This window comes from Lelliottia sp. CFBP8978 (assembly GCF_034046055.2).
In the GTDB taxonomy this organism is placed as follows: Bacteria; Pseudomonadota; Gammaproteobacteria; order Enterobacterales; family Enterobacteriaceae; genus Enterobacter.
In genome coordinates this window covers 4,075,144-4,190,486 of record NZ_CM188253.1, presented here as the reverse complement: position 1 = coordinate 4,190,486, position 115,343 = coordinate 4,075,144, and the positions used below count along the sequence as shown (strand labels likewise).

The following is a 115,343-nucleotide window of genomic DNA, read 5'->3' as shown; positions in this document are numbered from 1 at the left end:
CCGGTTCAGGGGATTCAGCTGCGCCCGAGCGCCAGCATCGGCCTGGCGATGTATTACGGCGATCTGACGGCGGAGCAGCTTTATCGACGCGCTTTCTCGGCCGCGTTCACGGCCCGGCGTAAAGGTAAAAATCAGATTCAGTTCTTCGAACCGCAGGAGATGGAAAAGGCGCAGCAGCGCCTGACCGAAGAGAGCGATATTCTCTCCGCGCTGGACAACAATCAGTTTGCTATCTGGCTACAGCCGCAGGTTAACCTGGTCACGGGCGAAGTGAAAAGCGCTGAAGCCCTGTTACGCATTCAGCAGCCGGATGGTTCCTGGGAGCTGCCCGAGGGGCTGATCGACCGGATTGAAAATTGTGGCCTGATGGTCACCGTGGGGTATTGGGTGCTGGAAGAGGCATGTCGCCAGCTCTCTGCCTGGCAGGAGCGCGGAATAGACATGCCGCTGTCGGTGAATCTCTCCGCCCTGCAGCTGATGCATCCGACGATGGTGTCGGAGATGCTGGAGCTGATCAATCGCTATCGCATCAAGCCGGACACGCTCATTCTTGAAGTGACGGAAAGCCGTCGCATTGACGATCCGAACGAGGCGGTGGCGATTCTGAAACCGCTGCGCAACGCCGGTATCCGTATCGCGCTGGATGATTTTGGCATGGGATACGCGGGTTTGCGTCAACTCCAGCATATGAAAACGCTGCCGGTGGATGTCCTGAAGATCGATAAAACCTTTGTCGACGGCTTGCCTGACGACAGCAGCATGGTTGAGGCGATTATTCAGATGGCGCGCAGCCTTGATCTGCACATCATTGCCGAAGGAGTTGAAACCGAAGCGCAGCGCGACTGGCTGGCGCAGGCCGGTGTCGAAAGTGGTCAGGGTTTCTTATTTGCGCGCGCCGTTCCCGCCGAAGAGTTCGAAAGACGCTACCTCAACGACTAAATTCTGGCGTAATACGTTAACTTTGTTGCTGGCTTTTACGAGTCAGCTCAAAGTTTTTAACATTTATGTTTCATATTTGATCTAAGTTCATTTCTGTCCTGTTTTTCGGGTGTTATTTTAAAGCCGCAGGTGAGTCTTACCCATAAAAAGCCTGTGGTTTTTCTTCCCAAGGACACCCTATGAAAACCTCACTCTTTAAAAGTCTCTACTTTCAGGTTCTGACCGCGATCGCCGTTGGTATCCTGCTTGGCCATTTCTACCCTGAACTGGGCGCTCAAATGAAACCGCTTGGCGATGCCTTCGTTAAGCTCATCAAAATGATTATCGCGCCTGTCATTTTCTGTACCGTCGTGACCGGTATCGCTGGCATGGAAAGCATGAAGGCGGTGGGTCGTACCGGTGCCGTTGCGCTGCTCTATTTTGAAGTGGTCAGTACCCTTGCGCTCATTATCGGCCTGATTATCGTCAACGTAGTGCAACCCGGCGCAGGCATGAACGTCGATCCTTCCACGCTGGATGCGAAAGCGGTTGCCGTTTACGCCGAGCAGGCGAAGGACCAGGGCATTGTCGCCTTCCTGCTGGATGTGATTCCTGGCAGCGTGATAGGCGCCTTCGCCAGCGGGAACATCCTGCAGGTGCTCCTGTTCGCCGTGCTGTTCGGCTTTGCGCTGCATCGCCTGGGCAGTAAAGGTCAGCTGATTTTCAACGTTATCGAAAGTTTCTCGCAGGTTATTTTCGGCATTATCAATATGATCATGCGTCTGGCACCCATCGGTGCGTTCGGCGCGATGGCGTTCACGATTGGTAAATATGGCGTGGGTACGCTGGTTCAGCTCGGTCAGCTGATCATCTGTTTCTACATCACCTGTATTCTGTTTGTGGTGGTGGTCCTGGGCAGTATCGCGCGCGCCACGGGCTTCAGTATTTTCAAATTTATCCGCTATATCCGCGAAGAGCTGCTGATTGTGCTGGGGACGTCGTCCTCTGAATCGGCACTGCCGCGCATGCTCGATAAGATGGAAAAACTCGGCTGCCGTAAGTCCGTCGTGGGGTTGGTGATCCCGACCGGCTACTCGTTTAACCTCGACGGAACGTCGATTTACCTGACGATGGCCGCCGTCTTTATCGCCCAGGCGACCAACAGCCATATGGATATCTTCCATCAAATCACCCTGCTGGTGGTGCTGTTGCTCTCTTCTAAAGGTGCGGCAGGCGTAACGGGCAGCGGCTTTATCGTTCTGGCGGCCACCATTTCGGCGGTGGGGCATCTGCCGGTAGCCGGTCTGGCGCTGATTCTGGGTATTGACCGTTTTATGTCTGAAGCGCGTGCGCTGACTAACCTGATCGGCAACGGCGTGGCGACGGTGGTAGTGGCTAAATGGGTGAAAGAGTTGGACCATAAAAAGCTCGACGACACGTTGAATAACCGTGTGCCAGAAAGCAAAACCCAGGGTTTATCCTCGTAAATTCAGCACTTATTCCCGCCTGCCCTTGTCGGAGGGCGGGCTCCTGCGGATAATATCTCCTCATACCTGTCATACTTCGATAAGATTTTTTTCGGGTATATTTGACTTCATGCCGTGACGTTTAGCTGAACACGCGGTCTAATCGAAGAGTTTGAACGTTATCTTCAGAGTGCTCCATGTCGTGAGACACTCTTTTTAACCAGGAATGTTGATCAGGGGTTTACATGCAGGGCACAAAAATTCGACTCTTAACCGGCGGTTTGCTGATGATGGCAGCAGCCAGTTATGTGCAGGCAGAAACTCTCCAGCCCGATCCGGCATGGCAACAAGGCACTCTGGCAAATGGTTTTCAGTGGCAAGTGCTGGCGACACCACAACGCCCCCGCGATCGTATTGAGATCCGTCTTTCTGTTAACACCGGCTCGCTGACTGAAAACACGCAGCAGAGCGGGCTTAGCCATTTTATTCCTCGACTGGCGCTGACCCAAAGCGGCAGTTTGCAAGCCGTGCAGGTGCGTTCATTGTGGCAGCAGGGTATTGACCCAAAACGTCCACTTCCGCCTGCCGTCGTCTCTTACGACTACACCATGTTTAACCTTAGCCTGCCGAATAACCGTAACGATCTGCTGAAAGAAGCGCTGATCTGGCTTGGCGATACGGCGGGCAACGTGGCGATGACGCCGGATACTGTCAACTACGCCCTGAGCAACAGCGAGATGGTTGCCACCTGGCCTGCTGATACCAAAGAAGGCTGGTGGCGCTATCGCCTGAAAGGCTCCACGCTGTTGGCACACGACCCGGCAGAGCCTGTCAAACAACCGGTTGATATCGAACAGGTTAAATCCTTCTATCAAAAATGGTACACCCCGGATGCAATGACGCTGATCGTGGTGGGTAACGTCGATAGCCGCGCTGTCATTGAACAGATCGGTAAAACCTTTGGTGAGCTGAAAGGCAAACGAGACGTTCCTGCGCCAGTGCCTACGCTGTCGCCGCTGCGCGCCGAAGCGGTGAGCATTATGACCGACACCGTTCGTCAGGATCGCCTGGCGCTGATGTGGGATACGCCGTGGCAACCGATTCGTGAGTCTGACGCGCTGTTGCGCTACTGGCGTGCAGACTTAGCGCGTGAAGCGCTGTTCTGGCACGTTCAGCAGACGCTGAGCAAAAATAACGCGAAGGATATCGGCATTGGCTTTGACTGCCGCGTGCTGTTCCAGCGGGCGCAGTGTGCGATCAACGTTGAATCGCCTGGCGATAAGCTTGATGCCAATTTAGGTCTGGTGGCCAAAGAGTTGGCCAAAGTGCGAAAAGACGGGCTGACAGAAGAGGAATTCAACGCGCTGGTCGCGCAAAAGAATCTTGAGCTGCAAAAGCTGTTTGCCACCTACGCGCGTACCGACACAGATGTTCTGATCAGCCAGCGTATTCGCTCTTTGCAAAATCAGGTTGTGGATATCGCGCCTGAACAGTATCAGAAGCTGCGTCAGGACTTCCTTAACAGCCTGACCGTCGACATGATCAATCAGGATTTGCGTCAGCAGTTGTCTCAGGAAATGGCTCTGGTTCTGATGCAGCCGAAAGGCGAGCCGGAATACAACATGAAAGAGCTTCAGGCCACGTGGGATAGCATCATGACGAAGGAAGGGCAGGTCGCTCAGCCAGCGGCTGATGATTTACATCAGGATGCGTCAGATATTCCGCAAGGACAGCAATGACGTCAGGGGCGGGCTGATGCCTTAACCCCGGAGGGGAGAGATACACGTAAAAAAGCCCGGTCGCGTAACGCTCACCGGGCTTTTTCTTTTAATCAGGCATCGCTTCGCGCGGAATAATTGCGCCGCGATACTGAATCACCGTGCTGGCCGTCAGATGTCCGCGTTTTGCGGCGTCTTCTGGCGTACCGCCCGTCAGGCGCACCGCCAGATACCCGGCGCTGAACGAATCACCCGCCGCAGTGGTATCCACCACTTTCTCTTTCGCTAATTTTATCGCAGGTACGTCGACAACCGCTTCACCGGTGACGGCAACCAGGCAAGAGTCGGCGCCGCGCTTGATCACCACTTCTGTTACACCGGCTTTCTGAGTGCGCTCGATCACCTCTTCTACCGGTTTCTCGCCCCACAGTGCGTCTTCGTCATCGAGGGTTAAGAACGCGATATCGGTGCAGTGCAGCATTTGCTGATAAACCTGCTGCGTCTCTTCGCGGCTGGCCCACAGGCGCGGACGATAGTTATTATCGAAAATCACCTTTCCACCGTTCGCGCGGCATTCATGCAGCAGGGAGAACAGTTTTTCACGGCTGTCGGCGCTTAAAATCGCCAGGCTGATCCCACTCAGATAGAGATAATCATAGGTCGCTAGCGTTTCGCAAATGGTCGCAGAATCTTCGCTTTCCAGCCAGAATTTGGCGGCAGCTTCGTTGCGCCAGTAGTAGAACGTACGCTCGCCGGTGCTGTCGGTTTCGATGTAGTACAACCCCGGCAGGCGGTTTTCCATGCGCTGAATCAGCGAGGTGTCCACATTTTCATTCTGCCAGGCTTCCAGCATCTGCTGGCTGAAACTGTCGGTCCCTAACGCGGTCACATAATTGACGGCCAGCGCTTCAGGCGCCACCTGACGTGCAATGTAAACCGAGGTGTTTAACGTATCGCCACCAAAGCCGCGGTGAACATCCGCCCCTTTTTGTGACAGCTCAATCATGCATTCGCCAATCACGGCAATTTTTTTAGACATTGTCATAAACCTGAACAGATAAATTAATGGAAGTGTGCGCTGTGAGGTATTTATGGTCAACTATATTAAAACACCGTTCCATATTTTTTTTTGAGCCAGCGCGTGTTCCAGAAAGATTCTGTCATCTTAATTTCATTTTCCCCACCAACTGGACATAAAGTTCTCAATTCCAGGGCCGATAACCTTTTGACGAGTCCAGACAGGTCATCTCATTTTCAACAGGGCATCTGAAATGAAGTCAGAGCAGGTTATCCAGCGGCTAAGCACCACTCCGGAAGCAAGTATTGAAAGCTTGCAGGAGCATCGCTATTGGCTGCAATGTGAGCGTGCTTATACTTATCAGCCTATTTACCGCACTGACGGCAGGCTTATGGCGATTGAAATTTTAACCGTCGTAACGCATCCGTCGAATCCGACACAGCGTATTGCCCCGGACCGTTATTTTGCGGAAGTGAGCGTGCGTCAGCGTCTGGATGTGCTGGAAGAGCAACTCGACATGCTCGCGACCAGGCAGGCCTTTTTCGTTCGCCATGACATTCTGGCCTCGGTAAACGTGGATGGCCCGACCCTGATTGCCTTGCGCCAGAATCCCGCGCTGCAAAAGCTCGTCGCCTCACTCCCGTGGATGCGCTTTGAACTGGTGGAGCACGTTCGTCTGCCGCAAGATTCGTCGTTTGCTTCGATGTGCGAGTTTGGCCCCCTGTGGCTGGATGATTTCGGCACGGGCATGGCGAACTTCTCCGCGTTAAGCGAAGTGCGCTATGACTACATCAAAGTGGCGCGCGATCTGTTTATCATGCTGCGTCAGACCCCGGAAGGTCGCAATTTATTTACCCTGCTCCTGCAACTGATGAACCGCTATTGTCAGGGTGTGATTGTGGAAGGCGTGGAAACACTGGAAGAGTGGCGCGATGTGCAAAACTCCCCGGCGGCGGCGGCTCAAGGATATTTTCTCTCCCGCCCGGTGCCCATGGATACCCTCGATAACGTCATTATCAAGTTGTAAAGCCTGCTGTTTCCCGGAATAGCGCCTGGAGCAAATGCGCTATTCCCGGAAGCAGCCCGCCCCCTTTCTTTATGCCTGAGCTATATTCATGAAAGGCAAGGTAATAAAAAAAGGGGACAGTAATGACCAAAACAGCCAGGATTATTACCTGGGTAGCAGGGATCTTCTTGTTGTTGATTGTGCTGGCAATCATCATTATTGCGACGTTCGACTGGAACCGTCTCAAACCGACCATCAACCAGAAAGTCTCAACTGAACTGAATCGACCCTTCGCCATTCGCGGCGATCTGGGCGTCGTCTGGGAGCGTCAGAAAGACGAAACCGGCTGGCGCAGCTGGGTTCCCTGGCCGCATGTTCATGCCAACGACATTATTCTCGGCAATCCCCCGGATATTCCGGCAGTCACCATGGTTCATCTGCCGCGCGTCGAAGCGACGCTGGCCCCTCTGGTGCTGCTGACGAAGACCGTTTATCTTCCGTGGATCAAACTGCAACAGCCTGATGCACGGCTGATCCGTCTGTCAGAAAAGAACAACAACTGGACGTTTGATCTCGCAGATAACGGCGAAAAAGATCCCAATGCGCAGCCGTCTGCGTGGTCTTTCCGCCTCGATAATATTCTTTTCGATCGCGGGCGGATCGCCATTGATGACAAGGTCAGCAAGGCGGATATCGAGATCCTGGTCGATCCGCTGGGCAAGCCGCTGCCCTTCAGTGAAGTCACCGGCACCAAAGGAAAGGACGATAAAACTCGCGTGGGCGATTACGTCTTTGGCCTGAAGGCGAAGGGGCGCTACAACGATCAGCCGTTAAGCGGGACCGGTAAAATTGGCGGCGTACTGGCGCTGCGTAGCGAGGGAACGCCGTTCCCGGTACAGGCCGATTTCCGCTCCGGTAACACGCGCGTGGCGTTTGTCGGTACGGTCAACGATCCGATGAAAATGGGCGGCGTAGACCTGCAACTGAAATTCTCCGGCGACTCGCTGGGAGAGCTTTATGACCTGACCGGCGTGCTGCTGCCGGATACACCGCCGTTTGAAACTGACGGGCGGCTGGTGGCAAAAATAGACACCGAAAAATCGTCCGTTTTCGATTATCGCAACTTTAATGGTCGCATCGGCGACAGTGATATCCACGGCTCGCTCGCCTACACCACCGGCAAGCCGCGACCGAAACTGGAAGGCGACGTTGAGTCTCGTCAGCTGCGTCTGGCCGATCTCGGGCCATTAATTGGCGTCGATTCGGGAAAAGGCGCGCAGCAGGCGAAACGTTCTGAACAGAAAAAAGGTGAAAAAGACCTTCAGCCAGCGGGCAAAGTGTTGCCTTACGACCGCTTCGAAACCGATAAGTGGGATGTGATGGATGCCGATGTCCGGTTTAAAGGGCGTAAAATCGAACACGGCAGCACCTTGCCAATCAGCGACCTTTCGACCCATATCATCCTGAAAAACGCCGATCTGCGTTTGCAGCCGCTGAAATTCGGGCTGGCTGGTGGGACGATCTCGTCCAATATTCACCTCGAAGGCGATAAAAAACCGATGCAGGGGCGGGCGGATATCCAGGCACGTCGGCTGAAGCTAAAAGAGCTGATGCCCAACGTCGAGTTGATGCAGAAAACCCTCGGTGAAATGAACGGTGATGCGGATATTCGTGGTGTGGGCAACTCCGTTGCCGCGTTGCTCGGTAGCAGTAACGGCAATCTGAAGCTGTTGATGAATGACGGGCTTGTGAGCCGCAACCTGATGGAAATTCTGGGATTGAACGTCGGTAACTTTATTATCGGCCAGATTTTTGGCGACGATGAGGTTCGCGTGAATTGCGCAGCGGCAAACCTGGATCTGGTCAACGGTGTGGCCCGTCCGCAGATTTTTGCCTTTGATACTGAAAACGCGGTGATAAACGTGACAGGTACGGCGAGTATGGCTTCTGAACAGCTCGATTTAACCATCGATCCCGAGAGTAAAGGGTTCAGAATCATTACGCTGCGTTCACCACTTTACGTGCGCGGTTCATTCAAAAATCCGCAGGCGGGTGTGAAAGCCGGGCCGTTGATTGCCCGTGGTGCAGTTGCTGCGGCGCTGGCAACGCTTGTCACGCCTGCAGCAGCTCTGCTGGCGCTGATCTCTCCGTCGGAAGGCGATGCCAATCAGTGTCGGACGATACTGTCGCAGATGAAGAAGTAATTAATGCACTGTCAGTTGCCCTCTCCAACTGGGAGAGGGGGCAGACACTAAAAACGGCAACCAGGTTGCCATTTTGCTTTTATAAGGACTGATGACGGGTTTCGTGAGTCAGCAGCAGCGCGATCAGCGTCAGTGCCGCCATCGCCGCCAGATAGACACCGACATAGAACAAGCCATAGTTGGCCTGTAACCAGGTCGCAATATACGGCGCAACCGACGCCCCCAGAATAGAAGAGACGTTATAGGAGAACGATGCACCGGTATAACGCACTTCCGTCGGGAACAGCTCCGGCAGCAGCGCGCCCATCGGGCCAAAGGTCAAACCCATCAGGCTCAAACCAATCAGCAAGTAAGCCATCACCAGCGCCGGACTGCCGGACCCCAGCAGCGGCGGGAAGACGAACAGGGCGAACAGGATGATCAGCGAGGTAATCACGATCATGCTGGAGCGACGACCGAATTTATCCGCCAGCAGACCTGCAATGGGGACCATCACGCCAAACCCAATCACCGCCATCATCAGCATCCACAGCACTTCATTACGCGGCAGACCCAGGCCAACCGGCGCAGCAGCGGTGCTGAAGGTCATGGAATAGACCGTCATAATATAAAACAGCGTATAGGTCGCCAGCATGATGAACGTGCCGAGTACCGTCACGCGAACGTGTTTGGTCAGCAGCGTACCTAGCGGGATTTTCACCTGTTTTTTAGCCGCCGCCACTTTCGCAAAGACCGGCGTCTCATGCAGCGAAACGCGCACGTACAGGCCAATCAGTACCAGCACGGCAGAAAAAATAAACGGTATGCGCCAGCCCCAGCTCATAAACTGCTCGTCGGTCAGCAGCCAGGAGAGCAGCAGGAAAGTCCCGTTCGCAAAGAAGAAGCCAATCGGCGCGCCCAGTTGCGGGAAAGAGCCGTACAGCGCACGTTTACGCGGCGGGGCGTTTTCCGTCGCCAGCAGCGCCGCGCCGCCCCATTCACCGCCAAGCCCCAGGCCCTGACCAAAACGCGCCAGCGCCAGCAGTACCGGAGCCAGAATACCAATCGTTTCATAGGTCGGCAGCAGGCCGATCGCCACGGTGGAAATCCCCATCGTCAGCAGCGATGCCACGAGCGTGACTTTACGGCCCACGCGGTCGCCAAAGTGTCCGAAGACTGCCGAACCAATCGGGCGGGCGATAAAGGCGATAGCGAACGTTGCCAGCGATTGCAGCGTGGCAGCCGTCGGATCGCCCTGCGGGAAGAAAATATGCGGAAAGACGATGACCGCGGCGGTGGCGTAAATATAGAAATCGAAGAACTCGATGGCGGTGCCAATCAGTGAGGCAACGACGACTTTGTTACGCGAGTTAACCGGCGTGCTTTCCGGTTCTGAATCGAGAGTTGTGGCTGTGGCTTGCATAAAATTTTCTTATTTTTGGACCGACGAAAGGTCATATTACGCATAGCAAAAGCGACATTTCAATCTGTAACAAATGCACGGAGTGGTGATAAAAGCGGCAAAAAGCGGATAATATTCAGGCTGGCGAAATAACTTCTATGAAATGCTTCACAGAAATCTAATATTAGTCAATAAAACTGGTTTTTGGTTAAATAAAAGTTACAGGCTGGATTTATATGCTGAAATGCCGAATCGGGCTGAAATTTTACATTTTTATTCAGCCCGATAGCGGCTTTAGCGATGCGTTTTGCCCGGCATTCGCGGGTCGTCTTTGTACTCGGCGGTGGCAATCCATGCGGCGCAGAACAGCGTCAGGCGCGCAAAGAAGTAGAAGAACGCCATCAATCCCAGCACCGATCCAAACGCCGCCCCAGAGGGCGATTTCACCAGCGAAGGCAGGGTGTAAGTCATCACGATCTTGATCACTTCAAAGCCAATCGCCGCGATAAAGGTCCCGCGGATCAGCGCCTTTTTACGCGGGCGGTGACGCGGCAATCGCCAGAATATCCAGAAGAAAAGCAGATAGTTGGCAAATATCGAGATCGCAAGGCCAATTAAACGCCAGGCCGGTTTAAGCCACTCGATGTAGTCGAGATACAGCGCCGAGATAATCATCTGCTGCGCCGAGCCGGCGACGGACGTAATTGATAATGTCACCACCAGCGCCACAAGCAGGCCAATCAGCGAAACGAAGTCGCGGAAATATTTGATCCAGATTTTTTCCTGGTCCTGCGGCGTGCGCTCCCACACATCGCGGGACTGGGCGCGGATCGCCTCGCGCAGATTACCCATCCAGTTAATGCCCGAATAGAGCGCAATCAAAAGCCCGACGATACCCACGGTAGTACGCTGTTGAACGGCGGTGTTGATGGTATTTTTGAGCGTGCCCGCCAGCGTGGGATCGCTGACGTTGACCAGGATTTTATTGAAGATGTCCTGCAGCAGCGTCGGGTGGGAGGCAAGTACAAACCCCGCCGCCGCGAATGACACCATCATAATGGGGATCATCGACAGGAACGAAAAATAGGTGATTGCCGCCCCAAACTGATTGCCCATACGGTCGTTAAAGCGTTCTGTGGCGCGTATCAGATGGGCAACCATCGGTCGGCGCTGAATTTTCTGCGCCGTGCCTGTCACGGTTTCCAGCGCTTTGGTGGCTTTGCCGGGGGATGCGTCTTTTTCGGGTTCCGTCTCCATTTTTTTGATGGGATCGTATTCCAGTTCCTGAGTGGGTCTCTGCTGGTTGTTTTCCGGCGTCACACGCATTTTCCTTTTCGTTTGGCTGGATGTTATTGAATTATAGCTGGTGACTAATCAACGTAAGCTTTCATTATTGTCGTCAGCCACTCCATGAACAAATGAACCCGGCGGGAGAGGTTGCGGCGGTGCGGGTAAATCAGCGAGACCGGCATCGGTTCGGCGCGATATTGCGGCAGGATCTCGATCATTTTTTTCGCCCGCAGAGCCTCGCGCACGCCCACGCGAGGCACCTGGATAATGCCCAGCCCGGCAAGGCACGCCGCATGGTAAGTTTCGGTGCTGTTCACCGTTAAAATGCCGCCGGTTTTTACCCACAGCGTGGCATCGCCGTTATAAAACTCGAACCCTTGCGGGCGGGTTCCCAGATTGAGTGCGTAATGAATCACCGCGTGTGAGGCCAAATCGTCCAGATTTTCCGGATAGCCGAAGCGGGCCAGATAGTCAGGGCTGGCGCAGTTGATAATGGATAGCTTGCCAATCGAGCGGGCGATTAACCCTGAATCCTTCAGCGTGCCGACGCGCACCACGCAGTCAAACCCTTCACGGATCACATCCACCATGCGATCGCTACTGCTCAGTTCCAGCTCAATGCCGGGATACTGCTGCAAAAATGCAGGCAGTTTTGGGATGACTAAATTTCGCGCAACGCCAACCGGCATATCGACGCGCAATCGTCCGCTGATACTGGCAGGATCATGCTGAAAAAGACCGTCCAGTTCATCGAGGTTTGCCAGCAGATCTTTCGCCCGCTCGTAATAGACCATGCCGTCCTGTGTCAGGCTGACGCGACGCGTGGTGCGGTGCAGCAGCTGGGTTCCCAGCACATTTTCCAGCGCCTGAATCTGGCGCGATACGCTACCTTTAGGAAGACCTAAAGTGTCCGCGGCGCGAGAAAAACTCTCCAGTTCTGCCACGCGGATAAAGAGCTGCATTGCGTGAATTTTATCCATAGGTTGGGCTCATTGTTGTTTTCACCGAAACAGTGAAGCGTTTTTTGCCATCTTTATTGATTTTCTATCACCTAATAAGCTGCTTCTCAATCTCCAGAACAACCGAAACGAGGTTTCTCATGACTGAACGTATTGCATTAGTGACCGGCGGTAGCCGCGGACTCGGTAAAAACGCAGCGCTGAAGCTGGCGGCGAAGGGAACCGGAATCATCCTCACCTATCACAGCAGCCAGAAAGAAGCGCGGGAAGTGGTGCGCGAAATTGAGGAAAAAGGCGTAAAAGCGGTGGCTTTACCGCTCAACGTCGGTGATATTTCCAGCTTTGAGGGTTTTGTCACTGAAGTACGCTCACAGCTGAAACACGTGTGGCAGCGCGATTCGTTCGATTATTTATTGAACAATGCAGGGACCGGTTTATATGCCCCTTATGCGCAGACGACAGAAGCACAATTTGACGAGGCAATGAACATCCATTTCAAAGGACCGTTCTTCCTGACGCAGCGCCTGCTGCCGATCATAAAAAATGGCGGTCGCATTCTGAATGTCTCAAGCGGGCTTGCGCGCTTTGCCCAGCCAGGCTCCAGCACGTATGCGGCGATGAAAGGGGCGATGGAAGTACTCACCCGTTATCAGGCCAAAGAGCTGGGTGAGCGGGGGATTTCTGTCAATATTATTGCACCCGGCGCCATCGAGACGGATTTTGGCGGTGGACGCGTGCGGGACAACGAGCAGATCAATAAGATGGTGGCTTCGAACACTGCCCTTGGGCGCGTCGGGCTGCCGGATGATATCGGTGATGCGATTGCCGCTCTGCTGAGCGATGAGCTGGGCTGGATGAATGCGCAGCGCATTGAGGTTTCAGGCGGCATGTTCCTGTAACGATTAGCGCGGGTTGCTCGCATATTCCTCTTTCAACAGCCCAAAAATCCAGTCGTTGTGCCAGCGTCCTGACAGCCAGTAATTCTCACGCAGCTCGCCTTCCAGTATGAATCCGGCTTTTTCGAGCAGGTTCCGGGAGGCGAGGTTGCCCACGGTGACGGTCGCGGTCAAACGACGGATCCCGCCCTGCTCAAAAGCAAAGTCACACACCGCCCGTAATGACTCATAGCCATAGCCTTTACCCTGTGCTTCAGGGGCGAATATAAATCCGACCTCGGCACAATCATTCTCTCTATGAATATATCCGGTTGCGCCCAATAGTGTTTGGCTGGCAGTTTCACGCACGATCAGACATAGCCAATGCGCACTGCCCGGCTCCCACTTCTGAAGGCGTGGCTCGAAAGCCTCCCGAATGACGGCAATTGGGCGCTTATCGGCGATATATCGCATCACATCGGGATGTTGTTGCAATGACAGATAAAACGGCCAGTCTTGCTCCTTAACAGGTGAGCAGGTCAGGCGTGGCGTAGTGAGCACTGGCATACGTTTTCTCCCATAACAATTTTCAATGATTATAGAGCTGTCACTTTATTTCTCCATAATCTCAGTTATGGTTTAACAGCACATAAAATAAAAGAAAAATTGCTCTCTCAAGCCCGTTTATTCTGCTTTGTTGTACGTTAAGGAAAATGATGACACCGAGTACATCACATCACATCCGTGAACAATTTGAACATTGTATTGGCATCATCCGGCAGGCATCCGTGGAGATTTTGCTTCTCCTTGATGTGCACGAGTCTGAAGGCAAAGATCCCCGCTGGTTTCTGGAACAACTCGATACCGCTCGTCTGGGGCTGGGCGGATGGGGACCGGTAGCGAAACGCCTGAATTTGAATGATGCCGAGATGTCCGATTTCACCCTGCAACTGCGACTTTTACAGCAGCGCGTACCTCAGTATGAAAGCGGTCAGGATGTCAGCCAAAATCAGCTTATTGCCGCCGTGCGAGTTGTCACCGCGCTTGAACATTTGCGTTTACAACAGCCCTTATTGGGCTATAACACCGACCTGGCGCCAGGTAATGAGTCGCAGCAATTGCAGGCCCATAAGCAGGTGCGTGCGATTGAGCTAATGATTAAATCGCTGATTATGCAGGCGTGGCCTGATCCGGTACGGCTCAATAATCATCTTAAAACACTCTTTAATGCCGATCGCGTCCGACGCTGGTTAAAACTCAGCGATCGCAACGATGTTCTCAGCGGCATGATGTTCAGCGAAATGGCGCAAATGTTGGTCGATAAAAAAGAGTTCAGCCGCTACTACTCGTCGCTGTTTAACGATCGCTCGATGTTGACGTTGCTGGTTGAGCCGCGCAAAACGTTGCAGACTTTCCTTGATGATATCCGCCAGATCCGTAATGCGCTGACCGTTCAGCAGCCGCTCAGTTCCGCGCAAATTCTGCTGCTGGATAACTACTATGCGCAGATTGCCGGGCCGATTCAGCGTGCTTTTGAAGAGGGGCGCACGCGCATCAACCCGGCGGGATTGATGGCGGTCGATGCCAGCGAGCTGCACAGTTTCTGGGAAAACGCCCAGAAAATGGACAGGCAGACCGGCGGCGATCTGTTTGAAATTCGTGACAGCATTGAAAAGCCGACGCAGCGAGCTCCCCGCACGCCAGAGCAGCGCGACCAGCTGATCTCAGGGACGCTCTGGGGGGCGGTTGGCGTGATGGTCATTGCTATTCTGGTCGGCGGATTCTGGTTGTTCACCAGCAGCCAACCGGCGGCCCATGAGGTTCCGGTGAGTGCTCCGGTACAAGCGCCTGCGAAAGAGATGCGCGAAACCCCGTCATCACGGGAAAATCTGACCCGCATGGGAGTGACCTGGGATGAAAATAATTTCCGTTCGGCTATCGATCGCAATGACACACGCGTAGCGCTGCTGTTCCTGCAGGGTGGAATGGACTGGAAACTGGCCTGGACCGAACAGGCCATGGCGGCTAATCATGATGAGGTGCTGGAGGTGCTCATGCGCTATCGCCTGCAAATGGTTGAGCAAAAGCCGTGTCGGCGCTTTATTGCCACCGTCAGCCACGCGATGTCGGTAGGGGAATCGCTGACCTCGATGCGCAAGCAGTATCTCCAGGCATTCTGTACTGTACCTGCGGTGGTGCAGCGTCAGAAGTATGAAGCCGACCAGGCGAAGCGCCGCGCGCTGGCGCAGCCCGATGCCAGTACAAAAAAATGGCAGTCTATTCAGAGTGCTATTTATGATGTGATTCGCTGACGGTCCTCATTTTTGGGAGGATTTGGGCTGAGATTTAGCGGTGAAATTAGCCCCATGAGATTCAAGTAGTGCAGCGATGACCTGGTCCGGCTGTAAATCGCTGAGTCGTTTCCCGCAGGCCGGGGCGACGCGCAGGGAAGCGCGGAGAGGGAGCGACCTGCAGGGATGCAGGATCGCGCCCGACCCGATAGCCAGAGGGAATAAGACGAAGGCACCGCGGAGCGGCGATTTTCTTGCCGGGAGCCCGGGTTGTCAGGGCGGCGGCGATTGAGCCGCCCTGACACGTTCACCGGTTCAGTGATTCAGGATGAGCAAAGAACGTGAGGTGAACGGAACGACCAACGGCGCCGCATATTTCCCCTCACCCCAACCCTCTCCCCAAAGAGGAGAGGGAGCCGATTGCGCACTCATGAACTTTGCCAGACAGCCTCATCCCGCTACGACGAAAAAAAATGCAGCGGGATCACGGTTCCCCGTACAGGCCAATCAAACGTCTTACCACACCGTTGGTCCAGCCGAATCCATCCTGTAGCGGATATTCACCCCCGCCACCTTCGCGCGGCGTGCTGCTGGCGATATGATATTTCTCAATCAGCTTGTGATGCGTTTTGTAGAAGTGGTTGACCGTTTGCAGCCAGCTCCAGGCGATTTCATCTCCCAGCGAATCATTGCCGTACTGTTTAAAGCCCTGAATCGCCATCCACTGTAGCGGGGCCCAGCCGTTAGGTTTATCCCACTGCTCGCCCGTTTCGTGTTCGGTAGCCAGAATACCGCCGGGCGTCAGAAGACGCGCTTTTACCGTATCGGCGAGGCGGTCAGCCTGTTCATGTGTCGACATGCCGACATACAGCGGCACAATACTGGCGGCTGAAAACAGCCCCATCTCTTCGCGTCGCCAGTCGTAATCCCGATAACAGCCGTTTTCGTTATCCCACAGGAAACGGTTCACGGCGGCCCGTCGGTCGTTTGCTTTCTGACGAAACGCGGCTTCGGTTTCTTTATCGCCTTTTGAGCCAGAAATATTGGCGATAGCACTTTCGAGCTTGAACAGGAAGGCGTTCAGGTCGATGGGGATAAACTGAGTGGTACGGATGCTGGCGAGCCGTCCACAGTCGCGCAGCCAGCGCGAAGAGTAATCCCAGCCAGACGCCGCGCCTGCGCGTAAATCCCGGTAGACCTCATTTGGCGGGCGGCCAGAATGTTTGGCGGTTTCGACGTCTTCGATCCATGATTCGTCCCGCGGCGTGTCGCGGTCGTCCCAATAGCGGTTGAGCAGTGAGCCATCCGGCATACGCACCACGTGACGATAGGCCTGGTTCAGCACCAGCGAATCGGCACCGTCCATCCAGAAAGCGTATTCCATCAGCAAATGGTCCAGATAGCGCTTCGCACCGCGCACGCCATCCTCTTCAAACAGCTCGACCATCAGCGCAAAAACGGGCGGCTGCGAGCGGCTGAGGTAATAGGTGCGATTCCCGTTCGGGATATGGCCGTAGCGCTCAATCATCCACGCAAAGTTGTCCGCCATACACTTCAGCAGATCGTTACGGCCGCTTTCCGCCAGGCCCAGCATGGTGAAATAGGAATCCCAGTAGTAGGTTTCGCTGAAGCGTCCGCCGGGCACGATATAGGCCTGCGGCAACGCCAGCAGCGATGACCAGGGAATATGGTCCTGCGGTTCGCGCGTCAGCACCGGCCACAGGTTATCAATATGCTCTTTGAGCGAAAGACTCGGGTCTGAAACATACTCGGTCGTCAGGTTATCCGGCAACCAGAAGTGATTATCGACAAAACGCTTGAGGTCGAAATCCGGGTGACGGCGGACCTTCCGGTAGCGAATGAGAATGTCCAGCGGGTCCATCTTCGGCGCGCAGTCGGGGAAGGTTTTGCTGTCGGCAAACAACCGCGTGGACTGCACGTGTTCAAACAGTTCCAGATAGCGATCGGCAGGGGTGAGCGCATCAGAGGCGGGCAGCCCCTCGATCATCTCCGGTTCCGGCTCCGCCTCGATCATCTCATCCAGTTTCAACTCGCACGGATCGGTCTCGTAGCGCAGCTCTTCTGCAATCTCGAATTCAACGATATCGGCAGCGTGTAGTTTCTGGTTGAACATGGTGGTTAGGACCTCCGGTTTGCGTCGTAACAAATACGGGTGTTTCCCGGGCATCTAATAAGCTTAGACACTCGCTTCGGTGTGTGAAGGACGAAGTGTGCGGTTGATCACGTTTTATTGTGAAGCAAGGTGGCGAACGAACGGCGCTATCTTTTTGATTTTTAATTTATTCGCCAGAAATTTAAGCGAAAGGTCGTAGGGCGAAATTCAGAGCATTCGTTTTGCAACGATTTATGAATGTTAAAAAAATGCCCCTCAAAAGAGGGGCATGATGCTTAGCGCATGGTAACAAATTCTTCTGCAGCCGTCGGGTGGATGGCCACGGTGTTGTCGAAGTCTTTTTTGGTTGCACCCATTTTCAGCGCGACCGCAAAGCCCTGCAGGATCTCGTCCATGCCAAAGCCGATGCCGTGAATACCGACAATTTTCTCTTCCGGGCCCACGCAGACCAGCTTCATGCGGCACGGCTGACGATGAGACGTGACAGCGGTATACATCGCGGTAAAGGACGATTTGTACGCTTTCACCTGGTCGTCGCCGTATTGCTCGCGCGCCTGCGGTTCGGTTAAACCGACAGTGCCAATCGGCGGGTGGCTGAAGACGACGGTCGGGATATTGCTGTAGTCGAGATGCTCATCGGGCTTGTTGTTGAACAGGCGTTCAGACAAACGACGGCCCGCGGCAACCGCCACCGGGGTCAGCTCAACCGCACCGGTGTTATCGCCCACGGCGTAAATGCCCGGGACGTTCGTGTTCTGGAATTTATCGACGTCGATGTAGCCTTTATCGTTGGTTTTCACCCCGGTAACGGCCAGATTAAAGTTGTCGTTAGCCGGTTCGCGGCCAATCGCCCAAATCAGGCAATCGACGGTCTGACTGCGTCCATCTTCCAGCTCCAGCGTCAGGCTGCCGTCGGCATTTTTAATGACTGCTTTCGGCACCGCGTTGATGTGCAGTTTTGGCCCTTCGGCGTTCATCACTTCAACCAGCGTCTCCACGATCAGCGGATCGAAGCTGCGCAGCGGCGCGTGTTTACGCACGAAAAGATGCGCTTCGGCCCCCAGGCCGTTAATCACGCCAGCCAGTTCAACGGCGATGTAACCCGCACCGACAACCGCCACGCGTTTTGGCAGGGCAGGCAGTTCGAAGAAGCCGTCAGAGTCGATACCGTACTCAACGCCGGGAATATCCGGATGGCTCGGACGTCCACCGGTGGCGATCAGAATATGATCGGCAGTGATCGTCTCGCCGTTCACTTCGATCGTCTTCGCATCGACGAAACGCGCAAAACCGCGGATCACATCGACATTGTTTTTACCCAGTACGTTGTCGTATGAGGTATGGATACGGTCGATGTAGGCGGTACGGCTGGCGATCAGCTTATCCCAGTCGAAGTGATTGATGGTGGTGTCAAAGCCGTAATCCGGGCCGTACATATGGATGGCTTCGCGGATTTGCGCGGCATGCCACATCACTTTTTTCGGTACACAACCGACGTTAACGCAGGTGCCGCCCAGCTCTTTGGCTTCAATCAGCGCACATTTTTGGCCGTACATGGCTGCACGGTTAATAGAGGCGATGCCGCCGCTGCCGCCACCGATGGCGATGTAGTCATAATGCTTGCTCATAGCTTCTTCCTTAATCGTTAATTGCCGCGATTGTATACCTGAAATCAATTGGTTCCACCAATGACTGCGATTACTCAGGCACGATCCAACTGACGGTCGCGTGGCCATGACCACTCGGTACCAGCGTTTTGTGCAGCCATGGCAGCACGTTGTTCATCTGTGCTTCGAGTTTCCACGGCGGGTTAATTACAATCATGCCAGAGGCGGTCATGCCGCGCTGATCGCTGTCCGGGCGCACCGCCAGTTCGATCTGCATGATTTTGCGAATACCGGTGGCTTCCAGCTCTTTGATCATGCGTTTAATTTGCGCACGCAGAACCACCGGATACCACAGCGCGTAAGTGCCGGTGGCGAAGCGCTTGTAGCCTTCGTTGATGCCGGTCACGACGGCCTGATAGTCGGTTTTGATTTCATATGGCGGGTCGATCAGCACCAGGCCGCGACGGGAAACCGGCGGCAATTTAGCTTTAAGCTGCTGATAACCGTCTGATTTTTCCACGCGTGCGCGCTCATCTTTCTGAAATTCAGAACGCAGCAGCGGGAAATCGCTCGGGTGCAGTTCGGTTAACTGCAGGCTGTCCTGTTCGCGCAGCAGCTGGCGAGCAATCAGCGGAGAACCCGGGTAGTAGCGCAACTGGCCGCTGCGGTTGAAGTGCTGTACCACGCTGATGTAAGGCTCCAGTTCAGCAGGAAGATCGTCCTGTTGCCAGATACGGGCGATGCCTTCGAGATATTCGCCGGTACGCTCAGCGTGCTGGCTGCTTAACTGATAGCGGCCGGCGCCCGCGTGGGTGTCCAGATAGAGAAACGGCTTATCTTTCTCTTTCAGAGACTCAATAATCAGGCTCTGAACGGTGTGTTTGAGGACATCGGCGTGGTTGCCCGCGTGGAAGCTGTGGCGATAACTGAGCATGGGTAAACGTGTTCCAGTAGTGAAGCGTAGGCCAGGATCGCTGTGTGCGGTCCGGCAAAAAAAAGCGTATCGACACAGTATACAGAAAAGTCCCCGCCGCCGCGAAAGCGCAACGCCTGGGATTGAAATTCACTACACTTATCCCCATTACTGGAACAATATGCCCAGCGCCGGATGCGCGCTACATTCACCTTATTCAACAGGACAGCGCTTATGACCAATCCATTACTGACGCCTTTCTCCTTGCCGCCGTTTTCTAAAATACTTCCTGAACACGTGGTCCCGGCTGTTACTCAGTCGCTGGATAACTGTCGCGAAGCGGTTGAGCGTGTGGTTGCACAGGGCGCGCCGTACACATGGGAAAATCTGTGTCAGCAACTGGCTGAAGTGGATGACGTGCTCGGCCGTATTTTTTCGCCGGTGAGCCACCTGAATTCGGTGAAAAACAGTCCTGAACTGCGCGAAGCCTATGAACAAACCCTGCCGCTGCTCTCCGAGTACAGCACCTGGGTCGGCCAACACGAAGGGCTGTACAACGCCTATCGCGATCTGCGCGACGGCGAAAACTACGCAAAACTGGATACTGCGCAGAAGAAAGCGGTGGATAACGCGCTGCGTGATTTCGAGCTGTCAGGGATCGGCCTGCCAAAAGAGAAGCAGCAGCGCTACGGCGAAATCGCTGCCCGTCTCTCGGAGCTCGGCAATCAGTACAGCAACAACGTGCTCGACGCGACGATGGGCTGGTCAAAACTGATCACCGATGAGTCCGAACTGGCCGGTATGCCAGAAAGTGCGCTGGCGGCTGCCAAAGCGCAGGCCGAAGCGAAAGAACAAGAGGGCTGGCTGCTGACGCTGGATATCCCAAGCTATCTGCCGGTGATGACGTACTGCGACAACCAGGCGCTGCGCGAAGAGATGTATCGTGCTTACAGCACTCGCGCATCTGACCAGGGACCGAATGCCGGCAAATGGGATAACAGCCCGGTCATGGCGGAAATCCTCGCGCTGCGTCATGAGCTGGCACAGTTGCTCGGTTTTGACAGCTATGCTGATAAATCGCTCGCCACCAAAATGGCCGAGAATCCGCAGCAGGTGCTTGATTTCTTAACCGATCTGGCAAAACGCGCCCGTCCGCAGGGCGAAAAAGAGCTGGCCGAGCTGCGTGCCTTCGCGAAAGCAGAATGTGGCGTCGACGACCTGCAGCCGTGGGATATCGCTTACTACAGCGAAAAACAGAAACAGCATCTTTACAGCATCAGCGACGAACAGCTTCGCCCATATTTCCCTGAAAACAAAGCCGTTAACGGCCTGTTCGAAGTGGTGAAACGCATTTATGGCATCACTGCCAAAGAGCGTCACGATGTGGACGTGTGGCATCCGGAAGTGCGCTTCTTCGAGCTGTATGATGAGAAAAACGAGCTGCGCGGCAGTTTCTATCTGGACCTGTATGCGCGTGAAAACAAACGCGGCGGTGCGTGGATGGACGACTGTGTCGGCCAGATGCGCAAAGCCGATGGCTCGCTGCAAAAGCCTGTCGCTTACCTGACCTGTAACTTCAACCGCCCGGTGAACGGCAAACCGGCGCTGTTTACACATGACGAAGTGATCACCCTGTTCCACGAGTTTGGCCACGGTCTGCATCATATGCTGACGCGTATCGAAGCGGCGGGCGTCTCCGGGATCAGCGGTGTGCCGTGGGATGCGGTGGAGCTGCCGAGCCAGTTTATGGAAAACTGGTGCTGGGAGCCGGACGCGCTGGCGTTTATCTCCGGTCACTATGAAACCGGCGAGCCGCTGCCGAAGGCGTTGCTGGATAAAATGCTGGCAGCGAAAAACTATCAGGCAGCGATGTTTATCCTGCGTCAGCTGGAGTTTGGTCTGTTCGATTTCCGCCTGCATGCGGAGTTTAGTCCGGAGCAGGGGGCGAAAATTCTTGAAACGCTGGCCGAGATCAAGAAGCAGGTTGCGCTCATCCCTGGGCCGTCCTGGGGACGCTTCCCGCATGCCTTTAGCCACATCTTCGCCGGCGGTTATGCGGCGGGTTACTACAGCTACCTGTGGGCCGACGTGCTGGCAGCAGATGCCTTCTCTCGCTTCGAAGAGGAAGGGATCTTTAACCGTGATACGGGCCAGTCGTTCCTCGATAACATCCTGACGCGCGGCGGTTCTGAAGAGCCGATGGAGCTGTTCAAACGCTTCCGTGGCCGCGAGCCGCAGCTGGATGCGATGCTTGAGCATTACGGCATCAAGGGCTGAAGCGTACGTGAAAATCTGTTTAGTAGATGAGTCAGGCGCCGGAGACGGCGCCTTATCTGTTCTTGCGGCCCGTTGGGCGCTGGAACACGATGCCGATAACCCGATGGCGCTGGTGATGACGACAACGCATCTTGAGCTGCGCAAACGTGATGAGCCAAAGCTTGGCGGTATCTATGTCGATTTTGTCGGTGGCGCGATGGCCCATCGGCGTAAATTTGGCGGTGGCCGCGGTGAAGCCGTCGCGAAGGCGGTCGGCGTGAAGGGCAGTTATCTGCCGGATGTGGTGGATGCCACGGCTGGTCTTGGTCGGGATGCGTTTGTGCTGGCGTCAGTAGGTTGCCGCGTGCGGATGCTGGAGCGTAATCCGGTGGTCGCCGCGCTCCTTGACGATGGTCTGGCGCGTGGCTATGCCGATCCGGACATCGGACCATGGTTGCAGGCGCGTTTAACGCTGATCCACGCGTCAAGTCTGACGGCGCTGACGGATATCACACCCCGCCCGCAGGTGGTCTATCTCGATCCGATGTTCCCGCACAAGCAGAAGAGTGCGCTGGTGAAGAAGGAGATGCGGGTGTTTCAGTCGTTGGTGGGACCGGATTTAGACGCTGACGGATTACTGGAACCGGCGCGAAAGCTGGCGACAAAACGGGTAGTGGTGAAGCGCCCGGACTATGCACCGCCGCTGGCGGACGTCGCCACGACCAATGCGGTGGTTACGAAGGGGCATCGGTTTGATATTTATTCCGGGACGCCGGAATAGTGCGGTCTGGTCCCCTCACCCTAACCCTCTCCCCACAGGGGAGAGGGGATTGCACGGAGCCTGCTTTCCCCCTGGCCCCATAGGGGAGAGGGGATTGCACGGAGCCTGCTTTCCCCCTGGCCCCACAGGGGAGAGGGGATTGCACGGAGCCTGCTTTCCCCCTGGCCCCATAGGGGAGAGGGGATTGCACGGAGCCTGCTTTCCCCCTGGCCCCATAGGGGAGAGGGGATTGCACGGAGCCTGCTTTCCCCCTGGCCCCACAGGGGAGAGGGGATTGTACGGCGCCTGCTTTCCTCCTGGCCCCTTTGGGGAGAGGGGATTGCTCGGAGCCTTCTTTTTCCCCCTGGCCCCATAGGGGAGAGGGGATTGTACGGAGCCTTCTTTTTCCCCCTCGCCCCTTTGGGGAGAGGGCCGGGGTGAGGGGAAATTTACCGCTTACTCGTCTTCTTCATCACGCAGCGGCACAATCAACATATCAACGTGAACGGTGTTGATCAGCTGACGCGCTGAGGACATCAGTTTGCTCCAGAAATCCTGGTGATGGCCGCAAACGACCAGGTCCATGTCGTATTTCTTGATCGCATCAACCAGCACCTGACCCAAATCGCCGCTGCCGCTTAAGGTTTCGGTAATCGGGTAGCCTGCATTTGTAGAAAGCTCAGACAGCGCATGGTGAGTCTCTTCGGAGATACGTTTCTGCATATCGCCAAGATTGACGTCGATAAGACCGGTATAGAGATCGGAGTAATTCACATCAACGTGAATCAGAGAAACTTTCGCGTTGTATGGGCGTGCCATGGATACCGCTTTATCAACCAGCACTTTGCTCTCCGGGGAGAGGTCTACCGCGATGAGAATATGTTTGTAAGCCATAGTGTTACTCCTTCCTTAAGTTATCGATGACTATCGGTTAAGCCGTCGTCTTTCTGTCTTCATTACGGCTCAGTTCAACAAATTTATCAAGCTTTGGTGTTGATAACGATTAACCTTGTGGCAAAAAAATTAAGGGATCTCCTACACTATTTAATGAGCCGTTCGGATATGAAAACGTGAACCCGATCGACTTTCGTCATTCTTTCACTGAACTGTCTGTCAGGGCATTGGGGTGCGGTTGTCCAGAAGCCTTGCTTCGTGGGCGGACGCCGGGGAGGAAGTATGATTAGCACCGTCGCATTGTTTTGGGCGTTATGTGTGGTTTGCATAGTGAATATGGCGCGCTACTTCTCATCGTTACGCGCGCTATTAGTGGTACTTCGTGGTTGCGATCCGTTGCTTTATCAGTATGTGGATGGTGGTGGTTTCTTCACCTCGCATGGACAGCCCAGCAAACAGATGCGTCTGGTGTGGTATATCTACGCCCAGCGCTATCGCGATCATCATGACGACGAGTTTATTCGTCGTTGCGAGCGCCTTCGTCGTCAGTTCCTGTTAACCAGCGCCCTGTGCGGGCTGGTGGTCGTGAGTATGGTCGCATTAATGATTTGGCACTGAGGTGAGCAGGGGGCGGGGATAATACCCGCCATCCTGCCATCAGGGGGTCACCGTAAACCGGAGATCAGAAACAGTGTCGCGCAGTGAGAATACTTGCCCGCTATAGGCAATGTTGACCTCTCCGTCTTTTTCAACGTGGGCATCAGTAATGCTGCCCGTACCTTCAAGAAAAGGCGTCATCGTATTTAATTGCTTGATAATCTCCCTCTCTTTGCCAGGGATCTCTTTAGACAGATAATAACGGTATCGTGTTGACACCGTTGCGCCGCCACTGCTGTTCACGGTCATATAAAGCCAGACGTTATCAGAGAGCTTATAGGTTCTCTGGAGCTCATCGCTTTCGCGAGTATCAGGCGGATAATTGAGCCATAAAAGTGCTGTCACAAGAACAAGCAGTAAAAGCGTTACGAGTCGGTGTATCCATTTAATAACCATTATTCCTCATCTCATCCTTAAGTGGTTTACGCTTTCACTCAGAAGAATAGGCTGTTCACGACTCCAGATTCTGTACAAAAAAAGCTCAGATTATCCTTATGCTTTAGGTGTGTTGTGGAGGGTATTCAAGGCAAGAGCATAAAAAAAGCGGGTCAGTTTCCTGACCCGCTTTTTCATTTCTGCACGCTAATTAAATCAGCTTCAGTGAAATCCAGTACAGACCACCTGAAAGCAGAATCGACGCCGGGAGCGTAAAGACCCAGGCCATGAGAATGTTGGTGACGGTTTTACGCTGCAGACCGCCGCCATCAACAATCATGGTACCCGCTACGGACGAGGAGAGTACGTGAGTGGTGGACACCGGCATCCCGGTGTAGCTTGCCAGACCGATAGAGACGGCGGCTGTCATCTGCGCGGACATACCTTGCGCATACGTCATGCCTTTCTTACCGATCTTCTCACCGATGGTTGTCGCCACGCGGCGCCAGCCAATCATCGTACCGATACCTAACGCCAGTGCAACGGCCATGATGATCCAGATTGGCGCGTACTCAATGGTATTGAGCATATCGCCCTTCAGTTTCTTCAGCAGACGCTGGTCGTCGGAACTCACTTCTGGCAGCTTCGCGACTTTATCGGTCACATCAGAGATGCAAAGCATGATACGACGCAGCTGACCGCGCTGTTCGACACTGAGTTTCTCGTAGCTTTCGATATCGCCCAGCATGCCTTTAGCGCGTTCCAGCGCGTTAATCGCATTTGCCGGGTGGCAGTGGAACTCGCCTGGCGCAGTGGCCGCGCCAGCTTCCGGAGACGGAATCAACTGGTCAACGCCCGTCGCTTTCTTCAGAAGCTCAGGGTGCTGCTGGAAGTAAACTTCCACGTTATTGACGGCATCGCGGGTACGGGTAATTTCGTAGCCAGATGCATTCATGTTGACCACGAAGCCAGCTGGCGCCACACCAATCAATACCAGCATGACCAGGCCAATACCTTTCTGACCGTCGTTCGCGCCGTGAGAGAAGGCGACGCCGATAGCGGAAATGATCAGCGCAATACGGGTCCAGAATGGCGGCTTTTTCTTGCCGTCTTTCTTTTCACGCTCTGCCGGCGTCAGGTGAATACGGGCGCGTTTTTTGGTTCCGCTCCAGTAACGGCGCAGGATGAAAATCAATCCACCCGCAACGACCAGACCCACAATAGGAGAGATAATTAAGGAACCGAAAATCCCGATAACTTTTGGAATGTTCAGCGCATCAACCACAGACGTACCGGTCATCAGGGCGTTGGTTAACCCGATGCCAATAATCGCGCCGATCAGTGTATGAGAACTGGATGCAGGCAGACCGAAATACCAGGTACCGAGGTTCCAGATAATCGCGGCGAGCAGCATTGAAAACACCATAGCGAGGCCATGGCCTGAACTGACGTTCAGAAGGAGATCCGTCGGTAGCATATGCACGATGGCGTAGGCTACGCTTAGACCGCCGAGGAGAACACCAAAGAAGTTAAATACCGCCGCCATAACAACCGCAACTTGCGATCGCATTGCGCGAGTGTAGATAACCGTTGCTACTGCGTTCGCAGTGTCGTGGAAGCCATTGATAGCTTCGTAAAACAGTACAAATGCCAGAGCAAGCAATAGTAAAAGCCCGGTATGTAAATCCAGACCAGCAAACAAATGTAGCATAGGACGTTACGCCATTTTGGAGGACATGAACGCGGCGCATTATCCAGGACAAATGCGCAACGGGCAAAGTGAAATATAGCTTTTTTTTGATATAACCTCTGCTTTGTCGGCGTCTGGTAAAGAAATATATTTTATATTTCAAATAAATGACAGCTATATGGGATTTTTACGCTGGTGTGACCACATAGGAAACTTTACAATTCGCGCCGGTTAAACAAGAGGATTTATGACGTGGAAAGGTTTGATGCCGTAATTATTGGCGCCGGTGCGGCGGGAATGTTCTGTGCGGCAATGGCCGGACAGGCGGGTCGTCGCGTGCTGTTGCTGGATAATGGCAAGAAGCCTGGACGCAAGATCCTGATGTCTGGCGGGGGTCGCTGCAACTTTACTAACATGTATGTCGAACCCGCGGCCTATTTGAGCCAAAACCGGCATTTTTGCAAATCTGCCCTGGCGCGTTATACCCAGTGGGATTTTCTCGATCTGGTGAATAAACACGGAATTGCCTGGCACGAAAAAACGCTGGGTCAGCTCTTTTGCGATGAGTCCGCGCAGCAGATTGTCGATATGCTGGTGGCGGAGTGCGAAAAAGGCGGCGTGATAATGCGTCTGCGCACCGAAGTGCTGAATGTTGCCCGTGATGAGAGCGGCTATACGCTTGAACTGAACGGTGACACGGTGAGCGCAGACAAGCTGGTGATTGCCAGCGGTGGCCTGTCGATGCCAGGGCTGGGCGCGACGCCTTTTGGCTATAAGATTGCCGAACAGTTTGGCCTCAAGGTACTGCCAACCCGCGCAGGACTGGTGCCGTTCACTCTGCACAAACCGCTGCTGGAGCAACTTCAGACGCTTTCCGGCATCTCGGTGGCGTCTACCATTACCGCGGAAGACGGCACCGTTTTCCGCGAAAACCTGCTTTTTACCCATCGCGGCCTGTCTGGTCCGGCGGTATTACAAATCTCCAGCTACTGGCAGCCAGGCGAGTTTGTGACCGTCAATCTGCTACCCGATTGCGATCTGGCGAGTTTCCTGGATGAACAGCGCGCGGCACATCCGAATCAAAGCCTGAAAAACACGCTGGCGATGCAGTTGCCGAAGCGCCTGATTGAGTGTCTGCAACTGCTCGGGCAAATCCCGGATGTGACGCTGAAACAGCTCAACGTGCGCGATCAGCAGGCGTTGGTTGAGACGCTGACAAACTGGCGCGTACAGCCGAACGGCACCGAAGGCTATCGCACGGCGGAAGTGACGCTGGGCGGCGTGGATACCGACGAACTCTCGTCCCGTACCATGGAGGCGCGCAACGTGCCTGGGCTCTATTTTATTGGCGAAGTGATGGACGTCACCGGTTGGCTGGGCGGGTATAATTTCCAGTGGGCCTGGGCGAGCGCCTGGGCTTGCGCGCAGGCGCTGACAGAGTAAGCTAATTCGAGAAAACAGCCCGGAGGCATATCGGGCTGTTGCCCTGCTTTATAGGGATAATCCCGCTATTCTTCCTGCGATTAACAGGTATCCTTAGCGATCTGTTGTGCATCGTCAATTTTCGAATTCCCGGATATCACCTTACTATGCAAAAAATGTTAAGAATGCCACTGCTACTGGCATTGTTGTCATGTCTGATGATGACGCCTTTTCTCTCTCAGGCGGACGACAGCCCCTCGCAAACCGCTGCGGAACAGCCCGTAAAGGTTAACGTCAGCACGGCCTTGCCCGCGCTGCAAAAACGCCTGGACGCGCTCAAGCAGCAGGTTTCGTCCGTGAAAACGGACAAAAAATTCACCGCGCTGAATGACGATGCTCTCAAACTCGCCGAGGATGCCAATAAACTGGCGGTGCTCCTCGCACCCCAATTGACGCAGATTCAGGCCCAGCTTGACGTTTTAGGCCCGGCTCCCGCTCCTGGCACGGTGACTGAAACGGCGCAGGTGATAAATCAGCGTAAGCAGCTCAATAACAGCAAAAATTTGCTGACTACGCAGATCGAACAGATCAAAGCCATTGCCGTTAATGCTCAAAATCTGTCGACCCAAATCTATGGCTTGCGTCGTGATGCGCTTAAGACGCAGATAGCCCTGAATACCGGCAGTATTTTGGGTGAGAAATTCTGGTCACCGCTGATCTCCCCGAGCGAAGAAGATTCGCAGCGTTTTGATAATTTCGGCGCGCAGATTGGTAAGGCCTGGGATCAGGCATGGGAAGAGGACTGGTACATCGGCTCCGGATTCTATCTCCTGCTTGCGCTGGTTATTGGTCTGTTTGGGCGTAAAGCGCTGGATAAACCAATGAACTGGATACTGCCACGCTGGCTCCCTCAGGGGCGTTTTCGCCGCAGTTTCCTGGCCTGCTTCACCACGCTGAGTACCACGTTGACGCTGGGTATCAGTATGCAGTTGCTGTGCTATACCTTTACGCGTTTGCCGGATGCGACCCAGCTAGTGACGGAGTTTGCTGAACAGCTGGTGGAGCTCACCTATTTCTCGGCGGTGATTGCCGGACTGGGTATTGCGCTGCTGTCGAATAGCCATCCTTCCTGGCGTTTACCGGGCATAGCCGATCCGCTGGCGAAAACGCTCGCTTCGTTCCCGATTCTCCTTGCGGCGTTCATTTTTATTTTTGGCATTATCGAGCAGCTAAACTCACTGGTCGGGGCGAGCATTGCCGTCACGCTTTTCGGTAACGGACTGTCGGCTTTGCTGGTGGCTATTAATTGCCTGATTGCGCCTGTTCGCGTCAATCGCATGCGCCGTAAAATGCGTGCTGAAGGCGAGCAAACCGAGGCTCGCTCGACGATGGCGGGCCTTATCCATTTAATTATCAGCCTGACGGCGTTCGTCATTCTGCTTGCCCTGCTGATTGGCTATATTCCGCTGGCGCGTTTTGTCACCTTCGAGCTGCTGTGGATTGGGCTGGTCGTCAGCTGTCTTTATCTGCTTATCCACTTTGTGGTGGATCTGTGCGAAGCCGTGTTCTCACCCACCACGCAAAGCGGCAAAATTTTGCAAAGCACGCTGAGCGTGAATGAACGCCATTTATCTCTGGCCTCCACTCTATTCTCTGCGCTCGGCAAAACCAGCCTGCTGCTGATGGCGGCCGTGGCGCTGCTCAACGGCACGTTTGGCACCACGACTCCGCTCGAACTGGTGGGTAAAATCGCCGATATCTGGGGCGGTAAAGGGCTGGAGAGCATGAACATCATCCCGGCTCATGCGGTTAATGCCGTGCTGTGCCTGGTGATCGGTTGGTATGTTTTACGTTCTTCACGCCGCTGGCTGGATAATGAATTCCTGCCGAAAACGATGATGGACAGGGGCCTTCGCGCCTCGTTGGTGACGCTGTTCACCAACGTGGGCTACGTGCTCCTCATCATGTTAACCCTGTCGATGCTGGGTATTGAGTGGAACAGACTGGCGTGGATCGTCAGTGCCCTGTCAGTGGGGATCGGTTTTGGCCTGCAGGAGATCGTTAAAAACTTTATCTCCGGCCTGATCCTGCTGACCGAGCGCCCGGTAAAAGTCGGCGATTTGGTGAGTATTAGCGGCGTTGAGGGCGATATCCGCCGTATCAATGTGCGCGCGACGGAAATTCAGCTTAGCGATAAATCGACGGTGATCGTGCCCAACTCGCAGTTAATTTCGCAGAATGTGCGTAACGCGACGATGGGGAATGCACAGGGGGTGGCGACTATCGCGCTGACGTTCCCGCTGGATATCGACCCGGAACAGGTGCGTAATCTGCTTCTGGAAGCCTATTCTCTGCATGAATCTATTCTGGAAGCCCCTGCGCCGTCGGTCAGCTTTAAAGAGCTGGGCCCGAACGGGATTGTGCTGAGCGTCACCGGGTATGTGAATAGCCCGCGTATGGTCAGCGGAACGCGCAGCGACCTGCTGTATGAAATCCTCAAAATGCTTCGCGCTGCGGGCATTAGTCTGAGCCAGACTCAAACCATGGTGCTGGAACAACCGCACAAAATCACGGTAGAGGATGAGGCGAAAGGCCAGTGATAATATCGTTTATCCCGTCACAACCTGACGGTGATAAACTTCTTTGGGGCTGAAAAGCCCACTTTTAACTTTGTTCGTTTTTTCGATTCTGCATGGTGTGTTTTTTGTTCTTAAAAAGGGTTGTGTAATGGCATCTGCTCATCTCGGTTTCCCGACGGAAACCGTTGTTGTATTTGTGGTGATGGCGGTAGGGGCGATGTTTGTCGACCTCTTCATGCATCGTCACGACAAACCTGTGTCGCTAAAAAGCGCGGCGATGTGGTCTATTTTCTGGGTGATGATGGCGATGGCGTTTGCCGGGTTCCTGTACGTTCATCACGGCGCGGAGATGGCCAGCCTGTTCCTCACGGGCTATGCGCTGGAAGAGGTACTCTCGGTCGATAACCTGTTCGTGATGATGGCGATTTTCGCCTGGTTTGGCGTGCCGGATAAATATCGTCACCGCGTGCTCTACTGGGGCGTGCTGGGGGCGATTGTCTTCCGCGGCATTTTTGTGGCGATCGGCACCAGCCTGTTAAGCCTTGGACCTTATGTTGAAGTGATCTTCGCGCTGGTGGTGGGCTGGACGGCTCTGATGATGCTTAAGCGTCGCGATGAGAGCGATGAGGTTGAAGATTATTCCCATCATCTGGCTTATCGTCTGGTGAAACGCTTTTATCCTGTCTGGCCGAAGATCAGCAGCAATGCGTTTATCCTCACTCAGAAAGAGGTGGATGCAGAGCTGGAAAAGCCAGAAAACCAGGATGTGATGGTGGGGCGCGTAAAAAAAGCCAAACGCTATGCTACGCCGCTATTGCTGTGTGTGGCGGTGGTTGAGCTGTCGGACGTGATGTTCGCCTTTGACTCCGTACCCGCGATTATCGCCGTCAGCCGCGAACCGCTGATTATCTACAGTGCGATGATGTTTGCGATCCTCGGCCTTCGAACCCTCTACTTTGTGCTTGAGGCGCTGAAACAGTATCTGGTCCATCTGGAGAAATCGGTGGTGCTGCTGCTGTTCTTCGTGGCCTTTAAGCTGGGGCTGAATGCCACCGACCACTTCTGGCATCACGGTTTCAGCATTTCAGCAACCGCGAGTCTGTTTGTGGTGCTGGGCGTTCTGGCACTGGGGATTATTGCGAGCGTCATTTTCCCGGGCAAGCGTACGGCCTGATGCCGTCACCCCGACTTTCCCCGTGTGGGAAAGGGTGAAATGACCAAAAACGGCAACCCTGGGGTTGCCGTTTTGCATTTATTTAATCGGCGAATTGCGCCGCGCTCTGGGCGGATGGAAATGCCGCCAGTGCGGATCTTGCGCGGCTGCTAACAGCTCGTGATCGCCTCGTGTGTCGCCCCAGGCGCGCAGATGGTAATCGTTCAGATTGCCATAGACGCGCTCGAGTCTCGCCACCTTCTGCCCACAGCGGCAGTTATGACCGGTAATACGCCCGGTGAGTTTGCCATCAACCACTTCCAGCTGCGTGCCGATCAGCTTAATGCCGAGCTTATCGGCCCAGGGCTGCAACACCAGCGCCGGTGACGCGGAACAGATCGTGACTTCTGCACCGGAATTCACTTCTGCGGCCACCGCCAGCACGCCTGCCGGGCGCATCAGCTTGCTCCAGTATTTCTCGCAAAACAGCTCGGCCTGCTGACGCAGCCAGCGTTCATCCACCCCGGTCAGAAAGGTTCTGATTAGCACTTCTTTGAGTTCATCGCGCGTCAGTTTGCGGCGTACGCAGTGGATGGTAGGCAGCGCCATGCGCACCAGGCGTCCGGCAAAATAACGTTTCCCAAAAGCAAATCGCAGGAAGGGAATAAAGCTGTCGTGAAGCGTTAACGTTCCGTCAAAATCAAAAACGGAGAGGACGTGGGATTTCGCCACTGCCTCATCGGCAATCATATTGGTCATAAACAGGTCTTAGCTGAAATACACATTCTGCTGATTAGTTTACCTGCTTTAGCTTCACAGTCCTGCAAACACGCACATTTTTTTCACAAAGTTGCGACCCGGCTGGGGTGTTCCAATTTGGACACAGCAATGATTGGATGAAAAGTGAGCTGTCTATATTATCGCCACATCAGAAGTTGATTAGAGGGAACATTGCCCCCTCACCCGTAAGGAAAAATTCACTCACTGCTTAGAATTGTTATGACTTTTAGATCTCTTATTTCACTCCTCTTTATCAGTTTTACCTCGTTTTCTGCATTCAGTTTCCAGCTGCCTGCGTCTATGTTATCGCAGGGTCATCAGCTCTCCGTTTCGCCCGCGAAAGCGGCACTTGAGCAAAAGGATACCGGCCCGCTGCGTGGACGTATTCTGACGCAATACCAGAAATGGAAAGGGACAAATTATGTCTGGGGCGGAACAACCCATCGTGGGGTGGATTGCTCTGCGCTGATGCAACATCTGTTTAGCGACGCGGCGCAGCTTTCCTTACCGCGTACCACCGGTGAGCAGATCCACCGCGGGATTCAGGTTGCAGAATATCGTCTCAAGGCCGGAGATCTGATTTTCTTCCAGACCGGTCCGCACCGCCGCCACGTGGGGGTTTATATTGGCAATCACCAGTTTATTCATGCCTCAACGAGCCAGGGCGTGACGGTATCGACGCTGGCGAATAATTACTGGCATTCGCGCTTCATCACCGCCCGCCGAGTGACGGGTGAAGCGGCCTAAATAATATCGTCCACCACGCCACCGTCGACGCGCAGCGCCGCGCCGGAGGTGGCGGATGCCTGGAGCGAGCAGACATAGACCACCATATTAGCCACTTCTTCCACCGTGGCGGCCCGCTGGATAATCGAGGCGGGCCGGTTGGCCATGACAAACTCTTTCGCCAGGGTTTCCAGCGATTTTCCGGTTTTATCCATCTCGTCCTGCATCATCGCGGCAAACCCATCCGACATTGTCGGGCCAGGCAACACGCTGTTTACGGTGACGCCGCTGCCGGCGACGAATTTTGCCAGGCCCCGCGCGAGCGAAAGCTGCGCCGTTTTGGTCACACCGTAATGAATCATATCGGCGGGAATATTGCAGGCCGATTCTGAAGAGATAAACACCACCCGACCCCAGCCCTTTTGCACCATGCCCGGCAGCAGTGCGCGAGACAAACGTACGCCCGACATCACGTTGGTCTGCCAGTAGTTGTTCCAGGTCTCGTCGTCAGTGGAGTAAAAATCTTCGGGGCCGTAAATCCCGGCGTTGTTCACCAGAATATCGACGTTCGCTGCCACTTTCAGCACCGACTCAACCCCTTCAGGCGAGCTCAAATCGGCAATCGCGGCGCGAACCTCAACGCCCGGGACCACCTGCTGGAGCTGTTGTATGCCTTTATTGACCGACTCGGTACTGCGGCTATTAATAATGACTTCTGCGCCGCTTTCCGCCAGCCCACGCGCAATCGCGAATCCAATGCCACCGGTTGAAGCGGTCACCAGCGCGACTTTCCCCGTAAGATCGATTTTCATGGTCTGCTCCTTATGGTGATGAAAGTTCAGACCTTAAAGCGTAGCAGTTGCCTACTCCGGCGGTTGGCTAAAGAGGCTCAACAGCGTGTCGACCTGTTCGTCCAGCGGGGCGAGGGTGCGCTTGACAATCAGGTGCAGCGGCGTGGCGCGGCGGGTTCCGTGACTGAGCGGCAACACGCGCAGCACCCCTTGTTCCAGCTGAGTGTGAATACGTTCCTCCGGCAGCCAGCCGTAACCCACCTGATACATCACGGCCTCAATCGCCGCGTCGATGGTCGAGAAGGTCCACGCCTCGCTGGCAGACGGTGAGACGGGATGGTTGTCGGCGATCTGAATCAGTGGCCAGGGGCGCAGCATTTCGTCATTCAGCGGCGTGTCGAGCGCGAAAAGCGGATGATCGCGATGGGCGACGGCGACAAAATCAATATTCATCAGCCACTCCCCCAGCCCGGTTATATCCTGGCGGCGGGTGAGAACCATCACGTCGGCTTCGCTGCTGGCAACCTCATCGCTGGCATTTTCCAGCACCTCGGTCAGGCGAACCTGCGTTTGCGGATAGCGTTGTTGAAACTGGCGCAAAATGGCAAACAGGCGGCGTCGCGGAAAGATGCTGTCAACCACCAGATCGAGGCGCGTACGCATTCCGCTCTTCAGCGTTGCGGCACGCGTCTCTACATAGGAGAAGGCTTTAAGCAGCGGTTTGACCTGGCTCAATAGCCACTCTCCCTCAGGCGTCAGCACGGCGCGGCGACCCTCCTGCACCAGCAGTGCCACGCCGAGCCGCTCCTGCAACACCGACAGGTTATAACTGACCGAGGACTGGCTGCGATGGGTCTCTTCTGCCGCTCTGGAAAAGCTTCCGCTGCTCACGACCTTTTCCAGCAGCGTCCATTGTTCAAGCGTGGTTTTGTGCATGATATATCTAAAAAGTGGATGAATTTGATTAAAACATAGCGTTATTCATCTATTTTTTGAAGGGGTACGATAGCTTCATCAAAACGAAGGAGACACATTATGAACACTTTTGACAAACATGATTTAAGCGGCTTCGTCGGCAAACATCTGGTTTATACCTACGATAATGGCTGGAACTACGAGATCTATGTGAAAAATGAAACGACGCTGGATTACCGTATTCACAGCGGGATTGTGGCAAATCGTTGGGTCAAAGATCAGCAGGCGTATATCGTGCGCGTCGGGGAGAGTACCTATAAAATTTCGTGGACTGAACCGACAGGGACAGACGTCAGCCTGATTGTGAATCTGGGCGATAAACTCTTCCACGGCACGATTTTCTTCCCGCGCTGGGTTATCAACAATCCGGAAAAAACCGTTTGTTTCCAGAACGATCATATTCCGCTGATGAATGCTTATCGCGATGCGGGTCCGGCGTATCCTACCGAAGTGATTGATGAATTTGCGACCATTACCTTTGTGCGGGATTGCGGTCGCGATAACGACGAGGTGATTGCGTGCGCGGCGAGCGAACTGCCGGCTGATTTCCCTAAAAACCTGCAGTAACCCTGCAGGTTCGTCGAAGGGACGCGCCTTAAACGATGTTTAAGGCGTCAGCGTGCAGCGTAAACGGCGTTGGGGTGCAAACGGCAAGACTGAGTGCGCCATGCTGATAATGGCTGACATGCAGCGCAGATTTGAAGGTGCTATCAATACTGACGATTTGCCAGGCGCTGCCGCCGCGCTGTTTCACGATCGCCTCTTTGCGCGTCCAGATGCGCCAGAAAGCCGGGAGCTGAGCTTCCGGCGCTTCGCGTTCCAGCTCGTCATGCTCGCCCTGACTAAAGACGGCATTGGCCAGCGCTTTCCAGTTATCGTGCTGGCGAATAATCTCGATATCGCAGCCCACTTCGCCTTCGTCGCTGATCAGTAAAACGATATCGTCACCGCTGTGGCTCAAATTGAACCAGTACGGCTTGTGGTCAACAAACGCCGGTTTGCCCTGTTCGCCGTAGACGATTTCCGGCAACTTTTGCGGCGCAAGCACCCGTGACAGCAATCCGCGACCGGCAAGCCAGCGGTCGCGTTGCGCGCTCTTCGGAGCCTGATCGGCGAGCGCTAAAGCCCATGAGTCCGCGCAGAGCGTAGAAATTTTTCCCAGAAAAACCTGGTACATAGTGATGTCTGGCCTTAAGTCAAAAACAGTCGGATTCGCAAAGTCACGCGGCGAAACCGCTACTATAAACCAATGCTTGCGCGAATAGCCAACGCAGAAGGGATTAACCGGGCAATCGACTTTTTGGCCGCCCGGGCCCGAGCAGAATCGCCAGTTTGCCGCCGCCTTTGGTGGTTTCCATCCAGATTTTACAGACGCTGGTGAGCGGAACGGAGAGCAACATACCCACCGGTCCCAAAAGCCAGCCCCAGATGAGTAACGATAAAAAGACGACCATCGTCGACATGCCCAGACGATGCCCCATCATCCGTGGCTCCACGATGTTGCCCAGCACCATATGCACCACCAAAAACAGCGCGCCGACCAGCATACATTCATAAATGCCGTTGAACAGAAACGCCTGAATCATCGGCGGTACAGCAGAGAGCACCGCGCCAATATTGGGCACATAGTTCAGCAGAAACGCCAGTACGCCCCACATCAACGCGAACTGTACGTCCATCAGCGCAAGCCCCAGCCAGACTATCGCCCCGGTCCATAAGCTCAGTAACGTTTTCAGCGCCAGATAGTGTGACACGCCCTTTAAAGCACGATGCAAACCGGCAATATGAATTTGCGGATTGTGCAGCGCAAAGCGCAGTTTGTACGGCACGTGGCGCACTTCAAACAGCATAAATACCACCGTCATGACCAGCAGCAAGACGCTGGCCATCGCGCCGGAAAGCCCGGTCATCAGCGTGGTGGCAAAGGTCATGACTTTTTCAGAGTCCATGCGTCGCAACATCCGCTCAGGCGAAATATGCAGGTTGAGGAAGGGAAGCATCTCCTGGAGATCGACGATCTTTCGCGTCAGCTCTTTGTTGTATTTCGGCAGCATGGTGGAAAATTCGCTGAGGGAGGCGGCCAGCACCCCGACCAGTGCGGTCAGGACGATCAGCATCACCAACACCACGATGGTGATAGCCAGCGGCCGTTTCACGCCACGGCGAATAAACCAGGTGACGAGCGGGTTAAGCACGATAGCGAAAAAGAGTGCCAGCAACAGCTGCACGATAATATCCGCAGCGGCATGAATCCCGGCGAGGATCACCACCAGACAGGCGAGCTTAAGAAGAATGTGTAAACCCGCTTTATCGGGCTGGGTGGGTGTCATGCTGATTCCTTATGTTGTGTGCCCGTTAAGTGTAGTGCGTGGGCCGCGCTTCGTCTGACGCTGTTATTCTGAAAGTCATGGCTGATTTTCACCTCGTGACGTGGTAATAGTGAAACACTGTTGTAAAAATCCTGGTGATATTCATGCCCGTACCTGCCGCCGAACCGACGCTCAGCGGATTGCGCCTCAATCTGCGCATTGTTTCTGTTGTCATGTTTAACTTCGCAAGCTACCTCACTATCGGTCTGCCGCTGGCGGTTTTGCCGGGCTATGTCCATGACGTGATGGGGTTTAGCGCGTTCTGGGCGGGGCTGGTGATTAGCCTGCAATATTTCGCCACGCTATTGAGCCGTCCCCAGTCGGGACGCTATGCGGATCTGTTTGGCCCCAAAAGCATTGTCGTCGTTGGGCTGTGCGGCTGTTTCCTGAGTGGACTGAGCTATCTTCTGGCCGCCGTCACCAGCGGCTGGCCGATGATCAGTCTGACGCTGCTGTGCCTTGGGCGTGTGATTCTGGGGATAGGGCAAAGCCTGGCGGGAACCGGCTCCACGCTGTGGGGCGTGGGTGTGGTGGGAACGCCGCATATTGGACGCGTGATTTCCTGGAACGGGATTGTCACTTACGGGGCGATGGCGCTCGGCGCGCCGCTGGGTGTGCTGTGCTACGCGTGGGGCGGTTTGCAGGGTCTGGCATTGACCATTATGGCCGTCGCGCTGGTGGCGATCCTGCTGGCGTTACCGCGGCCAAAAGTGAAGGCCAGCAAAGGCAAGCCGTTGCCGTTTCGCGCGGTTCTGGGACGCGTCTGGCCCTATGGGATGGCACTGGCGCTGGCGTCGGCGGGCTTTGGGGTGATCGCGACCTTTATCACCCTGTTCTATGATGCAAAAGGCTGGGATGGCGCGGCCTTCGCGCTGACGCTGTTTAGCTGTGCGTTTGTCGGCACGCGCCTGCTGTTCCCGAACGGAATTAACCGTCTGGGCGGGTTGAACGTGGCCATGATCTGTTTTGCCGTGGAGATTGTTGGTCTGCTGCTGACGGGTATTGCCAGCGAACCGTGGGTGGCAAAACTGGGTGTATTCCTGGCGGGCGCCGGGTTCTCGCTGGTCTTTCCGGCGCTTGGCGTGGTGGCGGTCAAAGCGGTCCCGCAGCAAAATCAGGGGTCGGCGCTGGCGACCTATACGGTCTTTATGGATATGTCGTTGGGATTGACCGGGCCGCTGGCGGGAATACTGATGGCCTGGGCAGGCGTGCCGGTGATCTATCTTGCAGCAGCAGGGCTGGTGGCGGTGGCGCTGTTACTCACTTTGCGCTTAAAAAAACGGCCCCCGGCGCAAGCGGCGGAGGCCGTTGAATCGTGAGGAAAATTACTGAATCACGATGGTATTAATAATATTTTCAGCCGTGGTTTGCGCTTTCTGCTGATCTTCAGCAGGCAGCGTGATCTGCAGGGTCAGCAGTTTGCCGTCGACTTTGCCCAGCACCACAGAAGAGTAAGCGGTCTGACCTTTGGCAGAGATAATGCTGTCCAGCTGTTGCAGGGTGTGGCCTTTCAGTTCGATGGACTTGTTGGTCACCACCTGAAGCTGCGGATCGCGGCTGCGCTGCTGATCTTCCAGACGTTTGGTCAGGACAGCCAGGTCTTCGCTGGTGTCATCGCCCACAATGACAATCACCGCTTTCTGCCCGGTCGCATCGGAATAGACATGCATGTTGTTTGCCTGAGTGCCCAGCTTGCCGCTCTGATCGGTCATCTCCGCTGGCAGAGAGAAACTGAGTTTGCCATCCATCAGATTCACCGGTTGTCCGGTGGCATTACTTTCAGCGGAAGCGCCCTGAGCAGGAGCTTTCGTGTCACTGTTATCACAGGCCGCAAGACCCACTACCAGCAGGCCAATCCCGACATATTTAACCAGATTGCGCATTGACTTCTTCCTTTCGATAAACGGCCATAACGGCTCATTCACTCATCTTATCACAACTGATAAAGCGAACCCTTAACCTGCCTGCAATGCGGAGATTTCAGATTTATCTGCCAGCCTTTTCAGCAGCATATTGAGCAGCACGCCGTACATCGGCAGGAAGAATACGATGCTAATAAGCACCTTGAAACAGTAATCGACCAGCGCGATTTCCATCCAGTGTTCGGCCATAAACGCATCCGGGCTACGCCAGAACGCGATAAAGAAGAAGGCCAGCGTATCGCTGACGTTGCCGAACAGCGTGGATGCGGTTGGCGCCATCCACCAGCGATGGTTCTGGCGCAGCCGGTTAAAGACGTGAACGTCGAGGATCTGTCCCAGCGCATAGGCCATAAAGCTGGCGGCTGCGATACGGGCGACAAACAGGTTGAAGTGCGTCAGCGCCGCAAAACCCTGCCAGCTTCCCATATAGAACAGCGATGAGATCACGTAGGAAATGAACAGCGCGGGCAGCATCACGGCAAAAATAATGCGTCGGGCCAGCGGAGCGCCAAAGATACGCACCGTGAGATCGGTTGCCAGAAAGATAAACGGGAAACTGAACGCGCCCCAGGTGGTATGGAAACCAAAAATGGAGATCGGGAGCTGCACCAGATAGTTGCTGGAGGTGATCACCAGCAGATGAAATAGCGAAAGCCAGAACAACGCTTTTACGCGCTGCGATTGAGAGAACTGCGTCATATTGTGACCTTTTTAGTGTTTTGGGGTGAGGGAACCCAATTAGTGCGACACGCTATCTGTCTGACCGTATAGAACCGGCCAGGTTTGCACGTAAGACATCTGTGCGGATAACGCATCCTGATATTCTGTAAAGCCGCCGCATGATACTGCTTTCACTCTGCTTTGCAACGGCTAATTTTCGCGCAATCGTTAACCTGGTTTGCTTTGCTGAAAACGCGGCGTAAACTACAGCCGTTTTATTATGAACGAGAAGAAGATGACCGACCTGTTTTCCAGCCCAGACCACACTTTAGATGCCCAGGGCCTTCGCTGCCCGGAACCCGTCATGATGGTGCGCAAAACCGTGCGAACGATGCAAACCGGTGAGACGTTGTTAATTATCGCTGACGATCCGGCGACCACCCGTGATATCCCCGGTTTCTGTACCTTTATGGAACATGAGCTGTTGGCGCAAGAGACCGCTTCCTTGCCGTATCGCTATTTATTGCGTAAAGGCCATTAACCTTCTGGCGTGATCGAATCTACGAATTTGAACCATCGTTTCATCATTTAGCGCTTTTGTGAGGCGCTTCACCTCCGTATTCCAGGCCGTAGTCTAGCTTTTAAGCGTAAAACTAAAACAACGTTTTAACGCTTACCTCACTACCCTGGAGTTGACCCGATGAAAACGACCCTCAAGCCGTTAATGGCTGCTTTGTGCCTGTCCACCGCGTCACTGCTGTTTGCCACCACTGCAACAGCGCAAACCATTAAAGCTGCCGACGTTCACCCCGAGGGCTACCCGAACGTGGTCGCCGTGCAGCATATGGGTGACAAGCTTAAACAACAAACCGACGGCAAGCTGGAGATCAAAGTATTTCCCGGCGGCGTGCTCGGCGATGAAAAGCAGATGATTGAGCAGGCACAAATGGGGGCTATCGACATCATTCGCGTCTCTATGGCGCCGGTTGCCGCTATTCTTCCGGATATTGAAGTGTTCACGCTGCCCTACGTTTTCCGCGATGAAGACCATATGCATAAAGTCATCGACGGCGATATCGGTAAGCAAATTGGTGAAAAGCTGACCGCCAACCCGAAATCCCGTCTGGTGTTCCTCGGCTGGATGGATTCCGGTACGCGTAACCTCATCACCAAAGAGCCGGTGGTTAAGCCCGAGGATCTGAAGGGCATGAAAATCCGTGTCCAGGGGAGCCCGGTGGCGCTGGCTACGCTGAAAGACATGGGGGCGAACTCGGTGGCGATGGGCGTCAGCGAAGTTTACAGCGGGATGCAAACGGGGGTGATTGACGGTGCGGAGAACAATCCGCCGACCTTTATCGCCCACAACTACACGCCGGTCGCTAAAAACTATACCCTCAGCGGCCACTTCATCACCCCTGAAATGCTGCTCTATTCCAAAGTGAAATGGGACAAGCTCAGCGCCGACGAACAGCAAAAAATCCTGACCCTGGCCCGTGAGGCGCAATTTGAACAGCGCAAACTCTGGAATGCTTATAACCAGCAGGCGCTGGAAAAAATGAAAGCGGGTGGGGTGCAGTTCCACGACATCGACAAAGCGGTCTTTGTCAAAGCGACAGAGCCGGTGCGCGCCCAGTATGGCGATAAACATCAGGATCTGATGAAAGCCATCGCCGACGTCCAGTAAACTTAACGCGCTGTGGAGGACATATGTCCGAACGCTACCTGAAGTGGATGGACCGGCTGTACCTGCTCGCTATGGCCATCGCGGGCGTCTCGCTGCTGGTGATGACCATCGTGATCCCGATTGGCATTTTCTCGCGTTACGTGCTCAATCGCGGTGAGTCATGGCCGGAGCCGATTGCGATAATTTGCATGGTGACATTTACCTTTATCGGCGCGGCGGTGGGATACCGCGCCGGGTCACACATTGCGGTGAATATGCTGACCGACCGACTGCCCGAGACGCTAAAAAACCTGTGTGCGCGGATGGTGGATCTGCTGATGCTGCTGATTTCGGCCCTCATGTTCTGGTACAGCTTCTGGCTGTGCATTGATTTATGGGAGCAACCGGTCGCAGAATTTCCCATTCTGACCTCTGGCGAAAGCTATCTGCCGCTTCCGGTGGGTTCAGCGATTCTGATTCTTTTTGTCCTCGAGCGGTTGCTGTTTGGCTCGCAGGAACATCGTCCGGTCGTCCTGATCGGCAACCACAGTTAAGGGGTGAACAATGGATGCTTTTGTGTTGCTCTTCACCCTCGCCATTTTGCTGGCGCTGGGGATGCCGGTCGCCTTTGCCGTCGGGTTAAGCGCGGTCGCGGGGGCGCTATGGATTGATTTGCCGCTTGAGGCGCTGATGATCCAGATAACCAGCGGGGTAAACAAATTCACCCTGCTGGCGATCCCGTTCTTTATCCTCGCGGGCGCGATCATGGCCGAAGGGGGCATTGCGCGGCGATTGGTCAATTTCGCCTATATCTTCGTCGGATTTATTCGCGGCGGACTGTCGCTGGTGAATATCGTGGCGTCAACGTTCTTTGGCGCGATTTCCGGCTCGTCGGTGGCGGATACCGCCTCGATCGGCAGCGTGATGATTCCGGAGATGGAGAAGAAAGGCTATCCCCGCGAGTACGCAGCGGCAGTCACCGCCAGCGGCTCGGTACAGGCGATTCTGATTCCACCCAGCCATAACTCGGTGATTTATTCGCTGGCGGCAGGCGGGACGGTCTCAATCGCCACGCTGTTTATCGCCGGTGTGTTGCCTGGACTGCTGCTGGGGTTGTGTCTGATGAGCCTGTGTCTGGGATTTGCCCATAAACGCGGCTACCCGAAGGGTGAGAAAATTCCGTTCAAGCAGGCGCTGAAGATTTTCTTCGACGCGCTGTGGGGATTAATGACGGTAGTTATTATTCTCGGCGGGATTTTGTCGGGGATATTTACGGCCACGGAATCGGCGGCGGTGGCCTGTCTTTGGGCCTTCTTTGTCACCATGTTCATCTACCGGGACTACAAGTGGCGAGAACTTCCCAAACTGATGTGCCGCACGGTGAAAACGGTCACGATCGTGATGATTCTGATTGGCTTTGCGGCGGCGTTTGGCGCGGTGATGACCTACATGCAGCTGCCGACACGTATCACCGAATTTTTCACCTCACTGTCGGATAACAAGTACGTCATCCTGATGTATCTCAACATCATGCTGCTCCTGGTCGGCACGCTGATGGATATGGCGCCGCTGATCCTGATCCTGACGCCGGTGCTGCTGCCCGTCACCAACTCACTAGGCATCGATCCGGTGCATTTCGGGATGATCATGATGGTTAATCTGGGGATCGGGTTAATCACCCCGCCGGTTGGATCGGTGCTGTTCGTTGCCAGTGCGGTGAGTAAGCAGCGGATCGAAACCGTGGTGCGCGCCATGCTGCCGTTTTACGGCATGCTGCTGGTGGTGCTGGCCATGGTGACGTATATCCCGGCGATTTCGCTGTGGCTGCCCCGGGTGCTAGGGATGCAGTAGTCGGTGTGTTTTCGCCCTCTCCTGGTGGGAGAGGGCTGGAGTGGGGGGCGGGGCATCAGACCGCCTCCACTTTTTACCGACGACGCAATAATCTCAACGCGTTCGCCGTCACCAGTACCGTCGCCCCGGTATCGGCCAGCACCGCCAGCCACAGTCCGGTGATCCCGAGCAGCGTGGTGACGAGGAAAATCACTTTTAGTCCCAGGGCTATCGTAATGTTCTGACGAATATTGGCGCGGGTGGCGCGGGCCAGACCGATCATCTGCGCCAGCCCGGTCAGGCGGTTATGGGTTAACGCCGCGTCGGCTGTTTCCAGCGCGACGTCGGTGCCGCTGCCCATCGCAATTCCGATGGTTGAAGCCTTCATGGCCGGAGCATCGTTAATTCCGTCGCCGACCATCGCCAGCGGCGCGCGCGCGTTCAGCCCGGTCACCGCCTGGACTTTATCTGCAGGCAGCAAACCCGCCCTGAAAGAAAGACCAAGCTCATTCGCAATCGCAGCCGCGGCACGTGGGTTGTCACCGGTGAGAATAATCCCCTGAATCCCCAGCTGATGTAGCGAGGCAACGGCCTCTTTGGCATCGTCACGCAGCGTATCGCGCAGCGCCAGCACGCCTTTTACCACCCCGTCTACCGCAACGGTCACGACCGTCTGCCCGGCTTGCTCCAGCTCGCCAATACGCTGGCTGAAATCGCCCGCAGGGAATTTATCGGCTGCGCCAATCAGCACTTTTTGACCCTCAACGTCGGCCTCAATGCCGGAACCCACCAGCGCCCGCTGCGCGGTAGCGAGCGGAATATTCAGCCCACGTCGCTGCGCTTCACGCACAATCGCCTGCGCCAGCGGATGCGTGGAGCCTTGCTCAACGGCGGCAGCCAGGGTGAGCAGCGCCTCTTCGGTGATCTCATGCGGGTAAATCCCGGTGACCTGCGGTTTACCCACGGTCAGCGTCCCGGTTTTGTCGAAGGCAATCTGCCGGATCTGGCTCAACTGCTCAAGCGCCGCGCCGCCTTTAATGAGCGCACCGCGCCGGGCTGCTGCTGCCAGACCCGAGGTGATCGCGGCTGGCGTGGAGATCACCAGAGCGCACGGGCAGCCAATCAGCAGCAGCGTCAGGCCTTTGTAGATCCAGCTTTCCCACGGCGCGCCGAATATCAGCGGCGGGACAATCGCCACCAGCAGAGCGATCAGCATAATCACCGGGGTATAGATCCGACTGAAACGATCGATAAAGCGCTCAACAGGCGCGCGGCGCTCTTCGGCTTCTTCAATCAGCTTGAGAATGCGGTCAATGGCGCTGTCGCCAGGCTCGGAGAGCACTTTTAGCTGGACCAGACGGTCAACGCTGGTCGCCCCGGCAGGCACTTTTTCGCCCGTCGCGCGTTCGACTGGAATTGATTCGCCGGTGAGGGCGCTTTCATCAAAGCTGGCGGCGGCGGTCATCAACGCGCCATCGGCAGGCAGACGCCCTCCGGCGGACACTTCAATCACATCCCCCGGGCGCAGCGTGGTGATGGCGACCGTTTTTCGTTCTCCGTCGATCACGACCGTCGCCGTTTCCGGTTTTAACGCCATTAACGCACTCACCCCTTTGCGCGCACGGCTCGCGGCCCAGCCCTCAAGGCGTTCGCCGATCAAAAACAGCAAAAGCACCATCGCCGCTTCTGCCGTCGCACCAATAAACAGCGCACCGATTGCCGCGACGCTCATTAACGTTTCAATGGCGAACCAGCTACCGCTTTTCATCAGGCGCAGCGCCTGGCGCGCAACGGGGAACAGGCCGACCAGTGTTGTGGCGACAAACGCCAGATTGCCGAAGGGGTGGTTAAACTGTTCCAGGGTCCAGCTCAACGCCATCATGATAATCAGGGTGATGAGGGGCAGATTTTCCCGTAGCGGAGCGGTTTTTTCGGCAGGCGCATTTTCGCTGCGCAGGGAATAACCCGCTTTTGTCACGGCGGCTTCGATGCGGGCGGTAACGTCCTGGTCCGCGCTGACCACCAGTTTCTCGGTAGCGAATAGCACCTGTACGTGATGGACTCCCGGCACTTGCTTCACCGCATTTTCGACCTTACGGGCGCAGGCGGCGCAGTCCATGCCGTTTACAATCCAGGTGTAACGATCGCCGCTGCCAGCAAAGGCTGGAGAGGCTTGCGTGTCAGCCTGGCAATCGCCACAGCAATCGTCTTTTGCGGGAACGGGACTGAGTTTAAGTGCCGAGAATTGCGGCACTTTTTTCGGTGTATCTGGAGTCGACATGGCACTCTCCGGTAATGATAATTTTCTCATTAACCGCAGCATACACTCTGGAGTCGACTCCAGAGTCAAGCGTTAATTAAATATACAGCGAACGGACGATCAGGAAATGCCCGGCGAAATAGCAGGCGGCGGCGATGGCGTTATCGGCACGGAATCGGCGGCGATAATGACTGCCCAGCCAGACAATATTTCCCAGCAGTAATAACGTCGCGCCGAAGAATGCCGACATCGCCGGTGACGTTGGGCGGAAGAACCACAGTTCACCGGCCAGCCAGACCATCACCAGCGTCATGGCAATAAACGTGCAGACCGGCCAGCGCATCTCTTCCAGACGCGTCCAGATCACCGCCACCAGCAGCGCGCCTATCACCAGCAACACCAGCGGTAACGGCCAGAAGAACGAAAGGGTCATCTGGCTGGCGAAGTAGATGGTGTAAAGCAGATGGGAGAGGAAAAACGCGCCGATAGCGTACAGCAAGCGCTGACGCGGCAGCAGCGTTAACGCATCGCCAATCAAGGAGGCACACAGACCTGCCAGCACCAGATAGCTGACGGCGTTGAACATCGGGGCCTGCCATGCGAGCAGAAGGAGCAGAAGCAGGGTCACGGGCTTAAATAACCAGCGCTGCCAGACAGGGCCGCGATAGGACGCATCGACGTAAAGCCATGCGGAAAAACAGACAGCGATAAATGACCAAAGCATATTAACTCCCTGTATCTGTTATTTTTGGATAAATACTCTCTGATTCAGTGTAGTGACGCGAGCGGGCGTTTGGCAATGCCGGATCGGACGGGGTATCCTGATTTCCGCAAAATCTGATGGGATTCAACAATGAGCAAGATGCCGCTTTTTTTCATTATCGTGGTGGCGATCATCGTGATTGCAGCCTCGTTTCGCTTTGTGCAGCAGCGTCGCGAAAGGGCTGATAATGACGCCGCGCCGTTACTGCAAAAACACGTGGTGGTGAGTCATAAGCGCGAAAAACCGCTCAACGATCGCCGCTCCCGCCAGCAGCAGGAGACGCCCGCAGGCACGTCGATGCGCTATGAGGCAAGCTTTAAACCCGAAAGCGGCGGGCTGGAGATGACGTTTCGTCTGGACGAGAAACAGTACCATCAGTTGACGGTGGGGGATAAAGGGACGCTGAGCTATAAAGGGTCGCGGTTTGAAGGGTTTACACCGCAGCCGTAATTTCCCCTCACCCCAACCCTCTCCCCAGAGGGGCGAGGGGGCATAGACCGCACTGTATTATCACTCAATCCAAAGGGGCGAGGGAGCATAGACCGCACCGTATTATCACTCAATCCAAAGGGGCGAGGGGGCACAGGCCGCACCGTATTAGCACTTTCCCCAAAGGGGTGAGGGTGCACAGACCGCACTGTACTATCCCTCTCTCCAAAGGGGCGAGGGTGCACAGACCGCACTGTACTATCCCTCTCCCCAGAGGGGCGAGGGAGCATAGACCGCACAGTCCTAACTCTCCCCAGAGGGGTGAAGGGGCATAGACCGCACAGTCCTAACTCTCCCCAGAGGGGCGAAGGGGCACAGACCGCACAGTCCTAACTCTCCCCAGAGGGGCGAGGGGGCATAGATCGCACTGTGTTATCCCCTATCTCCAAAAGGGCGAGGGGCACTGTCCTGTCCCCTCTCCCTCCGGGAGAGGGTTAGGGTGAGGGCAACAGGCCACTTATTTCTTCGCCTGCGCCTTAAACTTCTTCATCCACACCAGCAGTTCGAACACGCCAAAAATAAAGACGCGCAGCTGCTGCCAGCCGGTCATCTGCGGTCCGTCTTTCGGCAGACCGTTTTTCAGCATCACCATCTGCAGAGCGTGCATAAAGGCGGTGAAAATCAGCGCAACGTTGACGAAAATGTTCATTGGGCGCGGGAACGGGTGCACCAGATTGAGGATTAAGAACGCCCAGACGCCCAGCATCAGCAAACGCCCAAGATTAATCAGTACCGGCATCGGACTCTCCTTGTACTTCACGGTGATACAAACGATAGGCCACCTGTCCTGCGACCTGTTCACGGTGCAGATGCCAGTGAACCGGGACTGGCGGTAAGCCGTGTTCCACTTCGCTTTCGACATAGATGAGCGCGTCATCCGCCAGCCAGCCGTTGCTTTCCAGCAGCGTCAGGGTCTCTTCCAGTAGCCCTTTGCGAAACGGGGGATCGACAAACACGACGTCGTGCGGTGTGCCCGTCTGCGCGAGGAATGCCAGCGTGTTGGTATTCACCACTTTTGCATTCGCCGCCTTCAGGGTAGCCAGATTCTGCTGTAATTGCTGTGCGACACCGCGCTCCATCTCCAGCAACGTTGCGCTGGCCGCGTAACGCGACAGCGCTTCGAGTCCCAGTGCGCCGCTTCCGGCAAAGCAATCCAGACAGTGAGCGTCAACCATCGACGGCGCCAGCCAGTTAAACAGCGTCTCTCTGACGCGATCGGTTGTCGGGCGCAGGCCGGGGCTATCGGGGACGGGCAGTTTGCGGCCTCGCCACTGGCCGCCGATAATGCGAATTTGTCCGGCCGGGCGGTTCGTTTTCTTCATTTCAGGAAAGCTCTGCTAACAATTGGCCTGCGATTCCAGGCGGTGATGTTACTTAGGTAAAGTGATAGACTATTTCATCATTTTTTTAGCTTCCATGTATATAGTACCGCGAGGAGTGTAGTCGCAGATGGCAAAACAAAAAAAACGTGGCTTCTTTTCCTGGCTGGGCTTCGGTGAAAAAGAGCAGGAAACAGAACAGAAAATCGAAGAGCAGCAGGCGGCTGAAGAACCATCACAACCTGAAACGCCCGTCGAAACAGCTGCCGCGATAGAAGCGGAAGAACCTGCGCACAGTAAAGAAGAGACAGACTCCTTCGCGCAAGAACTTGTGGATGTGACCGAGCAGGTTCAGGAAAGCGAGAAACCGCAGCCCGTTGAGCCAGAACCCGTTGTGGCTGAACCGGTTGCAGACGTTATCGCAGAAGAGGTTATTGAGCCGGTGGCCGTTGAGGCGCCTCAGGCGGTGATTGAACACGAAGAGCTGCCGCTGCCGGAAGAGGTCAAAGCAGAAGCGATCGCCCCGGAAGAGTGGCAGGCTGAAGCCGAAACTGTCGAAATCGTTGAGGCCGTTGAAGAAGAAGCCGAAAACGAACCGGAGCTGACTGACGAAGAGCTGGAAGCCCAGGCGCTGGCGGCGGTGGCCGCTGAAGAAGCCGTCATGGTTGTTCCGGTCGAAGAAATGGAAGACCAGACCCCGGCAGAAGAGGTGGCCCAGGAGCAGGAAAAACCGACCAAAGAAGGTTTCTTCGCGCGTCTGAAACGTAGCCTGATTAAAACCAAAGAAAATCTGGGTTCCGGATTTATCAGTCTGTTCCGCGGTAAGAAAATCGACGATGATCTGTTTGAAGAGCTGGAAGAACAGCTGCTGATTGCGGATGTCGGTGTGGATACCACCCGTAAAATCATCGCTAATCTGACTGAAGGCGCAAGCCGCAAACAGCTTCGCGATGCCGAAGCGTTGTACGGCCTGCTGAAAGAAGAGATGGGCGAAATTCTCGCAAAAGTTGACGAACCGCTTAATATTGAAGGCAAAACGCCCTTTGTTATTCTGATGGTGGGCGTAAACGGCGTGGGGAAAACCACCACCATTGGCAAGCTGGCGCGTCAGTTCGAACAGCAGGGTAAATCCGTAATGCTGGCGGCGGGAGATACCTTCCGTGCGGCGGCGGTTGAGCAGCTGCAGGTCTGGGGTCAGCGCAACAATATTCCGGTGATTGCGCAGCATACCGGTGCGGATTCCGCTTCCGTGATTTTCGATGCCATTCAGGCGGCGAAGGCGCGCAACGTGGATGTGCTGATTGCCGACACCGCAGGGCGTTTGCAGAACAAATCGCACCTGATGGAAGAGCTGAAGAAAATCGTCCGCGTGATGAAGAAACTGGACGAAGACGCGCCGCATGAGATTATGCTGACTATTGACGCCAGCACAGGACAGAACGCCATCAGCCAGGCGAAGCTGTTTGATGAAGCGGTTGGGCTGACCGGGATTACGCTGACCAAACTGGACGGCACCGCCAAGGGTGGGGTGATCTTCTCCGTCGCGGATCAGTTCAGCATCCCCATCCGCTACATCGGTGTTGGCGAACGTATCGAGGATTTACGTCCGTTTAATGCGGGCGACTTTATTGAGGCACTATTTGCCCGAGAGGATTAACAATGATTCGCTTTGAACACGTCAGCAAGGCCTATCTCGGTGGGAGACAAGCGCTGCAGGGGGTGACATTCCACCTGCAGCCGGGCGAGATGGCATTCCTGACCGGCCACTCCGGCGCGGGGAAAAGTACCCTGCTCAAGCTTATCTGTGGGATCGAACGGCCAAGCGCCGGGAACATCTTTTTTGGCGGCCATGATATTAGCCGTCTGAAAAACCGTGAGGTGCCGTTTTTGCGTCGCCAGATCGGGATGATTTTCCAGGATCACCACCTGCTGATGGATCGCACCGTATTCGATAACGTGGCGATCCCACTGATTATTGCGGGTGCCAGCTTTGATGACATTCGCCGTCGCGTCTCGGCGGCGCTGGACAAAGTGGGCCTTCTCGACAAAGCGAAAAATTTCCCGATTCAGCTTTCTGGCGGTGAACAGCAGCGCGTGGGCATTGCTCGCGCGGTGGTGAATAAGCCTGCCGTTTTGCTGGCGGATGAACCGACCGGTAACCTGGATGATGCGCTCTCTGAAGGGATCCTGCGTCTGTTTGAGGAATTTAACCGCGTGGGGGTGACAGTATTGATGGCGACGCACGATATCGGGCTCATCTCCCGCCGTTCGTACCGCATGCTGACGCTGAGCGACGGTCATTTGCACGGAGGCCATGGTGAATAAGCGCGACGCAATAAACCAGATTCGACAGTTCGGGAATCGATTTGATCGTTTCCGCAAGCCGCAGGGCGGCGGGGATGGGCATCGCAACGCCCCGAAGCGCGCGAAAGCGTCGCCGAAGCCAAACTCCCGTAAGACCAACGTCTTTAACGAGCAGGTGCGTTACGCCTTCCACGGCGCAGTGCAGGATCTGAAGAGTAAACCGCTGGCAACGTTCCTGACGGTGATGGTTATCGCTATCTCCCTGACGCTGCCGAGCGTTTGCTATATGGTCTACAAAAACGTCAATGAGGCGGCTTCGCAATACTATCCTTCGCCGCAAATTACGGTGTATCTGGATAAAGCGCTGGATGATAACGCGGCGGCGCAGGTCGTGGGGCAGCTCCAGTCTGAACAGGGCGTGGAGAAGGTCAACTATCTGTCGCGCGACGAGGCGCTGGGCGAATTCCGCAACTGGTCCGGGTTTGGTGGCGCGCTGGATATGCTCGAAGAGAACCCGCTGCCTGCGGTAGCGGTGGTGATCCCGAAACTGGATTTCCAGGGGACCGATTCGCTTAACACCCTGCGAGACCGCATCACCCGTATCAACGGCATTGATGAAGTGCGCATGGATGATAGCTGGTTCGCGCGTCTGGCTTCCCTGACGGGGCTGGTAGGGCGCGTGGCGGCGATGATCGGCGTGCTGATGGTCGCGGCGGTCTTCCTCGTGATTGGTAACAGCGTGCGTCTGAGCATCTTTGCCCGTCGTGACACCATTAACGTGCAGAAACTGATCGGCGCGACGGATGGATTTATCCTGCGTCCGTTCCTTTACGGTGGCGCACTGCTCGGTTTTTCCGGCGCATTTCTTTCACTGATATTGTCAGAAATTTTGGTGATGCGGCTCTCTTCAGCCGTCACTGAAGTGGCGCAGGTTTTCGGAACCAAGTTTGATATCAGTGGCTTATCTTTCGATGAGTGCCTGTTACTGCTGCTGGTGTGCTCAATGATTGGCTGGGTAGCCGCGTGGCTTGCCACGGTACAACATTTACGTCACTTTACCCCCCAGTAAAAAATCTCTGATATAATCTTTCCCTGCAATGAGTACATCACTTTGCAGGGAAAGAGTCCCTGTTGACTCTCCCCCGCGATCGCTAATCCATGTCACAATTTGTGCGTAATCTATTCACAGCGTTACATGGAACTTGTGGATAAAATCACGGTCTGATAAAAGTGTGAATGTTAGTCTCACTGCTCAAAAGCTTTGGCATGCTTGTTGCCTGATGGGGACAAACCACCGCCAGAAGATACGAAATTGAGAGGAATGAATGACCAAAGAAATGCAATCTTTAGCGTTAGCACCTGTTGGTAACCTGGAATCTTACATCCGGGCCGCTAACACCTGGCCGATGTTGACGGCCGAGGAAGAAAAGGAGCTGGCTGAAAAGCTGCATTACCAGGGCGATCTGGAAGCAGCTAAGACGCTGATCCTGTCTCACCTGCGCTTTGTTGTTCACGTTGCTCGTAATTACTCGGGCTACGGCCTGCCGCAGGCGGACTTGATTCAGGAAGGCAACATCGGTCTGATGAAGGCGGTACGTCGCTTTAACCCAGAAGTGGGCGTGCGTCTGGTCTCCTTCGCCGTGCACTGGATCAAAGCAGAAATTCACGAATACGTCCTGCGTAACTGGCGTATTGTGAAAGTCGCCACGACCAAAGCACAGCGCAAACTGTTCTTCAACCTGCGTAAAGCCAAGCAGCGTCTGGGCTGGTTCAACCAGGAAGAAGTCGAAATGGTGGCGCGCGAGCTGGGTGTGACCAGTAAAGACGTGCGTGAGATGGAATCCCGTATGGCTGCTCAGGATATGACATTTGATATGTCTGCTGACGACGATGCGCAGGATAGCCAGCCGATGGCACCGGTACTGTATCTGCAGGACAAAACCTCTAACTTTGCTGATGGCATCGAAGAGGACAACTGGGAAGATCAGGCTGCCAACAAACTGACCCACGCGATGGAAGGTCTCGACGAGCGTAGCCAGGCGATTATCCGCGCCCGCTGGCTGGATGAAGACAACAAATCCACGCTGCAGGAACTGGCCGACCGCTACGGCGTCTCCGCTGAACGTGTGCGTCAGCTCGAGAAGAACGCCATGAAAAAACTTCGCGCCGCTATCGAAGCGTAATTCTCGCGAAGTTTCCCCGATAACCCTCGAATGCAAATTCGGGGGTTTTGTTTTTTTAACGCCTGCTCTGGCGAATTCTTTCCCCCTGGCAAACACTTACAGATGCGCTAAGCATGCGGATCTCTTAGGGGGACAGGGTGAAAAATAACGAACTGAATGAACGGCGTTTGCAGGCGACGCCACGCGGGATCGGCGTGATGTGTGGTTTCTACGCCGATAAAGCGGAAAATGCCACGCTGTGGGACGTGGAAGGTCGCGAAGTTATCGACTTCGCTGCGGGGATCGCGGTGCTCAACACCGGCCACCGCCACCCAAAAGTCATTGCCGCCATTGAAAAGCAGCTCCAGGCCTTTACCCACACGGCGTACCAGATCGTGCCGTACGAAAGCTATGTCACCCTTGCAGAGCGCATCAATGCTCGCGTGCCGATTGAAGGGCCAGCCAAAACCGCTTTCTTCTCGACGGGCGCCGAAGCGGTTGAAAACGCCGTCAAAATCGCCCGCGCTTACACAAAGCGCCCCGGACTCATCACCTTCGGCGGTGCTTTTCATGGTCGTACCTTCATGACCATGGCGCTTACCGGCAAGGTCGCTCCCTACAAACTTGGCTTCGGCCCGTTCCCCGGATCGGTCTATCACGCCCAATACCCCAATACGCTTCACGGCGTAAGCTCCCAGGAGGCACTAAAAAGCCTGGAGCGCATCTTCAAAGCCGATATTGCCCCGGATCAGGTGGCGGCAATCCTTGTTGAACCGGTTCAGGGCGAAGGTGGCTTCAACGTCGCGCCAGCCGATTTTATGCAGGGGCTGCGCGCGCTGTGCGACACCCACGGCATTTTGCTGATCGCTGACGAAGTGCAAACCGGTTTTGCGCGTACCGGTAAACTGTTTTCGATGGAGCATCACTGCGTTAAACCGGATCTGATCACCATGGCCAAAAGTCTGGCAGGCGGGATGCCGCTCTCGGCGGTGTCTGGCCGCGCAGAGGTGATGGATGCGCCAGCGCCGGGCGGGCTGGGCGGAACCTATGCCGGTAACCCGCTGGCGATCGCGGCGGCACTGGCGGTGCTCGATGTCATTGACGAAGAAGATCTGTGTACCCGCGCGTCACATCTGGGTCATCATCTGGTGGAAGTGCTTAATAAAGTCAGGTCCGGCTGCCCGTTTATAGCCGATATTCGTTCGCAAGGGTCGATGGTAGCGGTGGAGTTTAACGATCCGCAGACCGGACAACCTTCACCGGAATTTACCCGTCAGGTGCAGGAGCGCGCGCTGGCCGAAGGACTTTTGCTCCTCAGTTGTGGCGTTCATGGCAATGTGATTCGTTTCCTCTATCCCCTCACTATCCCGGAAGCTCAGTTCCGCAAAGCGCTGGATATTATCTCTGCCGCGCTGACTCGTTAAAGCCATTCGCCCGGCGGCAAAAGCGCGCCGGGCGTAGCATATATACATTTCAAATTAGCTATTCCAAAACCATAAAAATGGGGTATGTTTTAGCAGAGTGTGCTGAAAATGCGCGGGCAGCAGACCTATAACTGAAATAAAGCGCTACACAACAACATCACAACAATCGTAATAACCATAATAATGGGGAATCTCAGGATGAATATGAAGGGTAAAGCGTTACTGGCAGGATGTATCGCGTTGGCATTCAGCACCATGGCTCAGGCTGATATTAAAGTTGCTGTGGTGGGTGCAATGTCCGGTCCGGTAGCGCAGTACGGCGACCAGGAATTTACGGGCGCAGAACAAGCGGTTGCAGATATTAATGCCAAAGGCGGCATCAAAGGCGAAAAACTGCAGATCGTAAAATATGATGATGCCTGCGACCCGAAACAAGCGGTTGCCGTGGCGAACAAAGTGGTCAACGACGGGATCAAATATGTGATTGGCCACCTGTGCTCCTCCTCCACTCAGCCAGCGTCTGATATCTATGAAGACGAAGGCATTCTGATGATCACCCCGGCGGCGACCGCACCAGAGCTGACCGCGCGTGGTTATAAACTGATTCTGCGTACCACCGGTCTGGACTCTGACCAGGGCCCAACCGCTGCGAAATATATCCTCGAAACCGTCAAACCGCAGCGCATCGCGATTGTTCACGACAAACAGCAATACGGTGAAGGCCTGGCGCGCTCCGTACAGGACAGCCTGAAGAAAGCGAATGCGAAAGTGGTCTTCTTCGACGGCATTACCGCAGGTGAAAAAGACTTCTCCACGCTGGTGGCGCGTTTGAAGAAAGAGAATATCGACTTCGTGTACTACGGCGGTTACCACCCGGAAATGGGTCAGATCCTGCGTCAGGCGCGCGCAGCCGGCCTGAAAACGCAGTTTATGGGGCCAGAAGGTGTGGCGAACGTTTCCCTGTCTAACATCGCAGGTGACTCGGCTGAAGGGATGCTGGTGACCAAGCCGAAGAACTATGACCAGGTTCCGGCAAACAAACCGATCGTAGACGCAATTAAAGCGAAGAAACAGGATCCGAGCGGTGCGTTCGTGTGGACCACCTACGCGGCGCTGCAATCGCTGCAGGCGGGTCTGAACCAGTCAGCCGATCCGGCTGAAATCGCGACCTGGCTGAAAGCGAATTCCGTCGATACCGTGATGGGACCGCTGTCCTGGGATGAGAAGGGCGATCTGAAGGGCTTCGAGTTTGGTGTGTTTACCTGGCATGCAGATGGTTCTGCGACTGACGCAAAATAAACGCAAATGGCAACCGTAAGGTTGCCATTTTAGTGTTTTCTCTCTCTCCCTGTGGGATAGGGAACTGTACGGAGCGGGTTTTCTCCCTCTCCCCGTGGGAGAGGGAACTGTACGGAGCGGTTTTCTCCCTCTCCCTGTGGGAGAGGGTCGGGGTGAGGGCATCAGGCCGCACAAATCAGCCCGCATTCAGCAAACCTAATGCTTCTCCCACCCATTCTCCAGCGCCGTAAAGCCCAACGCCTGCATAAATGCCGCCATCGTGCTGCGGTCCTCAACGCCCACATCGGCCATCCACCATGAGGTGATGTCCGGGTTATCGCGAACCACTTCTTCAATCAGATACTGTCCCACGCCGCGCCGACGGGTGATCTCACGCACGCGCAGTGAGTCCAGCGCCCCTTGCGATCCGCTCAGCGTCACGCGTACCGCACCCAGCAAACGCTCGTTAAAGCGGGCGGCATAAATACGATGGATTTCATCCACGGCCAGGGATGACGGGGAATATTCCGGCCAGATCTTGCCCAGGTCGATACGATCCTGGTCGCTAAAGGACACCAGACGAAGGATAGTCAGTTTCATTAGCTGCTTGTCCAAATCAAAAAGAGTAAGGCAGTGTACTCAATTTATCTGACCAGCGGCTTCCACTTTTTAAACTCATTCTCCAGGTGATTACTTTTTTAGCAGCGCAATGTGCAGTGCGAAAATACAGGGATCGAAAAATAAGCAGAATTTTAACCTAAAGGGTAGTGATTTATTCGGCGCTTTGTACCGTTATTTTATGCTGCAAACTGCGCTTTTATTTGTTTATCTCTGTCTGAATTCAGAATATTATCTTTGCTTAATCGCCTGAAAAATAGAGATTTTAGTCTGGTTTTTGTCAAAAAACTGCGCTAAACCATTAAAGGCACTGGTAAAAATAGCGTTGTTCATTAAAAGTACAGAATGCTTTTTAACCATAATAAAACAAAATATATACAACACGTCACGAATGGGGATTCAGAGATGAAAAGGAACGCGAAAGCATTTATCGCGGGAATGGTTGCACTGTCGATTTCGCAGGCTGCCATGGCGGAAGAGATTAAAGTTGCCGTTGTCGGTGCGATGTCCGGTCCGGTTGCCCAGTGGGGTGATATGGAATTCAACGGTGCGCGTCAGGCGATCAAAGACATCAACGCCAAGGGCGGTATTAAAGGAGATAAGCTGGTCGGCGTAGAATACGACGACGCGTGCGATCCGAAACAAGCCGTCGCCGTCGCCAACAAGATCGTTAACGACGGTATCCAGTACGTCATCGGTCATCTTTGCTCATCCTCCACGCAGCCCGCTTCCGATATTTATGAAGACGAAGGCATTCTGATGATCACGCCGGGCGCCACCAACCCCGAGCTGACTCAACGTGGCTATCAGTACATCATGCGAACGGCCGGTCTGGACTCCTCGCAGGGGCCGACAGCCGCGAAGTACATTCTGGAAAAAGTGAAGCCGCAGCGTATCGCGATCATTCACGATAAACAGCAATACGGCGAAGGCCTGGCGCGCTCCGTACAGGATGGCCTGAAAAAAGGCGGCGCGAACGTGGTCTTCTTTGACGGCATTACCGCAGGCGAGAAAGATTTCTCCGCTCTGCTGGCCCGTCTGCAAAAAGAGAATATCGACTTTGTTTACTACGGGGGCTATTACCCGGAAATGGGACAGATGCTGCGCCAGGCGCGTTCAACCGGCCTGAAAACGCAGTTTATGGGCCCGGAAGGCGTGGGTAACGCCTCGCTGTCCAATATTGCGGGTGACGCAGGCGAAGGCATGCTGGTGACGATGCCAAAACGCTATGACCAGGAAGCGTCAAATAAGGCTATCGTGGACGCGCTCAACGCGCAGAAGAAAGATCCAAGCGGTCCGTATGTCTGGATCACCTATGCCGCCGTGCAGTCTCTGGCTACCGCCATGGATCGTACCGGCAGCAAAGCGCCGCTGGATTTAATCAAAGATTTAAAAGCACACGGTGCGAACACCGTGATTGGGCCGCTGAACTGGGATGAGAAAGGCGATCTGAAGGGATTTGAATTTGGTGTCTTCCAGTGGCATGCCGATGGTTCTTCCACCGTCGCGAAATAACGCCTGAAGACAAGTTATCCCGCCGCCCGCGCAAAACGGGCGGATTTAAAAAGGTTTCCTTATGTCCGAGCAGTTTCTCTATTTCTTGCAGCAGATGTTTAACGGCGTCACGCTGGGAAGCACCTACGCGCTGATCGCCATCGGCTATACGATGGTTTACGGCATCATCGGCATGATCAACTTCGCCCACGGCGAGGTCTACATGATCGGCAGCTATGTCTCCTTTATGATCATTGCCGCGCTGATGATGATGGGTATCGACAGCAGCTGGCTGCTGGTGGGGGCCGGTTTTGTCGGTGCGATTGTGATCGCCAGCGCCTACGGCTGGAGCATCGAGCGCGTGGCCTACCGGCCGGTGCGCAGCTCCAAGCGTCTGATTGCCCTGATCTCCGCCATCGGGATGTCCATCTTCCTGCAAAACTACGTCAGCCTGACGGAGGGGTCCCGCGATGTCGCGCTGCCAAGCCTGTTTAACGGGCAGTGGATTGTCGGCGCGAGTGAAAACTTCTCGGCCTCGATAACCACCATGCAGCTGGTTATCTGGATTGTGACCTTCCTGGCGATGCTGGCGCTGACCATTTTTATCCGTTATTCGCGCATGGGCCGCGCCTGCCGCGCCTGTGCCGAGGATCTGAAAATGGCCAGCCTGCTCGGCATTAACACCGACCGCGTAATCGCCCTGACCTTCGTGATCGGTGCGGCAATGGCGGCGGTAGCGGGGGTTCTGCTCGGACAGTTCTACGGCGTGATCAACCCGTACATCGGCTTTATGGCCGGGATGAAAGCCTTCACCGCAGCGGTTCTTGGCGGGATTGGCAGTATCCCTGGCGCGATGATCGGCGGCCTGATTCTGGGCGTTGCTGAAGCGCTCTCCTCGGCGTACCTGAGTACCGAATATAAAGATGTGGTGTCGTTTGCGCTGCTGATTCTGGTACTGCTGGTGATGCCTACCGGGATTCTGGGCCGTCCGGAGGTAGAGAAAGTATGAAACCGATGCACTTTGCGATGGCGCTGCTCTCCGCGGCGATGTTCTTTGTTCTCGCGGGCGTCTTTATGGGCGTGCAGTTAGAACTTAACGGCACCAAACTGGTGGTGGATACCGCCGCCGATATCCGCTGGCAGTGGGTGTTTGTCGGCACGGCGGTGGTCTTCCTGTTCCAGCTGTTACGTCCGGTATTCCAGAAAACGTTGAAAAACGTCTCCGGGCCGAAGTTCGTCCTGCCTGCGATTGACGGTTCTACCGCTAAGCAGAAATTGTTCCTGGTCGCGCTGCTGGTGATTGCCGTGGCCTGGCCATTTATGGTGTCGCGCGGGACCGTCGATATCGCCACACTGACGATGATCTACGTGATTCTGGGTCTCGGCCTGAACGTGGTAGTGGGGCTGTCTGGCCTTCTGGTTCTGGGTTACGGCGGTTTTTACGCTATCGGCGCCTACACCTTTGCGCTATTAAACCACTATTACGGACTCGGTTTCTGGACCTGTCTGCCGCTGGCGGGGCTGGTTTCTGCCGCTGCCGGTTTCCTGCTCGGCTTCCCGGTTCTGCGTCTGCGCGGGGACTATCTGGCGATTGTTACCCTGGGCTTTGGCGAGATCGTCCGTATTCTGCTTCTCAATAACACCGAAGTGACCGGCGGTCCGAACGGCATCAGCCAGATCCCGAAACCGACCTTCTTCGGGCTGGAGTTCAGCCGTTCTGCCCGTGAAGGCGGCTGGGATACCTTCAGCAACTTCTTCGGCGTGAAATACGATCCGTCCGACCGGGTGATTTGGCTCTATCTGGTGGCGCTGCTGCTGGTGGTCCTGACCCTGTTCGTGATTAACCGTCTGCTGCGCATGCCGCTGGGCCGCGCGTGGGAAGCGTTGCGCGAAGATGAGATCGCCTGTCGCTCTCTGGGCCTGAATCCGACCCGCATCAAGCTGACCGCGTTTACCATCAGCGCCGCGTTTGCCGGTTTTGCCGGAACGTTGTTTGCTGCGCGTCAGGGCTTCGTCAGCCCCGAGTCTTTCACCTTTGCCGAATCGGCCTTCGTGCTGGCTATCGTGGTGCTCGGCGGGATGGGCTCGCAGTTTGCCGTTATCCTTGCGGCCATTCTGCTGGTGGTTTCCCGCGAGCTGATGCGTGACTTTAACGAATACAGCATGTTAATGCTGGGTGGTTTGATGGTGCTGATGATGATCTGGCGTCCGCAGGGCTTGCTGCCGATGACCCGTCCACAGTTGAAGCTGAAGAACGGGCAAGCGAAAGGAGAGCAGGCATGAGTCAGCCATTATTATCCGTTAACGGCCTGATGATGCGTTTTGGCGGCCTGCTGGCGGTCAACAACGTGTCGCTGGACCTGTTCCCGAAAGAGATTGTCTCCCTGATCGGCCCGAACGGCGCGGGGAAAACCACGGTGTTCAACTGCCTGACCGGTTTCTACAAACCGACGGGCGGGACCATCATGCTGCGCGATCAGCATCTTGAAGGGTTGCCGGGCCAGCAAATTGCCCGCATGGGCGTGGTGCGGACCTTCCAGCACGTGCGCCTGTTCCGGGAGATGACGGTGATTGAAAACCTGCTGGTGGCGCAACATCAGCAGTTGAAAACCGGGGTTTTCTCCGGCCTGCTGAAAACCCCGGCTTTCCGTCGCGCCCAGAGCGAGGCGCTGGATCGCGCGGCGACCTGGCTTGAGCGTATCGGTCTGCTTCAGCATGCGAACCGTCAGGCGAGCAATCTGGCCTACGGCGATCAGCGTCGTCTGGAAATTATTCGCTGCATGGTGACGCAGCCGGAAATCCTCATGCTCGATGAACCTGCCGCCGGTCTGAACCCGAAAGAGACCAAAGAGCTGGACGAGCTGATTGTCGAGCTGCGTAACCATCACGACACCACCATTCTGCTGATTGAGCATGATATGAAGCTGGTGATGGGCATCTCGGATCGTATTTACGTGGTTAACCAGGGGACGCCGCTGGCGAACGGCACACCGGATGAAATTCGTCATAACCCGGATGTGATCCGCGCCTATTTAGGTGAAGCATGATGGGGGCGAGTCATAAAATGGAAAAAGCGATGTTATCTTTTGACAAGGTGAATGCCCACTACGGCAAAATTCAGGCGCTGCACGACGTCAGCCTGCATATCAATCAGGGCGAAATTGTGACGCTGATTGGCGCAAACGGCGCGGGGAAGACCACGCTGCTCGGGACGCTGTGCGGTGACCCGCGTGCGTCCAGCGGACGTATCGTCTTCGATGGAAAAGATATTACCGACTGGCAGACGGCGAAAATCATGCGCGAAGCCGTGGCGATAGTGCCGGAAGGCCGCCGCGTGTTCTCCCGTATGACGGTGGAAGAGAACCTGGCGATGGGCGGCTTCTTTGCCGAACGCGACCAGTATCAAACCCGCATCAAGCGCGTGTATGAACTCTTTCCGCGTTTGTACGAGAGGCGTATCCAGCGTGCGGGCACGATGTCCGGCGGTGAACAGCAGATGCTGGCGATTGGCCGGGCGCTGATGAGCCAGCCGCGTCTGCTGCTGCTGGATGAGCCGTCGCTCGGTTTAGCGCCGATCATCATCCAGCAGATTTTCGACACCATCGAGCAGCTGCGCAAAGAGGGGATGACCATCTTCCTCGTGGAGCAAAACGCCAACCAGGCGCTGAAGCTGGCGGACCGCGGCTATGTGCTGGAGAACGGTCACGTGGTACTGGAAGATACCGGAGATGCGCTGCTGGCAAACGAAGCGGTGCGGAGTGCATACCTGGGCGGCTAGGCCAGATAGGTTTTTCCCTCTTCCCGTCGGGATGAGGGTATCAGCGTTCATCATCCAAAGGCCGGGTAAGGCGAAGCTGCCACCCGGCTTTTTTGTTTTCTGTACGTTTAAGTTGTACAATTAATACGTACAGAAAAGGGGGCGATATGCGTACAATGAACTACAGTGAAGCACGTCAAAATCTGGCATCAGCGTTAGATACAGCCGCCACCGGGACGCCTGTCACTATTACCCGTCGCGGGCATAAGCCCGCCGTGATCATTAGCGCAGACGAGTTTGAGCGTTATCAGGCGGCAAAACTGGATGCTGAATTTGATGCCATCATGGGCGTTCACGGCAACGAAATACGAGAACTGGCTGACAAATGACCCTGCAATTTATCTCAGCGGAAGAGATAATTCGCTTCCATGACAAATTACTGAGCGTCACGCCCGGTGTAACGGGAATGCCGGATTCGGGGCGTGCGGAAGCGCTTTTGTATCGTGTGTTGAATAAGTACGAATACGAAGGCGTAACGGATGTCTGGATCCTGGCAGCGATGCACTTGCTGGCTATTTCTCGGGGCCATATTTTCAATGATGGTAATAAACGAACAGCATTATTTATCACGCTGCTATTTCTCAAACGTAACGGCATCTCCTTAATCGCCAATCCTGATTATGTGGCGATGACGGTTGAGGCAGCTGCGGGCCGTTTGTCGCTAGACGAGATCGTTCAGCGTTTACGTGGCTAGCCATTTGCCCTCTTCCTGTGGAACAGGCCCGGAGTGAGGGCATAAAACCGCATCCCGCTTTTTTCCGCCATATTACCTTCACCTCGCCATCATCTGCCTGAAGCCCCTCTGTAATCTATTTGTAATTAAAAAGTTATTTTTCTGTCATTCGAGCATGTCATGTTACCTCGCGAGCATAAAACGCGTGATATCGCGCATCCGGCACAATAAGAGAGATGACAATGACATCGTTACGACACACAGCTTTGGGTCTGGCACTGGGTCTGGCTTTTGCGACGAACTCAATGGCTGTCACCACGATTCCGTTCTGGCATTCCATGGAAGGGGAGTTGGGTAAAGAGGTGGATTCCCTGGCGCAACGTTTTAACGCCACCCATCCGGATTACAAAATTGTGCCGGTGTACAAAGGTAACTACGAGCAGAGCCTGAGCGCGGGCATTGCCGCATTCCGCACCGGTAACGCCCCGGCGTTGCTCCAGGTTTACGAAGTCGGCACCGCGACCATGATGGCGTCTAAAGCGATTAAACCGGTGTATGAGGTGTTTAAAGAGGCGGGCATTCACTTCGACGAGTCTCAGTTCGTGCCAACCGTCTCGGGTTACTACACCGATTCTAAAACCGGACATTTACTGTCTCAGCCATTTAACAGCTCAACGCCTGTTCTGTACTACAACAAAGACGCCTTCAAAAAAGCTGGCTTAGACCCGGAGCAACCGCCGAAAACCTGGCAGGATCTGGCGGAGTACACGGCGAAGCTGAAAGCGGCAGGCATGAAATGCGGTTACGCCAGCGGCTGGCAGGGCTGGATCCAGATTGAAAACTTTAGCGCCTGGCATGGTCTGCCGGTCGCGACCAAAAACAACGGCTTCGACGGTACGGATGCGGTGCTGGAATTCAATAAGCCAGAGCAGGTGAAACACATCGCTCTGCTGGAAGCGCTGAATAAGAAAGGGGATTTCAGCTACTTCGGACGTAAAGACGAATCCACCGAGAAGTTCTATAGCGGAGACTGTGCGATCACCACCGCTTCTTCCGGATCGCTGGCGGATATCCGCCACTACGCCAAATTTAACTATGGCGTGGGCATGATGCCTTACGATGCGGATGCCAAAGGCGCGCCGCAGAACGCCATCATCGGCGGGGCGAGCCTGTGGGTGATGCAGGGCAAAGATAATGGCACCTACAAAGGCGTTGCCGAGTTCCTCGACTTCCTCGCCAAACCAGAGAATGCCGCCGAATGGCACCAGAAGACCGGCTATCTTCCGATCACTAAAGCCGCTTACGATCTGACGCGCGAGCAGGGTTTCTATGACAAAAACCCGGGTGCAGATATCGCGACGCGTCAGATGCTGAACAAGCCGCCGTTACCGTTCACTAAAGGTTTGCGTCTGGGCAATATGCCGCAGATCCGCACCATCGTAGACGAAGAGCTGGAAAGCGTGTGGACCGGTAAGAAAACGCCACAACAGGCGCTGGATTCCGCGGTAGAGCGTGGCAACCAACTGCTGCGCCGTTTTGAGCAGTCGACTAAATCGTAAATTGAACCTGACCCCTCGCCTTCACCCCTCACCCTAACCCTCTCCCCAAAGGGGAGAGGGGATTGTCCGGTGCGGTTTTTTCCTCTCTCGACAGGGAGAAGGGAGTGCCGGTGCGGTTTTCTCTCTCGACAGGGAGAAGGGAGTGCCGGTGCGGTTTTCTCTCTCGACAGGGAGAAGGGACTACCCGCTGTGGTTTTCTCCCTCGCCCCTTTGGGGAGAGGGCAGGGGTGAGGGGCTACCTAACATTGAGCAAAACTATGTCATCATCCCGTCCGGTGTTCCGTTCGCGCTGGCTGCCGTACCTGCTGGTCGCGCCGCAACTGATTATCACCGTTATCTTTTTTATCTGGCCCGCGGGCGAAGCGCTCTGGTATTCGGTTCAAAGCGTCGATCCGTTTGGTCTTTCCAGTCAGTTCGTCGGACTGGACAACTTCACCGCGTTGTTCCACGACAGCTATTACCTCGACTCCTTCTGGACGACGATTAAATTCAGCGCCCTCGTGACGGTCAGCGGGCTGGTCGTCTCGCTATTTTTTGCTGCGCTGGTCGATTATGTCGTGCGCGGCAGTCGTCTGTATCAGACGCTAATGCTGCTGCCCTATGCCGTCGCGCCTGCCGTCGCCGCCGTGCTGTGGATTTTCCTCTTCAACCCCGGACGCGGGCTGATTACCCATTTTCTCGGGGAATTCGGTTATGACTGGAATCACGCCCAGAACAGCGGTCAGGCGATGTTCCTGGTGGTGTTCGCCTCGGTGTGGAAGCAAATCAGTTATAACTTCCTGTTTTTCTTCGCCGCGCTGCAATCCATCCCGCGCTCGCTGGTCGAAGCCGCCGCGATTGACGGCGCAGGGCCGATTCGCCGCTTCTTCAAACTGGCGCTGCCGCTGATTGCGCCGGTGAGTTTCTTCCTGCTGGTGGTAAATCTGGTTTACGCCTTCTTCGACACCTTCCCGGTGATCGACGCCGCCACCGCCGGTGGCCCGGTGCAGGCGACCACTACGCTGATTTACAAGATCTACCGTGAAGGCTTTGCCGGGCTCGATCTGTCGGCCTCTGCCGCGCAGTCGGTGGTGCTGATGGGGCTGGTGATTGTGCTGACGGTAGTTCAGTTCCGTTATGTCGAAAGTAAGGTGCGCTACCAATGATTGAGAACCGCCCCGGGCTGACGATTTTCAGCCATACCATGCTGATTCTGGGGATTATCGTCATCCTGTTCCCGCTGTACGTGGCCTTTGTCGCCGCCACGCTGGACACCCAGGCCGTCTTCGACACCCCCATGACGCTCGTGCCCGGCGGCCATCTGTTGGAAAACATGGCCACCATCTGGTCTCAGGGCGTGGGCGCGAACAGTGCGCCGTTCTGGCTGATGATGCTTAACAGTTTCATCATGGCGTTTGGCATTACGGTGGGCAAAATCGTGGTGTCGATGCTCTCCGCGTTTGCCATTGTCTGGTTCCGCTTTCCGCTGCGTAACCTGTTCTTCTGGATGATCTTTATCACCCTGATGCTGCCGGTCGAAGTGCGTATTTTCCCGACCGTCGAGGTGATCGCCAATCTCGGGATGCTCGACAGCTACGCGGGCCTGACGCTGCCGCTGATGGCGTCGGCCACCGCGACATTCCTGTTCCGTCAGTTCTTTATGACGTTGCCGGATGAACTGATTGAAGCGGCGCGCATCGACGGGGCATCGCCGATGCGCTTTTTCCGCGACATCGTGCTGCCGCTCTCCAGAACCAACCTCGCGGCGCTGTTCGTGATCACCTTTATCTACGGCTGGAACCAGTACCTGTGGCCGCTGTTGATTGTCCAGGATGTGAATCTCGGCACCGCGGTGGCGGGCATCAAAGGCATGATCGCTACCGGCGAAGGCACCACCCTCTGGAACCAGGTGATGGCGGCGATGTTGCTCACGCTTATCCCCCCGGTGGTTATCGTTTTAGCCATGCAGCGCGCGTTTGTGCGTGGTTTAGTAGACAGTGAGAAATAAGATGGCTGGATTAAAATTACAGGCAGTAACCAAAAGCTGGGACGGCAAAACCCAGGTGATTCAACCCCTGACGCTCGACGTGGCAGACGGCGAATTTATCGTCATGGTCGGCCCGTCCGGCTGCGGGAAATCGACGCTGCTGCGCATGGTGGCGGGGCTTGAGCGCGTGACCAGCGGTGATATCTGGATTGACCGCCAGCGCGTGACCGAGATGGAGCCGAAAGATCGCGGCATCGCAATGGTGTTCCAGAACTACGCCCTCTACCCGCATATGAGCGTGGAAGAGAACATGGCCTGGGGGCTGAAAATCCGCGGGATGGGCAAAGGGCATATCGAAGAACGCGTCAAAGAAGCGGCGCGTATTCTGGAGCTGGACGGCCTGTTAAAACGCCGTCCTCGTGAGCTCTCCGGCGGCCAGCGTCAGCGCGTGGCGATGGGCCGTGCGATAGTGCGCGATCCGGCGGTGTTCCTGTTCGACGAACCGCTCTCTAACCTCGACGCCAAACTGCGCGTACAGATGCGTCTTGAACTGCAGCATCTGCATCGCCGCCTGAAAACCACCTCGCTGTACGTCACCCACGATCAGGTGGAAGCCATGACCCTGGCGCAGCGCGTGATGGTGATGAACAAAGGTATCGCCGAGCAGATCGGCACGCCGGTGGAGGTGTATGAAAAACCCGCCAGCCGCTTTGTGGCGAGCTTTATCGGCAGTCCGGCAATGAATCTGCTGGAAGGACGCATCAGCAACGCGGGCACGCATTTTGAGCTGGAGAGCGGGATGGCGTTGCCGGTGAACTGGTTTTATCGCGGCTACGCCGGTCGTAAAATGACGCTCGGTATCCGGCCAGAGCATATTGCGCTAAGCTCGCAGGCGGCAGGCGGTGTGCCTCTGGTGATGGACACGCTGGAGATGCTGGGCGCGGACAACCTGGCGCACGGACGCTGGGGCGAGCAAAAGCTGGTGGTGCGTCTGGCGCATCAGGAACGCCCGCAGGCAGGCAGCACGTTGTGGCTGCATCTGCCGGAAAATCACTTGCACTTATTTGATGGTGAAACAGGACAACGCGTATGAGTCATTGGCCCTATCCTCACATCGTCGCCCATCGCGGCGGCGGTAAACTGGCACCGGAAAACACGCTGGCGGCAATTGACGCTGGCGCGCACTTCGGGCATTTGATGATTGAGTTTGACGCTAAATTATCGAAAGACGGCGAAATTTTTTTGCTGCATGACGATAACCTCGAACGCACCAGCAACGGCTGGGGCGTGGCGGGTGATTTACCGTGGCACGATCTGCTGAAAGTGGATGCCGGAAGCTGGTACAGCGGAAAATTCAAAGGCGAGCCGCTGCCGCTGCTGGCGGAAGTGGCCGATCGCTGTCGCCAGCACGGGATGATGGCCAATATCGAAATCAAACCGACGACCGGCACCGGACCGCTCACCGGAAAAGTGATTGCCCTCGCGGCCCGTGAGCTGTGGGAAGGGATGACCGCGCCGCTGCTGTCGTCGTTTGAAATTGACGCGCTGGAAGCGGCACAGGCCGCTGCACCGGACCTGCCGCGTGGCTTATTGCTGGATGAATGGCGTGACGACTGGCGCGAACTGACCACTCGCCTGGCCTGTGTGTCGATCCATCTTAATCATCGGCTACTGGATGAAGCGCGCGTGAGGATGCTCAAGGACGCCGGGTTGCATATTCTGGTGTATACGGTCAACAAACCCCAGCGGGCAGCAGAGCTACTGCGCTGGGGCGTGGACTGTATCTGTACTGATGCGATAGACGTGATTGGCCCGAACTTTAATCCTGCGGATTATTGAGCATATCGCCATTCGTACGCGGGGGTAGCATGTGCTGCTGCCCGCTCTCCTGAGACATCCCACCGCTTAACATGCCGCCGTTCGTATTCGGCAACACCTGCTCACGAGGCTGACCCTGCTGAATGCGCTGGGTGTTGTTGTTCATCTGCGTCTGTAAATTCTGCTGCTGAAGCTGCGTCTGAGTTCTCAGCTGCTGGTTTAACATCCCTTTTTGCTGCTGCTGTTGGCCCGTCATCTCGGTCTGCATCCGTTGCTGACTGGGGATGACGTAACCCTGTTGATTCGGGTTGTTCATGGTGTTGAGGGGCTGTGCGAGCGCGGCAAACGGAAGCAGCGCCGTAAGAATCAAAAGTCGTTTCATTGTCATTTCCTCCTTGTGAGGCTTCTCTTAAGTTTATCTCGATTCCGCCACAACGATGATTTTTTAGGAGTTGTGAACCAGGCTTAAGCGGGAATATGGGTCCCATCACCTGGAGAACAACGATGATAAAACCAACCTTTTTACGCTGGGTAGCGATCGCCGCGCTGATGGCAGGCGGCACATTTAGCGTGGCGGCTAACCCTCCTGCGGCTCCGCCAGTGTCCTACGGCGTGGAAGAGGATGTTTTCCATCCCGTGCGGGCGAAGCAGGGGATGGTGGCTTCGGTTGACGCGATGGCCACTCAGGTCGGCGTGGATATTCTGAAGCAAGGGGGGAATGCGGTGGATGCCGCAGTGGCCGTGGGCTATGCCCTGGCGGTGACGCATCCTCAGGCGGGGAATCTCGGCGGGGGCGGCTTTATGATGTTGCGCACTAAAGACGGCCAGACCACGGCGATCGATTTCCGCGAAATGGCGCCCAACCAGGCGACCCGCGACATGTTCCTTGATGAACAAGGCAATCCGGACAGTAAAAAATCACTGACTTCGCATCTGGCCAGCGGCACGCCGGGCACGGTAGCGGGGTTCTCTCTGGCGCTGGATAAATACGGCACGCTGCCGCTGAATAAAGTGGTGCAGCCAGCCATCAAGCTGGCGCGCGACGGGTTTGTGGTCAATGACGCGCTGGCGGACGATCTGAAAACCTACGGCAGCGAAGTGATTCCGAACCATGAAAACAGCAAAGCGATCTTCTGGAAAGACGGCGAGCCGCTTAAAAAGGGCGATAAGCTGGTGCAGGCGAATCTGGCTAAAAGCCTGGAGTTGATTGCAGAAAACGGCCCGGATGCCTTCTACAAAGGGGCGATTGCCGATCAGATTGCCGAGGAGATGACGAAGAACGGCGGGCTGATCACCAAAGCGGATCTGGCGGAGTACAAAGCGGTTGAACGTACGCCAGTCAGCGGCGATTATCGCGGCTATCAGGTTTTCTCCATGCCGCCGCCGTCCTCCGGTGGGATCCACATCGTGCAGATCCTCAATATTCTTGAAAACTTCGATATGCACAAATTCGGCTTTGGCAGCGCCGATGCGATGCAGGTGATGGCAGAGGCCGAAAAATATGCCTACGCCGATCGCTCGGAGTATCTCGGCGATCCGGATTTCGTCAAAGTGCCGTGGCAGGCGCTGACCAATAAAGCCTATGCCAAATCGCTGGCGGATCAGATTGATATCAACAAAGCGAAGCCGTCCAGCCAGATCCGCCCCGGCAAACTGGCGCTGTACGAGAGCAATCAGACCACCCACTTCTCGGTGGTGGATAAAGACGGTAACGCGGTGGCGGTGACCTATACGCTCAACACGGTGTTTGGCACCGGGATTGTGGCGGGTAACAGCGGTATTCTGCTCAATAACGAGATGGATGACTTCTCCGCCAAACCGGGCGTGCCGAACGTTTACGGGCTGGTGGGCGGCGATGCTAACGCCGTCGGACCGAAAAAACGTCCGCTGTCGTCGATGTCTCCGACCATCGTGGTGAAAGACGGCAAAACCTGGCTGGTGACGGGTAGTCCTGGCGGGAGCCGAATTATCACTACCGTGCTGCAAATGGTGGTGAACAGTATCGACTTTGGGATGAACGTAGCCGAAGCCACCAACGCGCCGCGCTTCCACCATCAGTGGCTGCCGGACGAACTGCGCGTGGAGAAAGGCTTTAGCCCGGATACCCTCAAACTGCTCGAACAGCGCGGTCAGAAAGTGGTGCTGAAAGAGGCGATGGGGAGCACCCAGAGCATTATGGTCGGGACGGACGGTACGCTGTTTGGCGCGTCGGATCCGCGTTCGGTGGATGATTTAACGGCAGGGTATTGATTATTCCCCTCACCCTAACCCTCTCCCCGTAGGGGAGAGGGAATTGCACGGCGCGGCCTTTTCTCCCCCGCCCCTATGGGGAGAGGGCCGGGGAGAGGGAATTGCACGGCGCGGTTTTTTCTCCCTCGCCCCTGTGGAGAGAGGGCCGGGGAGAGGGGATTGCACGGTGCGGTTTTTTCTCCCTCGCCCCTATGGGGAGAGGGTCGGGGTGAGGGGAGTGTGTCACTTCATCCGCGCCATATAATACGCATCCACTAACTCGCCGTTGCGCAGGGCGAATTTCTTTCCGGTTCCTTCGATTTCAAAGTCAAACTTCTTGTAAAGCGCCAGCGCAGCGCGATTATCCGCAAAAACCGTGAGTTCAATACGTTCGATGCGCATCCAGTTGTCGCACAGGTTGATCATCTCACGCATGAGCGCACTTCCAACGCCACGTCCCTGAGCATGAGCCGCAACGCTGATACCAAAGGTTGCCACATGGCTGCGTCGCGGGCTGGCTTCGACCTGTAGCGCCAGATCGCCGACAATGTTCTCATCCATGCAGGCGACCAGACGTTTTAGGCCAGCTTTCGGATTAAGGCGTTCCTGCCACATCTCAAGGGAAGGATGAGGGAGTTGTAGCGTGTCGTGATACACCTCTGGATGCATGTAATTCTGGCGCAGGGCTTCGGCATCTTTCGGTTCAGCGTGGCGTATCACTATCTCACTCATTCTTTTGTCCTCGTTGGGTTAATCTCCCTTTCAACATCATTGACTTTGAAATTTGAGTCAACTCCCTTTTTTTTGCAAAAAGTATTGGACAAGTGCGAATGAGAATGATTATTATTGTCTCGCGTTCAGGAAGACCTCTACGGAAACCTGAAAGCACGACATTGCTCACATTGCTTCCAGTATTACTTTAGCCAGCTTATAGCTGGCTTTTTTTTGGTTTTTTTTCACCCTGGCTGACTTGCCATTTTGCCCCCGGGGAGTGCTCGCAATCCTCACGTACTCTGTGTACGCTCCGGTTGCTGCGCGCTTGCCGTGAGCAAACTGGCTGCGACACCGACGGCTGATGCGCCAGCATCTTGAAAGCTAGGGTGAGGGCAAAACTTGCGCTATGGTAGTCACAGCAACCTTAACAAGGACTGAGCCATGACATTACATTGCGCATTTATTGGATTTGGTAAAAGCACCACCCGCTATCATCTTCCGTATGTTCTCAACCGTAAAGATAGCTGGCATGTGGCGCATATCTTCCGCCGTCACGCCAAACCTGAAGAGCAGTCCCCACAGTATTCTCATATTCACTTCACCAGCGATCTGGATGAAGTCTTAAACGATCCGCAGGTCAAACTGGTGATCGTCTGTACGCATGCTGATAGCCATTTCGACTACGCTAAACGCGCGCTGGAAGCGGGCAAAAACGTGCTGGTGGAAAAACCGTTTACCCCGACAATTGCTCAGGCCAACGAGCTGTTTGCGCTGGCAAAAAGTAAAGGGCTAACCGTTACGCCGTATCAAAACCGCCGCTTTGACTCCTGCTTCCTGACCACCAAAAAAGTGATTGAAAGCGGTAAGCTTGGCGATATCGTTGAAATTGAAAGCCATTTCGATTACTTCCGCCCGATAGCAGAAACCAAACCCGGCCTGCCGCAGGACGGCTCATTCTACGGGCTGGGCGTTCATACGATGGACCAAATCATCTCGCTGTTTGGTCGTCCTGATCATGTGGCGTACGACATTCGCAGCCTGCGCAATAAAGCGAATCCTGACGATACCTTTGAAGCACAGCTGTTTTATGGCGATTTGAAAGCGATCGTCAAAACCAGCCATCTGGTGAAAACCGACTACCCGAAATTTATCGTGCATGGCAGCAACGGCTCGTTTATCAAATACGGTATCGACCAGCAAGAGACCAGCCTCAAGGCGAACGTCATGCCGGGCGAACCGGGATTCGCGGCGGATGACTCCATCGGCCTGCTGGAATATGTCAATGCTGAAGGCGTAACGGTAAAAGAAGAGGTGAAACCAGAAACCGGCGATTATGGCCGCGTCTACGATGCACTGTTTGACACCCTCACCAGCGGCACGCCGAATTACGTCAAGGAATCTGACATTCTCACCAATCTGGAAATCCTTGAACGGGCTTTCGAGCAGGCTTCTCCCGCCACGATTACCCTCGCGAAGTAAGCCCTGTCGACTCCTCTGTGCTTGTTCATAATTTTTGAACAGAGGAGTCAATTTTCACCCTCTATGATCCCAGGCCAATTGCGTCCACACTGACTCTATCGAAACGAACTGGGGTGAAAAACAATGATCTTTTTACGTAAAGCAGGCGATCGTGGTCACGCAAATCATGGCTGGCTGGACTCATGGCATTCCTTCTCGTTCGCGGACTATTACGACCCGAACTTCATGGGCTTCTCGGCACTGCGCGTGATTAACGATGACGTGATCGACGCGGGCCAGGGCTTCGGCACCCATCCGCACAAAGACATGGAAATCCTGACCTATGTGCTGGAAGGCGCCGTAGCGCACAAAGACAGCATGGGTAACGAAGAGCAGGTTCCGGCCGGTGAGTTCCAGATTATGAGTGCAGGCACGGGCGTACGTCATTCCGAGTACAACCCGAGCAACACGGAAAAACTGCATCTTTATCAAATCTGGATCATTCCGGAAGAAACCGGCATCACGCCGCGCTACGAGCAGCGCCGCTTTGACGCCCTGCAGGGCAAACAGCTGGTGCTGTCTCCGGAAGCGCGTGATGGCTCGCTGAAAGTACATCAGGATATGGAGCTGTACCGCTGGGCGCTGGCGAAAAACGAACAGTCTGTGCATCAGATTGCCGCCAATCGCCGCGTGTGGATCCAGGTGGTCAAAGGCGAAGTGACAATCAACGGCACCAAAGCCACCACCGCCGACGGTCTGGCGATTTGGGATGAGCAGGCGCTGTCCGTTCATGCCGACAGCGAGAGCGAAATTCTGCTCTTCGATCTGCCGCCCGTCTGAATACACTTCATCCTTCAGGCCGCATCTTTGTTGGCTTTCCTCACTCACCCCGGTCGCGTACTTTATGTCCGCTTCCGGGGATTCGTCTCCTCGCCGCCGCGATGCGACCCAAAAGATTTTATGTATTTATTATGATAAAAGCCCAACCTTCCCCATTTGGCAGGGGAAGGTTGGGCTTTGTCCGTGATAAACTGAGAAAATGTTTCATTCACTATTTCTCTCAGGACGATGAAAAAGAAAAGACCCGTACTTCAGGATGTCGCCGATCGCGTCGGTGTGACCAAAATGACGGTCAGCCGTTTCTTGCGTAATCCGGAACAAGTTTCCGTGGCGCTGCGTGGCAAAATTGCCGCGGCTCTTGATGAACTGGGTTATATCCCCAACCGCGCGCCCGATATTCTCTCCAATGCCACCAGCCGCGCGGTCGGTGTTCTGCTTCCTTCCTTAACCAATCAGGTGTTCGCCGAAGTGCTGCGCGGAATCGAAAGCGTTACTGACGCCTACGGTTATCAGACCATGCTCGCGCACTATGGGTACAAGCCGGAACTGGAAGAAGAACGTCTTGAATCAATGCTTTCCTGGAACATCGACGGTCTGATCTTAACGGAACGTACTCACACTCCCCGAACGCTGAAGATGATTGAAGTCGCCGGTATCCCGGTGGTTGAGCTGATGGACAGCCAGTCGCCTTGTCTGGATATCGCCGTTGGCTTTGATAACTTCGAAGCCGCGCGTCAGATGACCGCTGCCATTCTCGCCCGTGGTCACCGCCATGTCGCCTATCTTGGCGCACGTCTCGACGAACGTACTATTATCAAACAGAAGGGATACGAGCAGGCGATGCTTGACGCAAACTTAACGCCTTACAGCGTGATGGTGGAGCAATCGTCGTCCTATTCGTCTGGCATTGAGCTGATGCGCCAGGCGCGCCGCGAGTATCCGCAGCTTGATGGTATCTTCTGTACCAACGACGATCTTGCGGTGGGCGCAGCCTTTGAGTGTCAGCGTCTGGGGCTGAAAATCCCTGACGATATGGCGATTGCCGGTTTCCATGGCCACGATATCGGTCAGGTGATGGAACCTCGCCTGGCGAGCGTCCTGACGCCGCGTGAACGCATGGGCCGGATCGGTGCAGAACGCCTGCTGGCGCGTATTCGTGGCGAGGTGGTGACGCCCAAAATGTTAGATTTAGGTTTCACCTTGTCACCAGGTGGATCAATTTAGTCTGACAAGTTTGAACTAGCTCACACTTATTCACTTCGCGCACGTTTGGATATTGCTTCTCTTATGCCCCGGCAGGACAATGTTACCGATAACTGTTACCCGTAACAATTGACTGAGGGACACCCTTTGAGCACGACGAATCACGATCACCACGTTTACGTCCTGATGGGCGTTTCCGGTAGCGGTAAATCAGCCGTTGCCAGCGAAGTGGCTCACCAGCTTCATGCCGCATTTCTTGATGGCGATTTTCTCCATCCGCGCTGCAACATCACCAAAATGGCCGCAGGCGAACCGCTGAACGACGACGATCGTAAACCGTGGTTGCAGGCGCTCAACGATGCCGCTTTCGCGATGCAGCGCACCAATAAAGTGTCGCTGATCGTCTGTTCCGCGCTGAAAAAGTCCTATCGCGACCTGCTGCGTGACGGTAACCCGAACCTCTCCTTCATCTATCTGAAAGGGGATTTCGAGGTCATTGAAAACCGCCTGAAAGCGCGCAAAGGCCACTTCTTTAAAACTCAGATGCTGGTTACGCAATTCGACACGCTGCAAGAGCCGGGCGCGGATGAAAGCGATGTTCTGATCGTCGATATCGATCAGCCGCTGGACGGTGTTGTTGCCAGCACCATTGAGGTCATTAATAAAAGGCAGTAAGTTTTGAGTACTTTAACGTTAGTGTTAACGGCAGTCGGCTCCGTTTTGCTGCTGCTGTTTTTAGTGATGAAGGCGCGTATGCATGCCTTCGTTGCGTTGATGGTGGTTTCTATTGGTGCAGGTCTCTTTTCCGGTATGCCGCTCGATAAAATCGCCGCGACGATGGAAAAAGGGATGGGAGGCACGTTGGGTTTCCTGGCGATTGTGGTCGCACTGGGCGCCATGTTTGGCAAGATTTTGCATGAGACGGGCGCGGTCGATCAGATTGCCGTCAAGATGCTGAAGTCATTCGGTCACAGCCGCGCACATTATGCGATTGGTCTGGCGGGTCTGATTTGCGCGCTGCCGCTGTTCTTCGAAGTGGCCGTGGTGCTGCTGATTAGTGTGGCATTTTCGATGGCGCGCCACACGGGCACCAACCTGGTTAAACTGGTCATTCCGCTGTTTGCGGGCGTGGCGGCGGCCGCAGCGTTCCTGCTGCCTGGGCCTGCGCCGATGCTGCTGGCGTCTCAGATGCACGCCGATTTTGGCTGGATGATCCTGATTGGCCTGTGCGCCGCGATCCCGGGGATGATTATTGCCGGGCCGCTGTGGGGCAACTTTATCAGCCGTTACGTTGAGCTGCACATTCCTGACGACATCACCGAGCCGCACCTTGGCGAAGGCAAAATGCCGTCCTTCGGTTTCAGCCTGTCGCTGATTCTGCTGCCGCTGGTGCTGGTGGGTCTGAAAACCATCGCCGCGCGCTTTGTGCCGGTCGGTTCCAGCGCCTACGAATGGTTTGAGTTTATCGGCCATCCGTTCACCGCGATTCTGGTCGCGTGTCTGGTGGCGATTTATGGCCTGGCGATGCGTCAGGGGATGCCGAAAGACCGTGTGATGGAGATCTGCGGCGCGGCGCTGCAACCGGCGGGGATTATTCTGCTGGTGATCGGTGCGGGCGGCGTGTTCAAGCAGGTGCTGGTTGATTCCGGTGTGGGTCCGGCTCTGGGCGAAGCGCTGACGGGAATGGGCTTACCGATTGCCGTGACCTGCTTTGTGCTGGCCGCAGCGGTGCGTATTATTCAGGGTTCTGCCACGGTAGCCTGTCTGACTGCGGTCGGCCTGGTGATGCCGGTGATTGAACAGCTGAACTACTCCGGCGCGCAGATGGCGGCGCTGTCTATCTGTATCGCGGGCGGCTCTATCGTGGTCTCCCACGTCAACGACGCCGGCTTCTGGCTGTTCGGTAAATTTACCGGCGCGACCGAAGCACAAACCCTCAAAACCTGGACGCTGATGGAAACCATCCTCGGCACGACAGGGGCGATTGTCGGGATGATTGCGTTTTCGCTGCTGAGTTAAGTGCGATGTTAGTCGGGAAGGCGGCTACGCCTTACCCGACCAATAAATCCGCGACATACAGGCCGGGTAAGCGCAAGCACTACCCGGCTTTTTTACAGCGGCTCTAAACCTTCTTCAGTCCGTAGCCAGCGCGGCGCTTTCAGCCTGTCACTGTAAAACCCCACCAAATCCAGCAGTAAATCTCCCGCCACTCTCTCATCACTTTCTGATAACGAATGAGCCAACAGCATTTGCGTTAACAGCTGGCAGTAACGCCCGAGTTGATCGCTTTCCGGCTCGAAGACGGGCGGGTCCAGCGGCAGGTCATCCACCGTCAGGCTCGCTTTCAAATGTTGCGGAACCGGCTCCAGCAGCGTCGGTTGCAGCAGGGCGAGGCAGGCTGATAAGCGCCCGCACAGCGCCAGCTTTTGCGCCGGATCGCCGCACTCTACCAGCGCTTCAACAAACCGCTCGCAGTTATCGGCCAGCTCGATGAAATCGGTGTGATGATTGAATGAGGTGGTGAATAAAGCGTGAGAAAAGGCGTATCCCATAAATAATAATCCTCAAGTGAGAAGTGATGATGAGGTTATTCAGGGGACCAACCCTGACGCCTGATTTTGCAGGCGTGGCGAGAAGATACTGCTTTGCTGATTGGGTGGCAAGAGAGGCTCTGGAAGGCGGCTCGCAGAAACGGGAATTAAATATCAGCAATGCGGGTAGCCAGGTGTGTAATCAACCGTCAGCGGGTCTTTTGGTCCGGCTGTAAATCGCTGAGTCGTTGACCAAAGGCCGGGGCGACGCGCAGGGATGCGCGGAGAGGGCGTGACCTGCATGGATGCAGGATCGCGCCCTACCCGAAGCCGGAGGGAATAAGACGAAGGAACCGCGGAGCGGCGATTTTCTTGCCGGGAGCCGGGATTGTTAAGGGGGCGGCGATAGCCCCCTTAACACGTTCACGGATTCTGTAATGACAGAGACGCTGAGTTCGTAAGGTGAACGGAACGGGCTTCTGAGCCGTATATGCCCCCTCACCCTTGCCCTCTCCCCAAAGGGGCGAGAGGATAGACCCCCCTTAGCCTGGCTCGCTCCCCAAAGGGGCGAGGGGATAGAGCCCCCCTCACCCGACCCTCTCCCACAGGGAGAGGGTGCAAACACTAAAAAGGCAACCCTGCGGTTGCCTTTTGCTTTTACCTAGCCTTTCATCCACGCCCGAATCCCATCCAGGAACATCTGCGTCGCCATCATCACCAGAATTAATCCCATCAGACGCTCCAGCGCGTTAACCCCTTTCTCGCCCAGCAGTCTTAAGAACAGCGACGATTGCAGCAAAATGACAAACGTTCCGCCCCAGGCCAGCAGCAGAGCAATCACCAGATGCCCCATCTGATTAGGGTACTGGTGCGACAACAGCATTAATGTGGCAAGAATGGTTGGCCCGGCGACCAAAGGGATCGCCAGCGGCACGATAAACGGCTCTTCACCCGCAGGCAGACCGCTGCTGCTGCCCCCGTCAGCGCTGGGGAAAATCATCTTAATCGCAATCAGAAACAAAATGATGCCGCCGGAGATGGAGACGGTTTCAGCGCGCAGGTTCAGGAACGCCAGAATCTTTTCGCCCGCAAACAGGAAGATAAACATCAGCAGCAGCGCGATAAGCAGCTCGCGGATCATGATCGCCCGACGACGCTTTGGCTCGGTGTGCTTCAGCACCGACATAAAGATAGGCAGGTTCCCAAGCGGGTCCATTATCAGGATCAAAAGCACCGCTGCGGAAAGGATTTCAGTCATTTTATTTATCCCTGATAAACTCTGTGGTTTCTGTCGTAATTAGTGGTATTACTGATCGCAGCGCAATCATTGATTAATTTCACTTGCGACTTTGGCAGCATTTTGTAATGTGAAGGTTACACCCGTTGGATACGGGTTGACATAAACAGCACACACCTCTGCAGGAACACACGCTATGAAAAACGTTGGTTTTATCGGCTGGCGCGGTATGGTCGGCTCTGTACTCATGCAACGCATGGTTGAAGAGCGCGATTTTGACGCCATCCGCCCGGTCTTCTTCTCCACTTCCCAGTTCGGGCAAGCAGCGCCCGCGTTTGGCGGCGCGTCTACGGGCACGCTTCAGGACGCCTTTAATCTGGAAGCGCTGAAGGCTCTCGATATTATCGTGACCTGCCAGGGCGGCGATTATACCAACGAAATCTATCCAAAGCTTCGTGAAAGCGGCTGGCAGGGTTACTGGATTGACGCCGCTTCTTCTCTGCGTATGAAAGACGACGCGATCATTATTCTCGACCCGGTAAACCAGGGTGTGATCACCGATGGCCTGAACAACGGCGTGAAAACCTTTGTCGGCGGTAACTGTACCGTCAGCCTGATGCTGATGTCGCTGGGCGGCCTGTTCGCACAGGACCTGGTCGAGTGGGTTTCCGTGGCTACCTATCAGGCGGCATCCGGCGGCGGCGCGCGTCATATGCGTGAACTGCTGGCGCAGATGGGGCAGCTTCACAGCCACGTCGCTGACGAGCTGGCGAACCCGGCATCGGCCATTCTGGATATCGAACGTAAAGTCACAGCGCTTTCTCGCAGCGGCGATCTGCCGGTCGATAACTTCGGCGTGCCGCTGGCCGGCAGCTTGATCCCGTGGATCGACAAACAGCTCGATAACGGCCAGAGCCGCGAAGAGTGGAAAGGCCAGGCTGAGACCAACAAAATCCTCAACACCTCTTCCGTGATCCCGGTTGACGGTCTGTGCGTGCGCGTTGGCGCGCTGCGCTGCCACAGCCAGGCCTTCACCATTAAACTGAAAAAAGAGGTGTCTATTCCGACCGTCGAAGAGCTGCTGGCTGCGCACAATCCGTGGGCGAAAGTCGTGCCAAACGATCGCGATATCACAATGCGCGAGCTGACCCCAGCCGCCGTGACCGGCACGCTGACCACGCCGGTCGGTCGCCTGCGTAAGCTGAACATGGGGCCGGAGTATCTCTCGGCCTTTACCGTCGGCGACCAGCTCCTGTGGGGCGCCGCCGAGCCGCTGCGCCGCATGTTGCGGCAGTTGGCGTAATAACGAGTTCAATACCGGGGGTGATTTTCACCCCCTTTTTTTTGCGTATTACAGGGAGTAAGCGCAAAGGGGTCAATTTTTATCAGGAGTCATTTCGTCGTTGGCTATGCTTTAAGGGAGAGTCATTTCTTACCTGAGGGTAGGACGGAGCAGAAGGAGGATAGGCTGCGCCGTTCAGGTCACATCAAAAGTCGCACCGGAGCGCTAAACAGGGCGACACTAAAAAAACAGGATGAACACCATGTCCGATCGTATTGATAGAGACGTGATTAATGCGCTAATTGCGGGTCATTTTGCTGACCCATTTTCTGTGCTGGGGATGCACCGTACAGAAGACGGACTGGAGGTCCGTGCGCTGTTACCTGACGCCACCGAGGTGTGGGTGATAGAACTTAAAACCGGTCGCAAGGTAGGCAAGCTGGAGTGCCTCGATTCGCGCGGTTTCTTTTCTGGCGTGATCCCTCGCCGTAAAAACCTGTTCCGCTATCAGCTCGCTGTGCTCTGGCATGGTCATGAAAACCTGATTGACGATCCCTATAGTTTTGGCCCGCTCCTGCAAGAGATGGACGCCTGGCTGCTCTCCGAAGGCACGCATCTTCGTCCGTACGAAACGCTGGGTGCGCACGCGGACACGATGGATGGCATCACCGGTACGCGTTTTTCGGTCTGGGCGCCGAATGCGCAGCGGGTGTCGGTGGTCGGGCAGTTCAACTACTGGGACGGGCGTCGCCACCCGATGCGTCTGCGCCGTGAATCCGGTATCTGGGAGCTGTTTATCCCCGGCGCGCATAACGGCCAGCTCTACAAATTCGAAATGATCGATGCCCATGGCAAGCTGCGTGTTAAAGCCGACCCGTATGCGTTTGAAGCGCAAATGCGCCCGGATACCGCCTCGTTGATTTGCGGTCTGCCGGAGAAAGTCACCCAGACAGAAGCGCGCAAGCGGGCTAATGACTTCGATGCGCCGATCTCTATTTATGAAGTGCACCTCGGCTCGTGGCGTCGCCACACGGACAACAATTTCTGGCTCAGCTATCGCGAACTGGCGGATCAGCTGGTGCCGTATGCCAAATGGATGGGTTTTACCCATCTGGAACTGCTGCCGATTAATGAGCATCCGTTCGACGGCAGCTGGGGCTATCAGCCGACCGGGCTTTACGCGCCGACGCGCCGCTTCGGCACGCGCGATGATTTCCGCTATTTCATCAATGCCGCCCATGCCGCCGGGTTGAGCGTGATCCTCGACTGGGTGCCGGGCCACTTCCCGTCGGATGATTTTGGTCTGTCTCAGTTTGACGGCACCAACCTGTACGAGCACAGCGATCCGCGCGAAGGCTTCCATCAGGACTGGAATACCCTGATCTATAACTATGGCCGCCGCGAAGTGGCAAACTATCTGGTGGGCAACGCCCTGTACTGGATAGAACGCTTCGGCATCGACGCCCTGCGTGTCGATGCGGTGGCGTCGATGATCTATCGCGACTACAGCCGCAAAGCGGGCGAGTGGATACCAAATGAGTACGGTGGTCGCGAAAACCTCGAAGCCATTGAGTTCCTGCGCAGCACCAACCGCATTCTGGGTGAACAGGTCGAAGGCGCGGTGACGATGGCGGAAGAGTCGACCGATTTCCCTGGCGTTTCGCGCCCGCCGTCAATGGGTGGCCTGGGCTTCTGGTACAAGTGGAACCTCGGCTGGATGCACGACACGCTCGATTACTTCAAGCTCGACCCCATCCACCGCCAGTATCACCACGATAAGCTGACCTTCGGGATGCTCTACAACAACACCGAAAACTTTGTCTTGCCTCTCTCGCACGACGAAGTGGTCCACGGCAAAAAATCCATTCTTGACCGCATGCCGGGCGACGCGTGGCAGAAGTTCGCCAACTTGCGTGCTTATTACGGCTGGCTGTTCGCCTTCCCGGGCAAAAAACTGCTGTTCATGGGGAATGAGTTCGCTCAGGGCCGTGAATGGAATCATGATGCCAGCCTCGACTGGCATCTGCTGGAGGGCGGTGACAACTGGCATCATGGCGTTCAGCGCCTGGTGCGCGATCTCAACCTGACGTATCGCCATCACAAAGCGCTGCACGAGCTGGATTTCGACCCGTATGGATTTGAATGGCTGGTGGTCGACGATCACGAGCGTTCGGTGCTGATTTTTGTGCGTCGTGATAAAGCCGGTAACGAAATTATTGTCGCCTGCAACTTTACGCCAGTACCGCGTCCGCATTATCGCTTTGGCATTAATCAGCCAGGCCGATGGCGGGAAATCCTGAATACCGATTCCAGCCATTACCACGGCAGCAACGCGGGTAATGGTGGGATTGTGCATAGCGACGAGCAGGAAAGCCACGGCCGCCAGCACTCGCTCAGTATTACGCTGCCGCCGCTCTCCACGCTGTGGCTGGTTCGGGAGGGCGAATGACGCAACTCACGGCCGGTAAATCCGCACCGCCCGGAGCCAGTTTCGATGGTCAAGGGGTCAACTTCACTCTGTTTTCCTCTCATGCGGAACGGGTAGAGCTTTGTGTGTTTGACGGCGAAGGCAATGAATATCGCTACGACCTGCCAGAGCGCAGCGGGGATATCTGGCACGGCTATCTGGCGGATGGCAGACCGGGTTTACGCTACGGTTTTCGCGTGCATGGGCCCTGGCAGCCGGATCGGGGGCTGCGATTCAATCCGGCAAAATTGCTCGTTGATCCTTGCGCGCATCGCGTGGAAGGGGACGTAAAAGATGACCCCCTTTTCCTGGATGGCGATAACGCCCCCGACCCTCGCGACAGTGCGCCTGTTGCGCCAAAAGGCGTGGTCGTGAGCGATACGTACGACTGGGAAGATGACGCGCCGCCCGCCACGCCGTGGGGCCGGACCGTGATTTATGAAGCCCACGTCAAAGGCCTGACTTACCTGCATCCGTCTATTCCGCAGGAGATCCGCGGAACCTATAAAGCGCTCGCTCATCCGGTGATGATTGCGTATTTGAAGCATCTCGGTATCACCGCCCTGGAGCTGCTGCCGGTGGCGCATTTTGCCTCCGAACCCCGTTTGCTGCGGCTTGGGCTGACCAACTACTGGGGCTACAACCCGTTGGCCATGTTCGCGCTCGATCCCCGTTATGCCTCGCATCCTGATAAAGCCCGGGATGAATTCCGTGATGCGGTGAAAGCGCTCCATCAGGCCGGAATTGAGGTCATTCTTGATGTGGTGCTGAACCACAGCGCGGAACTGGATCTCGACGGGCCGACGCTCTCGATGCGCGGAATCGATAACCGTAGCTATTATTGGATCAGGGAAGATGGTGATTATCACAACTGGACCGGTTGCGGTAACACGCTCAACCTCAGCCATCCTGCTGTAACGGACTTCGCGCATGCCTGCCTGAAGTACTGGGTCGAGACTTACCATATTGATGGTTTTCGTTTTGACCTGGCCTCGGTGATGGGCCGTACGCCGACATTTAGCCAGCAGGCTCCGCTGTTTGAGGCGATTAACAACTGTCCGGTGTTATCGCGCGTGAAGTTGATCGCCGAGCCGTGGGATATCGGGGATGGTGGTTATCAGGTGGGGAATTTCCCGCCGCCGTTTGCGGAGTGGAATGATCAATTTCGCGATGCGGCACGCCGTTTTTGGCTCGAAAGAAGTTTGCCGTTGGGCGAGCTGGCCGGGCGCGTTTCTGCATCCAGCGATGTGTTCAAACACAACGGCAGAAAACCGTCCGCCACCGTCAATCTGGTGACGGCGCACGACGGATTCACCCTGCGCGACTGCGTTTGTTTCAATCAGAAACACAATGAGGCAAACGGCGAAGAAAACCGCGATGGGACTAACAATAACCATAGCTTTAATCATGGTATAGAGGGGTTAGGGGGAAGCGAGGATGTCATTGAGCGGCGACGCGCCAGCAAGCATGCGCTGTTGACGACATTACTGCTTTCGCAAGGGACGCCGATGCTGCTGGCGGGTGATGAACATGGCCACAGTCAGCACGGCAATAACAACGCCTACTGTCAGGATAACGCGTTAACCTGGCTTGACTGGGCGCAGTGCAACAGCGGATTAACTCACTTTACCGCTGCGTTGATTCACCTCCGGCAGACCATTCCTGCGCTCACTGCGGATCAGTGGTGGGAGGAGGGGGACGGGAACGTCCAGTGGTTAAATAAAGCGGCGCAACCGCTCAGTGCGCAAGAGTGGCAGAACGGTATCCCATGTCTGCAAATCCGGCTTTCGGATAACTGGCTTATCACGTTAAACGCGACGCACGAGGTCGTGGAGTTTGTTCTACCTGACGGGGAATGGCGCTCTATTCCTCCATTTGCCGGAGAGGATAATCCGGTGGTAATGGCTGTCTGGCATGGGCCTGCACAGGGAGTGTGCGTTTTCCAAAGATGATAAAAAAGGAGTTAGTCATGGTGAGATTAGAGAAGAACGATCCCTTGATGTTGGCGCGCCAGTTACCCTTAAAAACGGTCGCGCTGATACTGGCTGGCGGACGTGGTACCCGTCTGAAAGATTTGACCATCAAGCGCGCCAAGCCTGCCGTTCACTTTGGTGGTAAGTTCCGCATTATTGATTTTGCGTTATCTAATTGTCTTAACTCCGGGATCCGCCGTATCGGTGTGATCACGCAGTATCAGTCGCACACCCTGGTGCAGCACATCCAGCGCGGCTGGTCATTTTTCAGCGAAGAGATGAACGAGTTTGTTGATCTGCTTCCGGCGCAGCAGCGCGTGCATGGCGAAAACTGGTATCGCGGAACGGCCGATGCGGTGACGCAAAACCTCGACATCATTCGCCGCTACGGCGCGGAATACGTCGTGATCCTGGCGGGCGACCATATTTACAAACAAGACTACTCGTACATGCTTATCGATCACGTCGAAAAAGGGGCGCGTTGCACCGTGGCGTGCATGCCAGTGCCCGTTGCTGAAGCGACGGCATTTGGCGTGATGGACGTTGACGAGAATGACAAGATTATTGATTTTGTCGAGAAGCCCGCCAATCCGCCGACTATGCCGACGGATGCCACCAAATCGCTCGCCAGCATGGGGATCTATATCTTTGATGCTGATTATCTTTACGAGCTGCTGGAAGAAGACGACAAGGATGAAAATTCCAGCCACGACTTTGGCAAAGATATCATTCCCAAAATCACCAAAGCTGGCATGGCCTATGCACATCCTTTCCCGCTCTCCTGTGTGCAGTCGGATCCGGATGCCGAGCCTTACTGGCGCGATGTTGGCACGCTGGAAGCGTACTGGAAGGCCAACCTGGATTTAGCCTCCGTTACGCCAGAACTTGATATGTATGACCAGAACTGGCCGATTCGCACCCATATGGAGTCGCTACCGCCGGCGAAATTTGTGCAGGATCGTTCAGGTAGCCACGGTATGACGCTGAACTCTCTGGTGTCGGGTGGCTGCATTATTTCGGGTTCTGTGGTGGTGCAATCGGTCCTCTTCCCGCGCGTGCGGGTGAACTCCTTCTGCAATATCGATTCGTCGGTGCTGCTGCCGGATGTATGGATCGGGCGTTCATGTCGTTTGCGCCGCTGTGTTATCGACCGTGCCTGCATTATTCCGGAAGGCATGGTGATTGGGGAGAATGCGGAAGAAGATGCTCGCCGTTTCTACCGCTCAGAAGAAGGCATCGTACTGGTTACGCGCGAAATGCTGCGCAAACTGCAGGTCAAACAGGAGCGATGATGCAGGTTTTACATGTATGTTCTGAGATGTTCCCGCTGCTGAAAACGGGCGGGCTGGCGGATGTACTCGGTGCGTTACCGGCGGCACAAATAGCAGAGGGCATTGATACGCGCGTGTTATTGCCCGCTTTTCCCGATCTCCGCCGTGGCATACCTGATGCTCAGGTCGTCAGCCGCCGCGATACGTTCGCCGGGCGTATCACGTTGCTGTACGGACACTACAATGGCGTCGGCATTTACCTGATAGATGCGCCGCGTTTATACGATCGTCCAGGGAGCCCGTACCACGACACCAACTTATTTGCCTATACCGATAACGTGCTGCGTTTTGCGTTGCTCGGTTGGGTGGGGGCCGAAATGGCGGTCGGTCTTGATCCGTTCTGGCGGCCCGACATTGTGCATGCGCATGACTGGCACGCCGGGCTGGCACCGGCTTATCTGGCGGCGCGCGGTCACCCGGCAAAGTCGGTCTTTACGGTTCATAACCTGGCGTATCAGGGCATGTATTACGCCCATCATATGAATGACATCGATCTGCCATGGTCGTTCTATAACATGCATGGGCTGGAATTTAACGGTCAAATTTCGTTTCTGAAGGCAGGGCTGTATTACGCCGATCACATCACGGCGGTCAGCCCGACCTATGCGCGGGAAATTACCGAACCAGAATTTGGCTACGGCATGGAAGGGCTGTTGCGTCAGAGGCACCGCGAAGGGCGCCTGTCAGGCATTCTTAACGGCGTGGATGAAAAAATCTGGAGCCCGGAAACCGATCTTCTGCTGGCCTCGCGCTATAACCGCGATTCGGTGGAAGACAAAGCCGAGAACAAGCGCCAGCTGCAGATTGCGATGGGATTAAAGGTAAACGACAAAGTGCCGTTGTTTGCCGTGGTCAGCCGCCTGACCAGCCAGAAAGGGCTGGATCTGGTGCTGGAAGCCCTGCCGGGCTTGCTGGAACAGGGCGGCCAGCTGGCGCTGCTGGGCGCGGGGGATCCGGTGTTGCAGGAAGGTTTCCTTGCCGCGGCAGCCGAACACCCGGGCCAGGTCGGCGTTCAGATTGGTTATCACGAGGCGTTTTCCCACCGCATTATGGGCGGCTCGGATGTGATTCTGGTGCCGAGCCGGTTTGAGCCGTGCGGCTTAACCCAGCTGTACGGACTCAAGTACGGCACGCTGCCGCTCGTGCGTCGCACCGGCGGACTGGCGGACACTGTTTCGGATACGTCACTGGAAAACCTGGCGGACGGCGTTGCCACCGGATTTGCCTTTGAAGACAGCAATGCCTGGTCGCTGTTACGGGCGATCCGGCGAGCATTTGTATTATGGTCGCGCCCATCGTTATGGCGTTTTGTACAACGTCAGGCGATGGCGATGGACTTTAGTTGGCACGTTGCGGCGCAGTCCTACCGCGATCTTTATCAACGCTTGATGTCATAAGGCGGAGTCACTGATATGAATGCACCTTTTAGTTATGCATCCCCGACGCTCAGCATAGAGGCGCTAAAGCATTCCATCGCCTATAAGCTGATGTTTACCATCGGGAAAGATCCGGTGATCGCCAACAAGCACGAGTGGCTGAACGCCACGCTGTTTGCCGTGCGTGACCGGCTGGTGGAACGCTGGTTACGTTCAAACCGTGCGCAGCTCTCGCAGGAGACGCGCCAGGTGTACTATCTGTCGATGGAGTTTTTGATTGGCCGCACACTTTCCAACGCGCTGTTGTCGCTCGGGATTTATGACGACGTTAAAAACGCACTGGAAGAGATGGGGTTAGATTTAGAAGAGCTGATTGATGAAGAAAACGACCCCGGCTTAGGCAACGGTGGCCTGGGGCGTCTGGCGGCATGTTTCCTTGATTCGCTGGCGACGCTGGCGCTGCCGGGGCGCGGATACGGTATTCGCTATGATTACGGTATGTTCAAGCAAAACATCGTTGACGGGCGTCAGAAAGAGTCGCCGGATTACTGGCTGGAATACGGTAATCCGTGGGAATTTAAACGCCACAACACGCGTTATAAAGTGCGCTTTGGCGGGCGTGTGCAACTGGAAGGCAAAAAGAGCCGCTGGCTGGAGACTGAGGAGATTCTGGCGGTCGCTTACGATCAGATTATCCCCGGCTACGACACTGATGCCACCAATACATTGCGTCTGTGGAACGCCCAGGCCAGTAGCGAAATCAACCTCGGTAAATTCAATCAGGGCGATTACTTCGCGGCGGTGGAAGATAAAAACCACTCCGAAAACGTGTCGCGCGTGCTGTATCCGGATGACTCTACCTATTCCGGGCGTGAGTTACGTTTACGCCAGGAATACTTCCTGGTATCGGCCACCATTCAGGATATCCTGAACCGTCACTATCAGCTGCACAAAACCTACAATAATCTGGCCGAGAAGACCGCCATTCACCTCAACGACACCCATCCGGTGTTGTCGATTCCGGAGCTGATGCGCCTGCTGATTGACGAGTATAAGTTCAGCTGGGATAACGCCTTTGAAGTGACGTGTCAGGTGTTCTCGTATACCAACCACACGCTGATGAGCGAAGCGCTGGAAACCTGGCCGGTCGATATGCTCGGCAAGATCCTGCCGCGTCACCTGCAAATCATTTTTGAAATTAATGACTACTTCCTGAAAACCTTGCAGGAACAGTATCCCAACGATACCGGGCTGCTCAGTCGCACGTCGATTATTGATGAATCCAACGGTCGCCGCGTGCGTATGGCGTGGCTGGCGGTGGTGATCAGCCATAAAGTGAATGGCGTTTCCGAGCTGCACTCGAACCTGATGGTGCAGTCGCTGTTTGCGGATTTCGCCAAAATTTTCCCGATGCGTTTTTGCAATGTGACCAACGGCGTGACGCCGCGTCGCTGGCTGGCGCTGGCGAATCCGGCGCTGTCAGAAGTGCTGGATGAGAATATTGGCCGCACCTGGCGTACCGATTTAAGTCAACTGAGCGAGCTGGAACAGCACGCTGATTTCCCGCTGGTGAACAAAGCGGTACGCGACGCCAAGCTATTGAATAAAAAACGTCTTGCGGTGTACATGGCACAGCATCTCAACGTGGTGGCGAATCCGAAAGCGCTGTTCGATGTGCAAATCAAACGTATCCATGAGTACAAGCGCCAGCTCATGAACGTCCTGCATGTGATCACCCGTTACAACCGTATTAAAGCCGACCCGAACGCAGAATGGGTTCCGCGTGTGAACATTTTTGCCGGTAAGGCCGCCTCGGCGTACTACATGGCGAAGCACATTATTCACCTCATCAATGACGTGGCGAAGGTGATCAACAACGATCCGCTGATTGGCGACAAGCTGAAGATCGTCTTTATCCCTAATTACAGCGTCAGCCTGGCACAGCTGATCATTCCGGCGGCCGATCTCTCTGAGCAGATCTCGCTGGCGGGTACGGAAGCGTCCGGGACCAGTAATATGAAGTTTGCGCTGAATGGCGCGCTGACGATTGGTACGCTGGACGGTGCAAACGTCGAGATGCTGGAGCACGTAGGGGCAGATAATATCTTTATCTTCGGCAATACCGCGGAAGAGGTGGAGGAACTGCGCAAGCAGGGCTACAAACCGCGCGAGTATTACGAGCAGGATGAGGAGCTGCGTCAGGTGCTAACCCAGATTGCCACTGGCCTGTTTAACCCTGAAGAGCCTGGCCGCTATCGCGATCTGGTCGATTCGCTGATTAACTTTGGCGATCACTATCAGGTGCTGGCGGATTATCGCAGCTACGTGGATTGTCAGGATAAGGTGGACGAGCTTTATCGCCATCAGGAGGAGTGGGCCACTACAGCGATGCATAACATCGCCAACATGGGCTATTTCTCATCAGACAGGACCATCAAAGAGTACGCCGAAACCATCTGGCATATCGATCCCGTGCGGTTATAAAAGCAAAAGGCAACCGAAGGTTGCCTTTTTAGTGTTTGCTCCCTCTCCCTCTGGGAGAGGGTCGGGGTGAGGGCATCAGGCCGCACAAGGCAAAAGCAAAAGGCAACCGTAGGGTTGCCTTTTTAGTGTTTGCCCCCTCTCCCCGTGGGAGAGGGCCGGGGTGAGGGCATCAGGCCGCACAAGGCAAAAGCAAAAGGCAACCGTAAGGTTGCCTTTTTAGTGTTTGCACCCTCTCCTGCGGGAGAGCGGCTTTGAAACAGCAGAGGGCTCTATTTTCCCCCTCTCCCTCTGGGAGAGGGGCGGGGTGAGGGTATCAGACCACACAGGCCCACGACCATTACGACGCTAACGACAGCTGACGTTTGCCGGCATGCTGAGTCAGCCACTGGGCTACGCGCGACTGCTGTTCCGCATCCAGCCACATCCCCTCTTTGGTTCGACGCCAGATCGCATCGTCCAGACGACGGACCCACTCGTGTTCAACCAGGTAACGCAGCTCCGCTTCGTACAGCTCATGACCAAAATGTTCGCCGAGGTCGGCCAGCGTTTTGGCTTCGCCCAGAACCCGCTCCGTATTACTGCCGTAGGTCCGGGCAAAATGGCGCGCCATGGATTCAGTAATGAACGGATAACGACGGCGCAGTTTTGCCGCAAAGTCGTCGCGATCGCTACCAATATCGCCGCCAGGCAGCGTGGCGTTCTTCGTCCACGCCGGGCCGATGCCTTTGTAGTACGGCGTCAGTTTTTCCAGCGCGTGTTCAGCCAGCTTACGATAGGTGGTCAGTTTACCGCCGAAGACGGACAGCAGAGGAGCCTGACCGTCAACGTCGTGAATATCGAGCGTATAGTCGCGCGTAATCGCCTGCGGCGAATCGGATTCGTCATCGCACAGCGGACGCACGCCGGAGTAAGTCCAGACCACGTCATCGCGGCCAAGCTGTTTCTTAAAGTGCGCGTTGTACACTTTCAGCAGGTAGCCAATTTCGCTCTCGTCGATCTCGACGTTTTTCGGATCGCCTTTGTACTCGACGTCTGTCGTACCGATGATCGAAAATTCATCCATCCACGGGATCATAAACACGATGCGCTTGTCTTCGTTTTGCAGGATGTAAGCCTGCTTCTGCGTGTGTGCGCGTGGCACGACAATATGGCTGCCTTTGATCAGGCGAATACCGTATGGCGAAGGCAGATGCATACCATCGTCGAAGAACTGTTTTACCCACGGGCCGGTGGCGTTGACCAGGCCGCGCGCCTGCCAGCTAAATTTCTCGCCGGTATCAATGTCTTCGGCTTCGACGATCCACAGTCCGTTTTCACGGCGTGCCGAGGTCGCGCGAGTGCGGGTTTTCACCTCGCCGTCTTTCTGCACCACCATCTGGGCGTTCGCCAGCACCAGGCGAGCGTCGTCCACCCAGCAGTCGGAATATTCGAATCCGCGCACGATCTCTGGCTTCAGAACGGATTCTGCGCCAAAACGCAAACCGGTAGAGCCCGGCAGGCTGGTGCGTTTACCCAGATGATCGTACATAAACAAACCAATGCGAATCATCCAGGCAGGGCGAAGATGCGGGCGATGCGGCAGACGGAAACGCATCGGAATGGCCAGATGAGGGGCCATTTTCAGCAATACTTCACGCTCGGCCAGCGCTTCACTGACCAGGCGGAACTCGTAGTGCTCCAGGTAGCGCAGGCCGCCGTGGATCAGTTTGGAGCTGGCGGACGATGTCGCACAGGCAAGATCGTTGGCTTCCAGCATCAGCACAGATAGTCCGCGTCCTGCAGCATCTGCCGCGATACCGGCACCGTTGATGCCACCGCCTATCACAATCAGATCTTTGGTTTCCATATCACCCTCACGCACTTTCGCTAAAGCTCATAAATGTTCGATATCGCTCATAATAGCAAATGAACGCGCTTTTGGTAACATCAAAAAAACATTTTTGAGTGATAGAGATAACATAATGGCGTTTCGCCGCCGTCAGGACGTACACTACGCGGTAAAATAGTTTCCCCCTCTCCCCGCGGGAGAGGGCCGGGGTGAGGGCATCAGACCGCACCAGACCCGCTAAAACGAAAGAGAACACCATGGATCAGTTTGAATGTATTAACGTTGAAGAAGCCCATCAGAAGATGCATCAGGGCAAGGCCGTGCTGGTGGATATCCGCGATCCGCAAAGTTTTGCCATGGGACACACGCCGGGTGCTTTCCATCTGACCAACGACTCTTTGGGCGCGTTTATGCGCGATAATGATTTTGAAACGCCAGTGATGGTGATGTGCTATCACGGGAACAGCAGCAAAGGCGCGGCGCAGTATCTGCTCCAGCAGGGCTATGACGCGGTATACAGCGTCGACGGTGGCTTCGATGCCTGGCATCGTCATTTTCCGGCAGAAGTTGAGCACGCCTTTGGGGGCTAATACCTCTATACTGTCCTCTTTTGTATGGAATTGAGCGACTGCCGCCCATGTTAATGATTACTTCTTTTACCAACCCGCGCGTGGCTCAGGCGTTTGTCGATTATATGGCGACGCAGGGTGTTGTCCTGACGATTCAGCAGCATACGCAAACCGATGTCTGGCTGGCTGACGAAAGCCAGGCCGGGCGAGTCAATACGGAGCTGGCGCGTTTTCTTGAGAATCCAGCCGATCCACGCTATCTGGCGGCAAGCTGGACTTCCGGCCAGACGGATAGTGGGTTGCACTATCAACGTTTCCCTTTCTTAGCCACCGTCCGCGAACGGGCCGGGCCGTTTACGCTGCTGCTGATGGCGGCCTGTATTCTGGTGTTTATCATCATGAACGTCGTGGGCGACCAGCAGGTCATGATCGCGCTGGCGTGGCCGTACGATCCCTCTTTGCAATTCGACGTCTGGCGCTACTTTACCCACGCGCTGATGCACTTCTCCGTGCTGCATATTCTCTTTAACCTGCTGTGGTGGTGGTATCTGGGCGGCGCGGTCGAGAAGCGTCTGGGCAGCGGAAAACTGATCGTTATTACGGTGATCAGCGCGCTGTTGAGCGGTTATGTGCAGCATAAATTCAGTGGCCCGTGGTTTGGCGGATTATCGGGCGTGGTGTATGCGTTGATGGGCTATGTCTGGCTGCGCGGCGAGCGCGATCCGGAGAGCGGCATCTATCTGCAACGCGGATTAATCACCTTTGCTTTAGTATGGCTAATTGCCGGATGGTTTGATCTGTTTGGTATGTCTATCGCCAATGGCGCACACGTGACCGGGCTGGCCGTCGGGCTGGCGATGGCCTTTGCTGATACGCTGAATGCGCGAAAACGAACATAATTTCCAGGGATATTTCATGAAACAAACACAGCGTCATGACGCCATTATCGAACTGGTCAAAAAGCAGGGATACGTCAGCACCGAGGAGCTGGTCGAGCAATTTGCCGTCAGCCCACAAACCATCCGTCGCGATCTCAACGATCTGGCCGATCAGAATCGTATTCTGCGCCATCACGGCGGCGCGGCGCTGCCGTCCAGTTCCGTGAACACGTCATGGCACGATCGTAAAGCCACGCAAACGGCAGAAAAAGAGCGCATTGCCGCCAAAGTGGCGAGCCAAATCCCCAACGGCGCGACGCTGTTTATTGATATCGGGACCACGCCGGAAGCGGTGGCACACGCGCTGCTCAATCATGAAAATCTGCGCGTGGTGACCAACAACCTCAACGTCGCCAATACCCTGATGCAGAAAGAAGATTTTCGCATCATTCTGGCGGGCGGCGAGTTGCGCAGCCGCGATGGTGGAATCATTGGCGAAGCGACGCTCGATTTTATCTCCCAGTTCCGTCTTGATTTCGGCATCCTGGGGATCAGCGGCATCGACAGCGATGGCTCACTGCTGGAGTTTGATTACCACGAAGTACGCACCAAACGGGCGATTATCGAGAACTCTCGCCACGTCATGCTGGTGGTGGATCACTCTAAATTCGGGCGAAATGCGATGGTGAACATGGGCAGCATCAGCATGGTGAATGCGGTTTATACCGACATCATGCCGCCAGCAGGGGTGTTGCAGGTGATCAAAGATAATAATCTGCAGTTAGAGTTGTGCTGAGAAGCCATTCTCCCTCTCCCTGAGGGAGAGGGCCGGGGTGAGGGCATCAGACCGCAGAGGGCCTACACCCCATACCCCATCATCTTCAACAACTGCTGCGCGTGCAGCACCGCATCCTGGCGATGCGCCACGCCGAGTTTCTGATACAAATTACGAATGTGTGTTTTGATGGTCGTCGCCGCCACTGCCAGTTCACCGGCGATCTGCTCGTTACTGTAGCCCGAGTAAATCAGTCCCAGAACCTGCCATTCACGCTGGGTGAGCGGACTGGTGCGGATCAGTTCCGGAACCTCCGGATGCGTCAGCAGGCGCTCGACAAAGTTCTCATCAAAGTGCGCAAATTTGTGGCGATGATGCTGGTTAATCTCACGCAGAATGCGCTGGGCGCGGTGCTGATCCAGCTCTGGCAACGTATTGAGTTGAATCAGCTGGCGCAACTGCTGGGCCATGGTTTCGCCCTCAATCACGAAATGGCTGATAAACCCGGTGCGGTTCGCCAGCTGTAACGCTTCCAGTAAGACGCGCTGTGCGTCATTTTTCCGCCCCGCCTGCCAGTAGAGCTGATTGAGCAGCAGCAGATTGCGGTTCAGATCGCTCATCAGGCGCAGACTGCGGGCGTTTTCGTTCAACTCTTCCAGCACGATTTCCGCAGGCTCGAATTCACCCAACAGGATTTGCGCACGCGCGATGTTGCGCCACTGGCTTTGCAGGAAATGGTTATTGGCAAATTCCGGTTTTGGCGTCTGACGCAACCAGCTGGCGGCAGATTTCTTATCGCCGATCATTTGCCAGTAAATCACCCGCACTTTATCGGCGTTGGAGACCCAGTCGCTATGGTACTGGCCATTGCCGAGCAGATTTTCAAGACGGTTCAGGTGATTGCGGGCGTTATCCAAATCGCCGCGCGCCAGCGAGCATTGCACCAGCAGCGCCAGGCACTGTAGCTGCTGTTGCGGCTGGAAAGCCGAAAGAACGTCTACGCCATGACGGGCAGAGGCTTCGGCCTCATCCAGACGCGACCAGGCCCACAGCAACTGGGCGCGGATACGCAGCAGGAACTCGTGCATCGGCAGCTGTTCCAGATGCTGATCGTGGATCAGCTGGAACGCTTTTTCCTGAGTTTCCCAGGCCGCCTGCAAAAAGCCCTGGGCAAATAAAATCTCGCTTTGCTGGATCATGCTCCAGAGCGCGTAATGCCAGACATCGTGACGACGGGCCATCTGTTCCGTTTGCTGCATCAACGACAGCGAACGGGTGAGATCGCCTTTGCAGTGCAACACTTCGCCGTGTACCGACGTGGCAACAATCCGGCTGTAATAATTCGCCAGCGGCAGCTCATCAAGCGCAATCATTGCCAGACGTTCGGCCTCTTCCTGATCGCCGTCGTTAATGGCAACCTGTGCCCGCAGCGCGTTAAATTCGCCGTGCAGCGTGCCATCCATCTCGCCTTTCATCTCTTGTTCAGCGCGCGCCAGCAGGGTGTTCACCTCAGAGTAGCGGTGCTGACTTTGCATGAGCCACGCCTGGAGCAATACCAGACGCGGATTTTCCAGCAGGCTTTCCCACGGCAGGGCGCGTAACGACTCTTCGAGTAATGCCAGTTCGCTGTGGTTGAACAAACCCCATGCGTGGTTGAGCAAAATATCGCGCAGCATGCTGGCATCGCCAGCCGCCAGCGCATGGTGGATGGCTTCGCTGGGGAAGCCTTGCGCCATCCAGCTTTCTGCCGCCGCGCGGTGGACTTCAGGTAATTCGGTAGCCAGTTCCCACTGGCAGCGCTGGCGCAAAAAACTGCCGAACAGCGGGTGGAAGCTAAACCATTCACCAGAGTCATCCATGCGTTGCAGGAACAGACCCTGACGTTCAATCTCTTCGAGACGCATTTGCCCGTTGTCTTCGCCGGTCACCCGCACAATTAACGCATCGTTCATCGAGCGCAGCAGCGAACTTTTTAGCAGGAACTGACGCGTGGACGCATCAACGCTGTCCAGCACTTCATCGACCAGATAATCGGAGAGATGGCTGGCGTTAATTCCCGACAGACGGCGCGCTGACTGATGCGTAGGGCTGTTATTTTGTCGTGCTGACAGCGCGATCAGCTGCAGGGCGGTCGCCCAGCCGGCCACATCGTCACACAGGCGACTGCTCTCCGCGGCCTCAATGGGCGAAGTGAGCCGACAGTCAAAGAACTGTTTGGCTTCCTGATGGTTAAACGCCAGCTGCTGACTGCCCACTTCCAGCAGCTGATCGCGCACCCGCAGATTGGCAATACCCAGCTGCGGTAAGTTGCGCGATAGCACGACCAGCGTCAGGTTTTCCGGCTGATGGCGCAGGAAGAAGCGCATGGATTCATGAATCACCGGATTGGTGATCAAATGGTAATCATCAATCACCAGAAAGAGCGGACGATGCCATTCAGCCAGTTCGATAAAGAGTTGGGCGAAGAGTGACGACAGGCTGGCGTACTGACGTTTTTGTGCCATCACTTCACTGGTGACGCAGTGTCCGTTTGTCGCCTGCTGAACCGCGGCAATCAAATAGCTGGCAAAGCGCTCCTGCTGATTATCGCCCTCATCAAGGGAGTACCAGCCCAGATCGCTTTTGCCGGCGGCCCACTGTGAGATGAGCGTTGTTTTTCCATAACCAGCAGGACTCGTAACCAGCGCCAGTCGGAAATTATTCGCGCCGGAAAGTTTCGCCAGAAGACGTTCGCGGACCACAGTATGGTCAAGACGAACCGGGCGACTTAATTTAGACGGAATCAACATAAGTTTTTTCACTTCACTGTGGGGAAACGAGGAAAACGATTTTTTTTGCGCTTCGTAATTAATGGATATAAGGTCGGCCAGAAAGAGAACTATTGCAAGTTATGTCCGTCTTTTATATCCCTTAATTTGCACTCTGTCACAAAATTATTTAGACGGTGAGGGGAACTTTTCTGAATGCCTTACATCCCGCATGGATGCTGGCTTGTATGCATTTAGTGCGGTTAAACTGAATGGAGTTTCAGGAGGGGATGTTCCGCGTAATATTAATAAAGTCTCGGTATAGTTAATTCACTAAAATAAACCGCTGAGAAACACCTTGAAGCATAAATATTATTCCTGCTAACGCATCATTTATGCTGCTATTAATTACATTCGAAACTGCATTTCATTTTTTTGACACTCTTCCGGTTTATCTCTGAGCTGTATTGGCACACTCGTTCTATGCTCTGAGAGTGGCCTTGATCACACTTTTGCGCTCATCCCCGCTACTCCTCCCTGCCTAATCCCCGGCAGGAGGAGGAAGAGCCGGAATGAGCCTGGCACACTAGCGTCAATATCTTTACTTTCTCTACAGGATGCCGATTCCCTATGTCACAGCCTACTTTCAATAAAGCTCAATTTCAGGCTGCCCTGACGCGTCAGTGGCAGCGCTTTGGTTTACACGCTGCAGAGGAGATGACGCCTCATCAGTGGTGGCAGGCAGTGAGCGGTGCGCTTGCCGAACTGCTCAGCGCACAGCCTGCGGCGAAGCCGATGAAGGGCCAGCGCCATGTGAACTACATTTCGATGGAGTTCCTGATCGGTCGCCTGACGGGTAACAATTTGCTCAACCTCGGCTGGTATCAGGAGGTGAGCGAAGTGCTTAACGAGCACAAAATGAATCTTACCGATCTGCTGGAAGAAGAGACCGATCCGGGATTAGGTAACGGCGGTTTGGGTCGTCTGGCGGCCTGTTTCCTGGATTCGATGGCCACCGTCGGGCAATCGGCGACTGGCTATGGCCTGAATTATCAGTACGGCCTGTTCCGTCAGTCGTTTGCTGATGGCCACCAGATTGAAGCGCCTGACGACTGGCATCGCGGCAGTTATCCGTGGTTCCGCCATAACGCGCAGCTCGATGTCCACGTCGGCATCGGCGGGAAAGTGTCTAAACAGGGCCACTGGGAACCGGGTTTTGTGATCACCGGTGAAGCCTGGGATCTGCCGGTGCTGGGCTACCGCAACGGCGTGGCGCAGCCGCTGCGTTTATGGCAGGCGAAGCACGCGCATCCGTTTAATCTGACCAAATTTAACGACGGCGATTTCCTGCGTGCCGAACAGCAGGGTATCGACGCCGAAAAGCTCACCAAAGTGCTCTACCCGAACGATAACCATCTGGCGGGCAAAAAACTGCGCCTGATGCAGCAGTATTTCCAGTGCGCCTGCTCGGTCGCGGATATTCTGCGTCGTCATCATCTGGCGGGCCGCAAGCTGGCGGAACTGCCCGATTACGAGGTGATTCAGCTCAACGATACGCACCCGACCATCGCCATTCCGGAACTGCTGCGCGTATTGATCGATGAGCACCAGCTGAGCTGGGATGACGCCTGGGCAATCACCAGCAAAACCTTCGCCTACACCAACCACACCCTGATGCCAGAAGCGCTGGAGTGCTGGGATGAGAAACTGGTGAAAGCGCTGCTGCCGCGTCATATGCAGATCATCAATCAGATCAACGATCGGTTCCACGTTCTGGTGAGCAAAACCTGGCCCGGCGACAACGTGGTCTGGGCGAAGCTGGCGGTGGTGCACGACAAACAGGTGCGCATGGCGAACATGTGCGTGGTGAGCGGTTTTGCGGTGAACGGTGTGGCGGCATTGCACTCCGACCTGGTGGTGAAAGATCTGTTCCCGGAATATCACCAGCTTTGGCCGAATAAATTCCATAACGTCACCAACGGCATTACGCCGCGCCGCTGGATCAAACAGTGCAACCCGGCGCTCGCCGCGCTGCTGGATAAAACGCTGAAGAAAGAGTGGGCGAACGATCTTGACCAGCTGATCAACCTGGAAAAACAGGCTGACGACGCGAAGTTCCGTGCGAAATACCGTGCGATCAAGCTGGAGAATAAAGTTCGTCTGGCGGAGTTTGTGAAAGTGCGCACCGGGATTGAAATCAATCCGGACGCCATTTTTGATATCCAGATCAAACGCCTGCACGAGTATAAACGCCAGCACCTGAATCTGCTGAACATTCTGGCGCTGTACAAAGAGATCCGCGAAAACCCGAATGCCGACCGCGTGCCGCGCGTGTTCCTGTTTGGTGCGAAAGCCGCCCCGGGTTACTACCTGGCGAAGAATATTATCCTGGCCATCAACAAAGTCGCCGAAGCGGTGAACAACGATCCGAGCGTGGGCGATAAGCTGAAAGTGGTGTTCCTGCCGGATTACTGCGTCTCTGCGGCAGAAATGCTGATCCCGGCGGCGGATATCTCCGAGCAGATTTCGACTGCGGGCAAAGAGGCCTCTGGCACTGGCAACATGAAGCTGGCGCTCAACGGCGCACTGACCGTGGGCACGCTGGATGGCGCAAACGTCGAAATTGCCGAGCAGGTCGGCGAGGAAAATATCTTTATCTTCGGGCATACCGTGGAGCAGGTAAAAGCGCTTAAAGCCAAAGGTTACGATCCGCTGAAATGGCGCAAGAAAGACAAAGTGTTGGATGCGGTGCTGAAAGAGCTGGAAAGCGGCAAATACAGCGATGGCGATAAACATGCCTTTGACCAGATGCTGCACAGCATCGGCAAACAGGGCGGCGATCCGTACCTGGTGATGGCCGATTTTACCGCCTATGTCGAAGCCCAGAAGCAGGTCGATGTATTGTACCGCGATCAGGAGGCCTGGACCCGGGCGTGCATTCTGAATACCGCCCGTTGCGGGATGTTCAGCTCGGATCGTTCAATCCGTGATTATCAGGCTCGTATCTGGCAGGCAAAACGCTAAGGAAGCGCGATGGATAGCAAACGTCTGGATAATGCCGCGCTGGCGGCGGGGATCAGCCCCAGTTACATCAATGCTCACGGCAAACCACAGTCAATTGGCGCTGAAACCAAAAGACGTTTGCTGGACGCTATGCACACGGCAAAACCCGTCGCGAAAGCGGCGGTAGCGGCCATCCCGGTGGTGAAGGTGTACACCGCGGGTAAAAAAATGCCGTTGATGGTGGAAGGCCGCGGCGAGTTTAGCTGGCTGCTGACCACCGAAGACGGGCAGTTGCATAAAGGCCACGCGACGGGGGGAAAGACGCTCAACCTGCCGACAAAACTGCCCGAAGGCTATCACACGCTGACGCTCACTCAGGAGGATCGGCGTTTCCATTGCCGGGTGATTGTCGCGCCGAAACGCTGCTACGAACCGCAGGCGCTGCGCGAAGGTAAAAAACTGTGGGGCGCATGCGTCCAGCTGTATACGCTGCGTTCTGACGACAACTGGGGGATTGGCGACTTTGGCGATCTGAAAAAGATGCTGGCCGACGTCGGGGAGCGCGGCGGCGCATTTATCGGCCTGAACCCGATTCATGCTCTCTATCCGGCGAATCCGGAAAGCGCCAGCCCCTACAGCCCATCGTCTCGCCGCTGGCTGAATGTGATTTATATCGACGTCAACGCGCTCGATGATTTTAAGCACAACCCGCAGGCCCAGGAGTGGTGGACGTTGAGCACCACGCAGAAGGCGCTGAAACAAGCCCGCGATACCGACTGGGTGGACTACGCCACCGTTACGGCGCTTAAAATGGCCGCACTGCGCATGGCGTGGAAAAGCTTCGCAACACGCGACGACGACCAGATGAAAGCGTTTCGCCAGTTCGCCCTTCAGGAAGGCGAAAGCCTTTACTGGCAGGCGGCGTTTGACGCGCTGCATGCGTATCAGGTGAAAGAGGATGAAATGCGCTGGGGCTGGCCGGTGTGGCCCGAAGCGTATCAGTCGGTCGATTCCGCAGAAGTGAAAGCCTTTTGTCAAAAGCACGCGGATGAAGTGGATTTTTATCTGTGGCTACAGTGGCTGGCTTACAGCCAGTTCGCAGACTGCTGGCAGGTCAGCCAGGGCTATAAGATGCCGATTGGCCTGTATCGCGATCTGGCGGTTGGCGTGGCGGAAGGCGGGGCGGAAACCTGGTGTGACCGCGAATTATACTGCCTGAAAGCCTCGGTCGGTGCGCCACCGGATATCCTCGGCCCGCTGGGTCAGAACTGGGGGCTGCCGCCGATTGACCCTCATGTCATGGTCGCGCGGGCTTACGAACCGTTTATCGATTTGCTGCGCGCCAACATGCAAAACTGCGGCGCACTGCGCATCGACCACGTGATGTCTGTGCTGCGACTGTGGTGGATCCCTTACGGTGAAACGGCGGATCATGGGGCCTATGTCCAGTATCCGGTGGATGACCTGCTCTCCATCCTCGCGCTTGAAAGCAAGCGTCACAGCTGCATGGTGATTGGTGAAGATCTCGGCACCGTGCCGGTTGAAATTGTCAGCAAACTGCGCGACAGTGGCGTTTACTCCTACAAAGTACTCTATTTTGAAAGTGACCATGAGAAGACGTTCCGTTCGCCGAAAGCGTATCCTGAACAATCAATGGCTGTCGCGACAACGCATGATCTTCCTACGCTGCGAGGCTATTGGGAAAGCGGTGATCTCACGCTCGGCAAAACGCTAGGGCTGTATCCTGACGAAGTGGTGTTGCGCGGGTTATATCAGGATCGCGAACTGGCGAAACAAGGTTTGCTGGATGCGCTGCACAAATATGGCTGTTTGCCGAAACGCACCGGGCGTAAGGCCTCGCTAATGGCAATGACCGCGACGTTAAACCGTGGGATGCAGCGTTATATCGCCGACAGCAACAGTGCGTTGCTCGGTCTGCAACCGGAGGACTGGCTGGGAATGGCGGAGCCGGTCAACATTCCTGGAACCAGCTATCAGTACAAGAACTGGCGGCGCAAATTATCCACCACGCTTGAGAAGATGTTTGCCGATGAAGGGGTGAACAAGCTGATTAAGGATTTGGATAAGCGCAGAAAGGCCGTCGTCAGGAAGCCATAAAACAAAAAACCCGCCAACCGGCGGGTTTTTTTTGGCTTAAACCACCATTCCCAGCAGCAGACACCCTATCAGGCCGCACACCGAAATAATCGTTTCCAGCATTGACCAGGACTTGATGGTCTCGCCAATGGTCAGGTTGAAATACTCTTTGAACAGCCAGAAGCCCGGATCGTTGACGTGAGAGAAAATCACGCTACCGGAACCCACCGCGATAACCATCAGCTCCGGGCTAACGCCTGTTGTCGCAATCAGTGGCGCAACGATACCACCCGCGGTGATGGCCGCAACGGTCGCGGAACCCAGAGCAATACGCAGAACCGCAGCAATAGACCACGCCATCAGAATCGGCGAGATGTTGGTTTCATGCATCATGGACGCGATGTATTTATCAACGCCGCTATCCACCAGAACTTGCTTGAACGCACCGCCGCCGCCAATGATCAGCAGCATCATGGCGATAATCTTGATGGCGGAGGTCAACGTGTCGTTGATCTGATCCATCGAACGACCGCGATTCAGGCCGAAGGTGAAGAGGGCAATCAGAACGGCAATCAGCGTTGCCATTACCGGGTCACCGAGGAACTCTGCAACGGAGAGGAATGCGTGACCTTTCGGCAGCACCATTTCCGCCACGGCACGCATCGCCATCAGCACTACCGGTACCAGAGAGGTCCAGACGCTGACGCCAAAGCTCGGCATCTCTTCGTCGGTAAAGGTTTTCGCGCTGTACAGACCTTCAGGGATCGGCTTGTCGATGCCTTTCAGGCAGCGGGCAAACACCGGGCCGGCCAGGATAACCGTCGGGATCGCCAGAATGGTACCGAACAGCAGGGTTTTACCCATATCCGCGTGGAAAATGGTCGCGATAGCGGTTGGACCCGGGTGCGGCGGCAGGAAGCCGTGAGTAACCGAAAGCGCAGCAGCCATTGGCACACCCACATACAGCAGCGGGATGTTAGCCGCCGCAGCGATGGTGAAGACCAGCGGCAGCATCAGCACGAAACCGACTTCATAGAACAGCGCGAAACCAACGGTAAAACCGGTTAATACCACCGCCCACTGAATATGCTGTTTACCAAATTTGGCAATCAACGTGGTCGCGATACGCTGCGCGCCACCGCAGTCTGCCAGCATTTTTCCGAGCATGGCGCCAAAGCCCATGATCAGCGCCAGGCTGCCGAGCGTTCCGCCCACACCTGCTTTAATTGAGCTGATGACTTTCACCAGCGGCATGCCTTGCATCAAACCGACTGCAAGTGCCACCAGAACCAGAGCGATGAAGCCGTTCAGTTTGAAACGGATCATCAAGAGCAGTAATAAGACAACACCGATAGCGACGATAACTAATGGCATGATTAACCTGGCCTATGAATTGTTATGGGTAACGTCATTGTTTCAACGACAATTTTCCGGTTGTCCCAACTGGGAACAGAGAAGAAACGGCACTCATGCTGATTGCCTGTTAAACGGTTAAGTTTAGACGGCTGTTATGAGGGTGCTTAGTGCCCACGCGAATGATACGGGTAACATAGGCCGATTGAGAATCACCCGGACGGGCAAAATTTGAATTATGAGACGCAGGTCATGTTATGGCGGGGAAGGGGCAAAGCATGCCCGGCAGGACAGGGCCTCCGGGCACGAACAGACAGGAACTTAGTAGTACGAGTGCTCGCCGCGCTGGTGTTCGGTCAGATCGCGTACGCCTTTCAGCTCAGGGAATTCGCCCAGCATCTGCTTCTCGATCCCTTCTTTCAGCGTGACGTCAACCATGGAACAGCCGTTACAGCCGCCGCCGAATTGCAGAATCGCCAGACCGTCTTCGGTGATCTCCATCAGCGTGACTTTACCGCCGTGGCCCGCCAGCTGCGGGTTGATCTGGGATTGCAGCAGGTATTCCACACGCTCCATCAGCGGTGCGTCTTCAGACACTTTACGCATTTTGGCGTTTGGCGCTTTCAGCGTCAGCTGGGAGCCCAGCTGGTCAGTCACAAAATCAATTTCCGCGTCGTCAAGATACGGCGCGCTTAACTCATCGACATAGGCGGTGAGCTGCTCAAATTTCAGGGCAGTGTCAGATGCTTCCACAGCGTCCGGAGGACAATAAGAGACACCGCATTCTGCATTCGGAGTGCCTGGATTAATCACAAACACGCGGATCTGCGTCCCTTCTTCCTGATTTGCCAGCAGTTTGGCAAAGTGTGATTGTGCAGAATCGGAAATACGGATCATAGCTTTGGCCTAATAGTTGACTAAATTACCTGGGTATAATAATACGCCCATCGGAAAAGGGCTACAAGGTACGACATAAACACCATACCTGAACCGACGCCGCGCCGCTTTGCAAAAGCAGTCGGGAAAGCTCCGCCACGGTGCTGCCGGTCGTAACGACATCATCCACAATCGCGATATGGCGCCCTTTTACCGGCAATTCAAGGCGAAAGGCGTTTTTAAGGTTCCTTTTGCGTAATCGCGCGCTGAGCTGGTGCTGGATCGCCGTGGCGTGGATCCGTTTCAGCGTCTGCGGATGCCAGGCACAGCGCAGCCAGCGGGCGAGGGGACGACACAGCAGGTCGCTTTGATTATAGCCGCGACGCCAGTGACGGCGAGAGTGGAGCGGCACGCTGATGAGCAGATCAACCCGTGGCAAGGCCCGCGTCCGCCTTGCGTGCATAACCCTCAGCAATAACAGGCGTGCAAGCGGCTGGGCCAGCTGGCTCTGAGCGGAAAACTTGAGCTGGTGGATCAGGCCGCTCAGAGGCTGAATATAGTCACTCACCGCCACCAAATCGCTCCAGAGTGGGGGTTTTTGCAGGCATCTTCCACAGGGCATTTTTTCATTGTTGGCGGGTAAACCGCACTGCGGACAACAGTGAATGCGGGTTTTGACCGCCCGCGTGCAGACTGAGCAAATTCCCCAGCGGCTTAGCCTGAGCGGCATTCGGCATAGCCAGCATAAGCCGGGCACTGTTAGCATGAGCAACCTCCTTGTTAAAAAGAGAACAATAACCGATGAAGAATCTTTGGTGGCGGACCGTGGGGACGGGAAATTGTCATCTTGTGCTGCTGCACGGATGGGGACTGAACGCTGAGGTGTGGCATTGCATACAAGCGGAACTGGCCTCGCATTTTACGCTGCATCTGGTGGACCTGCCTGGATTCGGGCGCAGCCGTGGTTTTGATGCCATGCCGCTCGATGAGATGGCGCAACGCGTTCTTGAGTACGCGCCGCAAAAGGCGATCTGGCTCGGCTGGAGTCTGGGGGGATTGGTGGCAAGCCAGGTTGCTCTCACGTACCCGGAGCGGGTTCAGGCGCTGGTGACCGTTGCGTCATCTCCTTGCTTTAGCGCGCGTGATGAGTGGCCTGGCATTAAGCCAGAGGTTCTGGCGGGGTTTCAGCAGCAGCTCAGTGACGATTTCCAGCGCACGGTTGAGCGCTTTCTGGCGTTGCAAACCCTGGGAACGGAAACGGCGCGGCAGGATGCGCGAATGCTGAAAAACACGGTGCTTTCCCTGCCCATGCCGGAGGTTGACGTGCTCAACGGCGGTCTTGAGATTCTGAAAACCGTCGACCTGCGCGAACCGCTGGCTGCGCTTGCGATGCCGCATCTGCGCATTTATGGCTATCTGGACGGACTGGTTCCGCGCAAAATCGTGCCCCTGCTGGATGATTTGTGGCCGCAGAGTGAATCACTGGTGATCGCCAAAGCGGCACACGCGCCTTTCATTTCGCATCCGACAGAGTTTTGCGCTGCCCTGACGGCGTTAAGTGAGCGTTTTGCTTAATTATTATTTGTTCCGCTGGAAAAAGTGACATACCGCAACAATACTCAAAGTATCGTTGCGGCTATTCAGCCTTCGATGATCAAAACAACAATCCTATGGAGAGTCATTGTTATGAAACTGATTAAAGGTATTGTCACATCTCTGGTTATCGGATCGATTTCATTTGGCGTGTTTGCAGCGAAAGAACTGGAAAAAGATAAAGTGAAAGAGATGAACCTGACGAAACTGGGTGAAATCTCCACCTCAAGTACATCGGCCCCGATGGATGCCCGCAAAGAGTTGTCGAAAAAAGCGGATGAGCTGGGCGGAACGTACTATGTGGTGACCAGCGCAGAAAAAATGGAGAAAGACGTTCGCGCCACCGCGGATGTTTATAAGTAATCCGATAACACCGGGTGAGGCTGTGCTCACCCGGTCATTTTTATCCGCGCAGTGTCCACCACTCGCGCAGACAGGCTTTCCCTTGCGGGCAGCTTTTGCAGCTACCGGACAGACAGCCGTCAGCCTCTTCCCTGATACGCATCGCCTTACCCATGGCTTCCAGTCTTTCGAGCATGGCATCGATCATCGGCTGTGGGGTATGCAGGGAATGGCTTAACTGTTTTGCCTCCATTCTTCCCTGCAGCGCCAGTAAATCGCGAACCTGAATGATTGATGCCATTTTCCACCTCTTAGTGACAGTCGCCAGCCGGGCTGTTACAGCAGGTTGCCGCCGTTTTATTCGTTGCCAGCAGATTGACGTCGATGCGGCTTCGCGCCCGGCGCAGTAATCCCAGCACAACCACGTTAAACAACACCACCGCCAGAATGCACACTAGGCTGTAGCGCGGGTGTTGACTGAAGTTAGTGGCCTGATAGAACACGGTCGCCAGTGAATAAGCGATGTTCAGTCCCCACAGCACCGAGAAGCCCATCCAGCTACGGCTGGACTCGCGCGCAATCGCCCCCATCACTGAAATGCAGGGAATGTAGAGCAGGACGAAGATCAAATAGCTGTAGGCCGCCGAGGCGCTGCCAAACTTCTGGCTCATCACGCCCATCGCACCCGTCGCCATTTCGCCATCGCCTTTACTGGCTTCGATGGGGTTGGCCAGCACGCTGAGGCTGAAGGTATCTTTCAGGCTCTGCCAGGTCTCATCAACGGCACTGACCAGCTCGTCGCCGAGATGGAATTCAGCCGGATTAAACGCCTCTTCCTGAATATTTTCTGCGGTGTAGAGGGTGTTCAGCGTCCCGACGACCACTTCTTTCGCCATCGCACCGGTGAATAGACCGACGGTGGCCTGCCAGTTATCTTCATGTACGCCAATCGGCTTGAACAGCGGCGTAATGACACGGCTGACAGAGGCGAGCGCAGAGTCGTTAATGTTATCGGCGGCGTCACCGTTTAGCGTAAAGCTATTCAGTGCGCTAAGGAAAATACTGACGATCACGATGACTTTACCGGCGCGCAGCACAAAGCCTTTCAGGCGCTGCCAGGTCTGAATCAGCAGGCTCTTAATATGCGGCACATGGTAGACCGGCAGCTCCATCACAAACGGAGACGCTTCGCCGCGCATGATGGTGTGTTTGAGCATCAGCCCGGTGAGGATCGCCATGACGATACCCAGCACATACAACGAGAAGACGGCCAGCGCCCCTTCCTGGCCGAAGAATGCCGCTGCAAAGACGGCAAAGATCGCCAGACGAGCGCCGCAGGACATAAACGGCGCCATCATGATGGTCATCAGCCGCTCACGCGGGGCATCAAGGGTACGCGCTCCCATCACGGATGGCACATTACAGCCAAAGCCAACAATCAGCGGCACAAAGGATTTACCGGGCAGACCCAGCGCCTGCATCAGGCGGTCCATCACAAAGGCCGCGCGGGCCATATAGCCGGAATCCTCAAGGAAGGAGAGGAACAGGTACATCATCCCGATCTGCGGCACCAGCGGCAGAACGGTATTGATACCGCCACCCAGCCCCTGCGCGAGGAAAATCGTCAGCCATTCCGGGAAGTGCAGCGTGTAGCCGAGCCATTGCAGGCCGTGAATAAATATAGCCACCGAACCCACATCGAAAAGCGGCTGTAGCGCGCCGCCGATATTGATGGCGAGCAGGAACATCACATACATCACCAGCAGGAAGACGGGCAGGCCGAGGAAGCGATTGAGAATAATTTTATCCACTGCCGCAGTGAAACGGCTCGGTTCGGCGGTCAGGGTATTGCTCACCACGTCGCAAATGGCCGCGATGCTTTGATAGCGGGCATCAGCGATATGCAGGGCCGGATCGTCAAGCTCCTGATTGAGACGCGCCAGGGCGATGTCCAGCTTATCTGCGGCGTCGCCTGCATAGCTGCGGCTATAAATATCACCTTCAAGCATTTGCAGGCCAAGCCAGTGCCGCTGTTTTGGCGGCATGGTCCGGGACATCTCCTGCGCCAGATATTCGGCTTCGCGCAGCAGCGGTTGGGCGTAATGCACCAGTTCGATATCGGTATTAGCTGAATGACGGTCGATCGCCAGTTTCAGCGCATCAATCCCGCGAGCGCGGGTGGAGACCAACGGGACAACCGGGCAACCGAGCCGGGCGGAAAGCGCGTCAATGTCGATGCGGATCTTTTGCTTTTCAGCAATATCGAGCATGTTCAGCGCGACGATGCACGGAATACCCAGCTCCAGCAGTTGCAGCGTCAGATAGAGATTGCGCTCAAGGTTGGAAGCATCCACCACGTTAATCAGTAAATCGGCGTCGCCGCTCAGAATATAGTGACAGGCGATCTGTTCATCGAGCGAGGTTTGCGAAGAGATGGTGGTCAGTGAATAGGTGCCGGGTAGATCGACCAGCGTAACCTGATGGTCTGTTGTCGGGAACTGGCCTTCTTTTCTTTCTACCGTCACACCTGCCCAGTTCCCCACGCGCTGACGTGCGCCGGTTAACTGATTAAATAAGGTTGTCTTGCCGGAATTAGGATTACCAATTAAGCCAATGGTTAATTTTTTCATTGTTTTAGACTCGGAATATCGGCTGGCGATTTATCGGATCAACGCTTCGACTTCTAATAAGGCGAGGTCTTTCTTACGTAATACCAGATTGACGCGTCGGGTTTCGATATGCACCGGATCGCCCAGCGGCGCAATGCGAACCACCTGGAAAGAAGAGCCTGGCAGCATGCCTAATGACAGCAGTTTCTGACGATACGCCGGGCTAATTTCGCGGGCAAAGCCGGTAATTTTCCAGGCACTGTCGGGAGTGAATTGCATAGAGACCACTTTGACCAAAGGTTAAATAATCAACAGATCTGATGATAATGAGAATGGTTTCTATCGGCAATATATAAAATGTGACGGAATGTTCATATGGCTATTAATCAGAGCAGTGTTTGACCTTGCTCAATATTTATTGAAATGGTGAATAAGGTATAGATAATTAATTTGTTAACTAAGTGATAACCGACGGTTTAAATATGGATATGCAATCGGTTCCATCCTTTCTCATTAAATGAGTGAGTACGTTCTTATTTATTTCTTTCAATGCCGAATGTCAGTGGGAAGTGGCGTTTGCCCGGTAAGCGTAAGGCTACCGGGCAAACCTGGTGACGGGACTAGCGTTTCTTGCCCATTGCCGCCGCCAGCGCATCCATCATCGCGCTGTTGCCCGCAGGCTGGGCTTCACGTCCGCGCGGTTTGGCCGCTTTTGCTGCCGGACGAGACTGCTCGCGTCCGCCACCCGCGTTGCCGCGACGGGCATTGGTTTCACCGGGCTGTTCGTCAAGACGCATTGTCAGCGCGATACGCTTACGCGGCATATCCACTTCCAGCACTTTTACCTTCACGATATCGCCAGCTTTAACCACCGTGTGGGGGTCTTCAACAAATTTGTCGGCCAGGGAGGAGATATGTACCAGACCATCCTGATGCACGCCAATATCCACAAACGCGCCAAAGTTGGTCACGTTGGTCACAGCGCCTTCCAGCACCATGCCAGGCAGCAGATCCTTCATCGTTTCTACGCCTTCGGCAAATTTCGCCGTTTTAAACTCAGGGCGCGGGTCACGGCCTGGTTTTTCCAGCTCTTTAATGATGTCGGAAACGGTCGGCACGCCGAATTTCTCGTCGGTAAAATCGACCGCTTTCAAATCGCGCAGGTTGGCGCTGTTGCCCATCAGGTCTTTCAGGGCCTGCTGCGTGGCTGCCAGAATACGCTCCACGACCGGATAGGCTTCCGGGTGAACGGTTGAAGCATCCAGCGGGTTGTCACCGTGGTTAATACGCAGGAAGCCTGCGCACTGTTCGAAGGCTTTCGGCCCTAAACGGCTGACTTTCAGCAGCTGCTGACGGTTCTGGAACTGGCCGTTCTCATCGCGCCAGGAAACGATATTTTGCGCCATCATGCGCGTTAATCCGGCCACGCGCGTCAGCAGCGCAACGGAGGCGGTATTCAGATCCACGCCGACGGCGTTCACACAGTCTTCCACCACGGCATCGAGTTTGCGCGCCAGCTGCGTTTGGCTGACGTCGTGCTGATACTGGCCTACACCGATCGATTTCGGATCGATTTTCACCAGCTCGGCCAGCGGATCCTGAAGACGACGCGCGATGGAGACTGCGCCGCGCAGGGAGACGTCCAGGTCCGGGAACTCCAGAGCCGCCAGCTCAGAGGCGGAGTAAACGGATGCGCCGGCTTCGCTGACGATCACTTTCTGGGCGGTGACTTTCGGGAACTGTTGCTGCACGTCCAGGAAGAAACGTTCGGTTTCGCGGGACGCCGTGCCATTACCAATCGCCACCAGCTCGACGTTGTATTTCTCGCACAGCGCGGCCACCGCGACCGCTGCTTTTGCGGCCTGTCCGGTGTGCGGATAGATGGTGTCGGTCGCGACCAGTTTACCGGTGCCATCAACGACGGCCACTTTCACGCCGGTACGCAGGCCCGGATCGAGGCCCATCGTCGCGCGTAGGCCCGCGGGAGCGGCCATCAGCAGGTCGTGCAGGTTACGGGCAAAGACGTTAATCGCTTCATCTTCAGCGCGTTCGCGCACGGTGCCCATCAGTTCGGTTTCGAGGTGCATCAGCACCTTAATGCGCCAGGTCCAGCTCACCACGCCTTTGCGCCAGCTATCGGCGGGGGCGTTATTCAGCCGCAGACCGAGATGGTCGGTAATAATCTGTTCGCAGTGGCTCTCTTTCGGTGGCTCATCGAACTGCGGATCGGCATTGAGAGAGAGTTGCAGCACGCCTTCATTGCGGCCGCGGAACATCGCCAGCGCGCGGTGCGACGGTGCTGTTGCAATCGGTTCGTGATGATCGAAGTAGTCGCGGAATTTCGCGCCTTCTTCCTCTTTTCCGCTGACGACCTGGGAGACGATATGCGCGTTCTTCCACAGATAATCACGTACTTTTGACAGCAGGGCGGCGTCTTCGGCAAAGCGCTCCATCAGGATATAGCGTGCGCCATCGAGAGCGGCTTTGGTGTCTGCCACGCCTTTATCAGCGTCGATGAAGGTTGTGGCTGCAGTGTCTGGATCGTGAGAAGGCTCGTTCCACAGCAGATCGGCCAGTGGCTCCAGCCCCGCTTCAATCGCAATCTGCCCGCGGGTGCGGCGTTTAGGTTTGTACGGCAGATAGAGATCTTCGAGCTCGGTTTTGCTCATCGTCCCGTTAATGGCACCCGCCAGCGCGTCGGTGAGCTTACCCTGTTCGCCGATAGATTTGAGAATAGCCTGGCGGCGATCTTCCAGCTCACGCAGGTAGCCCAGACGGGTTTCCAGGTTACGCAACTGCGTGTCATCCAGACCGCCGGTGACTTCCTTACGATAACGTGCAATAAACGGCACGGTGTTCCCTTCATCAAGCAGGCGAACGGCAGCTTCTACCTGTTCGGCCCTGGCCTGAAGTTCACCCGCAATAATGCGGCAGAGCGAATCTTTCATCATGGCTTTATCATCTACTGGATCGAAAATAAGGGGGATAGTTATACGGACTGGCTGGCAAAAATACCAGCCACGGAGGCCGCTCTCGGACTATTTTACGTACGTAATTTCGTTGACGTACCAGCTTGCTTCGCCGCCTGGCGTCTGGACGACAGCTAAATCGCCGACCTCCTTTTTCAGCAGCGCGCGGGCCATCGGAGAGTCAATGGAGATGTAATCCTTACGACCAAAAATTTCATCGTAGCCGACGATGCGAAAACGCCGGGTATCCCCGTCATCGTTTTCGATTTCGACCCATGCGCCGAAGAAGACTTTGCCTTCCTGTTGAGGGGAGTAATCAACAATTCGCAGGTTCTCAAGGCATTTGGTCAGATAGCGTACCCGGCGATCGATCTCGCGCAGACGTTTTTTATTGTACTGATAGTCGGCGTTTTCGCTGCGGTCGCCAAGGCTCGCCGCCCATGTCACCTTTTTGGTCACCTCAGGACGTTCTTCTCGCCACAGGTAGTCCATCTCTTTTTTCAGTTTTTCGTACCCTTCACGGGTAATCAGCTGCGTTTTCATGGTATGACCTTAAGACTTAACTCAGTAACTTGCCTTGCGCACAATATGTACCCCTTAGCTTAACAGACAAGATTAATAATGAGTTATGTGATGAAATGTGCAGATAAGCTTCTGTTAAATATGCTTTGTAACAATTTCGACTAGAATTTATACCAGAATTAGCTGGTCGTAGACGCGGACTTTTTTAGAATACGTACTGAAATAGAATCCGGACCTTTGGGAGTACACATATGCAAGAGAATTATAAGATTCTGGTGGTCGATGACGACATGCGCCTGCGTGCGCTGCTTGAACGTTATCTGACCGAGCAGGGCTTCCAGGTTCGCAGCGTGGCGAACGCCGAACAGATGGATCGCCTGCTGACTCGTGAATCGTTCCACCTGATGGTGCTCGATTTAATGCTCCCTGGCGAAGACGGGCTCTCCATCTGCCGCCGTCTGCGCAGCCAGAGCAACCCGATGCCGATCATTATGGTCACGGCGAAAGGGGAAGAAGTTGACCGTATCGTGGGCCTGGAAATTGGTGCCGACGACTACATCCCGAAACCGTTTAACCCTCGCGAACTGCTGGCGCGTATTCGTGCTGTGCTGCGTCGTCAGGCTAACGAACTGCCGGGCGCACCGTCTCAGGAAGAAGCGGTCATCGCGTTTGGTAAGTTCAAGCTGAACCTCGGCACGCGCGAAATGTTCCGCGAAGATGAGCCTATGCCATTAACCAGCGGTGAATTTGCGGTCCTGAAGGCGCTGGTCAGCCACCCGCGTGAGCCCTTGTCCCGCGATAAACTGATGAATCTGGCGCGTGGCCGTGAATACTCCGCAATGGAGCGTTCCATCGACGTGCAGATTTCTCGTCTGCGTCGCATGGTGGAAGAAGATCCTGCGCATCCTCGCTATATTCAGACCGTTTGGGGTCTGGGCTACGTATTTGTGCCGGACGGTTCTAAAGCATGAGGCGAATGCGCTTCTCACCGCGCAGTTCTTTTGCCCGCACGCTGTTACTGATTGTCACCTTGCTGTTCGTCAGTCTGGTGACGACGTATCTGGTGGTACTGAACTTCGCGATTTTGCCGAGTCTCCAGCAGTTCAATAAGGTTCTGGCTTACGAAGTGCGTATGCTGATGACCGATAAACTGCAGCTGGAGGACGGCACGCAGCTGGTCGTTCCTCCTGCGTTTCGTCGTGAGATTTACCGCGAGCTGGGCATTTCGCTCTACTCGAATGAGGCGGCAGAAGACGCAGGTTTGCGGTGGGCGCAACATTACGAATTTTTAAGTCATCAGATGGCGCAGCAGCTGGGTGGTCCAACGGAAGTGCGCGTTGAGGTCAACAAAAGCTCGCCGGTTGTCTGGCTGAAAACCTGGCTGTCACCCAATATCTGGGTGCGTGTCCCGCTAACCGAAATCCATCAGGGCGACTTCTCGCCATTATTCCGCTACACCCTGGCGATTATGCTGATGGCGATAGGCGGCGCATGGCTGTTTATCCGTATTCAAAACCGACCCCTTGTCGATCTTGAGCACGCTGCTTTGCAGGTGGGGAAAGGTATTATTCCGCCTCCGCTCCGAGAATACGGTGCGTCTGAGGTGCGCTCGGTGACCCGTGCGTTCAACCACATGGCAGCGGGCGTTAAGCAGCTTGCAGACGATCGTACGCTGCTGATGGCCGGGGTGAGTCACGATCTGCGAACGCCGCTGACGCGCATTCGACTGGCCACAGAGATGATGGGCGAAGAAGACGGTTATCTTGCGGAGTCCATTAATAAGGACATCGAAGAGTGTAACGCCATCATCGAGCAGTTCATTGATTACCTGCGCACCGGGCAGGAGATGCCAATGGAGATGGCGGATCTGAACGGCGTGCTGGGTGAAGTGGTGGCAGCGGAAAGCGGCTATGAACGTGAAATCGACACGGCGCTGCAAGCGGGCGAAATCCAGGTGCGCATGCACCCGTTGTCCATCAAACGTGCGGTCGCGAATATGGTGGTGAATGCTGCCCGTTACGGTAACGGCTGGATTAAAGTCAGCAGCGGTGCGGAGCTTCATCGCGCCTGGTTCCAGGTCGAGGATGACGGTCCGGGGATTAAACCTGAACAGCGTTCGCACCTGTTCCAGCCATTTGTACGCGGCGACAGCGCGCGCAGCACCAGCGGGACCGGATTAGGGCTGGCGATTGTGCAGCGAATTATTGATAACCATAACGGCCTGTTGGAAATTGGCACCAGCGAGCGGGGCGGTTTGAGCATCCGCGCATGGTTGCCTGTACCGGTGACGCGCGGACAGGTGAAAGAGAGTTAACAAAGCCGCATCGAACAATCCTTTCTCCCCTGAGGAAGAAAACATAAAAAAACGGTAACCCTTGGGTTACCGTTTTGCTTTTACCGTGGTCCGGCACTGACTAACGCAGCGCCTGCTGGCGTATCGGTATACTTCTCAAAGTTCTCAATAAACAGCTTCGCGAGTGTTTCCGCTTTTTCCTGCCACTGTTCCGGTGAGCCGTAGGTGTTGCGCGGATCGAGGATATGCGTATCAACACCCGGCAGTTCCGTTGGGATCGCCAGATCGAAAATCGGCAGAGTAAAGGTTTCAGCATCGTCCAGCGAGCCATCAATGATGGCGTCGATAATGGCACGCGTATCTTTAATTGAGATACGTTTGCCCGTACCGTTCCAGCCGGTATTCACCAGATAGGCCTGCGCGCCAGAAGCCTGCATGCGTTTTACCAGCACCTCGGCATACTGCGTTGGGTGCAGCGACAGGAACGCCGCGCCAAAACAGGCTGAGAAGGTTGGCGTCGGTTCAGTCACGCCGCGCTCGGTTCCCGCCAGTTTTGCGGTAAAGCCAGACAGGAAGTGATATTGCGTCTGGGTTGCCGTCAGGCGCGATACCGGCGGCAAAACGCCAAAGGCATCAGCGGTCAGGAAAATCACTTTCGAGGCGTGGCCCGCTTTTGACACCGGCTTCACAATGTTGTCGATGTGATAAATCGGGTAAGACACGCGGGTGTTTTCGGTCTTCGAGGCATCGTCAAAATCGACCGTTCCGTCTTCACGCACGGTGACGTTTTCCAGCAGCGCATCGCGGCGGATGGCATTGTAAATATCCGGTTCGGCTTCAGGTGACAGGCGAATCGTTTTGGCGTAGCAGCCGCCTTCGAAGTTGAACACGCCGTCATCGTCCCAGCCGTGTTCGTCATCGCCAATCAGGCGGCGTTTCGGGTCGGTGGACAGGGTCGTTTTGCCAGTACCAGACAGGCCAAAGAACACCGCCACATCGCCGTCATCGCCGACGTTGGCGGAGCAGTGCATCGACGCAATGCCCTGCAACGGCAGCAGGTAGTTCATGACCGAGAACATCCCTTTCTTCATTTCGCCGCCGTACCAGGTGCCGCCAATCAGCTGGATGCGCTCGGTCAGGTTGAAGGCGATAAAGTTTTCCGAATTCAGGCCTTGCGCTTTCCACTGCGGATTGGTGCATTTTGCACCGTTCATCACGATGAAATCCGGTTCGAAATCCTGTAATTCTTCATCGGAAGGGCGAATAAACATGTTCTTCACGAAATGCGCCTGCCAGGCGACTTCGGTAATAAAGCGAACGGAGAGGCGGGTGTCGGCATTGGCGCCACAGAAGGCATCAATGATGAACAGACGCTTACCGGAAAGTTGATGAGTGACGAGTCCTTTCAGATGCTGCCAGGTGTCCTGGGAGAGCGGTTTGTTGTCGTTCTTCCCTTTACCCTTGTCAGCCCACCACAGCGTATCGCGGGTGGTGTCGTCACGGACAATATACTTATCTTTCGGCGAACGGCCGGTAAAAATACCGGTGTCCACGGCGATAGCACCAGTGTTCGTCAACACACCTCGCTCGTATCCTTCCAGTGCTGGATTGAGCTCTTCCTGATACAGCGTATCGTAATCGGGGTTGTAGACGATTTCCTGGACGTCGTTGATACCATAAGCCTTGAGATCTTGCGGGGTTAAACCTTTAACACGCATATCACTGCTCCTTAGCCAATATGTACTGCCTGAAATTGTAGGGTTTTTCTTAGGATGTTAACCGCGACGGGGCTCATAGATTTACGTATCCGGGCAAAACCCTTACTAACCGAAAACGCTGTGACTCCTGTCACGAAGCAGGGCGGATTATCGCAGGAATCGCTTTTTAGTTGGGGGAAATGTTCTTAAAAGGTTAAATGCCAGTGAATTTAACCAGAGGAATGTGAATGTAATCGCATACATGTAAGAAAATTACGTAAGAGTTACATCGCGAAGAACGATTCAGCAAGAAGGGAATTTTTACCCCTCAGCAGACTGTGAGGGGTAAGGGAAAAAAGATTAATGCACTTGCGGATCGGCTGGAGAGGCGTTATTGCGGATTTCGGCAATATCCATCGAGTTGAAGACGTAATGAGAACCGCAGTAATCGCAGTTCATATCAATTTCGCCATCTTCTGCCATGATGCTGTCGATCTCTTCATCCGGAAGCGTACGCAGCGCGCCGGCACAGCGTTCACGGGAACAGGTGCATTTAAACTCAACGTCCTGCGGATCGTAAAGCGTGACCTCTTCTTCGTGATACAGACGCCACAGCACTTCGTTGGCTGGCAGCGTGAACAGCTCTTCCGCTTTGATGGTTTCAGTCAGCGTCGCCAGATGTTCAAAATCGTTGCCCTGGGCGTTCTGTGCGGGCAGCACCTGCAGCAGCATACCGCCAGCCGCCAGTTGACCGTCCACTTCTCCGGTGCGGATAAACAGGCGCGTTGGCAGCTGTTCGGAGCGCAGGAAGTAATCTTCCAGGCAAGCCGCGAGGGTGTCG

98 protein-coding genes and 1 pseudogene (2 of these 99 only partly in view) are annotated in these 115,343 nt (G+C 55.3%); 60 read left to right on the top strand and 39 right to left on the bottom strand.

The genetic code is table 11. The features are described 5' to 3' along the window. The 3 genes from hmsP to SOM82_RS19710 all read left to right on the top strand — a co-directional run. Positions 1-939, top strand: the end of a protein-coding gene (hmsP, locus tag SOM82_RS19720; protein ID WP_320461024.1) for a biofilm formation regulator HmsP. It extends 1,047 nt beyond the left edge of the window; the window shows 939 of its 1,986 coding nt (coding positions 1,048-1,986); its start codon lies beyond the left edge, outside the window; its stop codon occupies positions 937-939. A 179-nt stretch (positions 940-1,118) separates the two neighbouring features. Then, positions 1,119-2,405 carry a C4-dicarboxylate transporter DctC gene (gene dctA, locus SOM82_RS19715; RefSeq protein WP_154128189.1) on the top strand — a complete coding sequence of 429 codons (1,287 nt, stop codon included), beginning with the start codon at positions 1,119-1,121 and terminating at the stop codon, positions 2,403-2,405. Positions 2,406-2,629: 224 nt separating this feature from the next. Continuing rightward, on the top strand, positions 2,630-4,123 hold the full coding sequence (locus tag SOM82_RS19710; protein ID WP_320461023.1) for a M16 family metallopeptidase: 1,494 nt from the start codon (positions 2,630-2,632) through the stop codon (positions 4,121-4,123). Positions 4,124-4,211: 88 nt separating this feature from the next. Here the strand turns inward: SOM82_RS19710 and kdgK are convergent, their stop codons facing one another. Beyond that, a complete protein-coding gene (gene kdgK, locus SOM82_RS19705) occupies positions 4,212-5,141 on the bottom strand; it encodes a 2-dehydro-3-deoxygluconokinase (protein ID WP_320461022.1) in 930 nt (309 codons plus the stop codon). Positions 5,142-5,373: 232 nt separating this feature from the next. Here kdgK and pdeH point away from each other — a divergent pair, with 232 nt between their 5' ends. Both pdeH and SOM82_RS19695 read left to right on the top strand, forming a co-directional pair. Then, positions 5,374-6,147, top strand: a complete 774-nt coding sequence (pdeH, locus tag SOM82_RS19700) for a cyclic-guanylate-specific phosphodiesterase (RefSeq protein ID WP_154128182.1) — start codon at positions 5,374-5,376, stop codon at positions 6,145-6,147. A 122-nt stretch (positions 6,148-6,269) separates the two neighbouring features. After that, positions 6,270-8,330 (top strand): AsmA family protein, encoded by a 2,061-nt coding sequence (locus SOM82_RS19695; protein ID WP_320461021.1) that lies wholly within the window; start codon positions 6,270-6,272, stop codon positions 8,328-8,330. Positions 8,331-8,409: 79 nt separating this feature from the next. On the opposite strand, the gene SOM82_RS19690 is transcribed toward SOM82_RS19695, so the two are convergent. The 3 genes from SOM82_RS19690 to SOM82_RS19680 all read right to left on the bottom strand — a co-directional run bounded on the left by SOM82_RS19690 (position 8,410) and on the right by SOM82_RS19680 (position 11,981). After that, entirely contained in the window at positions 8,410-9,732 is a 1,323-nt protein-coding gene (locus tag SOM82_RS19690) for an MFS transporter (RefSeq protein ID WP_320461020.1), read from the bottom strand. Between the two features lie 273 nt (positions 9,733-10,005). Then, on the bottom strand, positions 10,006-11,031 hold the full coding sequence (gene yhjD, locus SOM82_RS19685; protein ID WP_320461019.1) for an inner membrane protein YhjD: 1,026 nt from the start codon (positions 11,029-11,031) through the stop codon (positions 10,006-10,008). Positions 11,032-11,081: 50 nt separating this feature from the next. Next, the gene (locus SOM82_RS19680; RefSeq protein ID WP_320461018.1) at positions 11,082-11,981 is read right to left on the bottom strand and encodes a LysR family transcriptional regulator; all 900 of its coding nucleotides are present in this window, start codon (positions 11,979-11,981) and stop codon (positions 11,082-11,084) included. A 119-nt stretch (positions 11,982-12,100) separates the two neighbouring features. Here SOM82_RS19680 and SOM82_RS19675 point away from each other — a divergent pair, with 119 nt between their 5' ends. Further along, positions 12,101-12,859: an SDR family NAD(P)-dependent oxidoreductase gene (locus SOM82_RS19675; RefSeq protein WP_320461017.1), complete on the top strand. Its 759-nt coding sequence runs from the start codon at positions 12,101-12,103 to the stop codon at positions 12,857-12,859. Between the two features lie 3 nt (positions 12,860-12,862). Here the strand turns inward: SOM82_RS19675 and SOM82_RS19670 are convergent, their stop codons facing one another. After that, positions 12,863-13,402 (bottom strand): GNAT family N-acetyltransferase, encoded by a 540-nt coding sequence (locus SOM82_RS19670; protein WP_320461016.1) that lies wholly within the window; start codon positions 13,400-13,402, stop codon positions 12,863-12,865. A 149-nt stretch (positions 13,403-13,551) separates the two neighbouring features. Here SOM82_RS19670 and SOM82_RS19665 point away from each other — a divergent pair, with 149 nt between their 5' ends. Continuing rightward, entirely contained in the window at positions 13,552-15,147 is a 1,596-nt protein-coding gene (locus tag SOM82_RS19665) for an STY4199 family HEPN domain-containing protein (RefSeq protein WP_154128168.1), read from the top strand. Between the two features lie 463 nt (positions 15,148-15,610). On the opposite strand, the gene SOM82_RS19660 is transcribed toward SOM82_RS19665, so the two are convergent. The 3 genes from SOM82_RS19660 to SOM82_RS19650 form a co-directional block, all read right to left on the bottom strand. Continuing rightward, positions 15,611-17,260 (bottom strand): alpha,alpha-trehalase, encoded by a 1,650-nt coding sequence (locus tag SOM82_RS19660; RefSeq protein WP_154128164.1) that lies wholly within the window; start codon positions 17,258-17,260, stop codon positions 15,611-15,613. Between the two features lie 275 nt (positions 17,261-17,535). Further along, on the bottom strand, positions 17,536-18,888 hold the full coding sequence (gorA, locus tag SOM82_RS19655; RefSeq protein WP_320461015.1) for a glutathione-disulfide reductase: 1,353 nt from the start codon (positions 18,886-18,888) through the stop codon (positions 17,536-17,538). Positions 18,889-18,958: 70 nt separating this feature from the next. After that, entirely contained in the window at positions 18,959-19,801 is an 843-nt protein-coding gene (locus tag SOM82_RS19650) for a 23S rRNA (adenine(2030)-N(6))-methyltransferase RlmJ (protein WP_154128159.1), read from the bottom strand. A 213-nt stretch (positions 19,802-20,014) separates the two neighbouring features. Here SOM82_RS19650 and prlC point away from each other — a divergent pair, with 213 nt between their 5' ends. After that, entirely contained in the window at positions 20,015-22,057 is a 2,043-nt protein-coding gene (gene prlC, locus SOM82_RS19645; protein WP_154128157.1) for an oligopeptidase A, read from the top strand. A 7-nt stretch (positions 22,058-22,064) separates the two neighbouring features. Further along, a complete protein-coding gene (rsmJ, locus tag SOM82_RS19640) occupies positions 22,065-22,817 on the top strand; it encodes a 16S rRNA (guanine(1516)-N(2))-methyltransferase RsmJ (RefSeq protein ID WP_320461014.1) in 753 nt (250 codons plus the stop codon). A 435-nt stretch (positions 22,818-23,252) separates the two neighbouring features. Here the strand turns inward: rsmJ and uspA are convergent, their stop codons facing one another. Further along, entirely contained in the window at positions 23,253-23,690 is a 438-nt protein-coding gene (gene uspA / locus SOM82_RS19635; RefSeq protein ID WP_003861223.1) for a universal stress protein UspA, read from the bottom strand. Positions 23,691-23,972: 282 nt separating this feature from the next. Here uspA and uspB point away from each other — a divergent pair, with 282 nt between their 5' ends. Next, positions 23,973-24,308, top strand: coding sequence for a universal stress protein UspB (gene uspB / locus SOM82_RS19630; RefSeq protein WP_154128153.1), 336 nt, complete (start codon positions 23,973-23,975; stop codon positions 24,306-24,308). Between the two features lie 39 nt (positions 24,309-24,347). Here the strand turns inward: uspB and SOM82_RS19625 are convergent, their stop codons facing one another. Both SOM82_RS19625 and pitA read right to left on the bottom strand, forming a co-directional pair. Further along, positions 24,348-24,743: a hypothetical protein gene (locus tag SOM82_RS19625; protein WP_320461013.1), complete on the bottom strand. Its 396-nt coding sequence runs from the start codon at positions 24,741-24,743 to the stop codon at positions 24,348-24,350. Between the two features lie 190 nt (positions 24,744-24,933). Further along, on the bottom strand, positions 24,934-26,433 hold the full coding sequence (gene pitA, locus SOM82_RS19620) for an inorganic phosphate transporter PitA (RefSeq protein ID WP_154128149.1): 1,500 nt from the start codon (positions 26,431-26,433) through the stop codon (positions 24,934-24,936). Between the two features lie 231 nt (positions 26,434-26,664). Between pitA and SOM82_RS19615 the strand changes: the two genes are divergently transcribed. From SOM82_RS19615 to SOM82_RS19605, 3 genes are all read left to right on the top strand, one after another. Further along, positions 26,665-27,855, top strand: coding sequence for a BaiN/RdsA family NAD(P)/FAD-dependent oxidoreductase (locus SOM82_RS19615; RefSeq protein ID WP_320461012.1), 1,191 nt, complete (start codon positions 26,665-26,667; stop codon positions 27,853-27,855). A gap of 146 nt (positions 27,856-28,001) precedes the next feature. Continuing rightward, entirely contained in the window at positions 28,002-30,434 is a 2,433-nt protein-coding gene (locus tag SOM82_RS19610; RefSeq protein ID WP_320461011.1) for a DUF3772 domain-containing protein, read from the top strand. A 127-nt stretch (positions 30,435-30,561) separates the two neighbouring features. After that, the gene (locus SOM82_RS19605) at positions 30,562-31,587 is read left to right on the top strand and encodes a TerC/Alx family metal homeostasis membrane protein (protein ID WP_320461010.1); all 1,026 of its coding nucleotides are present in this window, start codon (positions 30,562-30,564) and stop codon (positions 31,585-31,587) included. Between the two features lie 78 nt (positions 31,588-31,665). Here SOM82_RS19605 and SOM82_RS19600 read toward each other — a convergent pair whose 3' ends face one another. Next, positions 31,666-32,325 (bottom strand): HAD family hydrolase, encoded by a 660-nt coding sequence (locus tag SOM82_RS19600; protein WP_154128146.1) that lies wholly within the window; start codon positions 32,323-32,325, stop codon positions 31,666-31,668. 240 nt (positions 32,326-32,565) lie between these two features. Here SOM82_RS19600 and SOM82_RS19595 point away from each other — a divergent pair, with 240 nt between their 5' ends. After that, the gene (locus SOM82_RS19595; RefSeq protein WP_320461009.1) at positions 32,566-33,093 is read left to right on the top strand and encodes an NlpC/P60 family protein; all 528 of its coding nucleotides are present in this window, start codon (positions 32,566-32,568) and stop codon (positions 33,091-33,093) included. Here the strand turns inward: SOM82_RS19595 and SOM82_RS19590 are convergent. Both SOM82_RS19590 and SOM82_RS19585 read right to left on the bottom strand, forming a co-directional pair. Beyond that, entirely contained in the window at positions 33,090-33,884 is a 795-nt protein-coding gene (locus SOM82_RS19590; protein WP_320461008.1) for an SDR family NAD(P)-dependent oxidoreductase, read from the bottom strand. The two genes, SOM82_RS19595 and SOM82_RS19590, sit on opposite strands and share 4 nt — an antisense overlap. 51 nt (positions 33,885-33,935) lie before the next feature. Then, positions 33,936-34,799, bottom strand: a complete 864-nt coding sequence (locus tag SOM82_RS19585) for a LysR family transcriptional regulator (RefSeq protein WP_154128143.1) — start codon at positions 34,797-34,799, stop codon at positions 33,936-33,938. A gap of 96 nt (positions 34,800-34,895) precedes the next feature. On the opposite strand from SOM82_RS19585, the gene SOM82_RS19580 reads away from it, so the two are divergent. Further along, positions 34,896-35,405 carry a phenolic acid decarboxylase gene (locus tag SOM82_RS19580; protein WP_320461035.1) on the top strand — a complete coding sequence of 170 codons (510 nt, stop codon included), beginning with the start codon at positions 34,896-34,898 and terminating at the stop codon, positions 35,403-35,405. A 28-nt stretch (positions 35,406-35,433) separates the two neighbouring features. Here SOM82_RS19580 and acpT read toward each other — a convergent pair whose 3' ends face one another. Continuing rightward, positions 35,434-36,015 carry a 4'-phosphopantetheinyl transferase AcpT gene (gene acpT / locus SOM82_RS19575; protein WP_320461007.1) on the bottom strand — a complete coding sequence of 194 codons (582 nt, stop codon included), beginning with the start codon at positions 36,013-36,015 and terminating at the stop codon, positions 35,434-35,436. A 103-nt stretch (positions 36,016-36,118) separates the two neighbouring features. After that, complete coding sequence (locus tag SOM82_RS19570) at positions 36,119-37,168, bottom strand: AI-2E family transporter (protein ID WP_154128138.1); 1,050 nt, start codon at positions 37,166-37,168, stop codon at positions 36,119-36,121. A gap of 109 nt (positions 37,169-37,277) precedes the next feature. On the opposite strand from SOM82_RS19570, the pseudogene SOM82_RS19565 reads away from it, so the two are divergent. Beyond that, positions 37,278-38,526 (top strand): annotated as a pseudogene (locus SOM82_RS19565) (MFS transporter). A gap of 6 nt (positions 38,527-38,532) precedes the next feature. Here SOM82_RS19565 and SOM82_RS19560 read toward each other — a convergent pair. Both SOM82_RS19560 and SOM82_RS19555 read right to left on the bottom strand, forming a co-directional pair. Beyond that, positions 38,533-39,090: a DcrB family lipoprotein gene (locus SOM82_RS19560; protein WP_154128134.1), complete on the bottom strand. Its 558-nt coding sequence runs from the start codon at positions 39,088-39,090 to the stop codon at positions 38,533-38,535. A gap of 72 nt (positions 39,091-39,162) precedes the next feature. Continuing rightward, complete coding sequence (locus tag SOM82_RS19555) at positions 39,163-39,828, bottom strand: 7-cyano-7-deazaguanine/7-aminomethyl-7-deazaguanine transporter (protein ID WP_320461006.1); 666 nt, start codon at positions 39,826-39,828, stop codon at positions 39,163-39,165. A gap of 256 nt (positions 39,829-40,084) precedes the next feature. Between SOM82_RS19555 and tusA the strand changes: the two genes are divergently transcribed. From tusA to SOM82_RS19535, 4 genes are all read left to right on the top strand, one after another. After that, the gene (gene tusA / locus SOM82_RS19550; protein ID WP_154128130.1) at positions 40,085-40,330 is read left to right on the top strand and encodes a sulfurtransferase TusA; all 246 of its coding nucleotides are present in this window, start codon (positions 40,085-40,087) and stop codon (positions 40,328-40,330) included. Positions 40,331-40,489: 159 nt separating this feature from the next. Then, positions 40,490-41,473 (top strand): TRAP transporter substrate-binding protein, encoded by a 984-nt coding sequence (locus tag SOM82_RS19545; protein ID WP_320461005.1) that lies wholly within the window; start codon positions 40,490-40,492, stop codon positions 41,471-41,473. 23 nt (positions 41,474-41,496) lie between these two features. Next, on the top strand, positions 41,497-42,006 hold the full coding sequence (locus SOM82_RS19540; RefSeq protein WP_320461004.1) for a TRAP transporter small permease: 510 nt from the start codon (positions 41,497-41,499) through the stop codon (positions 42,004-42,006). Positions 42,007-42,016: 10 nt separating this feature from the next. Then, positions 42,017-43,303, top strand: coding sequence for a TRAP transporter large permease (locus SOM82_RS19535; protein WP_320461003.1), 1,287 nt, complete (start codon positions 42,017-42,019; stop codon positions 43,301-43,303). A gap of 73 nt (positions 43,304-43,376) precedes the next feature. Here the strand turns inward: SOM82_RS19535 and zntA are convergent, their stop codons facing one another. Continuing rightward, positions 43,377-45,563: a Zn(II)/Cd(II)/Pb(II) translocating P-type ATPase ZntA gene (gene zntA, locus SOM82_RS19530; protein WP_320461002.1), complete on the bottom strand. Its 2,187-nt coding sequence runs from the start codon at positions 45,561-45,563 to the stop codon at positions 43,377-43,379. A 76-nt stretch (positions 45,564-45,639) separates the two neighbouring features. Further along, a complete protein-coding gene (locus SOM82_RS19525; RefSeq protein WP_154128119.1) occupies positions 45,640-46,266 on the bottom strand; it encodes a lysoplasmalogenase in 627 nt (208 codons plus the stop codon). A gap of 129 nt (positions 46,267-46,395) precedes the next feature. On the opposite strand from SOM82_RS19525, the gene SOM82_RS19520 reads away from it, so the two are divergent. Beyond that, entirely contained in the window at positions 46,396-46,755 is a 360-nt protein-coding gene (locus SOM82_RS19520) for a DUF2500 domain-containing protein (protein WP_320461001.1), read from the top strand. A 496-nt stretch (positions 46,756-47,251) separates the two neighbouring features. On the opposite strand, the gene SOM82_RS19515 is transcribed toward SOM82_RS19520, so the two are convergent. Both SOM82_RS19515 and rsmD read right to left on the bottom strand, forming a co-directional pair. Then, on the bottom strand, positions 47,252-47,533 hold the full coding sequence (locus tag SOM82_RS19515; protein ID WP_154128111.1) for a DUF1145 family protein: 282 nt from the start codon (positions 47,531-47,533) through the stop codon (positions 47,252-47,254). After that, positions 47,517-48,116 carry a 16S rRNA (guanine(966)-N(2))-methyltransferase gene (rsmD, locus tag SOM82_RS19510; RefSeq protein ID WP_320461000.1) on the bottom strand — a complete coding sequence of 200 codons (600 nt, stop codon included), beginning with the start codon at positions 48,114-48,116 and terminating at the stop codon, positions 47,517-47,519. Before rsmD ends, SOM82_RS19515 begins: the two co-directional genes overlap by 17 nt. 127 nt (positions 48,117-48,243) lie before the next feature. Here rsmD and ftsY point away from each other — a divergent pair, with 127 nt between their 5' ends. The 6 genes from ftsY (at position 48,244) to livJ (ending at position 55,302) form a co-directional block, all read left to right on the top strand. Beyond that, positions 48,244-49,770 (top strand): signal recognition particle-docking protein FtsY, encoded by a 1,527-nt coding sequence (ftsY, locus tag SOM82_RS19505; protein ID WP_320460999.1) that lies wholly within the window; start codon positions 48,244-48,246, stop codon positions 49,768-49,770. A gap of 2 nt (positions 49,771-49,772) precedes the next feature. Further along, positions 49,773-50,438, top strand: coding sequence for a cell division ATP-binding protein FtsE (gene ftsE / locus SOM82_RS19500; protein WP_154128102.1), 666 nt, complete (start codon positions 49,773-49,775; stop codon positions 50,436-50,438). Next, entirely contained in the window at positions 50,431-51,486 is a 1,056-nt protein-coding gene (gene ftsX, locus SOM82_RS19495) for a permease-like cell division protein FtsX (protein WP_320461034.1), read from the top strand. Before ftsE ends, ftsX begins: the two co-directional genes overlap by 8 nt. 256 nt (positions 51,487-51,742) lie before the next feature. Beyond that, positions 51,743-52,600 carry an RNA polymerase sigma factor RpoH gene (rpoH, locus tag SOM82_RS19490; RefSeq protein WP_154128099.1) on the top strand — a complete coding sequence of 286 codons (858 nt, stop codon included), beginning with the start codon at positions 51,743-51,745 and terminating at the stop codon, positions 52,598-52,600. A 137-nt stretch (positions 52,601-52,737) separates the two neighbouring features. Further along, positions 52,738-54,003 (top strand): 4-aminobutyrate--2-oxoglutarate transaminase, encoded by a 1,266-nt coding sequence (locus tag SOM82_RS19485; RefSeq protein WP_320460998.1) that lies wholly within the window; start codon positions 52,738-52,740, stop codon positions 54,001-54,003. Positions 54,004-54,201: 198 nt separating this feature from the next. After that, the gene (gene livJ / locus SOM82_RS19480) at positions 54,202-55,302 is read left to right on the top strand and encodes a branched chain amino acid ABC transporter substrate-binding protein LivJ (protein ID WP_154128096.1); all 1,101 of its coding nucleotides are present in this window, start codon (positions 54,202-54,204) and stop codon (positions 55,300-55,302) included. Positions 55,303-55,497: 195 nt separating this feature from the next. On the opposite strand, the gene panM is transcribed toward livJ, so the two are convergent. After that, positions 55,498-55,881 carry an aspartate 1-decarboxylase autocleavage activator PanM gene (panM, locus tag SOM82_RS19475; RefSeq protein ID WP_320460997.1) on the bottom strand — a complete coding sequence of 128 codons (384 nt, stop codon included), beginning with the start codon at positions 55,879-55,881 and terminating at the stop codon, positions 55,498-55,500. 423 nt (positions 55,882-56,304) lie between these two features. Between panM and livK the strand changes: the two genes are divergently transcribed. The 12 genes from livK to ugpQ all read left to right on the top strand — a co-directional run bounded on the left by livK (position 56,305) and on the right by ugpQ (position 67,247). After that, positions 56,305-57,414 (top strand): high-affinity branched-chain amino acid ABC transporter substrate-binding protein LivK, encoded by a 1,110-nt coding sequence (gene livK, locus SOM82_RS19470; RefSeq protein ID WP_154128088.1) that lies wholly within the window; start codon positions 56,305-56,307, stop codon positions 57,412-57,414. 61 nt (positions 57,415-57,475) lie between these two features. Further along, positions 57,476-58,402, top strand: coding sequence for a high-affinity branched-chain amino acid ABC transporter permease LivH (gene livH, locus SOM82_RS19465; protein ID WP_095283762.1), 927 nt, complete (start codon positions 57,476-57,478; stop codon positions 58,400-58,402). After that, positions 58,399-59,676 (top strand): branched chain amino acid ABC transporter permease LivM, encoded by a 1,278-nt coding sequence (gene livM / locus SOM82_RS19460; protein ID WP_154128085.1) that lies wholly within the window; start codon positions 58,399-58,401, stop codon positions 59,674-59,676. The genes livH and livM overlap by 4 nt, the downstream gene beginning before the upstream one ends. Next, a complete protein-coding gene (livG, locus tag SOM82_RS19455; protein ID WP_154128084.1) occupies positions 59,673-60,440 on the top strand; it encodes a high-affinity branched-chain amino acid ABC transporter ATP-binding protein LivG in 768 nt (255 codons plus the stop codon). The genes livM and livG overlap by 4 nt, the downstream gene beginning before the upstream one ends. A 17-nt stretch (positions 60,441-60,457) precedes the next feature. Next, on the top strand, positions 60,458-61,171 hold the full coding sequence (gene livF, locus SOM82_RS19450; RefSeq protein ID WP_154128080.1) for a high-affinity branched-chain amino acid ABC transporter ATP-binding protein LivF: 714 nt from the start codon (positions 60,458-60,460) through the stop codon (positions 61,169-61,171). A gap of 146 nt (positions 61,172-61,317) precedes the next feature. Continuing rightward, positions 61,318-61,539: a type II toxin-antitoxin system Phd/YefM family antitoxin gene (locus SOM82_RS19445; RefSeq protein WP_154128077.1), complete on the top strand. Its 222-nt coding sequence runs from the start codon at positions 61,318-61,320 to the stop codon at positions 61,537-61,539. After that, positions 61,536-61,904, top strand: a complete 369-nt coding sequence (locus SOM82_RS19440; RefSeq protein ID WP_320460996.1) for a type II toxin-antitoxin system death-on-curing family toxin — start codon at positions 61,536-61,538, stop codon at positions 61,902-61,904. Before SOM82_RS19445 ends, SOM82_RS19440 begins: the two co-directional genes overlap by 4 nt. A gap of 221 nt (positions 61,905-62,125) precedes the next feature. Beyond that, positions 62,126-63,442: a sn-glycerol-3-phosphate ABC transporter substrate-binding protein UgpB gene (gene ugpB, locus SOM82_RS19435; protein ID WP_320460995.1), complete on the top strand. Its 1,317-nt coding sequence runs from the start codon at positions 62,126-62,128 to the stop codon at positions 63,440-63,442. Positions 63,443-63,699: 257 nt separating this feature from the next. Then, positions 63,700-64,587 (top strand): sn-glycerol-3-phosphate ABC transporter permease UgpA, encoded by an 888-nt coding sequence (ugpA, locus tag SOM82_RS19430; protein ID WP_282493557.1) that lies wholly within the window; start codon positions 63,700-63,702, stop codon positions 64,585-64,587. Further along, positions 64,584-65,429: a sn-glycerol-3-phosphate ABC transporter permease UgpE gene (ugpE, locus tag SOM82_RS19425; protein WP_320460994.1), complete on the top strand. Its 846-nt coding sequence runs from the start codon at positions 64,584-64,586 to the stop codon at positions 65,427-65,429. Before ugpA ends, ugpE begins: the two co-directional genes overlap by 4 nt. Position 65,430: 1 nt before the next feature. Further along, positions 65,431-66,501, top strand: coding sequence for a sn-glycerol-3-phosphate import ATP-binding protein UgpC (locus tag SOM82_RS19420; protein WP_320460993.1), 1,071 nt, complete (start codon positions 65,431-65,433; stop codon positions 66,499-66,501). Next, positions 66,498-67,247, top strand: a complete 750-nt coding sequence (gene ugpQ / locus SOM82_RS19415; RefSeq protein ID WP_320460992.1) for a glycerophosphodiester phosphodiesterase — start codon at positions 66,498-66,500, stop codon at positions 67,245-67,247. Before SOM82_RS19420 ends, ugpQ begins: the two co-directional genes overlap by 4 nt. On the opposite strand, the gene SOM82_RS19410 is transcribed toward ugpQ, so the two are convergent. After that, positions 67,228-67,608: a DUF2756 family protein gene (locus SOM82_RS19410; RefSeq protein WP_320460991.1), complete on the bottom strand. Its 381-nt coding sequence runs from the start codon at positions 67,606-67,608 to the stop codon at positions 67,228-67,230. The two genes, ugpQ and SOM82_RS19410, sit on opposite strands and share 20 nt — an antisense overlap. 122 nt (positions 67,609-67,730) lie before the next feature. Here SOM82_RS19410 and ggt point away from each other — a divergent pair, with 122 nt between their 5' ends. Continuing rightward, positions 67,731-69,476: a gamma-glutamyltransferase gene (gene ggt / locus SOM82_RS19405; RefSeq protein WP_320460990.1), complete on the top strand. Its 1,746-nt coding sequence runs from the start codon at positions 67,731-67,733 to the stop codon at positions 69,474-69,476. A gap of 222 nt (positions 69,477-69,698) precedes the next feature. On the opposite strand, the gene yhhY is transcribed toward ggt, so the two are convergent. Next, on the bottom strand, positions 69,699-70,187 hold the full coding sequence (yhhY, locus tag SOM82_RS19400) for an N-acetyltransferase (RefSeq protein ID WP_320460989.1): 489 nt from the start codon (positions 70,185-70,187) through the stop codon (positions 69,699-69,701). Positions 70,188-70,610: 423 nt separating this feature from the next. Between yhhY and SOM82_RS19395 the strand changes: the two genes are divergently transcribed. The 5 genes from SOM82_RS19395 to gntU all read left to right on the top strand — a co-directional run bounded on the left by SOM82_RS19395 (position 70,611) and on the right by gntU (position 75,689). Next, the gene (locus SOM82_RS19395; protein WP_320460988.1) at positions 70,611-71,648 is read left to right on the top strand and encodes an oxidoreductase; all 1,038 of its coding nucleotides are present in this window, start codon (positions 70,611-70,613) and stop codon (positions 71,646-71,648) included. 123 nt (positions 71,649-71,771) lie between these two features. Then, positions 71,772-72,467: a pirin family protein gene (locus SOM82_RS19390; RefSeq protein WP_320460987.1), complete on the top strand. Its 696-nt coding sequence runs from the start codon at positions 71,772-71,774 to the stop codon at positions 72,465-72,467. Positions 72,468-72,695: 228 nt separating this feature from the next. After that, complete coding sequence (gntR, locus tag SOM82_RS19385; RefSeq protein WP_154128046.1) at positions 72,696-73,691, top strand: gluconate operon transcriptional repressor GntR; 996 nt, start codon at positions 72,696-72,698, stop codon at positions 73,689-73,691. 126 nt (positions 73,692-73,817) lie between these two features. Then, positions 73,818-74,345 carry a gluconokinase gene (gene gntK / locus SOM82_RS19380; RefSeq protein WP_154128044.1) on the top strand — a complete coding sequence of 176 codons (528 nt, stop codon included), beginning with the start codon at positions 73,818-73,820 and terminating at the stop codon, positions 74,343-74,345. Positions 74,346-74,348: 3 nt separating this feature from the next. Next, positions 74,349-75,689, top strand: a complete 1,341-nt coding sequence (gene gntU, locus SOM82_RS19375) for a gluconate transporter (protein ID WP_100778573.1) — start codon at positions 74,349-74,351, stop codon at positions 75,687-75,689. Positions 75,690-75,781: 92 nt separating this feature from the next. On the opposite strand, the gene SOM82_RS19370 is transcribed toward gntU, so the two are convergent. Further along, positions 75,782-76,222: a hypothetical protein gene (locus SOM82_RS19370; RefSeq protein ID WP_320460986.1), complete on the bottom strand. Its 441-nt coding sequence runs from the start codon at positions 76,220-76,222 to the stop codon at positions 75,782-75,784. A gap of 640 nt (positions 76,223-76,862) precedes the next feature. Further along, positions 76,863-77,459 (bottom strand): NAAT family transporter YhgN, encoded by a 597-nt coding sequence (gene yhgN / locus SOM82_RS19365; protein WP_154128039.1) that lies wholly within the window; start codon positions 77,457-77,459, stop codon positions 76,863-76,865. 175 nt (positions 77,460-77,634) lie between these two features. On the opposite strand from yhgN, the gene asd reads away from it, so the two are divergent. The 6 genes from asd to glgP all read left to right on the top strand — a co-directional run bounded on the left by asd (position 77,635) and on the right by glgP (position 88,351). After that, on the top strand, positions 77,635-78,741 hold the full coding sequence (asd, locus tag SOM82_RS19360) for an aspartate-semialdehyde dehydrogenase (RefSeq protein ID WP_320460985.1): 1,107 nt from the start codon (positions 77,635-77,637) through the stop codon (positions 78,739-78,741). A gap of 241 nt (positions 78,742-78,982) precedes the next feature. Beyond that, positions 78,983-81,169 (top strand): 1,4-alpha-glucan branching enzyme, encoded by a 2,187-nt coding sequence (gene glgB / locus SOM82_RS19355; protein ID WP_154128036.1) that lies wholly within the window; start codon positions 78,983-78,985, stop codon positions 81,167-81,169. Beyond that, complete coding sequence (glgX, locus tag SOM82_RS19350) at positions 81,166-83,139, top strand: glycogen debranching protein GlgX (protein ID WP_320460984.1); 1,974 nt, start codon at positions 81,166-81,168, stop codon at positions 83,137-83,139. The genes glgB and glgX overlap by 4 nt, the downstream gene beginning before the upstream one ends. A 17-nt stretch (positions 83,140-83,156) precedes the next feature. After that, on the top strand, positions 83,157-84,452 hold the full coding sequence (gene glgC, locus SOM82_RS19345; RefSeq protein ID WP_154128032.1) for a glucose-1-phosphate adenylyltransferase: 1,296 nt from the start codon (positions 83,157-83,159) through the stop codon (positions 84,450-84,452). Beyond that, a complete protein-coding gene (gene glgA / locus SOM82_RS19340) occupies positions 84,452-85,888 on the top strand; it encodes a glycogen synthase GlgA (RefSeq protein WP_320460983.1) in 1,437 nt (478 codons plus the stop codon). Before glgC ends, glgA begins: the two co-directional genes overlap by 1 nt. Before the next feature lie 15 nt (positions 85,889-85,903). Beyond that, complete coding sequence (glgP, locus tag SOM82_RS19335) at positions 85,904-88,351, top strand: glycogen phosphorylase (protein WP_320460982.1); 2,448 nt, start codon at positions 85,904-85,906, stop codon at positions 88,349-88,351. Positions 88,352-88,688: 337 nt separating this feature from the next. On the opposite strand, the gene glpD is transcribed toward glgP, so the two are convergent. Next, positions 88,689-90,197, bottom strand: a complete 1,509-nt coding sequence (gene glpD, locus SOM82_RS19330; RefSeq protein ID WP_320460981.1) for a glycerol-3-phosphate dehydrogenase — start codon at positions 90,195-90,197, stop codon at positions 88,689-88,691. 239 nt (positions 90,198-90,436) lie between these two features. On the opposite strand from glpD, the gene glpE reads away from it, so the two are divergent. From glpE to SOM82_RS19315, 3 genes are read left to right on the top strand one after another with little or no spacing between them, the layout of a single operon-like run. Beyond that, positions 90,437-90,769, top strand: coding sequence for a thiosulfate sulfurtransferase GlpE (gene glpE / locus SOM82_RS19325; RefSeq protein WP_320460980.1), 333 nt, complete (start codon positions 90,437-90,439; stop codon positions 90,767-90,769). Positions 90,770-90,816: 47 nt separating this feature from the next. Beyond that, a complete protein-coding gene (gene glpG, locus SOM82_RS19320; RefSeq protein WP_154128024.1) occupies positions 90,817-91,647 on the top strand; it encodes a rhomboid family intramembrane serine protease GlpG in 831 nt (276 codons plus the stop codon). A gap of 16 nt (positions 91,648-91,663) precedes the next feature. Continuing rightward, positions 91,664-92,422 (top strand): DeoR/GlpR family transcriptional regulator, encoded by a 759-nt coding sequence (locus SOM82_RS19315; RefSeq protein ID WP_154128023.1) that lies wholly within the window; start codon positions 91,664-91,666, stop codon positions 92,420-92,422. A 62-nt stretch (positions 92,423-92,484) separates the two neighbouring features. On the opposite strand, the gene malT is transcribed toward SOM82_RS19315, so the two are convergent. Continuing rightward, positions 92,485-95,190 carry an HTH-type transcriptional regulator MalT gene (gene malT, locus SOM82_RS19310; RefSeq protein ID WP_320460979.1) on the bottom strand — a complete coding sequence of 902 codons (2,706 nt, stop codon included), beginning with the start codon at positions 95,188-95,190 and terminating at the stop codon, positions 92,485-92,487. Positions 95,191-95,778: 588 nt separating this feature from the next. On the opposite strand from malT, the gene malP reads away from it, so the two are divergent. Further along, positions 95,779-98,172, top strand: coding sequence for a maltodextrin phosphorylase (malP, locus tag SOM82_RS19305; protein ID WP_320460978.1), 2,394 nt, complete (start codon positions 95,779-95,781; stop codon positions 98,170-98,172). A 9-nt stretch (positions 98,173-98,181) separates the two neighbouring features. Further along, positions 98,182-100,269, top strand: a complete 2,088-nt coding sequence (gene malQ, locus SOM82_RS19300; protein WP_320460977.1) for a 4-alpha-glucanotransferase — start codon at positions 98,182-98,184, stop codon at positions 100,267-100,269. A gap of 36 nt (positions 100,270-100,305) precedes the next feature. On the opposite strand, the gene gntT is transcribed toward malQ, so the two are convergent. The 3 genes from gntT to gntX all read right to left on the bottom strand — a co-directional run bounded on the left by gntT (position 100,306) and on the right by gntX (position 103,243). Next, entirely contained in the window at positions 100,306-101,622 is a 1,317-nt protein-coding gene (gene gntT / locus SOM82_RS19295; protein WP_154128017.1) for a gluconate transporter, read from the bottom strand. Positions 101,623-101,922: 300 nt separating this feature from the next. Beyond that, positions 101,923-102,498 (bottom strand): Fe-S biogenesis protein NfuA, encoded by a 576-nt coding sequence (gene nfuA, locus SOM82_RS19290; protein WP_320460976.1) that lies wholly within the window; start codon positions 102,496-102,498, stop codon positions 101,923-101,925. 61 nt (positions 102,499-102,559) lie between these two features. Continuing rightward, positions 102,560-103,243 (bottom strand): DNA utilization protein GntX, encoded by a 684-nt coding sequence (gntX, locus tag SOM82_RS19285; protein ID WP_320460975.1) that lies wholly within the window; start codon positions 103,241-103,243, stop codon positions 102,560-102,562. Between the two features lie 35 nt (positions 103,244-103,278). Here gntX and bioH point away from each other — a divergent pair, with 35 nt between their 5' ends. Then, on the top strand, positions 103,279-104,052 hold the full coding sequence (gene bioH, locus SOM82_RS19280; protein WP_320460974.1) for a pimeloyl-ACP methyl ester esterase BioH: 774 nt from the start codon (positions 103,279-103,281) through the stop codon (positions 104,050-104,052). A gap of 111 nt (positions 104,053-104,163) precedes the next feature. Continuing rightward, entirely contained in the window at positions 104,164-104,433 is a 270-nt protein-coding gene (locus SOM82_RS19275) for a YdgH/BhsA/McbA-like domain containing protein (protein ID WP_154128010.1), read from the top strand. Between the two features lie 40 nt (positions 104,434-104,473). Here SOM82_RS19275 and feoC read toward each other — a convergent pair whose 3' ends face one another. From feoC to greB, 5 genes are all read right to left on the bottom strand, one after another. Then, entirely contained in the window at positions 104,474-104,713 is a 240-nt protein-coding gene (gene feoC / locus SOM82_RS19270; RefSeq protein WP_154128008.1) for a [Fe-S]-dependent transcriptional repressor FeoC, read from the bottom strand. A gap of 10 nt (positions 104,714-104,723) precedes the next feature. Next, complete coding sequence (feoB, locus tag SOM82_RS19265; protein WP_320460973.1) at positions 104,724-107,042, bottom strand: Fe(2+) transporter permease subunit FeoB; 2,319 nt, start codon at positions 107,040-107,042, stop codon at positions 104,724-104,726. A 30-nt stretch (positions 107,043-107,072) separates the two neighbouring features. Beyond that, a complete protein-coding gene (gene feoA, locus SOM82_RS19260) occupies positions 107,073-107,300 on the bottom strand; it encodes a ferrous iron transporter A (RefSeq protein ID WP_154128003.1) in 228 nt (75 codons plus the stop codon). Positions 107,301-107,641: 341 nt separating this feature from the next. Next, positions 107,642-109,972, bottom strand: coding sequence for a Tex family protein (locus SOM82_RS19255; protein ID WP_320460972.1), 2,331 nt, complete (start codon positions 109,970-109,972; stop codon positions 107,642-107,644). Between the two features lie 87 nt (positions 109,973-110,059). Continuing rightward, on the bottom strand, positions 110,060-110,533 hold the full coding sequence (greB, locus tag SOM82_RS19250; protein ID WP_154127999.1) for a transcription elongation factor GreB: 474 nt from the start codon (positions 110,531-110,533) through the stop codon (positions 110,060-110,062). 230 nt (positions 110,534-110,763) lie between these two features. On the opposite strand from greB, the gene ompR reads away from it, so the two are divergent. After that, on the top strand, positions 110,764-111,483 hold the full coding sequence (gene ompR / locus SOM82_RS19245) for an osmolarity response regulator transcription factor OmpR (RefSeq protein ID WP_001157751.1): 720 nt from the start codon (positions 110,764-110,766) through the stop codon (positions 111,481-111,483). Further along, a complete protein-coding gene (gene envZ / locus SOM82_RS19240) occupies positions 111,480-112,826 on the top strand; it encodes a two-component system sensor histidine kinase EnvZ (protein ID WP_154127997.1) in 1,347 nt (448 codons plus the stop codon). Before ompR ends, envZ begins: the two co-directional genes overlap by 4 nt. Before the next feature lie 80 nt (positions 112,827-112,906). Here the strand turns inward: envZ and pckA are convergent, their stop codons facing one another. Both pckA and hslO read right to left on the bottom strand, forming a co-directional pair. Next, positions 112,907-114,523, bottom strand: coding sequence for a phosphoenolpyruvate carboxykinase (ATP) (pckA, locus tag SOM82_RS19235; RefSeq protein WP_154127995.1), 1,617 nt, complete (start codon positions 114,521-114,523; stop codon positions 112,907-112,909). 339 nt (positions 114,524-114,862) lie between these two features. Further along, positions 114,863-115,343 carry the 3' portion of an Hsp33 family molecular chaperone HslO gene (gene hslO, locus SOM82_RS19230; RefSeq protein ID WP_154127993.1) on the bottom strand. The gene runs 398 nt beyond the window's last position, so the window shows 481 of its 879 coding nt (coding positions 399-879); its start codon lies off the right edge, out of view; the stop codon is at positions 114,863-114,865.

What these genes read in the sequence shown, in the direction of transcription:
- dctA (WP_154128189.1), top strand. Translation starts at nt 1,119, where the DNA reads ATGAAAACCTCACTCTTTAAAAGTCTCTACTTTCAGGTTCTGACCGCG.
- SOM82_RS19710 (WP_320461023.1), top strand. Translation starts at nt 2,630, where the DNA reads ATGCAGGGCACAAAAATTCGACTCTTAACCGGCGGTTTGCTGATGATG.
- kdgK (WP_320461022.1), bottom strand. Translation starts at nt 5,141, where the DNA reads ATGTCTAAAAAAATTGCCGTGATTGGCGAATGCATGATTGAGCTGTCA.
- pdeH (WP_154128182.1), top strand. Translation starts at nt 5,374, where the DNA reads ATGAAGTCAGAGCAGGTTATCCAGCGGCTAAGCACCACTCCGGAAGCA.
- SOM82_RS19695 (WP_320461021.1), top strand. Translation starts at nt 6,270, where the DNA reads ATGACCAAAACAGCCAGGATTATTACCTGGGTAGCAGGGATCTTCTTG.
- SOM82_RS19690 (WP_320461020.1), bottom strand. Translation starts at nt 9,732, where the DNA reads ATGCAAGCCACAGCCACAACTCTCGATTCAGAACCGGAAAGCACGCCG.
- SOM82_RS19680 (WP_320461018.1), bottom strand. Translation starts at nt 11,981, where the DNA reads ATGGATAAAATTCACGCAATGCAGCTCTTTATCCGCGTGGCAGAACTG.
- SOM82_RS19675 (WP_320461017.1), top strand. Translation starts at nt 12,101, where the DNA reads ATGACTGAACGTATTGCATTAGTGACCGGCGGTAGCCGCGGACTCGGT.
- SOM82_RS19670 (WP_320461016.1), bottom strand. Translation starts at nt 13,402, where the DNA reads ATGCCAGTGCTCACTACGCCACGCCTGACCTGCTCACCTGTTAAGGAG.
- SOM82_RS19665 (WP_154128168.1), top strand. Translation starts at nt 13,552, where the DNA reads ATGACACCGAGTACATCACATCACATCCGTGAACAATTTGAACATTGT.
- SOM82_RS19660 (WP_154128164.1), bottom strand. Translation starts at nt 17,260, where the DNA reads ATGTTCAACCAGAAACTACACGCTGCCGATATCGTTGAATTCGAGATT.
- gorA (WP_320461015.1), bottom strand. Translation starts at nt 18,888, where the DNA reads ATGAGCAAGCATTATGACTACATCGCCATCGGTGGCGGCAGCGGCGGC.
- SOM82_RS19650 (WP_154128159.1), bottom strand. Translation starts at nt 19,801, where the DNA reads ATGCTCAGTTATCGCCACAGCTTCCACGCGGGCAACCACGCCGATGTC.
- prlC (WP_154128157.1), top strand. Translation starts at nt 20,015, where the DNA reads ATGACCAATCCATTACTGACGCCTTTCTCCTTGCCGCCGTTTTCTAAA.
- uspA (WP_003861223.1), bottom strand. Translation starts at nt 23,690, where the DNA reads ATGGCTTACAAACATATTCTCATCGCGGTAGACCTCTCCCCGGAGAGC.
- uspB (WP_154128153.1), top strand. Translation starts at nt 23,973, where the DNA reads ATGATTAGCACCGTCGCATTGTTTTGGGCGTTATGTGTGGTTTGCATA.
- SOM82_RS19625 (WP_320461013.1), bottom strand. Translation starts at nt 24,743, where the DNA reads ATGGTTATTAAATGGATACACCGACTCGTAACGCTTTTACTGCTTGTT.
- pitA (WP_154128149.1), bottom strand. Translation starts at nt 26,433, where the DNA reads ATGCTACATTTGTTTGCTGGTCTGGATTTACATACCGGGCTTTTACTA.
- SOM82_RS19610 (WP_320461011.1), top strand. Translation starts at nt 28,002, where the DNA reads ATGCAAAAAATGTTAAGAATGCCACTGCTACTGGCATTGTTGTCATGT.
- SOM82_RS19605 (WP_320461010.1), top strand. Translation starts at nt 30,562, where the DNA reads ATGGCATCTGCTCATCTCGGTTTCCCGACGGAAACCGTTGTTGTATTT.
- SOM82_RS19600 (WP_154128146.1), bottom strand. Translation starts at nt 32,325, where the DNA reads ATGACCAATATGATTGCCGATGAGGCAGTGGCGAAATCCCACGTCCTC.
- SOM82_RS19595 (WP_320461009.1), top strand. Translation starts at nt 32,566, where the DNA reads ATGACTTTTAGATCTCTTATTTCACTCCTCTTTATCAGTTTTACCTCG.
- SOM82_RS19590 (WP_320461008.1), bottom strand. Translation starts at nt 33,884, where the DNA reads ATGAAAATCGATCTTACGGGGAAAGTCGCGCTGGTGACCGCTTCAACC.
- SOM82_RS19585 (WP_154128143.1), bottom strand. Translation starts at nt 34,799, where the DNA reads ATGCACAAAACCACGCTTGAACAATGGACGCTGCTGGAAAAGGTCGTG.
- acpT (WP_320461007.1), bottom strand. Translation starts at nt 36,015, where the DNA reads ATGTACCAGGTTTTTCTGGGAAAAATTTCTACGCTCTGCGCGGACTCA.
- SOM82_RS19570 (WP_154128138.1), bottom strand. Translation starts at nt 37,168, where the DNA reads ATGACACCCACCCAGCCCGATAAAGCGGGTTTACACATTCTTCTTAAG.
- SOM82_RS19560 (WP_154128134.1), bottom strand. Translation starts at nt 39,090, where the DNA reads ATGCGCAATCTGGTTAAATATGTCGGGATTGGCCTGCTGGTAGTGGGT.
- SOM82_RS19555 (WP_320461006.1), bottom strand. Translation starts at nt 39,828, where the DNA reads ATGACGCAGTTCTCTCAATCGCAGCGCGTAAAAGCGTTGTTCTGGCTT.
- tusA (WP_154128130.1), top strand. Translation starts at nt 40,085, where the DNA reads ATGACCGACCTGTTTTCCAGCCCAGACCACACTTTAGATGCCCAGGGC.
- SOM82_RS19545 (WP_320461005.1), top strand. Translation starts at nt 40,490, where the DNA reads ATGAAAACGACCCTCAAGCCGTTAATGGCTGCTTTGTGCCTGTCCACC.
- SOM82_RS19540 (WP_320461004.1), top strand. Translation starts at nt 41,497, where the DNA reads ATGTCCGAACGCTACCTGAAGTGGATGGACCGGCTGTACCTGCTCGCT.
- SOM82_RS19535 (WP_320461003.1), top strand. Translation starts at nt 42,017, where the DNA reads ATGGATGCTTTTGTGTTGCTCTTCACCCTCGCCATTTTGCTGGCGCTG.
- zntA (WP_320461002.1), bottom strand. Translation starts at nt 45,563, where the DNA reads ATGTCGACTCCAGATACACCGAAAAAAGTGCCGCAATTCTCGGCACTT.
- SOM82_RS19525 (WP_154128119.1), bottom strand. Translation starts at nt 46,266, where the DNA reads ATGCTTTGGTCATTTATCGCTGTCTGTTTTTCCGCATGGCTTTACGTC.
- SOM82_RS19520 (WP_320461001.1), top strand. Translation starts at nt 46,396, where the DNA reads ATGAGCAAGATGCCGCTTTTTTTCATTATCGTGGTGGCGATCATCGTG.
- SOM82_RS19515 (WP_154128111.1), bottom strand. Translation starts at nt 47,533, where the DNA reads ATGCCGGTACTGATTAATCTTGGGCGTTTGCTGATGCTGGGCGTCTGG.
- rsmD (WP_320461000.1), bottom strand. Translation starts at nt 48,116, where the DNA reads ATGAAGAAAACGAACCGCCCGGCCGGACAAATTCGCATTATCGGCGGC.
- ftsY (WP_320460999.1), top strand. Translation starts at nt 48,244, where the DNA reads ATGGCAAAACAAAAAAAACGTGGCTTCTTTTCCTGGCTGGGCTTCGGT.
- ftsE (WP_154128102.1), top strand. Translation starts at nt 49,773, where the DNA reads ATGATTCGCTTTGAACACGTCAGCAAGGCCTATCTCGGTGGGAGACAA.
- rpoH (WP_154128099.1), top strand. Translation starts at nt 51,743, where the DNA reads ATGACCAAAGAAATGCAATCTTTAGCGTTAGCACCTGTTGGTAACCTG.
- livJ (WP_154128096.1), top strand. Translation starts at nt 54,202, where the DNA reads ATGAATATGAAGGGTAAAGCGTTACTGGCAGGATGTATCGCGTTGGCA.
- panM (WP_320460997.1), bottom strand. Translation starts at nt 55,881, where the DNA reads ATGAAACTGACTATCCTTCGTCTGGTGTCCTTTAGCGACCAGGATCGT.
- livK (WP_154128088.1), top strand. Translation starts at nt 56,305, where the DNA reads ATGAAAAGGAACGCGAAAGCATTTATCGCGGGAATGGTTGCACTGTCG.
- livH (WP_095283762.1), top strand. Translation starts at nt 57,476, where the DNA reads ATGTCCGAGCAGTTTCTCTATTTCTTGCAGCAGATGTTTAACGGCGTC.
- livM (WP_154128085.1), top strand. Translation starts at nt 58,399, where the DNA reads ATGAAACCGATGCACTTTGCGATGGCGCTGCTCTCCGCGGCGATGTTC.
- livG (WP_154128084.1), top strand. Translation starts at nt 59,673, where the DNA reads ATGAGTCAGCCATTATTATCCGTTAACGGCCTGATGATGCGTTTTGGC.
- livF (WP_154128080.1), top strand. Translation starts at nt 60,458, where the DNA reads ATGGAAAAAGCGATGTTATCTTTTGACAAGGTGAATGCCCACTACGGC.
- SOM82_RS19445 (WP_154128077.1), top strand. Translation starts at nt 61,318, where the DNA reads ATGCGTACAATGAACTACAGTGAAGCACGTCAAAATCTGGCATCAGCG.
- SOM82_RS19440 (WP_320460996.1), top strand. Translation starts at nt 61,536, where the DNA reads ATGACCCTGCAATTTATCTCAGCGGAAGAGATAATTCGCTTCCATGAC.
- ugpB (WP_320460995.1), top strand. Translation starts at nt 62,126, where the DNA reads ATGACATCGTTACGACACACAGCTTTGGGTCTGGCACTGGGTCTGGCT.
- ugpA (WP_282493557.1), top strand. Translation starts at nt 63,700, where the DNA reads ATGTCATCATCCCGTCCGGTGTTCCGTTCGCGCTGGCTGCCGTACCTG.
- ugpE (WP_320460994.1), top strand. Translation starts at nt 64,584, where the DNA reads ATGATTGAGAACCGCCCCGGGCTGACGATTTTCAGCCATACCATGCTG.
- SOM82_RS19420 (WP_320460993.1), top strand. Translation starts at nt 65,431, where the DNA reads ATGGCTGGATTAAAATTACAGGCAGTAACCAAAAGCTGGGACGGCAAA.
- ugpQ (WP_320460992.1), top strand. Translation starts at nt 66,498, where the DNA reads ATGAGTCATTGGCCCTATCCTCACATCGTCGCCCATCGCGGCGGCGGT.
- SOM82_RS19410 (WP_320460991.1), bottom strand. Translation starts at nt 67,608, where the DNA reads ATGAAACGACTTTTGATTCTTACGGCGCTGCTTCCGTTTGCCGCGCTC.
- ggt (WP_320460990.1), top strand. Translation starts at nt 67,731, where the DNA reads ATGATAAAACCAACCTTTTTACGCTGGGTAGCGATCGCCGCGCTGATG.
- yhhY (WP_320460989.1), bottom strand. Translation starts at nt 70,187, where the DNA reads ATGAGTGAGATAGTGATACGCCACGCTGAACCGAAAGATGCCGAAGCC.
- SOM82_RS19395 (WP_320460988.1), top strand. Translation starts at nt 70,611, where the DNA reads ATGACATTACATTGCGCATTTATTGGATTTGGTAAAAGCACCACCCGC.
- SOM82_RS19390 (WP_320460987.1), top strand. Translation starts at nt 71,772, where the DNA reads ATGATCTTTTTACGTAAAGCAGGCGATCGTGGTCACGCAAATCATGGC.
- gntR (WP_154128046.1), top strand. Translation starts at nt 72,696, where the DNA reads ATGAAAAAGAAAAGACCCGTACTTCAGGATGTCGCCGATCGCGTCGGT.
- SOM82_RS19370 (WP_320460986.1), bottom strand. Translation starts at nt 76,222, where the DNA reads ATGGGATACGCCTTTTCTCACGCTTTATTCACCACCTCATTCAATCAT.
- yhgN (WP_154128039.1), bottom strand. Translation starts at nt 77,459, where the DNA reads ATGACTGAAATCCTTTCCGCAGCGGTGCTTTTGATCCTGATAATGGAC.
- asd (WP_320460985.1), top strand. Translation starts at nt 77,635, where the DNA reads ATGAAAAACGTTGGTTTTATCGGCTGGCGCGGTATGGTCGGCTCTGTA.
- glgB (WP_154128036.1), top strand. Translation starts at nt 78,983, where the DNA reads ATGTCCGATCGTATTGATAGAGACGTGATTAATGCGCTAATTGCGGGT.
- glgX (WP_320460984.1), top strand. Translation starts at nt 81,166, where the DNA reads ATGACGCAACTCACGGCCGGTAAATCCGCACCGCCCGGAGCCAGTTTC.
- glgC (WP_154128032.1), top strand. Translation starts at nt 83,157, where the DNA reads ATGGTGAGATTAGAGAAGAACGATCCCTTGATGTTGGCGCGCCAGTTA.
- glgA (WP_320460983.1), top strand. Translation starts at nt 84,452, where the DNA reads ATGCAGGTTTTACATGTATGTTCTGAGATGTTCCCGCTGCTGAAAACG.
- glgP (WP_320460982.1), top strand. Translation starts at nt 85,904, where the DNA reads ATGAATGCACCTTTTAGTTATGCATCCCCGACGCTCAGCATAGAGGCG.
- glpD (WP_320460981.1), bottom strand. Translation starts at nt 90,197, where the DNA reads ATGGAAACCAAAGATCTGATTGTGATAGGCGGTGGCATCAACGGTGCC.
- glpE (WP_320460980.1), top strand. Translation starts at nt 90,437, where the DNA reads ATGGATCAGTTTGAATGTATTAACGTTGAAGAAGCCCATCAGAAGATG.
- glpG (WP_154128024.1), top strand. Translation starts at nt 90,817, where the DNA reads ATGTTAATGATTACTTCTTTTACCAACCCGCGCGTGGCTCAGGCGTTT.
- SOM82_RS19315 (WP_154128023.1), top strand. Translation starts at nt 91,664, where the DNA reads ATGAAACAAACACAGCGTCATGACGCCATTATCGAACTGGTCAAAAAG.
- malT (WP_320460979.1), bottom strand. Translation starts at nt 95,190, where the DNA reads ATGTTGATTCCGTCTAAATTAAGTCGCCCGGTTCGTCTTGACCATACT.
- malP (WP_320460978.1), top strand. Translation starts at nt 95,779, where the DNA reads ATGTCACAGCCTACTTTCAATAAAGCTCAATTTCAGGCTGCCCTGACG.
- malQ (WP_320460977.1), top strand. Translation starts at nt 98,182, where the DNA reads ATGGATAGCAAACGTCTGGATAATGCCGCGCTGGCGGCGGGGATCAGC.
- gntT (WP_154128017.1), bottom strand. Translation starts at nt 101,622, where the DNA reads ATGCCATTAGTTATCGTCGCTATCGGTGTTGTCTTATTACTGCTCTTG.
- nfuA (WP_320460976.1), bottom strand. Translation starts at nt 102,498, where the DNA reads ATGATCCGTATTTCCGATTCTGCACAATCACACTTTGCCAAACTGCTG.
- gntX (WP_320460975.1), bottom strand. Translation starts at nt 103,243, where the DNA reads ATGCTAACAGTGCCCGGCTTATGCTGGCTATGCCGAATGCCGCTCAGG.
- bioH (WP_320460974.1), top strand. Translation starts at nt 103,279, where the DNA reads ATGAAGAATCTTTGGTGGCGGACCGTGGGGACGGGAAATTGTCATCTT.
- SOM82_RS19275 (WP_154128010.1), top strand. Translation starts at nt 104,164, where the DNA reads ATGAAACTGATTAAAGGTATTGTCACATCTCTGGTTATCGGATCGATT.
- feoC (WP_154128008.1), bottom strand. Translation starts at nt 104,713, where the DNA reads ATGGCATCAATCATTCAGGTTCGCGATTTACTGGCGCTGCAGGGAAGA.
- feoB (WP_320460973.1), bottom strand. Translation starts at nt 107,042, where the DNA reads ATGAAAAAATTAACCATTGGCTTAATTGGTAATCCTAATTCCGGCAAG.
- feoA (WP_154128003.1), bottom strand. Translation starts at nt 107,300, where the DNA reads ATGCAATTCACTCCCGACAGTGCCTGGAAAATTACCGGCTTTGCCCGC.
- SOM82_RS19255 (WP_320460972.1), bottom strand. Translation starts at nt 109,972, where the DNA reads ATGATGAAAGATTCGCTCTGCCGCATTATTGCGGGTGAACTTCAGGCC.
- greB (WP_154127999.1), bottom strand. Translation starts at nt 110,533, where the DNA reads ATGAAAACGCAGCTGATTACCCGTGAAGGGTACGAAAAACTGAAAAAA.
- ompR (WP_001157751.1), top strand. Translation starts at nt 110,764, where the DNA reads ATGCAAGAGAATTATAAGATTCTGGTGGTCGATGACGACATGCGCCTG.
- envZ (WP_154127997.1), top strand. Translation starts at nt 111,480, where the DNA reads ATGAGGCGAATGCGCTTCTCACCGCGCAGTTCTTTTGCCCGCACGCTG.
- pckA (WP_154127995.1), bottom strand. Translation starts at nt 114,523, where the DNA reads ATGCGTGTTAAAGGTTTAACCCCGCAAGATCTCAAGGCTTATGGTATC.